This window comes from Cohnella lubricantis, assembly GCF_014212015.1.
Lineage (GTDB): Bacteria > Bacillota > Bacilli > Paenibacillales > Paenibacillaceae > Cohnella > Cohnella lubricantis.
Genome location: NZ_JACJVN010000028.1, coordinates 114,660 through 215,305, shown reverse-complemented (window position 1 = coordinate 215,305; position 100,646 = coordinate 114,660). Strand labels below are relative to the sequence as shown.

Genomic DNA, 100,646 nt, shown 5'->3' with positions numbered 1-100,646 from the left:
GCAAGCCTAAGATCCCCCCTATTCAATGGGCTGCTAGCGGTAGTCTAGCTTTGCCATGCGCATTTTCCACCGTGCGTGCTGACACGATTTCATAAAAAAAAGTCCGGCGCCCCAGAAGGCACCGGACTCTTAATTGCGAGTGCGGATGGCGGATTAGAAAGGCAATCCCATCTCGAAGACGCTCCAATAGGTGAAGCCCAGGAATGCGATGATCATATAGCCCCAGAACATGAAGAGATATGTACGTTCCGTAAACTTCAGATAGCCGAACAAGAAGAATACGGCCGCCTGAATGAAGAACAGCAACGACATTTCCCACATATCGCCCGCGAACGACATCAGAGCGATGACCAGCGTAAAGAACCCTAATACCCGGAACATACGTGCCATGATAGATCCCCCTCTCTGTTCGTTCCCCTAATTCACAAGCATATTATACCTGTGGTCCCAGTAAAGTGTAAACCTGAAGAAGTGACGATTTGGCAAACTTTTTGGACATGTTCTCAATGTTCCGCTTCCTTCGCCTTTTTATTCATTCGCGGCTGCGCCTCCCCCCACCGAGGTATACCGCCGCGAAAAGTGGATATATATAGAAGTATCCGATAGATTCTATGAACTCTACCATGGGCATAGAAATGATAAAAAGGCCAATCGGCTTGATGGCATTCGACGAGGAGGGAGCAGTCGCATGACGGCTGTAAGACAAGATGCATGGAGTCCGGACGATGACATGATTCTGGCGGAGGTGACCTTGCGGCATATCCGCGAGGGCAGCACCCAGCTGGCCGCGTTCGAGGAAGTGGGCCAGCGCATCGCGCGCACATCCGCTGCTTGCGGATTCCGCTGGAACAGCTGCGTCCGCAAACGCTATGACGAAGCGATTAATATTGCGAAGCAGCAAAGGCAGAAACGCAATTATTTGAAGAAGCAAGGGCTTCCCGCGCTAAGCTCCGCCGACACGGTGCTGGCGGAAGATTCCGAGAATGGGAAGAACGAGTTGGTGACGGCAGACAGCCTGTCGATGGAAGCGGTCATCCGGTATTTGCGCCAATGGAAGAATACCGTTCAAGAGCTGACGAGGCAGGTCCGCACGCTAGAGAAAGAGCTGAAAGACAAGGAAGAGCTTCTGGCGGAGCTGAAGCAAGAGAACGATCGTCTGAACAAGGAAGTCAGCGAGGTGCAGACCGATTACCGGGTCGTGAACGACGATTACAAAGCGCTGATCCGCATTATGGACCGTGCGCGGCGTCTCGCCTTCCTGTCCGAGGAATCGGAGGAAGAGAAGACCCGGTTCAAGATGGACGCGAACGGCAATCTGGAGCGGATTGAGTAACAGGAATGACTTGAGCAATAGCAACCGAGAGCTCCGTATCATGGAATCCGGCTGCGGTCCCAAGGCTCTTTCGTCTCGCGATGCGAGCGAAGGAGCCTTCTTTGTTACGATATGGTAAGGTAAAGAGGACCCTGTTGGCAGAGAGGAAGAGTCGGATGCGAGAGACGAAGATAGCCGTTGCGGGCGGCGGTTCGCTTGGCCTGCTTCTAGCAGGCAAGCTGAATGCGGCAGGATGCCCGGCGGAGCTGTGGACCCGGACCGAGGATCAGGCCAGGATCATCGAACGCGATGGAATCACCGTTATAGACGGCGCGGGAGGGGCAGATGCAACAACCGTGAACGCCGCCATGACGGCTGCCGTGAAGGCCGTGCCGTTGGAGAAAGCGGCGGCGCCAAGCGGCACAGCTGTTCTGCTGGCCATGAAGCAGACGGCGCTGACGCCTTCGTTCGTCGCAAGGCTAAAGCACATGCTGCCTGAAGAGCATGCGATCGTCGCCTTCTGCAATGGAATCGGCCACTTCGACAAGCTGCAGGCAGGCTTGCCCTCGGCGGAGCTGGCGGCCGCCGTCACGACGGAAGCGGCGCGGCGCAGCGGGCCGGCAGAGGTGGCGCACACCGGCAAAGGGCAAATTTGGCTTGGACAAGCTCCTTTGTTCGCCGCAATACCCCCGACATACGCCAAAAGTCCCGATCACGATCGGATGCAATATATCGAAAGTCGGCTGATTCAGGCAGGATTTACCGTTTCCATGTCGAATAATATGACAGAACGAATGCTTCGGAAACTGTTGATCAACGCTGTCATCAACCCTCTTACCGCACTTCTGCGAATTCGCAACGGCGAGCTGACGTCGACGCCTGAGCGGCTCTCCCTGATGCGGCAGTTATACGATGAGACGGCGGGTATCCTGCGCGAATACGGCCTGAAGGACGGTTCGCATTGGGACGAATTGCTGCACGTCTGCGCCCGGACTGCCTCGAACCACTCTTCCATGCTGCAAGACATATTGGCCGGACGCAAGACGGAGATAGACGCGATTAACGGCGCCGTGGTCAGCCTGGCGGCCAATCTCGGCCGGCAAGCCCCGTGGAATGACAAGATCACGCGGATGGTGAAGTCGATATCGGACGGATAAGGAGAGGAAGCAATGGCCGGATTGTGGAACGCTTTGGTTCAGGCATACTCGTATCTTGCGGTAGTGCCGATGATTCCGTTTCTTATTATATATCTCACCGTGAAGCTGCGAAGCGGAGACAAGAAGCGCGCGATCCAACTATCGATGGACGTCACGACGCTATTCCTGATCGGCATCGTCTCCAGCCAGCTGAATCAGATGGGCACTTCCTTCGGGCCTTATATCATTCTGCTGTTCATGCTGATTACGGCAGGCTTAATCGGCAACGCCCAGAACCGGATCAGGGGCAAGGTGAACGCTCGCAAGCTGATTCGTGCTATCTGGAGGCTGTCGTTCCTCGTCTTGTCCGTTCTGTACGTGCTGCTCATGATCATCGAATTAGCCAAGCTGGCGTTCACGCCGTTGTCTTAGCTATCCGAATAACCGAATATAGATGAAGCGGCGGAAGCAACCTACATGAATATGTGGGTTGTTTTTTATTTCCTGCGGCAATGATTTACAGGGATAAAGTGGCTGGTCTATGGGATGATGGCACGAAGGCGCATCCGGTGGGAAAGCAGGAAATAATGACTTGTGGTACAAAAATATCAGGAGCGATATAATCAGTGATATCATTCCACACAGATAGGGGTTTACTTTCGCATGCGCAAAACATGGCTTTCGATCCTCGCGCTGCTGCTTGTTACGGGAGTCCTCCTCGCCGGCTGCGGAACGAAGAACGCGTCCGGCCCCGGGATTTTTAATATGAATCTATCTTCAGACCCGCCTTCGCTTGATCCGGCGCTCGCGCAGGACTCCGTGTCGTTCGTGGTGCTTACCGGCCTGTATGAAGGCTTGACCCGCAAGGACGCGGAAGGCAACACCATTCCTGGCGTCGCTGAGAAGTGGGACATCTCTGGGGACAAGAAGACCTATACGTTCCACCTTCGCCATGACGCGAAGTGGTCGAATGGCGACCCGGTCACGGCCCATGATTTCGAGTATGCGTGGAAGCGGGTGTTGGATCCGAATCTCAATCCGGCGTCGCCGTATGCATACCAGCTGTATTACATTAAGAACGCCCAAAATTATAACATGGCCGCGGACAATCCGGACCATATCAGCGATCCGAATCAAGTCGGCGTCAAGGCGCTTGACGATTATACGCTTCAGGTCGAATTGGAGAATCCGACGCCGTATTTCCTTAGCATTACGTCCTTCTGGACGCTCTTCCCGGTGCACCAATCGGCGAAGAGCAATCCAGCTTGGGCTTCCAAAGCCGAGACGATGATCACGAACGGCGCATTCAAGATGGCGTCTTGGAAGCACGGCAATGCGATCGATCTCGTCCCGAACGAGAATTACTACGCCAAGGGTGAAGTGAAGCTGAAGAAGGTTCACTTCTATATGGTCAACAACGCTTCGACCGAGATGATGATGTTCCATACGGGACAGCTTAGCTTCGCAGGCTTCCCGACCGGCGAGATTCCGGCGGAACAGATCGGGAAGCTGAAGGAGATCAACAAGGACGAGCTGCACATTCAGCCGACCGCCGGCACGTATTATTATGCCTTCAACCTGACGAAGCAACCCTTCGATAACTTGAACATCCGCAAGGCGCTCACGATGGCGATCGATCGGCAGTTGATTGTCGATAAGGTCACCAAAGGCGGTCAGGTGCCGGCATATGGCTTCGTGCCGCCGAGCATTCAAGGCGACGGTCAGATGTTCCGCGAGCAGTATCCGGATACCGGCCTCCTGTCGGAGGATATCGCCCAAGCCAAGCAATTGCTGGCGCAAGGCTTGAAGGAAGAAGGCCTCGCCAGCTTCCCGCCCGTCACGCTGACGATTAACGATGGCGCGGGTCACAAGCAGGTCGCCGAAGCGCTCGCCGACATGTGGCGCAAGAATCTGGGCATCGAAGTTCAGATTCAGACGCAGGAGTGGAAGGTGTTCCTGCAGAACCGCACAAGCTTGAACTATGACATCGCCCGGGCCGGATGGTCGGCCGACTACAACGATCCGATGACGTTCATCGACATGTATACGTCCACCAGCGGCAACAATGATCTGGGCTTCAAGAATCCGCAGTACGATGCGCTCGTCAAGCAAGCCTACGCCTCCAGCGACCAGCAGCAACGCATGCAGCTGATGGATCAGGCGGAGCAAATTCTGGTCAAGGACAACATGGCGATTCTGCCGGTGTACTACTATTCCGGTGTCTACATGGTCCAGCAGAACGTGCAAGGGCTCGAGATGGACTATCAAGGCCAGATCGACTTCACGCGCGCTTCCGTACAGTAGAAGAAAGGAGTGAAATGACGTGGTTCGATATTGGGGAGGGAAGCTTGTCTCCGTTATCATCTCTCTGTTCGTGCTTGCGACGGCGACGTTCTTCCTGATGAAGGCCATCCCGGGCGACCCGTTCACTTCCGAGAAGGCGGTGCCGCCGGAGGTTAAGGCGAAGCTCATGGCTTTCTACGGCCTGGACAAGCCGATCTGGGAGCAATACTTGATTTATTTGAAAAAGCTGATTCATCTCGACCTCGGTACGTCGATGAAGAGCCAATATCAGACCGTATCCAGCATTATTACGGATTCATTCGGCTACAGCTTGCGGCTCGGCATCTTCGCGATTATCGTCTCGGTTATTGTCGGCGTCGGCCTCGGCGTTGTGGCCGCTATGTACCATCGCAAGGCGATCGACGGCATCGCCATGGTCATCGCCGTTCTCGGCGTCAGCATTCCGAACTTCGTCTTGGCGTCGATGACCCAATATCTCTTCGGCTACAAGCTGCAGTGGTTCCAAGTGGCAGGACTAAACGGCCCGTTCGATTACGTGTTGCCGGTCCTGGCGCTGGCCGCATTGCCGATCGCTTATATCGCGCGTTTGACCCGTTCGACCATGCTCGAGGTATTGAACGCGGAGTATATCAAGACCGCGAAGGCGAAGGGCTTGAAGCGCAGCGTCACGATCGTAAGGCATGCGCTGCGCAACGGCATTCTTCCCGTTGTTACCTATGTCGGCCCGATGACGGCTAATATCTTGACCGGTTCAGTCGTCGTCGAGCGGATCTTCGGCATTCCCGGGCTTGGCAAATACTTCGTCGACAGCGTGTCGAACCGCGACTATACGCTGATTATGGGCATTACGCTGTTCTATGCCGTCATTCTTATGCTTGCGCGCTTGCTGACGGATCTCTTGTACGGTCTTGTGGATCCTCGAATCGGACTTCGTTCTAGAAAGGGGGCCTCGTCATGAAGGACAGCCGGACGTTAACGTTAACCAAAGAGATGTTCAAGAGGCTCTCGTTCCGTCCTCCCGGCGAGACGATCGCCGGGGACAGCGTTCCGATGTGGCGCGATGTGCTCCGCCGGCTCGTCACGAACAAGCTGGCGATGTCCGGCGTCGTCTTCCTCGTGCTGCTGGGGGTAATGGCGATCATCGGGCCAATGATCTCGCCGCACGATTACTTCACGAACAATCTCGACCGGACGAATGAGCCGCCTTCCGCAGACTATTGGTTCGGAACCGACAACCTGGGCCGCGACTTGTTCTCCAGGCTCTGGATGGGCGCTCGCATCTCCCTCGTCGTCGGTCTCGCGGCGGCTGCTATCGACTTGATCTTCGGCGTCATCTACGGCGGAATTATGGGCTATGCAGGCGGGCGCACGGACGAGATGATGAACAAGGTCTCGGAGATTCTGTATTCCATTCCGTATCTCCTCGTCGTCATTCTCCTGCTCGTCGTTATGGAGCCGAGCATGTGGACGATCATTCTCGCCTTGTCGGTGACGGGGTGGATCAACATGAGCTGGATCGTTCGGGGCCAGATCAAGCAGCTCAAGAATCAAGAGTACGTGCTGGCTGCCCGTTCGATGGGCGCCTCCGGCGCGCGAATGCTGTTCAAGCATCTGATTCCGAATACGCTTGGACCGATCATCGTCACCTTGACGTTGACCGTGCCTTCCGCGATCTTCTCGGAGGCGTTCCTGAGCTTCCTAGGTCTTGGCGTTCAATCGCCGGCCGCTTCCTGGGGGACGATGATTAACGACTCGCTCGCCGGCTGGACGCTGTTCCCGTGGCAGATGATGTTCCCTGCCGCCTTGCTCTGCTTAACGATGCTTGCCTTTAACGTATTCGGGGACGGTCTTCGCGACGCGTTCGACCCGAAGCTTAAGAAATAATAGATGAATCTCTCATGGGGGGTGACGAGATGGATACGATTCTTCGCGTGAACGACCTGCACGTATCGTTCCGTGCGCGGGGCGGGGAAGTGCAGGCGGTACGAGGCGTCAATTTCGAAGTGAAGAAGGGCGAAGCGGTCGCCATCGTAGGCGAATCGGGTTCGGGCAAGAGCGTAACCGCTCAGAGCATCATGCGGCTGCTGCCCAGTCCTCCTTCCTTCGTCAAACAAGGTTCAATCGAATTTATGGGCCGCAATCTGGTGGATGCGACAGAGGCGGAGATGGAGGCGATTCGGGGCAAGGAGATCGGCATGATCTTCCAAGACCCGATGACATCGCTGAATCCGACGATGACGATCGGCCATCAAATTACCGAAGGCTTGATCAAGCATCAGGGCATGAACCGCAGCGAAGCGCGCGAGCGCGCGTTGGAGCTGCTGCGGCTTGTCGGTATTCCGAATCCGGAAGCGCGCTTCGGCCAATACCCGCACAATTTCTCCGGCGGCATGAGACAGCGGGCGATGATCGCCATCGCGCTGTCCTGCAATCCGGCGCTGCTCATCGCCGATGAGCCGACGACGGCGCTCGACGTGACGATTCAAGCGCAGATCATGCAATTAATGAAGGATCTGCAGCAGAAGTTCGGCACTTCCATCATTCTCATCACACACGACCTTGGCGTCGTAGCCGATATGTGCGACAAGGTGATCGTCATGTACGGCGGCCAAGTGGTGGAGACGGGAACGAAGTGGGACATCTTCGCGAAGCCCCAGCATCCGTATACCCGCGGGCTGCTGCGGTCGATGCCCAGACTCGATCTGCCGAAGGGCGAACCGCTCGTGCCGATCGACGGGACGCCGCCCGACCTGCTCGCGCCGCCGGTCGGCTGCGCCTTCTGCGCACGCTGCGAGCATGCCATGGAAGTGTGCCTGAACCATGATCCGGAGCTGGTGCCGGTCGGCGAGAACGGCCAGACGGCCAAATGCTGGCTGCACCATCCGCTCGCGAAGGAGGTGCAAGCATGAGCGCATCCGCAGTGAAGACGAAGGGGGCTGCTTTCCAACCGGTCGCAGGCGCGTCCGGCGAGAAGCTGCTCGAAGTGAGAAATCTGAGCAAGTTCTTCCCGGTTGGCAGTAACGAGACACTGAAGGCCGTGAACGACCTGACGCTCTCGATCGGCAAGGGCGAGACGCTAGGCGTCGTAGGCGAATCCGGCTGCGGCAAGTCGACCGCGGGCCGGACGATTATGCGCCTGTACGAGCCGACCTCGGGCGAGACGCTGTTTAACGGGCGGAACATCTACAAGATGAGAGGCTCTGAGCTGAAGACGCTGCGCCGCGAGATGGCGATGGTCTTCCAGGATCCGTACGCATCGCTTAATCCGCGCTTCAACATCATGGACGTGATCGCCGAGCCGCTCGACATTCACGGCATCGCGGGCAGCGCCAAAGAACGCCGCCGCAAGGTGGAAGAGCTGTTGGATCTAGTCGGCCTCCGGCCCGAGCACGCTGCGCGTTACCCGCATGAATTCTCCGGCGGCCAGCGGCAGCGTGTCGGGATCGCCCGTGCGCTCGCGGCGAATCCGAAGTTCATCGTCTGCGACGAGCCGATCTCGGCGCTCGACGTCTCGATTCAGGCGCAGGTCGTTAACCTGCTGCAGGATCTGCAGAAGCGCCTCGGCCTGACTTATATGTTCATCGCGCACGATCTGTCGATGGTGAAGCATATCAGCGACCGTGTTGCCGTCATGTATCTCGGCAAGATGATCGAGCTGGCGGAGAGCTCGGAGCTGTACGCCAATCCCAAGCACCCGTACACGCAGGCGCTGCTGTCCGCGATCCCGATTCCCGATCCGTTGATCGAGGCGCAGAAGGAGCGGATCGTCCTGTCCGGCGACCTGCCGAGTCCGATCCATCCGCCGAGCGGCTGCCCGTTCCGCACGCGCTGCCCGTTCGCGACGGAGAAGTGCGCGAAGGAAGTGCCTGATTTCCGCGAAGTGAAGGACGGCCACTGGGCTGCTTGCCACTACGCTTAAGACAATTGCAAGAGAAGCTGCTGAAGAGGCTGCTGCTTCGGGCCGGACGCCCGGGGAGCGGCCTCTTCGCGTTGGAATCGGGCGAATCCGCGAACACTTGCGGGCGCCGAGGCGAATAGGTTGGAGGATAAGCTGCGAGATTCCTTGGGGGTCTGCCGCAGCAATCGCGATAGGCTTCAAAGGACCGCTTCACTTTGCTCTTTGCCGAAGCTTACCTATTCATGTACAATCAACTTTGGATATGTTACTTGCTATTTATTAGTCGGGAGGACCCCCTGATGAATTTGACTCCCCTAGAAGGGCTGTCTTCTCCGTCTCTGGCGGAACGTTATCGGATGGCTGATCCGGCCGTATGCGGCTTGTTCGGATCCCATCCTTCTAATTCGCAAGACTGGCTCGGCCGGGCGGATTGGCTCGACCGGACCGAAGCTAACCGGGCTGACCGCAGCCAACTCGCATCTGTCCTTCGCGCTTATCAAACGCGCATCGGGACGCATGAGGCGGCGGTTCGCGCCATTGATTCGCTGGAGCGCGATCAAGCGCTCGCCGTCGTCGGCGGTCAACAAGCCGGGCTGTTCGGCGGTGCGCTGCTGATCGTCTACAAGGCGTTAACGGTCATTCAGACGGCCAAATACGCCGAGGAGCTGCTCGGACGTCCGGTCGTGCCCGTGTTCTGGATCGCAGGGGAAGATCATGACTTCGACGAAGCCAATCATGTCCATATCGGATCGATCGAAGGACAAGTGAAGCGGATTCGCATTGAGCGGCCGGAAGGGGCGCGCCATGCGGTCAGCCGAACCGAGCTGTCGTCGGAGCAATGGGCTGCCGCTGTCGAAGAGCTGTCGGCCGCGCTGCCCGATTCAGAATTCAAGCCGGCGCTGCTGGACCGCCTTCGCGAGCAAGTGGCCGATGCGCCGACGCTGACCATCGCGTTCGCGCGCCTGCTCTCGGATTGGTTCGGCTCGGACGGCCTCGTGCTGCTCGATGCCGACGATCCGGCGCTTCGGCGGCTGGAAGGCTCGTTCTTCCGCAGACTGATTGAACGGAATGACGAAGTGGAAGCGGCGCTCGCGGAAGGTGACAGCCGCGTCCGCTCGCTGGGCTGGCCGGTTCAAGCCGAATCGGCTCCCGGCTGCGCCAACCTGTTCGTTCATGGCGATGCGGGACGCGTGCTGCTCTACAAGCAGAACGGCCGCTTCGCCGACCGCCGGGGCGAGGTCTCCTTCGAACGAGACGAGCTCCTACGACTGGCAGACGAGAACCCGGACCGACTCAGTAATAATGCGCTGACGAGGCCTCTCATGCAGGACTTTGCGCTGCCGGTGCTGGCGACCGTGCTTGGGCCGTCCGAGATCGCCTATTGGGGGCAGCTCGGTCCGGCGTTCGCCCGATTGGAGATAGAGATGCCGCTTATCGTGCCTCGGCAGTCGTTCACCTATTTGGAGCCCGGCGTCGTCAAGCTGCTTGAGAAATACGAGGTGTCGCCGCTTGATATTATTCGGCGGGGCGATGAGCTGAAGGCGCAGTGGCTGGAGCGGCAGGACCAGTGGCAGCTAGAAGCGAAATTCGCGGCCGTCCGCGAGCGGTTCGCGGAGCTGTACGCACCGATCTTGGATACGGTGGCGCAGGTCGAATCGGGTCTTGCCAAGCTTGGCGAGGCGAACCGCGACAGAATCATGCAGCAGATCGCCTACCTGCAGGAGCGGGCGGAGGATTCGGTGGCGAAGAAGCATGACGCTGGGCTTAGGCAATGGGATCGGATGCGCTTCTCGCTGTGGCCGCAGGGCAAGCCGCAGGAGCGCATCTACGGCGCCATTCACTTCTTGAACCGTTACGGCCCGGATTGGCTGGAGCTGTGGAAGCAAGCGCCATACGATGTCACAGGCGGACACCGTATTGTCTCGGAATAATTTGCTTGGCTCGTATTCTGTACTCGAACATCAAGAGGAGGAAGTATTCCCTATGAGAACATCACTGCAAAGCGTAATTAAAGATCCTTCCCTAGCGCCGGAAGGCAGACTCAAGATTGACTGGGCTTCGGCCCATATGCCGGTGCTGAACCGGATTCGGGAGCAATTCGAGCGCGAGCAGTCGTTCAAGGGACTGCGCGTCGCGATCTCGCTTCATCTGGAGGCGAAGACGGCGTATTTGGCCAAAGTCGTGCAGGCGGGCGGCGCCGAAGTAGCCATTACGGGCAGCAATCCGCTGTCGACGCAGGACGATGTGTGCGCGGCGCTGGTTGAGGACGGCATCGCCGTATTCGCCAAGTACAATCCGACTCCCGAAGAATATCACAACCTGCTCGTGAAGACCGTCGAGACGAAGCCGGACCTGATCATCGACGACGGGGGAGACCTCGTCACGATTCTGCATACCGAGCGCCAGGATCTCATTTCGAATGTGAGAGGCGGGGCTGAAGAGACGACGACGGGCATTCTGCGTCTGAAGGCGATGGACAAGGAAGGCTCGCTGAAGTTCCCGATGGTGGCGGTCAACGATGCTTATTGCAAGTATTTGTTCGACAACCGCTACGGCACCGGCCAATCGGTATGGGACGGCATTAACCGGACGACAAATCTGGTTGTCGCAGGCAAGACGGTCGTCGTGAACGGCTACGGCTGGTGCGGCAAAGGCGTCGCCATGCGGGCGAAGGGACTCGGCGCGAACGTCGTCGTGACGGAAGTCGACGCGATCAAAGCGGTGGAGGCTTATATGGACGGCTTCACTGTGCTCTCGATGGACGAAGCGTCCAAGGTTGGCGAATTCTTCGTGACCGTTACCGGCAATCGGGACGTCATTCGCGGCCGCCATATAGCGAACATGAAGGATGGCGCGATTCTGTCCAACGCCGGCCACTTCGATGTGGAAGTGAACCTGGTCGAGCTGGCCGAGCTGGCTGTATCGAAGCGGACGGTTCGCCGCAATATCGAGGAGTATGCGCTCAAGGACGGCCGCCGCATCTATGTCCTCGCCGAAGGCCGTCTCGTGAACTTGGCCGCCGGCGACGGGCATCCGGCCGAGATCATGGACATGACGTTCGCGCTGCAGGCGCTGTCGCTGAAGTATGTGAACGACAACTATGCTTCGATCGGCAACCGCGTCGTGAACGTTCCTTACGAGCTCGACGAGCAAGTGGCGCGCACGAAGCTGGAGTCGCTCGGCATCTCCATCGACCGGCTGACCGACGAACAGAAGGCTTACTTGGACAGCTGGGCCTCCCACTAAGTTTGCTGCGTTTATGCCTCCCGTGCCGATCCTAGGCACACGGGAGGTTTTTTATATTGCTCTCAGAGACGAACAAACCCAGAACATGTAACTTTTGCCACCCATTCCCCGTCTAGTTTGGCGAACGGACCAAATGAGATAGAGGGGGAACACAACGATGGAGCTTCCGAACAGAGACAGATGGGGAAAATGGTTGTTGGGCTCGCTGGCTGCGCTGCTGCTGCTCGCTGCGCTTGCCGCATGCTCATCCAGTTCCAACGACGACAGTGCGGCATCGATGGCTGACGGTGCGGAGCCGGCTTCGGCTGGATTCGGCGAGAGCCTCGCTTTAGGCTCCGGCGAGAGCGGCAGCGAAGACCGAACGGCTCAAGACGCTTCCGGTTCCGCCGAATCGGCGCCGAGCGCTTCTTCAGCCGCGCAGGGTGCGGATACGGCGGCGGGCACGGGCAGCGGCATCGGAGCGATCGCAGACGCTAACGCGGGGTACAACCGGAAGATGATATACTCCGCGACCGTGGTTCTGAAGGCAGAGAGCTTCGACAAAGCGGAAGAGAAGGTCAGCAACGCCATTTTCCAAAGCCAGGGCTTCATCGTTCAATTCTCGGACACGAACAACGGCGACGAGATCGGTTCAACTTATGTCATCAAAGTGCCTTCCGCCAACTTTAGCTCCTTCCTGGCGCTGCTCAAGGCAATTCCGAACGAAGGCTTCGATCGGCAGATTCAAGGCAGCGACGTGACCGAAGAATACGTCGATCTGGAAGGAAGGCTCACGGCCAAGCAGGCCGAAGAGGCGCGGATGCTCGCCTTCATGGACAAGGCGGCGAGTACGGACGATCTGGTCGCCTTCTCGAACGCGCTAGGCAGCGTGCAGCAGGAGATCGAGAAGATCAAAGGCCGGATGCGCTACTTGGATCAGAACGTCGCTTATTCCACGATCAACTTGCGGCTCTATGAGATTAGCGAGAGAGAGACGGCGAAGGCAGAGGAGAATGCCGGACTGGGCGCTAAGCTGGGCGACGCTCTGGTGGGAACAACCCGCTTGCTGGGGCGCATCGGAGAAGGGCTGCTGACCTTCGCGGCCGGTCTGCTGCCGGTGCTGCTCGTCGCTGCGGTGATCGGCGTTCCCGCCTACTGGTGGACCCGCAAAGCCCGAGCCGCCCAACGAATTCGCGCGGCGGCGCGGCGCAAGGAGCTGAATGCGGCGGCGTCCGATCCGGCCGCGGCCGTACCGCCGGCCAGCCTTGGAGCCGCGGCGGAGGAAGAGGAGAGGCCGGTCGATTGACGTCGAATCTGCTCGGCCATAATTTTATCGGCTAAAATAATTTTTTAACAAATCCTGCTCTCGGAGCAGGATTTTTATTTTATGACGCGAATATTTCATCATATGTGGTTCAAAGTGGTGGAAAGTGGTGGATGATGGGGGTGACGGGGGCAAATGTTTCTCGGGGAATTTCAGCACACGATCGATGACAAGGGACGCATCATCATCCCTGCGAAGTTTCGCGATGCCCTCGGCGCCGATTTTATCCTCACCCGCGGCTTGGACAACTGCTTGTTCGTCTATCCGCGCCAAGAATGGAGCCTGCTGGAGCAGAAGCTGAAGCAGCTGCCGATGATGAAGTCCGACGCCCGCGCTTTCACCCGTTTCTTCTTCTCGGGCGCGTCGGAATGCGAATGGGACAAACAGGGAAGGGTAAACGTGCCCGCCCATTTGCGCGAATACGCCAAGCTCGAGAAGGAATGCGTCGTCATCGGCGTCTCCACGCGTGTGGAGATCTGGGACAGGTCAACCTGGGAGTCTTATAACCTGCAGTCGCAAGAGTCCTTTGGCGAGATTGCCGAGAAGCTCGTCGATTTTGATTTTAATTTCTGACCGTCGTTTACACATTGCTAGTTACATACATAGACAGACAGAAGCGACCCGAGAGGTTGCCGGGAGGCTTGCATCATGTTCCAACATATTACCGTGCTGCTTAAGGAAGCGGTCGAAGGGCTGCGCGTGAGAGAAGACGGCATCTACGTCGACTGCACGCTCGGCGGGGCGGGCCACAGCGAGGCGATCGCGTCAAGGCTGGCTCCGGGCCGGGGCCGGCTGATCGGGCTGGATCAGGACGATACCGCACTTGCCCATGCGCGGGAGAAGCTGAAGCCTTATGGCGAAGCCGTTACGTTGGTCAAGAGCAACTTCCGGCGCCTGACCGAGGCGCTGAAGGAAGCCGAGGTTCCGCTCGAGGGCGGCGTCCCGCAGGTTGACGGCGTGCTGTTCGACCTCGGCGTCTCCAGCCCGCAGCTGGATGAAGCGGACCGAGGCTTCAGCTACCATCAAGAGGCCGAGTTGGACATGCGGATGGATCGGAGCCAGCGCTTGACGGCGAAGGAGATCGTCAACGAGTGGGAGGAAGCGGACATCGCGCGAATCCTTCGGGATTACGGCGAGGAGAAGTTCGCCCGCAGAATCGCCAGGCACATCGTGCAGGCGAGGGAGAAGGCGCCGATCGAGACGACGGGGCAGCTTGTCGAGTTAATCAAGGCCGGCATCCCCGCCGCGGCAAGAAGAACGGGTCCGCATCCGGCCAAGCGTTCATTCCAGGCGATTCGCATCGCCGTGAACGACGAGCTGGGCGCATTCCGCGAGGCGCTCGAGCAGGCGATCGATTGCGTGAAGCCGGGAGGCCGCATCGCGGTCATTACCTTCCATTCGCTCGAAGACCGAATATGCAAGGAGACGTTCGCGAAGGAAGTCGCGACTTGCCGCTGCCCGCCGGACTTTCCGGTGTGCGTCTGCGGAGGCGGCGACGGAAGGCTGCGGCTGACGCCGCGCAAGCCGATCCTTCCTTCCGAAGAGGAATTGGAGCTGAACAACCGGGCGCGCTCCTCCAAGCTGCGCATCGCCGAGAAGCTCGGCGGTTCCGCCGGACACTAACGAGAAGCCGAATCCAACTTTTTATCTGATAGATTATGAACAGCATTCGCAAGGGGGGCAATTACGCTATGCAATACTATGGGAATCTGGCGCTTCAAGAGGAACGCAAGCCATCTCAACCGACTCCAAGACAACGCGGGCAGCAAGCTCCGCAGCTGCGCCGCCGCTCGATTCCGGTGGGCGAGAAGCTTCTCTATATGCTGACCGTCATGGTGCTTGTCGCCGTGTCCAGCCTTGTGATCTATCGTTATGCGAGCCTCTATCAATTGAATCGCGAGATTCAATTGACAAGCATCCAATACGAAGAGACCGTCCAGCAGTCGAAGGAGCTGCAGCGGGAAGTCGAGAAGCTGAGAGATCCGAACCATATCCAAGAGAAGGCGTTGCAGTTAGGCTTGCAGCCTCAAGGAGGGCAGCCGATCACTTTGTCTCCTTCGGACGGAAGCGAGTCCGAGGCGTCCGGGACAGCGAAGCCGTAAGCTTGCGCGAAGGGTGATGAGCAATGACCAGAAGAATTCGAATTCGTACGCTGTTGCTGGGAGGGTTGCTAACCCTCCTTTTTGTCGGTTTGATCGTTCATATCTATTTGGTGCAGGTTGCCCACGGCCCTTTCTGGGCGGAGCAAGCGCGGAAGACGTGGATTACGAGCAAGCCGCTGCCCCAAGAGCGCGGCACCATCTACGACCGGGACGGCAAGGTGCTCGCCGCCGACGCTTCAGCCTATACGGTCGCCGTGAGTCCGAAGAAGATACACGCGCTGGAGGCCGAGCATCCCGAATGGCGGCTGCTCGACCAGATCGTATCCAAGCTGCATCTTGTGCTGGACAAGCCGGAGAACGAGGTTCGCGATATCGTCAACGCGCAGAAGGACGGCGGCTATTACGATCAGCGCGAAGTCCGTCCGGAAGGCTGGAAGATTGACAAGGAAGTCGCCGATCGGCTCATCGCGTTTAAGGACGAATTAAGCGAGCAGACGGGCAAGTCGGACATCGGCCTTTATTTCATCGAGGAACAGAAGCGATACTATCCGAAGAACTCTCTTGCTTCCCAGGTGCTTGGTTACGAGGATAAGGACGGTATCCCGCGAATGGGGCTGGAGAAGACGTTGAACGACGTTCTTCAAGGCCAGCCCGGCAAGATTACGTACGAGAAGGACGGCATTCGGACGCAACTGGCGGGCGGAGAGCTTGAAGTTCAGCAGCCGGTGGACGGCAAAGACGTCACGACGACGATCGATACCGATATTCAGTTCTATATGGAGGAGGCTGTCCGGGCCGCCTATGCTGAATATAATCCAGTCAGCATTACGGCCATCGCCGCCGATCCGAAGACGATGGACATTCTCGGCATGGTCAGCCTGCCCGACTTCAACCCGAACGAGTATTGGGAGGATGCGAGCAATCTGGAGGCGTTCAAGAACAACGCGATCCAATCGGTGTACGAGCCGGGCTCGACGTTCAAGATCGTGACGCTGGCGGCGGCGGTTCAGGAGGGGCTGTTCCACCCGGACGAATATTATCAATCCGGCAGCATCAGCATCTCGAGCAAGGACAAGCCGATTCACGACTCTAACTATTCGGGCTGGGGGAAGATTACGTTCCTTGAAGGTTTGAAGCATTCCAGTAACGTTGCGTTCGTTAAACTCGGCTATGAGATGCTCGGCAAAGATAAATTTAAGGAGTATATCAACAATTTCGGCTTCGGCGTCAAGACGGGCATCGAGCTGCAGGGCGAAGTCGTCGGCAGCCCGATTCCCGTATGGAACCGTGACTGGGCGGCAGCCACCTTCGGTCAAGCCGTCACGGTGACGCCGCTGCAGCAGGTAGCCGCGGTCGCGGCCGTCGCCAACGGCGGCAAGCTGATGAAGCCGCATCTGGTGAAGTCGATCACGGATCCGGCGACAGGCGAGAAGACGGTGACGCAGCCGGAAGTGGTGCGTCAAGTGATCTCGGAGGAGACGTCGCGCCAGGTCGGCGAATATTTGGAGCAGGTCGTCAGCGACAAGGAGATCGGCACCGGGCGCAACGCCTACATTCCCGGCTACCGCATCGCGGGCAAGACGGGAACGGCGCAAGTATACGGTTCGGACGGCAAGATTCTATCGGGTCAATACGTCGTATCGTTCATCGGCTATGCGCCGGTCGAAGATCCCAAGATCGTGCTGTACGTGTTGGTCGACCGGCCGGAGGATGAGTATGCCAGCGGCGGCGGCGTCGTAGCGCCGATCTTCAAGCAGATCATGGGGCAATCGCTGCTGCATCTGGGCGTGATGCCGAAGGTGGAAGAAGACGCTGCCGGCAAGGACAACCAGAACTCCGATAATGGCGGAGCGGCCGACGAGCACGTGACGGCAGCCGTTCCGGACGTGACCGGGATGACGATCGAACAAGCGAAGAACGAGCTGAAGAATCATTCCTTCACGGCGCAGACGCTTGGAGAGGGGGCCCGGATTCTCCAGCAGGTTCCGCGAGCGGGAACCATGCTGCCGACGTCGCAGTCCGTCTTCCTCGTGACGGAGACGAAGGGCAGCGCCGGAAGCGTTCCGGACATGCAGGGTATGTCGCTTCGCGACGCGCTGGAGATGTGCGCACTGCTAGGCGTGTCTTGTACGGCGGAGGGCGAGGGCTACGTCGTGTCGCAGCAAACGAGCTCGTCCGGCGGCAAGACTGCCGTCGCGCTGACGCTGGCCCCTGCCGGCGCGAAGGCGGAAGACGAGGACGAAGCCTCGAGCCAAGGCGAAGACACCGACAGCGCCGGCAACGGCGAGCAAGCGGATAAAGACGGCGCGGCCGCCGCCGCTGGCGATGATTCATCCGGGTAACGAGACAAGCCGGCATGGCTTGTTCTAACTCCTCCCTTCATGGAATAGCTTGGAACTAAGGCTTAATGGCTTGTTCCGGCTTTTTCGAAGGGAGGTTTTGCATTGTGAAGATATCGCAGGTGACGGTGCGCAAGAGGCTGTTCCTCATTCTGATCGGCGTTATTGTCGCCTTCGGCATCTTGGCGCTGCGCCTGGGCTACGTGCAGCTATGGAACGGCGCCAAGCTGTCCCAGATGGCGGAGGACTCCTGGCGTCGGGAGATCGAGTTCACGGCGAAGCGGGGCGATATCGTCGACCGCAATGGCGTGAAGCTCGCTTATGACGTCAGCATGCCAACGTTGTACGCTGTTCCCGTGCAGGTCAAAGACAAGAAGGGGACAGCGGCGGCGCTCGCCCCGCTGCTCGGCATGACGGAGGAGAAGCTCTACGGCATGCTTACCAAGAACGAGAAGGATGTGCGGCTGCAGCCGGGCGGACGCCGAATCTCGCCTGAGCTCGCCAACCAGATTCGCGCGCTTAACCTGCCGGGCATCGTCGTAGCAGAGGACAGCAAACGCTTCTATCCCTATGGCACGCTGGCGGCGAACATTCTCGGCTTCACCGGCTACAGCGACGGCTTGAACGGCGTGGAGCTCAAATATAACGACTTGCTCAAAGGCATCAACGGCAATATCTCGTCGCTGGTCGACGCAGCAGGCAACAAGATGCCGGACCCCGCGCAGAAGTACGATCCGCCGCGCGACGGCTTGACGCTGGAGTTGACGATCGACCAGACCGTCCAATCAATCGTCGAGCGGGAGCTGGATCAAGCGGTGCTTCAGTACCAGCCGAACAGCGCGATCGCCATCGCGATGGATCCGAACACCGGCGAGGTGCTCGCCATGGCCAGCCGGCCGACGTTCCATCCATCCAACTATCAGGATGTCGATCCGATGGTGTACAACCGGAACCTGCCGATCTGGATGACGTACGAGCCCGGTTCGACGTTCAAGATCATTACCTTGGCGGCTGCGTTGGAAGAGAAGAAGGTCGACTTGAAGAACGAATATTTCTTCGACCCCGGCTACACCGAGGTCGCCGGCGCCAAGCTTCGCTGCTGGAAGAAGGGCGGGCACGGCAGCCAGACGTTCCTCGAGGTCGTCGAGAATTCGTGTAACCCCGGCTTCGTCGCGCTCGGGCAGCGCCTCGGCAAGGAGACGCTCTTTAGCTATATCAAGGACTTCGGCTTCGGCAAGAAGACGGGGATCGACTTGATCGGCGAAGAGAACGGGATTCTGTTCAACCTGAAGAACGTCGGGCCCGTCGAGCTGGCGACGACCTCGTTCGGCCAGGGGGTGTCGGTGACGCCGATTCAGCAGATTACGGCGGTGTCCGCCGCGATTAACGGAGGCAAGCTCTTCAAGCCGTACGTGGCCAAGAAGTGGATTCACCCGGACACCGGCATGGTGCTGGAGGAGAACCAGCCGGAGCTCGTCCGGCAGGTCATCTCACCCGAGACGTCGGTGCAGGTGCGCTCGGCGCTGGAGAGCGTCGTCGCGCAAGGCACGGGCGGCAACGCCTTCCTCGACGGCTACCGGGTCGGCGGCAAGACGGGGACGGCGCAGAAGGTCGTGAACGGCCGCTACTCGCCGAATGAGCACATTGTCTCGTTCATCGGCTTCGCGCCGGCCGACGATCCGCAGATTGTCGTCTACGTCGCGATCGACAATCCGCAGGGCATTCAGTTCGGCGGCGTCGTCGCCGCGCCGGTCGTCCGCAACATTATGGCCGACGCGCTGCCGCATCTCGGCGTCGAGCCGCGCAAGGAGCAGTTGAACAAGGAGCTGAAGCCGGGCGAGACCCCGACGGTAACGGTGCCGAATCTCGTGGGCAAGACGGTAAGCGACATTTACGAGGACATGAACATGAATTTCCAGCTGACCTCGTCGGGCAAGGGCAACACCGTTCTGCGGCAGGCGCCGGAAGCCGGCGCGAGAGTGCCGAAGGGTTCGATCATCCGAATTTACCTGGGCAGCGAGGACGGATAACAGCCGAATGATAACCGGATGATAAAGCGCTCATTTTCAGAAAATGCCTGTCGTTTTCCCTTGTAAGGGCGCGAGGGATGAACGATAATGGGGATACGGTCCGACCGGCTGAAGGCCGGATCGACTTCTGGGAGGACGATGGGTATGAGATTGAACGAGCTATCGGCTCATTTGCTGGTCTGTCGAACGATCGGCGATATAACGACGGAGATTCGCGATCTGGAATCCGATTCCCGCCGCGCATCCGCCGGACAGCTCTTCTTCTGTCTGCCGGGCCATACGGTAGACGGGCACGACTACGCCGCTCAGGCGGTGGAGAAGGGAGCCGCCGCGCTGGTCGTCTCGCGCGAATTGCCGCTCGCCGTGCCGCAGCTCATCGTGCCGGATGTCAGGCAGGCGTTCGCCGTGCTGACCGACGCTTGGTTCGGTCATCCGTCGCACAAGCTGCGTCCGATCGGCGTCACCGGCACGAACGGGAAGACGACGACGACCTACTTGATCGAGCGCATTCTCGCGGACGCGGGCATCGCGCCGGGCGTCATCGGCACGATCGAGACGCGCTTCGCCGGCAAGAGCTTGCCGATGTCGGGAACGACGCCGGACTCGCTCGCGCTGCAGCGGACGTTCCGCGACATGCTGGATGCGGGAACGGAACGCTGCGTGATGGAAGTCAGCTCCCACGCGCTTGAGCAAGGAAGAGTGAAGGGCGTCCGGTTCCGTACGGCGATCTTCACCAACCTGACGCAAGACCATCTGGACTACCACAAGACGATGGAAGCTTACGCCGACGCCAAGGGACTGTTCTTCTCCCGGCTGGGCAATACATATGCGCCAGATCCGCAAGACCGCACATATGCTGTGTTGAACGCGGACGACGAAGCATCCAAGAAGTTCGCCAGGCTGACGTCCGCGGAGGTTGTGACCTACGGCATCGAGAGCGATGCGCACGTCAAGGCGCGGGACGTCGTCATCTCAGCGAGCGGCACGTCGTTTAAACTCGAGACGTTCCGCGGGGGCAGGGACGTGAATCTGCAGCTCGTCGGCAAGTTCAACGTCTACAACGCGCTGGCGGCAATCGCTGCAGCGCTGTGCGAAGGCATTGATCTGGACGCGGCGGTGAACAGCCTCGAACGCACGCCGGGCGTGCCGGGACGAGTAGAGGCCGTCAACGAAGGACAGCCGTTCGCCGTTGTCGTCGACTATGCGCATACGCCGGACGGCCTCGACAACGTGCTGCGCACGGTGAACGAGATTGCGACCGGGCGCGTCATCTGCGTGTTCGGCTGCGGCGGCGACCGCGACCGGACGAAGCGCCCGATCATGGGCCGCATCGCGTCCGAATTGTCGGATTACGCGGTCGTCACGAGCGACAACCCGCGGACCGAAGATCCGCTGGCAATTCTCCAAGACATCGAAGAAGGTTTGAAGCAAGCGGGCGCCTCTCCGGACAGCTACGAGATGGAGCCGGACCGCGCCAAAGCGATACACAAAGCGGTTGAAATGGCAAGCCCGGGAGATGTAGTATTGATTGCGGGTAAAGGCCATGAGACCTATCAAATTATAGGCGGCGTCACCCATGATTTCGACGATCGCCTCGTGGCGGGAGCCGCGATAAGGAGCCTAGTCAAGTGATTCAAACAACGCTTAGAGAAGCGGCCGCCTGGTGCGGCTCTTTAAGCTTTCCTTTGGTTGGCGAAGCGGGGGATATCCGCTTCGCCGGCGTATCGACGGATACGAGAACGATAGCAGCCGGTCAGTTGTTCGTGCCGCTTGTCGGCGCTAATTTCGACGGCCATGATCATCTGACCGCGGCGGAGGCTGCGGGAGCGGCCGGCGCGCTGTGGCAGTCGGATCGGCCGCAGCCGGAGACGAAGCTGCCGCTGATCTTGGTGAGCGACACGCTGGCCGCCTTGCAGAAGCTGGCGGAGAGCTACCTCGCCTCGATTGGAGCACGGGTGGTCGGCGTTACCGGCAGCAACGGCAAGACGACGACGAAGGATCTGATCGCCTCGGTGCTTCGGACCGCCTTTAAGGTGGCCAAGACCGAAGGCAACTTCAATAATCATATCGGCCTGCCACTGACGATTCTGCGGGCGCCGGCGGATACGCAGGCGTTCGTGCTGGAGATGGGCATGAGCGACCGCGGCGAGATCTCGCTGTTGACGCGCATCGCGAAGCCGAACGTTGCGGTCATCACGAACATTGGCGAATCTCATCTGCTGCAGCTCGGCTCGCGCCGCAACATCGCGCGCGCGAAGCTGGAGATCGCCGAGGGGCTGAAGACAGGCGGCGCGTTAATTTACAATGGCGACGAGCCGCTGCTGGCAGAGGAGCTGGCCGCATCGCCGCTGCCTGCGGGCATCGGCAAGCTGACGTTCGGAGCGGACGCAAGCTGCGATCTGCGGCTTGGCGCGTTCGAAGGCACCGCGGAAGGCAGCCGCTTCACGGCGGAGGCTGGCCGGTCCGGCGAGCCGAGCGAGCCGGGCAAGCCCGGCAAGTCCAGCGGACCGGCCCCTGCGGAAGCGGCGAATCAGCCGGCAGCGCCGGAAGCTGTGTTCGAGCTCGCGATTCCGGGCCGGCACAACGCGCTCAACGCACTGGCGGCGGTGGCCGTCGGACGGCTGTTCGGCTTGTCCGACGACCAGATCGCCGAAGGGCTGCGGTCGGCGCAGCTGACCGGCATGCGCATCGAACGGACGGCGGCGGCCAACGGCGCGGCCGTCCTGAACGACGCATATAATGCCAGCCCTGCTTCGGTGCGGGCCGCGATCGAGCTCGTCGCCAGCCTGAAGGCTGCGCCTGGCGGGCGCAAGATCCTCGTGCTCGGCGACATGCTGGAGCTCGGCCCGGACGAGGCTGAATTCCACGCCGCTATCGGCCGCGCCGTGACGCCGGACAAGGCGGATCTGCTGCTGGCGTACGGACCGCTGTCCGCGAATGGAGCGCGGGAAGCCGAGAAGCTTCTCCCCGCGGGTGCGGTTAAGCATTATATGGACAAAGAGCAGTTGATCGCCGACTTGCTCGCGAAGCTGACGCCTGACGACCTCGTGCTCGTCAAGGCTTCGCGGGGGATGAAGCTCGAAGAGGTCGTATACGCGCTGCAGAGGGGAGCCGTGAGTTGAACTGATGGACTACACATCGACATTATGGACGCTAGGGGTCTCGTTCGTGCTGGCGGCGCTGCTCGGACCGCTGCTCATCCCTGTGCTGCGCCGGATGAAGTTCGGTCAGACGGTGCGGGACGAAGGACCGGAGTCGCATAAGAAGAAGACCGGCACCCCGACGATGGGCGGCGTCATCATTCTGCTGGCGCTGACGCTGGCATTCTTGAAATTCGCGGATCGGGGCTATCCGTTCTGGGCGCTCCTCGTCGCCTGCCTGGGCTTCGGCCTGGTCGGCTTCCTGGATGACTATATCAAGATCGTCATGAAGCGTTCGCTCGGCTTGACAGCCAGACAGAAGCTGTTCGGCCAGCTCCTCGTCGCCATCGTCTTCTGCTATCTGCTGCACTGGATGGGGCATAGCACGGCGATCGGCTTCCCAGGCGTGAACGGCACGCTGGATCTCGGCTGGTTCTATTACGTCTTCGTCATCATTATCTTCTTCGCATCTACCAACGCCGTGAACTTCACGGACGGCCTGGACGGCCTATTATCCGGGACAAGCGCCTTGGCATTCGGGGCTTACATGCTGATCGCTGTCGATTCGGCGCAATCGCAGTCGGCGATCTTCTCGGCGGCCATGATCGGCGCCGTGCTCGGCTTCCTCGTGTACAACGCGCACCCGGCGAAGGTGTTCATGGGCGATACCGGCTCGCTCGGCATCGGCGGAGGCTTGGCGGCTGTCGCGATTCTGACGAAGACGGAGCTGCTGCTCATCCTGATCGGCGCCGTATTCGTGCTTGAGATGCTGTCGGTCATCATCCAAGTGACTTCGTTCAAGACGAGAGGCAAGCGGGTGTTCAAGATGAGCCCGATCCATCACCACTTCGAATTGAGCGGATGGTCCGAATGGCGAGTCGTCACGGTGTTCTGGGCGGCCGGCCTTGTCGCTGCCGTCTGCGGATTGATCTTATACAAGGGGCTATAAAGCATGAGACCATTAGATGAATACCGGGGACGCCAAGTCGTCGTTCTCGGATTGGCGCGCAGCGGGGCTGCGGCGGCGAAGCTGTTCCACAATGTCGGAGCGATCGTCGTCGCGAACGACCGCAAGCCGCGGGAGGAGTGCCCCGAAGCCGAGGAACTCGAGGCTTTGGGCCTTTCTATTGTTTGCGGCGGGCATCCGGACGATCTGGTTACGGAACAGACGGCGCTTCTTGTCAAAAATCCGGGTATCCCGTACACCGCGCAGCCGATTCGGCGCGCGGCGGAGCTTGGCGTCGAGACGGTGACGGAGGTCGAAGTGGCGGGCATGCTGTCGCCTGCGCCGATCATCGGCATCACCGGCTCGAACGGCAAGACGACGACGACGTCATGGACGGGCGCGCTGCTGGAAGCCGCAGGCCTTACACCGATCGTCGCCGGCAACATCGGCCGCCCGCTGGTTGACGCCGCGCAAGAAGCGACGGCGCACAATTGGCTCGTCGCCGAACTGAGCAGCTTCCAGCTGAAGGGCACGTCCGCCTTCCGGCCGCGTATCGCCTGTCTGCTGAATTTGGCGGAGACGCATCTGGATTATCACGGCTCGATGGAGGATTATGTCGCTTCGAAGGCGAAGTTGTTTGCGAACCAGACATCAGACGACACGGCCGTCTACAATGCGGATGATCCGGTTGTCCGCGAGGTGGCCGAACGTTCCGAGGCGCGTAAGCTGCCGTTCTCTCTGACGCAGCGGCTGCCGGTCGGCGTATCGATCGAGCCGCCGCTGCCGGCCGTGAAGCCGGGCGAGAGCGCGCCGGAGGAGCCGGGCGTCGTGCGGTGGATCGTCTACCGCGCCGAAGACGGCTCCGAGCGGCGCATCGCAGAGGTCGCGAAGCTCGGCATTCCGGGCCGCCACAATGTGATGAACGCACTCGCGGCAGTAGCGGCTTCGCTCGCCGCTGGCGCCAGCCCGGCTGCGCTAAAGAAGCCATTAGAGGAGTTCCGGGCCGTCGAACATCGTCTCGAGTACGTCGGCGAATTCCACGGCGTGCGCTATTACAACGATTCGAAGGCGACCAATCCGGTCGCGACCGCGACGGCAGTCGCTTCGTTCCCAGCGCCGCTTGTGCTCATTGCCGGCGGCCTCGATCGCGGCTCCGACTATATGGAGCTGCTGCCGGTGTTCCGCGATCGGCTGAAGGGGCTTGTCGCTTTCGGCCAGACGCGCGACAAGATGCGCAAAGTCGCGGACGCTGCCGGTTTAACGTCGGTCATTATCGTCGAACCTGAGGGTGATGCCGCCGATACGCTGCGTCTCGCCGTCAAGGAAGCCGCAAGGCTGGCCGAGCCGGGAGACACCGTTCTGCTGTCGCCCGCCTGTGCGAGCTGGGACATGTTTCCCTCGTACGAGGTTCGAGGCCGCATTTTTAAGGAATCGGCGCATACGTTGTAAGAAGGGGGCTCGTCCCCACTTCTTCGTCACGTGAGGTGTCGGTTCGATGATCAAAACCCGCAACGCTCCCGACATATGGATGATTGCGGCCACGCTCGGCATCTTGGCCATCGGCGTGGTTATGGTGTACAGCGCCAGCGCGGTCGCGGCGTTCCACGATTACGGGGACAAGTTCTATTACGTCAAGCGCCAGACGCTGTTCGCCGCGATCGGCGTAGCCGCCATGTTCGCGACGATGAACGTCGATTACGGACGCTTGCGGAGATGGGCGCCTGCGGGGTTGATCATCTGCTTCGCGCTTCTGCTCATTGTGCTCATTCCCGGCATCGGGGTCGTGCGCGGCGGGGCGCGGAGCTGGCTGGGCATCGGCAGCTTCGGCATCCAGCCGTCCGAATTCATGAAGCTCGCGATGATTCTGTATCTCGCGCGCTTCCTGTCCGAACGCCAGCAGCTGATGGTATCGTTCACGCGCGGCTTGCTGCCGCCGCTGGCCATTCTCGGCACGGCGTTCGGCCTGATCATGCTTCAGCCGGACCTCGGCACAGGCGCGGTTATGATTGGCGCGTCCCTGCTGGTCATCTACGTGGCCGGCGCGAAGGTGAAGCATCTGGCCGGCCTTGGCTTGCTGGGCATAGCCGGGCTAGTCGGCTTGATTGCCGCGGCTCCGTACCGATTGCAGCGGATAACCGCTTTTCTCGATCCATGGCAGGATCCGCTCGGCGCCGGCTACCAGTCGATCCAATCGCTGTACGCGATCGGACCGGGCGGGCTCGTCGGCCTCGGCCTCGGCATGAGCCGGCAGAAATACAATTATTTGCCCGAGCCGCAGACGGACTTTATCTTCTCGATTCTAGCGGAAGAGCTCGGTTTTATAGGCGGGACGCTGCTGCTGCTGCTGTTCCTGCTGCTTATCTGGCGGGGCCTTCGGACCGCCATGACGATTACCGACCCGTTCGGCAGCTTCCTGGCCGCGGGCATCGTCGGCATCATCGCCACGCAGGTGCTGATGAACGTCGGCGTCGTCATCGGGCTGCTTCCGGTGACGGGAATTACCTTGCCGCTCGTCAGCTATGGGGGCTCATCGTTGACGCTGCTGCTGACGGCGCTCGGCATCTTGCTTAATTTATCCCGTTATTCGAGGTGACTTGAAACATGCGACTTGTGCTGACCGGCGGAGGTACCGGCGGACATATTTATCCCGCGCTGGCGATCGGCCGCGAGGTCGCCGAGAAGGAGCCGGGCTCGGAGCTGCTCTACATCGGCACCAAGAAAGGACTTGAGAGCCGCATCGTACCCGCCCAGGGCTTGCCGTTCGAGAGCATCGATATCTCCGGCATCCGGCGCTCGCTGTCGCTGGAGAACGTCCGGACCGTCATCCGGTTCATTCAGGGCGTCCGGCGCTCGAAGGCGCTGCTGAAGCGGTTCAAGCCGGACATCGTCGTCGGAACGGGCGGCTATGTCTGCGGACCCGTCGTCTACGCGGCATCCCGGCTCGGCATTCCGACGCTTATTCACGAGCAGAACGTCGTGCCCGGTTTGACGAACAAATTTCTGAGCCGGTACGCGTCCGGCGTCGCGGTCAGCTTCGAGGATTCGCTGCCGCATTTCGCCCGCGTCGGCAATGTGAAGTACGCCGGCAACCCGGTCGCTTCGACCATGGTCAAAGCCAATAAAGCGCAAGGCTATGCGTCTCTCGGCTTGGCACCGGGGACGCCGTTCGTGCTTGTAACGGGCGGCAGCGGCGGAGCGCGGGCGCTCAATGACGCGGTCCTCGCCATGCTTCCCGGCTTGGTGAGCTTAGCCGGCGTTCATCTGGTGCTTGTGACCGGCGACCGGTATTACGAGCAGACGGCGGAGCGCGTGAAGGCGCTGCCGGCTGATGTTGCGAAGCGTGTGCACGTGCTCTCGTACGTCAACAACATGCCGGAAGTGCTGGCCGCTTCCTCGATGATTATCAGCCGGGCGGGAGCGTCCTTCCTAGCCGAGGTGACGTCGCTCGGCGTTCCGGCTGTTCTTATTCCGTCGCCTAATGTAACGAACAACCACCAGCAGCCGAATGCGGAGAGCCTGGCAGCCGCCGGAGCTGCGGAGATGATACTGGAGAAGGACCTAAGCGGCGACGGTCTGCTGCGGTCCGTCTCGTCGATTATGCGGGACGCGGAGCTGCGGGAGAAGATGGCGAAGGCTTCCCGCCGTCTTGGCACGCCTAATGCGGCAACGGCGATCTATGAGCAAATGCTAGAACTTATTCATCGCAAATAACGAACAACATCGAACTGGAAGGCTTGGCTGCTGGGCGTTTGTCACCACGCCGGCGATGTCGACATAAGATACAGCGTGATCGTGATTGTCGAGTTGGCGCAGGCGAGAAGCGAGAGCAGCGAAGCCTTCTATTATGGGCAAGGGGGAGCAATTATGCAACGGTTGGTCGCGGAACTGGAACAAGCCCTGATCGGCTCGGTAAGCTTGAACGAACCGCTTGCCAAGCATACGACTTGGAAAATCGGCGGACCAGCGGATATCTTCCTCGTTCCCGATACCCAAGAACAGTTGGCTGACGCTATCCGCATCCTGAATCGGCATGACGTGCCATGGACGACGCTGGGGCGCGGATCCAATACGCTCGTGTCTGACAAGGGCGTTCGCGGCGCCGTCATCAAGCTCGGCAAGGGCTTTGACTTCGTGTCGTTCGACGGGGGAACCGTCAGGGCGGGCGGTTCTTATTCCTTCATCAAGCTGTCGGTTATGACCGGCAAGGAAGGGCTCACCGGACTGGAGTTCGCGGGAGGAATTCCAGGCACGGTAGGCGGAGCCGTCTACATGAACGCCGGAGCGCATGGCTCTGATGTGTCACGCATCTTACAGTCGGCCGACATCGTCTGGGAAGACGGAACACGGGGAACGTACGGGAAGGAAGACTTGGCATTCGGCTATCGCCATTCGATTCTGCAGGAGCGGCGGGGTATCGTGACGGAGGCGACATTCCTTCTCCAGCCGGGAGATCGCAAGGAGATCGCCGCCGCGCTGGCATCGTTCAAGGATCGCCGGCTGCGGACACAGCCGCTGCAGATGGCCTGCGCGGGGAGCGTATTCCGCAATCCGCCGAACGATCATGCCGCGAGGCTGATCGAAGCCGCCGGGCTGAAGGGCGCGCGTGAAGGCAACGCCGAAGTCTCTCTTCTGCACGCCAACTTTATCGTCAACCATGGCGATGCCAAGGCCGAGGACGTCCTCACCCTCATACGCCGGGTTCAGAGCACCGTGGAAGACCGCTTTGGAATTCGAATGGTGCCGGAGGTTCTCCTGATGGGTGAGCGGTAATCCGGAGGTGACAACCTTGGACAAATTGGTGATTGAAGGCGGTAAGCCGCTTTCGGGCACCATACGCATCCATGGAGCCAAGAATGCCGCTCTGCCGATTCTGGCCGCCAGCATGCTGGCGGAGGAAGCGGTGACGATTCGCAACGTACCTCGCTTATTGGATATCGAAGTGATGCTTCATATTTTGCAAGATCTAGGCTGCAAGACGAATCAGACAGACGACCAGGTGACGGTCGACAGTTCGAAGGCTTTCTCCTCCCATGTACCGGAGCATTTGATGAGGCAGATGAGATCGTCGGTCTTCCTCATGGGGCCGCTGCTGGCGCGCTTCGGGGAAGTGGAAGTCTATCAGCCTGGGGGCTGCGCAATCGGGGAGCGCAAGATCGACCTGCACTTAAGGGGGCTGCAGGCGCTTGGCGCCGAACTGCGAGAGACGGGCAGCCGCATCGTTTGCACGGCCAAACAGCTTGTCGGCGCCGAGATTATTCTCGATTTTCCGAGCGTCGGAGCGACCGAGAATATTATGCTCGCCGCCGTTCTGGCCAAGGGCCGAACGACGATCGTCGGCGCGGCTCGCGAGCCGGAGATTCAAGATCTGCAGCGCTTCCTCAATGAGATGGGCGGGCAGGTCAGAGGAGCCGGAACCGATACGATCATTATCGACGGGGTTCCTTCGCTGTCCGGCTGCGAATTCGACATTATTCCCGACCGCATCGTCACGGGCACGGTGATGGTTGCCGCCGCGGCTACTAGAGGCAGCGTAACCCTAGAAGGGACGCAGCCCGGACATTTGACCTCTCTTATTCATGTATTAAGACGCGCGGGTGTTCATATCGAAGTCGAGAATGGTATAATGAGAGTTGGAGCCAGCGCCCGTCCGCGGGCGGTCGATCGGGTCGTGACGTCGCCTTATCCGGCGTTTCCGACTGATCTGCAGGCGCAGCTTATGATCTTGTTATCACTCGCTGACGGTGTCAGCGTCGTCAAAGAGACGGTGTTCGAAGGACGCTTCAAGCATGTGGAGGAATTATGCCGGATGGGAGCCAACATCAGGCTGGACCTGAACACGGCGTTCATCCGAGGCGTTCCGAAGCTGTACGGCTCGACCGTTGAAGCGACCGATCTGCGCGCAGGAGCGGCGCTCGTTATTGCGGGGCTAGCCGCCCATGGCACGACCATCGTCGAGCACGTTCATCATATCGATCGAGGTTATGACCGGATTGAAGGGATGTTTGCAAGTTTAGGAGCCGACATCGTGAGGCTGCCTTACGAGAGCATTGCGGCAAGCGCCAATCGATAACGGCTGTTCTCCCCCGCTGTAGCGGAGCGATCCTATGAGCGGGGGATTTCTATGACCATAGATCGGACAAGCATGCGATAGAGGGGGATACATCCATGGCCGAGCGGATTCCTGCGTTGAGACCGGAACCCGTTGCCCCGCGGCGCCGCGGCGGCACGCTCCTAGGGATCGTGATCGCACTGTTCGCGATCGCGCTGATCGTGTTGTTTTTCCATTCGTCGCTGTCGCGCATTACCGATATCGAGATTACGGGAACCCGCTACGCGGCAGCCGCTGATGTGGAGCAGGCGCTCGGAATTCAGGAGGGCGATTCATTCTTCAAGGGAAGTCCGAAGAAGCTGGAAGCGAAGATTGAAGAGATCGGACCTGTGCAGAACGCTACGGTGACCAAACGTTTCCCCGGACATTTGAAGATAGAGGTTCAGGAATTTGCGGCAGTGGCCGTCGAACTGAACGATACGGGCCGAGCTTCGCTCGTGCTCGAGAACGGCCTGTCCATTCCGATGAAGGAAGGGGAATCGTTGCCGGATATGCCCATCTTGACGGGATGGAATGTTAACGATCCGAACCGGGCTGCGCTTTGCGGCGTTCTCGGCAAACTGGAGCCGGCGGCGCTAGGCGACTTCTCCCAGATCGCGCCGGATCCCTCCAACGCGTATCCAGACCGGATCAAGCTGTTCACGCGGTCCAAATTCGAGATCGTAACGACGATTGGCAAGCTGCCCGGCAAGATGGATATAATGGGCGAGATCGTAGCGAATCGTGCGCCTGGACTTATCACTTTGCTGGAAGCGGACTATTACCTTCCTTATTCGGCACAAAACGAGCAGCAGAGCGGCTCCTAAGCTATTAAACATAAGGAAAAGGACTCTACTCTTTTAGCCGGAACAATGCTAGAATTTATAATATCGGCTGCCTATAAATCCTTGCGTGAAGGATTTGAATAATAGCACTGAGAATCAGCACCGAGAATCATGAAATTTTTTGTTGAAAAAAGAGGGAAAAACTCGCAGACGTTGAATAAGTAGAGAAAGCATCCCATTTCGCAGCTATTTTCAACGACTAATTGGAGGTGCCACCGTTTGAGTAGCAACGACCTCATCGTCAGCTTGGACATCGGCACGTCGAAGGTCCGGGTGATCATCGGGGAAATCAGCAACGGGGCCATTAATATCATTGGCGTCGGATCTTCGGATTCCGAAGGCATCCGCAAAGGCGCTATTGTCGATATTGACCAGACCGTTCAATCGATCCGAAACGCCGTCGACCATGCGGAACGCATGGTTGGGATTGACATCGGAGAAGTATACGTAGGCATTGCCGGCAATCACATAGCGCTTCAGAGCAATCATGGCGTTGTCGCCGTGTCGAATGAAGACCGGGAGATCGGGGAAGAGGACATTGAGCGCGTTCTTCAAGCCGCCAAAGTGGTCGCGCTTCCGCCGGAGAGAGAGATTATCGGCTTGCTGCCGAAGCAATATCTTGTTGATGGGCTTACCGGCATTCAAGATCCGAGAGGAATGATCGGCGTTCGTCTGGAAGTCGAATGCACGATTATTACGGGAACCAAAGCCGCCGTACATAATTTAATGCGTTGCGTTGAGAAGGCGGGCCTTAAGATTTCCGGTATCATTCTGATGTCTCTGGCTTCGGGCATGATGGCACTCACGAAGGACGAGAAGCAGATGGGCACGGTGCTTGCTGACATCGGAGCGGGAGCGACGACGCTCGCGATCTTCGAAGGCGGCAGCCTCGCAGCCGTCTCGACGCTTCCGATCGGCGGCGATTATGTGACGAGCGATATTTGCTACGGCCTGAAGACGCAGACCGAGCACGCGGAGAAGATCAAGCTGAAGTACGGGTGTGCCCGTACGGAGGATGCGGCTGAGGACCAGAAGTTCAAAGTGATGAGGGTCGGAAGCAATGTGGAGAAGGAATTCTCCCAATACGATCTATCCGCGATCATCGAGCCGCGCATGCAGGAGATATTCCACATGATTCGCCAGGAAGTCAAGCGTCTTGGTTATTTGGACAAGCTTAACGGATACGTGTTAACGGGCGGATCGGTATCGATGCCCGGCGTTCTTCCCCTCGCGCAGAGCGAATTGGAATCGAATGTCCGGATCGCGGTGCCGGACTTCATCGGCGTTCGCGATCCATCGTTCAGCAGCGGCGTGGGCATGATTCAATACGTGACCAAGTACGTTCGTGCCCGCAGCGCCGCGCAGGCCAAACGCCCTCAGAAGAGCAAAGCGGCTGCGGGAGCGGCCTCTTCTAAGCCCGGCGGCATTATGGAATGGGTTAAGAATATGTTTAAGGAATTTATTTGAGCCGCCGCTGATAAGGGATTCTCATAGCGATGCGAGGAGGAAATAGTAATATGTTGGAATTTGATTTTGAAATGGAGCCGCTCGCGAAAATTAAAGTGATCGGCGTCGGTGGCGGCGGCAGCAACGCGGTGAACCGAATGATCGAGAACGGCGTGAAGGGCGTCGAGTTCATTACGGTGAACACGGACGCTCAAGCGCTTCACCTGACGAAGTCGGAACAGAAGCTGCAGATCGGGGACAAGCTTACCCGCGGTCTCGGCGCCGGCGCTAATCCGGATGTCGGCAAGAAGGCAGCAGAAGAATCCCGCGAAGCGATCATCAATTCGCTGCGCGGGTCGGATATGGTATTCGTAACAGCGGGCATGGGCGGAGGCACCGGTACGGGCGCGGCTCCGGTTATTGCGGAGCTGGCGAAGGAAGCCGGGGCTCTGACGGTTGGCGTCGTTACCCGTCCATTTACCTTCGAGGGCCGCAAGCGTTCCACGCAGGCTGATCAAGGCATCGAAGCGCTCAAAGAGAAGGTCGACACGCTGATCGTCATTCCGAACGATCGCCTTCTGGAGATTGTCGACAAGAAGACGCCGATGATGGAAGCGTTCCGCGAAGCGGACAACGTGCTCAAGCAAGCAGTTCAGGGCATCTCCGACTTGATCGCGGTGCCGGGACTGATCAACCTCGACTTCGCCGACGTGAAGACGATCATGACCGAACGCGGCTCGGCTCTCATGGGCATCGGCGTAGCCGGCGGCGAGAACCGTGCGATGGAAGCGGCCAAGAAGGCAATCATGAGCCCGCTGCTCGAGACATCCATCGAGGGTGCGCGCGGCATCATTATGAACATTACCGGCGGCTCCAACCTCTCGCTGTTCGAAGTTAACGAAGCAGCCGAGATCGTCATCGCCGCTTCCGATCCGGAAGTGAACATGATCTTCGGCGCGAGCATTGACGACAGCATGAAGGATGAGATCAAAGTAACGGTCATTGCGACCGGCTTCGAGCATAAGATGTCGAGCCGTCCTCGCGTTCAGCCTTCTTCTTCGCATATGCAGCCATCGCAGCCATCGCAGTCAGCCGCTGCATCCGAGACGCAAGACACGCGTTCTGCGAGCAACGCCGCCAGCAACCTGCGCCCGTTCGGCAGCAACAACCTGACCAGCGATCAGCTCGACATTCCTGCATTCCTGCGCAATCGTCCTCGCGACCGGTAGTCACAGCGATGCATCGGCTTGAACAAGCACCTTATTCCGGATTCTCGGAATAAGGTTTTTTTGTTTGACTGCATTCTCGGCGGCACCGTCTCCGATAAGCGCATGTAGTAAAAAAAGGAATTATTCCTATTGACAGTCATTCATTTGTCTTGTATGGTTAGTTACATGAGTAATTAACCACACAAGCACTGGACATAGTATACAATACGAAGCAAGGAACCGAGGTGATCAACAGAATGGATGACAGTCGCCCTATCTTCCTACAGATTGCCGAGAAGATTGAGAATGACATTATTGAAGGAGTCCTGCCTGAAGAATCGCAGGTGCCGTCGACCAATCAATTCGCGGCATTCTATCAGATCAATCCGGCAACGGCGGCGAAAGGCGTCAATGAACTGGTCGACCAAGGCATCCTTTACAAGAAGAGAGGGATTGGAATGTTCGTGAAGGAAGGTTCGCGCAGCGTGCTGATCGAGAAGCGCAAGGCACTGTTTTACGACCAGTATGTATTGTCGATGCTTCGGGAAGCGCAGAAGCTCGGCATCACGAATGCCGAAGTGGCAGATATGATCCGGAAAGGGGAGAACGGATGATGAGTGCGGTTATCGAAGTCAACCATCTGCGCAAATCGTACGGCCAGGTAAAGGCGATCGACGACGTCAGCTTCCAGATCGAGGCGGACAAAATCTATGGCATGCTTGGCCGCAACGGCGCCGGGAAGACGACGCTGATGCATATTCTCACGGCCCAGGGCTTCGCGACGAGCGGCGATCTGAAGGTGTTCGGAGAGCATCCCTACGAGAACGAGAAGGTGCTTAGGAACATTTGCTTCATCAAGGAGAGCCAGAAGTACCCGGACACATTCTCTGTCAAAAATGTGCTGGACGTATCGGCCGACTTCTTCCCGAAGTGGGATCGGGACTTCGCCAATTCGCTTATCGCGGATTTCCAGCTGCCGCTGAAGCGAAATGTGAAGAAGCTGTCCAGAGGCATGCTCTCTTCTTTGGGTATCGTGGTCGGGCTCGCCAGCCGCGCGCCGCTGACGATTTTCGACGAGCCGTATTTGGGATTGGATGCGGTCGCACGCAGTTTGTTCTACGATCGTCTGCTGGAAGATTATAGTGAACACCCGCGCACCATCATTCTATCCACGCATCTAATAGATGAGGTCAGCAGGCTGTTGGAGCATGTGATTGTCATTGACAGCGGCAAGGTGATTCTGGATGAAGAGACCGATACGATCCGCGGGCGGGCTTATGCGGTGGCCGGGGCTGCTTCGAAGGTCGAGGACTTCTTGCGAGGCAAACAAGTGATTCATCGAGAGCCGTTCGGAGGTTTGTTGACCGCAGCCGTCATCGGCGCCGGCGATGGACGGGACCGTCACGAGGCTGAAGGCATGGGATTGGAGATTCAGCCGGTATCGCTGCAGCAATTGGTCGTGCATTTGTCCAAGATCAATCAAGTTCAAGGCAAGGAGGGTGAGCGGGCATGAGCCGTGTAGCCGGCGTTATACGCATGCAATTGAAAGATTGGATATGGATCGCCCTCCCCTGGATTGTACTCCTGAGCGCCTTCTTCGTGAATCTGATTCTCTTCGCGACAATCGATACGGAGGAAGAGAACTATACGGGAGCGTTGGCTTCTATCTTCATTATCCTGTTCACGAACGGAATTATGACTATTAATCAGCAATTCTCGTTCGCGCTTGGGTTCAGCGTTCGCAGGAAGGATTACTTCTGGGGAACGACAGCTGTCGTCCTCATTCTAAGCGCTCTGTATGCAGCGGCATTGACCGTCCTCACGCTCGTGGAACGGGCGAGCGGCGGATGGGGCGCGCGGCTGCACTTCTTCCGCGTCCACTCGCTAAGCGACGGCTCTGCGGCGGAATGGGGATGGATCATGTTCGTCGCCTTCTTGAACATGTTCTTCGCCGGATTCGTATTCAGTTGCTGGAAGCGCAGATTCGGCCTTAAGGCTCTCTTCGCCCTCTTGGTCGTTCTGGCGCTTGTCCTGATCGTCGTGTCCGTGCTTGGCACCTACTACGAAGGCTGGGACAATCTGTATCGCTTGCTGAAGCCCTTGTCCGTAGGCAAACTCTTCACTTGGCTGATCATCCCGCCCGCGATTAACGCGTTTATCTCTTATCTCTTGCTTCGCAGAACGACAGCCTAAAGTGGAGCAGCTTCAATCGAACTGATCTTCAGACCCATGACATTCTTCATGGGTCTTTGCTTGTGCTGCCCGGCTCAAAGAGGCTGCCGCCTCGACAAAAAAACAACGGGAAGAACGGCAGGATTAGACAGACACCGGAATCGAATCGGATTATACTGGGTTCATCCATCCCGGCCTTCGTTCTCCAAGGCAGTCTCGGGCATAGAAGGATGGCGATCCGGATGATTGTGTATGTAGATATGGTATTTCTAACGAATCTGGCGGTCGACGGCACCGTACTGCTCACAACCGCCAAGGTTCGCAGACTACAGCCGAAACGGCGCCGCATCGCCCTATCCGCGGGGATGGGCGCCGTTTATGCCGCGGGCATGTTCATGGCGGACGTTCCTTACTTGTACAGCTTCGCCGTGAAGGTGCTTGTCTCTCTAGCGATGCTGCTATGCGCCTTCGGCTACGGAAGCCCGCTGCGGCTAGCCCGGCTGATGGGCACGTTCTATCTGGTGAGCTTCGCCACGCTAGGCGGCGTCCTCGGCCTGACGTTCCTGCTTCGGCAATCCAGAGCCCCTTGGAGCGATCTGTCGCTCTCGCCGGACGGAGGGCTGCTGCTGGAGCTGCCTTTGCAATTCTTGCTATTGGCTGTCTGCTTCGCCTTGTCCGTCTGGCTGTTCCGCGGAGCTTCCGCCAGCGCAGAACGGACCGGACAGCTCGATTCGCTCATCGTGAACGTCGCGGTCACGATCGGCGGAGAGACGAGGGAGTGCCGGGGACTGGTGGATACGGGCAATCGGCTATATGATCCGTTGACGCGGATTCCGGTCATGATGATGGAAGCTTCCTTATGGAAGGAGCAGCTGCCGTCAGGCTGGGCCGAACGCCTGAAGGACGAACCTGCCGACAGTCTCGTCGCGGGCTTGGATCACGATTCAAGCGAAGGGTATGCATGGGGAGACCGGCTGAGGCTCATTCCGTATCGAGGCGTGAACGGGAATACGCGCCTGCTCCTGGCGATCAAGCCCGATTCCGTCTCGATCAGCCCAAGCGGCGCTCCCTCTCGCCATTATAAACGGGTTCTGATCGGTATGGACGGAGGCACGCTGTCTCCGGACGGGTCGTATCGCGCGATCGTGCATCCAGATCTCGGAATGTCCTTCGATGCGGAGGCGGCCCCATCCCAGACTGCCTGACAGGAGGTTGAAGAAGTGCTCGTAAGATTGAAGCTGATGTCCCAACTGACGATCTATCGCCTGTTGTTCAGGCTAGGCTGGAAGAGCGAGGAAGTGTACTACATCGGCGGAAGCGAGGCATTACCGCCGCCGCTTACGCGCGAGGAAGAAGAATATTTGCTGGAGCGCCTGCCTTCGGGAGACTCGGCCATCCGCGCGATGCTGATCGAGCGTAATCTGCGCCTCGTCGTCTATATCGCCCGCAAGTTCGAGAATACCGGCATTCATATCGAAGATCTCGTGTCGATCGGTACGATCGGTCTGATCAAGGCGGTGAATACCTTTGACCCCGAGAAGAAAATCAAGCTGGCGACATACGCCTCCAGGTGTATCGAGAATGAGATTCTGATGTACTTACGCCGCAACAGCAAGACGCGCACCGAGGTCAGCTTCGACGAGCCGCTGAACATCGATTGGGACGGCAATGAGCTGCTGCTGTCGGATGTGCTCGGCACAGAGAACGATACGATCTACCGCAACATCGAGGAGCAGGTCGACCGCAAGCTGCTGCACAAGGCGCTCGATAAGCTCAGCGATCGGGAGCGGACGATCATGGAGCTCCGCTTCGGCCTGGCCGATGGCGAAGAGAAGACGCAGAAGGATGTCGCCGACCTGCTCGGCATCTCGCAATCGTACATTTCTCGGCTTGAGAAACGGATCATTAAGCGGCTGCGGAAGGAGTTCAACAAAATGGTCTGACCGAATAAAATAGGCACCCCCGGAAATACTCTACATTAACGCTGCTCCCCGGGAGGAATTCGCCTTGACCCGCAACAAAGTGGAGATATGTGGAGTCGACACCTCAAAGCTGCCTGTCCTAACCAACGCCGAAATGAGGGAACTTTTTCTCGCTCTGCAAACTCGGGGTGAACTCAACGCCCGTGAGAAATTGGTCAACGGCAATTTGCGTCTGGTGCTTAGCGTCATTCAACGGTTCAACAACCGAGGAGAATTCGTGGACGACCTGTTCCAGGTCGGCTGCATCGGGCTGATGAAGGCGATTGATAATTTCGATCTAGGCCAGAACGTCCGCTTCTCCACGTACGCCGTTCCGATGATCATCGGCGAGATTCGCCGATACTTGCGCGACAACAACCCGATTCGCGTCTCCCGCAGCCTGAGGGATATTGCCTACAAGGCGCTGCAGGTGCGGGATCAGCTGACCAATCAGCATTCCCGGGAACCGACGATTCTGGAGATATCCGAGGTGCTGAACGTTCCCAAGGAAGACATCGTCTTCGCGCTTGACGCCATCCAGGACCCGGTCTCGCTCTTCGAGCCGATCTATCATGACGGCGGCGACCCGATCTATGTGCTTGATCAGATCAGCGACGAGCGCAACAAGGATATTCAATGGATCGAAGAGATTGCACTTCGGGAAGCGATGCGGAAGCTGAATGAACGCGAGAAAATGATCCTGTCGATGCGCTTCTTCGAGGGCAAGACGCAGATGGAGGTGGCCGACGAGATCGGCATCTCGCAAGCGCAGGTGTCGCGTCTCGAGAAGTCGGCCATTCAACAAATGCAGAAGCATGTGAAAACTTAATAGGCTGTCAACCGAAAAAGCGGGGATAAACCCCGCTTTTTTTTTGATTCGCGCCCTTTAAGTCCCTCGGCGATTCCGCATGAAGACACGCGAAGATTTAATGTCCTTTCGGCCGAATAGGCACATATAATGGTACGAGAAATCATTCGCGGGTTTAAGAAAGCGGGGGAAACGGCGTATGAAAATATCCGATTTCCAGACGAAGGACGTCATTAATATCGTAGACGGCAAGAAGCTCGGGCAGGTCAGCGATCTGGAGCTCGACCTGCGCCAAGGGCGGATCGATTCGATAGTCGTGCCGACGGCGACCCGGTTCTTCGGCATGTTCGGCGGCGGCAACGATGTGGTCATTCCTTGGCGCAACATCGTCAAGATCGGCGCCGACGTCGTTCTCGTTCGGCTGGACGAAGCCAAAGCCTATCGTACGGAAGAAGCGGAAGGGGTCGGGCGATAGGCCGCTCCTCTTGCGGCTTCCCCATACGGATGGGCTGTGATAAACTGGGGGCGGAGGTGGGAGCTTGGAACCATTCAAGATAACAGACAGAGGAGAGGCTTCCGCCGTTCTCCTTCATCTGGACACGTGGGAGGAGAAGTGCGAAGGCCTGACGGTTGGCTTCACGACCCGCCAAGGCGGCCATAGCGCTTCGCCGCGCGATTCGCTGAACACTGCGCTTCACGTCGGTGACGACCTGGCCGCTGTCCTTCGCAACCGGCGCCGCACGGCCGAGACGCTCGGCTGGGACTTCGCAGCTTGGACGTGCGCCGAGCAGGTGCACAGCGCGCGCGTGCGCGTCGTCGCCTCGGCTGAGCGAGGCCGCGGCAGAGAGAGCCGCGAGTCGGCGATTCAAGACACGGATGCGCTCGTCACGAACGAGCCGGATCTGCTGCTTGTGATGTACTTCGCGGACTGTGTGCCGCTTTACTTCTATGATCCCGAGACAGGGGCGATGGGGCTCGCGCACGCAGGCTGGAAGGGAACAGTGGCGGACATTGCCGGCGAGACGGTGCGTACGATGGCAGCGTCGTTCGGAACTCGGCCGGAGAACCTGCTTGCTGCGATCGGCCCTTCGATCGGCCCGTGCTGCTACGAGGTGGACGAACCGGTCATGAAGCATGTGCGGCCGCTCGTCTCTGAGCTGATGGGAGAGTCCGAATCGTTGGCAGGCGCAGGCTTCGAGAGCCGCGGCAATCCGCCTTTTATCGAGCGTGGGAACGGGCGTGCGAGCCTCGACTTGAAAGAAATCAACCGACACCTTATGATAAAAGCAGGAATTTTGCCGAGCCGCATCGAATTGTCATCATGGTGCACTGGCTGTCGAACCGACCTATTCTTCTCCCATCGCAAGGAGAACGGAGCGACGGGCCGCATGATGAGCTGGCTCGGGAAGAAGAGAGGATGAACGCCGCCGTGGGCTTGCAAGACCGGATGCGCGAAGTGGAGAGCCGAATCGGCGAAGCTTGCCGCAGGAGCGGAAGGGCGCGCGAAGACGTGAACGTCGTCGCCGTGACCAAGTATGTATCCGCAGAGACGGCTGTCCTTGCGGTAACGCAAGGAATCCGGCATATCGGCGAGAATCGATGGCCCGATTCCGAAGAGAAGTGGCGCCAATTGCAGGGACAAGCCGTGTTCCATTTTATCGGATCGCTCCAAACCAGGAAAGTGAAGGATGTCGTCGGCCGTTTCGATTACATACATTCGCTGGATCGTCTATCCCTGGCGGAAGAGATTCAGAAGCGCGCCGCCGCGCTTGGCATTGTCGTTCCCTGCTTCGTGCAGGTGAACGTGTCGGGCGAAGCGTCCAAGCATGGCATGCAGCCCGAGGAGCTGCCCGGCTTCGCAGCCGCGCTCCGGCCGCTTGATCGCATCAAGCCCATCGGGCTGATGACGATGGCCCCGCTGGAGAGCGGGCCGGAGGAGACGCGTCCCGTCTTCCGCGGGCTCCGGAAGCTGCGGGACGAGCTGAACGCGAGAGAGGCCTTCGGCGAGCCGATAACGGAATTGTCGATGGGCATGTCGGGAGACTTCGAGGTCGCGATCGAAGAAGGCGCGACTTGGGTGCGTCTCGGCAGCGTGCTTGTCGGAAGAGAGAGTGCAGGTTGATGCCGGACTTACCGGACTTCAGTCGCGGTCGGCTATTTAGGAGGGATAGATGATGAGCGTCATGAACAAATTTTTGAACTATTTGGGATTGCAGGAAGAAGACGAAGCCTCAGCCGACCGGGAGCGGATGGGAGCTTATGACGAACAAGAAGAAATTGAAACCTCTCCGTTCGAACTTCGTAAACAATCGAGTAAGAACAACGTCGTCAGCATCCATGCTCAGAAGAACGTTCGCGTTGTTCTGGCGGAGCCGCGCACATACGATGAAGCTCAAGAGATTGCCGACAATCTGAAGTCCCGCCGCTCCGTCATTGTGAATCTCCAGCGAGTCAGAAGGGAGCAGGCCATTAAGATCGTCGATTTTCTTAGCGGAACCGTTTACGCATTGGGAGGGCATATCTCCAAGATTGGCCCGAATATTTTCCTCTGCACGCCGGATTCCGTGGAAATTACCGGAACGATATCGGAGATGATGGCGGAGGAAGCCGATTATTTGAAAATGAGGTGACCTCTGTTTTGGAAACATTAGCAAATTTCATTGGCATTCTATACAACATTTACTTCTACATGATTCTGATCTACGTGCTCATGTCTTGGGTGCCGTCGGTCAGGGAGAGCTTCGTCGGGCAGCTGCTCGGCAAGCTTGTCGAGCCTTATTTGTCCGTATTCCGCCGATTCATTCCCGCCATCGGCGGCGTGCTGGACATTTCCCCGATCGTGGCGCTGATCGCCCTGCGATTCATTGTGATGGGTCTCGTCACGGTGCTCGACATGTTCATCTAGAAGTAAGAGTCCAGCAACGCCCGAAAGGATACGATCGATATGCCGCATAAGGATATTTACGCGCATTTCCATCCCGACGAGCGAGCGTTCGTAGACCGCGCCTGGGAGTGGGTCGAGCGGGCAGCCGAGTTCCATGAACTTCGGCGAACCGACTTTCTTGACCCGCGCCAGGCGCATATTTTGTTTGCGCTCGCCAACCGGCATCCGGACGCCGCCATTCGGCTGGACGGCGGCAGCCCGGATGCGGAGCGCCGGCGCGCCATCATCGCGCCGGATTACCGCCCGCTGGACGACGAGCCGATCGGAATCGCCGTGCTGGCTATCGATTCGGAGGACCGCCGAATCGGCGAGCTCGACCACGGCGATTACCTTGGCGCGATACTCGGCCTTGGCATCAAGCGGGAGAAGATCGGCGACCTCCATGTCAGGGAGGACGGCTGCCACGCGCTCATCGCGGAGGAGATCGGCGATTTCCTCCGCATCCATCTTCGGCAAGCCCACCGCGTAGAGGTGAGCGCTTCGCTGCTGCCGCTCGAGGCGCTGCGGGAAGTGAAGCCGGAGCTCGAGGAGTTGGCGATCTCCGTCGCCTCCATGCGCCTCGACGGCGTCACGAGCGACGCGTTCCGGCTGAGCCGCGCCAAGATCGTCGATCCGATCCGCGCCGGACGCTGCCGCGTCAATTGGAAGACGATCGAGGATCCGTCGGTCCAACTGGCAGAGGGAGACGTCGTCTCGCTCAAAGGATTCGGCAGGTTCAAGGTGCTCTCCGTGGAAGGAACGTCCAAAAGCGGCAGAATTCGCGTGCGAATCGGCAAATTTGTATGAATGCGCAGGAGGAATTTGCCACCATTCGTCGAAATGAGTGAGAGAACGCTTCTTAGACGGACAAAGAGCACAGGAGGGACGTTTGATGCCACTTACCCCATTAGACATTCACAACAAGGAATTCGGCAGACGTCTTCGCGGCTACGACGAAGACGAAGTCAACGAATTTCTAGATCAGATTATTAAAGATTACGAAGCGCTGATCCGCGAGAACAAAGAGCTGCAGAACCAATTGGGAGCGCACCAGGACAAGCTGGGTCACTTCGCGAACATCGAAGAGACGCTCAGCAAGACGATCATCGTCGCGCAGGAAGCGGCGGATGAGCTGAAGAACAATGCCAAGAAGGAAGCGCAGCTGATCGTCAAGGAAGCGGAGAAGAACGCCGACCGGATCGTCAACGACGCGCTGGTTAAATCCCGCAAGGTGGCGATGGAAGCGGAGGAGTTGAAGAAGCAAGCCTCGATCTACCGCGCTCGCTTCCGTGCGCTGATCGAATCGCAGCTGGAGCTGTTGAACCAAGACGGCTGGGATGCGCTGGAGTCGCACGAATCTCGCGTACGCGAGCTGGAATAGGCGCGGCAACGCATGAAGGGCAATGCGGGGGCATTCACCTCTGCATTGCCCTTTCTTGTTTATTTGGCGAAGAATATTTGACAAACACGGTATTTACCGTTATAAAAAAGGGAAGAAGATTAAGATGAACGTCGAAGACGGGAACAAGTGCGCCCTGAGCGGATGCCCAGAGAGCTGGCGGCCGGTGAGAGCCAGCGTGATGCGAAGGCGGCATATCCTCCCCGAGACGACGCGCCGAACAGGCCGGATACTCCGGCAGCGTAGGCGCGGACGGGTTCCCTGCCGTTATCAGGGCGGCGCGGCGTCCATTGCCGCGCTCTCGAGTGCCGCATGCGCAAGCCTTCCAGGCGAACGTATGGCGGAACAAGGGTGGTACCGCGAGTTGAACTCGTCCCTTTTGCAGGGACGGGTTTTTTTTGTTTTCCCCAGCAGTCTCACAAGGAGAAAGGAAGCGACAGTCATGAATCGCGTTGACGTCAAAGAGAAAGCCCGCACCCGCGAGCTGCGCGTGCTGAACCAATGGAACCAGGAGGGCACCTTCCGCCGTTCGATCGAGCAACGGGAAGGAGCGCCGAACTTCGTATTCTACGAAGGGCCGCCGACCGCGAACGGCAAGCCGCATATCGGCCACGTGCTTGGACGTGTCATCAAGGACTTCGTCAGCCGCTATAAGACGATGTCCGGCTACCGCGTCATCCGCAAGGCCGGCTGGGATACGCACGGCTTGCCCGTCGAGCTCGGCGTCGAGAAGCAGCTTGGCATCTCGGGCAAGCAAGAGATCGAGAACTACGGCGTAGAGCCGTTCATCCAGAAGTGCAAGGACAGCGTGTTCGAGTATGAGCAGCAATGGCGCGAGCTGACCGAAGCGATCGGCTACTGGACGAATCTCGACGATCCGTACATCACGCTCGACAACCGCTACATCGAGAGCGTCTGGAACATTCTGGCGACGATTCATGACAAAGGCCTGCTGTACCGCGGCCACCGCGTCAGCCCTTATTGCCCGGACTGCCAGACGACGCTGAGCTCGCACGAAGTGGCGCAGGGCTACGAGGATGTCAAGGATCTGACCGCGACCGCCAAGTTCAAGCTGAAGAACGGCGGCGAATACGTGCTCGCCTGGACGACGACGCCTTGGACGCTGCCGGCCAACGTCGCGCTGGCCGTTCACCCGGACATCGAGTACGTTCGCGTCCGCCAAGAGGGCGAGACGTACATCGTGGCGGGATCGCTGGCCGAGAAGGTTATGAAGGGCGAATACGAGACCGTCGGAACGGTCAAAGGCAAAGAGCTGGTCGGTCTCGAATACGAGCCGCTGTTCACCTATGTGCCGGTAGAGGGTGCTTATCGCATCATCGACGGCGACTTCGTTACCGACTCAAGCGGTACCGGCATCGTCCATATTGCGCCGGCGCACGGCGAAGACGACTACCGCGTCGCGCAGAAGCACGGCATTCCGATGCTCAAGGTCGTGAACGGCGCCGGCCGCTACATCGATGAGGTAACCGATTGGGCCGGCCGATTCGTCAAGGATCCGGAAGTGGACATTGAGATCGTGAAGAAGCTGTCCGAGCGCGGACTGCTCTATCACAAGGAGAAGCACGAGCACAGCTATCCGTTCTGCTGGCGCTGCAAGACGCCGCTGCTCTACTACGCGACGGAGAGCTGGTTCATCCGGACGACCGCGGTCAAGGATCAGCTGATCGCCAACAATCAGACGGTCAAATGGTATCCGGAGCATCTGCGCGACGGCCGCTTCGGCAAGTTCCTCGAGGACCTGGTCGACTGGAACATCAGCCGGAATCGCTATTGGGGAACGCCGCTGAACGTCTGGACCTGCGAGACGTGCGGCAAGGAGAAGGCGCCGCACAGCCATGCGGAGCTGCGCAAGCTCGCGATCGGCGAGGTGGCGGAGGATCTCGAGCTGCACAAGCCTTATGTCGACGACGTGCATCTGCGCTGTGAGTGCGGCGGCGTCATGAAGCGGACGCCGGAAGTGATCGACGTCTGGTTCGACAGCGGCTCGATGCCGTTCGCGCAGTACCATTACCCGTACGGCGATACGCAGAAGTTCGAGGAGCAATACCCGGCGGACTTCATCTGCGAAGGCATCGACCAGACGCGCGGCTGGTTCTTCAGCTTATTGGCCGTATCGACGCTGTTCAACGGCAAAGCGCCGTACAAGTCGGTCATCTCGACCGGCCACGTGCTGGATGAGAACGGCCAGAAGATGAGCAAGTCGAAGGGCAACGTCGTCGATCCTTGGGATATCATCAACGAGCTGGGCACGGACGCGCTGCGCTGGGCGCTTCTCTCCGATAGCGCGCCGTGGAACAGCAAGCGGTTCTCCAAAGGCATCGTCGCCGAAGCCAAATCGAAGGTCGTTGATACGCTCGTCAATACGCATGCATTCTACGCGCTGTATGCTTCGATCGACGGCTTCGATCCGGCGGAGCATACTGAGCGTCCGTCCGAGAACAAGCTGGACCGCTGGGTGCTGTCCCGCCTGCATTCGCTGATCGGCGAAGTGCGCCGCGGCCTCGACGCCAACGACTTCTTGAACCCGGCGAAGGCGATCGAGACGTTCGTCGACGAGCTGTCGAACTGGTACGTGCGCCGCTCGCGCGACCGCTTCTGGGGCAGCGGCTTGTCTGCCGACAAAGTCTCGGCCTATCAGACGCTGCGCGAAGTGCTGCTGACGCTGTCGCGCCTGCTCGCGCCGTATACGCCGTTTATCGCCGAGGATATCTACGGCAATCTCGGCGGCGGCGAGAGCGTCCACCTGGCGGACTATCCGGAGGCGGACGCGTCCAAGATCGACGCCGAGCTGGAGCGGGACATGGAGACGGCCAAGACGATCGTCGAGCTGGCCCGCAACGTGCGCAACGAGTCGGGCATCAAGACGCGCCAGCCGCTCTCGGAGCTGCTCGCGTCGCTGTCCGGACCGTTCGACGTCGCCGGCTACGAAGAGATCGTCAAGGACGAGATCAATGTGAAGAAGCTGACGCTCGTCAAGGACGACAGCGGCTTCGTCGACTTCAACCTGAAGCTCAACCTGAAGATCGCGGGCAAGAAGTACGGCAAGCATGTCGGTCCGATCCAAGGCGTGCTGAAGGGGCTGTCCGCGGATGAGGCGCGCGGCGTCGTCACGAATGGCGCGCTCGAGTATGTCTCGCCTGAAGGCGAGAAGCTCAGCATCTCGCTGGAGGAGCTGCTCGTCGAGAAGCAGGCGAAGACGGGCTTCGCATCCGCATCCGGCAGCGGCTTGACGGTCGCGCTGAACACCGACATCACGCCGGAGCTCGAGCAGGAAGGGCTCGTGCGCGAAGTGATCCGCGCCGTGCAGGATACGCGCAAGAAGCTCGATCTGCCGATCGAAGCGCGCGTCAGCCTCGTGCTCGACGTCGATGCGGAGACCGAAGCGGCGCTAAAGGCATTCGATCATGTGCTGCGCGAGAACGTGCTCGTCAACGAGGTGACGATCGGCAAGACCGCAGATATGGAGACGGTGCAGGCAGGCGAGAAGACGATCGGGCTTGCGATTTCTGCAAAATAACATTTTGGATATGGCAAAAAGCGGCTGCTTGGGGAACGCTATTCCCGAAGCGCCGCTTTTTATTGTTATCTGCCAGATGAGTGAAGCGATACATATGTGCAAGGAAGGGGGATCGCCCGTGAAGCTTCGCAAAATGAGACAACGCCGATCCGCGGAGTCATCCCCGGCCGGCCGCAGGCACCCGAGGCGGGCGTCTGGACGCGCAGATCTGCCGCCTGAAGGAGCGGTTGCGCCGCTCAAGCCGCAAGCAGAGCAGTTGCAGCCGGACACCGCCAAGCTGTCAGATGACACTGTCGGCGCATCCACCGACCCCTCCGTCGTGTCCGCCGACCGTCCCGGCGCTTCTGCTGCATCCGGCGTACGGCGCAGAACGCTTATCGCCGAGGCGAGGGCGCTTAGGCAAGTGCTTGACGCGCTGACGAAGCGTATTGACAACTTGGCGACAGATCTAGAGAAGGCAGAGCTCAAAGAATACGTCAACCTGATGAGGCATCCTTGGAGCCTCATCTGGCGCAACTTTATCTCCGGCTTGCTGCGGGGCATTGGCATCGCTTTCGGCTTTACTTTCTTCGCTGCGACGATCGTCTGGCTGCTGCAGCAGCTTGGCGCGCTTAATCTGCCGATCGTCGGCGACTATGTCGCCGACATCGTCCGGATCGTGCAGCGCCAGCTGGAGATGAAGACGTACTGAGCCGATCGCCGCCCTGGCAAGGCGGCCGCTATCCATCAACTCCTTAACTCCAGTCGTCCGCGGTCTCGTCCGGCTCCAGCAGCGGGTCGCCTTCGTGATTTTCCAAGTACTGCCGGTATGCCCGGTTGCGCACGATGCTGACGTCGTGGCCCGTGATGTCGGTGGCGAGAAAGCTCTCGAGCGGCTCCACATAACTGTCGTTCTCATCGGCTTCGATCTCCATGTGCCCGTAATCGTCCATATCGTTGCCTTCGGCCATTGCCGGGCTGTTGGAGGTGCCCCAGGACTCGACGATCTGCCAGGCGTCTTCGCCGTCGAAGCCGTTCTGGCCTTCATGCTCGTCCATGCTCGTGCGGCCGAACGGCGGGTGCAGGAACGATTCCTCGACGGGGAAGCCTTCCTTCTCCTGCTGTCTGGGAGTATGTTCCATGCAGCGGGTGGCTTCCGGCAGCGCTTCGAGCCGCTCAACAGGAATCGGCTTGCCGCAAGTGTCGCACAGGCCGTACGTGCCCTTATCCATGCGTTCGAGGGCGGCGTTAATGCGCGCCAGCCGGAACGTTTCATTCTCTTCAAGCGCGATGTCCTTGCCCCTCTCGAACATCTCCGTTCCGCCGTCGGCGGGGTGATTGTCGTTAGAGGACAGCTCGCCTGTCGACTCCCGGAACGAATTCGTAAGGCCGAAATGCCCGTTCTGACGCTTTCGGCTTTCGATGTCTGTCTTGTCTTCGAGCAGCCGGTTGCGCAGCGCCTGCAGGCGTTCTTCCGTCAGCGGAAGGGTCATCGCGTTCACTCCTTTAACTAAGTTGGGCTATGGGTAGTTTCCGTTAGGGAAGCGGAAAGTATTAATGGCGGGGGCGCGTGGACGTCCCGATCGCCGATATGGTAAAATCATCAGGCAGGAATTAACCGTTTGAAAGGCGGACCGTGTCATATGCAACGAAGACAACCTGGCATTTGGATTTATTATTTGACAGCAATCGTCGTGTTCGCGATCGATTATTTCACCAAGATGTGGATCAAGAACTCGGTCGACCTGTACGAGCAGATCAAAGTGATTGGCAATTTCTTCGTGATTACATCCATTCGCAACCGCGGAGCTGCCTGGAGCATGCTGCAGGATCAGCGCGTGCTGTTCATTCTAATCACCATCGTTGTCGCCGCAGCCATTATTTGGTATATGAACCGTACCCATCCCAAAGGGAAGATGCTGCTCATGTTCGCGCTGTCGCTCGTGCTGGGCGGGGCGCTGGGCAATTTCCTGGACCGGGCGGTCTACGGCGAAGTCGTCGACTTCCTGCAGTTTACGTTCGGATCGTACATTTATCCGATATTCAACATCGCCGACTGCGCGATCTGTATCGGCGTCGGGCTGATCATCTTGGATTCGATTCTGACGTCAAGCAAGGAGAAGAAAGGTAGCCACGAACATGGAGAGCAATCCGAAGAAGAACATACTCCCGTATCCTAACGGGGAGGCAATCGAAGACGACGCCGGCGACAATGTAATGGCCTGGACGGTCGGCGACGATCGCTCCGGCGAGAGAATAGACAAGCATGTCACCGAAGCGCTGGCGGACGAGACGGTGTCCCGCTCGCAAGTGCAGGATTGGATCCGCCAAGGAGCGGTGACTGTCGGCGGAGCTCCAGTCAAGCCGAACGCCAAGGTAGCCGCCGGCGACGAGATCGTCGTGCGGTTCGCCGAGCCGGAGCCGATTGAGGCGCAGCCGGAGGACATTCCGCTTAACGTCGTCTACGAGGATTCCGACGTCATCGTCATCAACAAGCCGCGAGGCATGGTTGTTCATCCGGCGGTCGGCCATTCGAGCGGAACGGTCGTCAACGCACTGCTGTATCATTGCAAGGACTTGTCCGGCATTAACGGCATGATGCGTCCCGGCATTGTCCATCGCATCGATAAGGACACGTCCGGCCTGCTGATGGCGGCCAAGAACGATCTCGCCCACGCGTCGCTGGCCGGGCAGTTGAAGGCGCACACTGTCGTGCGCCGCTACACCGCGCTTGTCTATGGCAAGGTGCCGCATGACAAGGGAACAATCGACGCGCCAATCGGGCGAGCCAAAGATGATCGCAAGATGTTCGCCGTCACCGACCGGAACTCGAAGCATGCGGTGACGCACTTCACGGTCATCGAGCGGTTCGAGGACTACACGGTCGTCGAGCTGCGCCTCGAGACCGGCAGGACGCACCAGATTCGCGTGCACCTGAAGTATATCGGGCATCCGATCGTCGGCGATCCGATGTACGGCGGCCGCAGCGGGCGCACGCTCGGTATGGTTGGACAAGCGCTGCACGCCGGCGTGCTCGGGTTCGTCCATCCGCGTACCGGCGAGGCGCTGGAGTTCAACGCATCGCTTCCGCAGGACATGGAGGACGCGCTTCACATCTTGCGTTCGCGTTGAAGCTCCTTATGACAAGCTGCCGGCGCTGCCGTGGAGATGGAGATAGTGGCGAAACCCTGCAAATGTTCAGCGGAATAATCCATGGTGAATGGCGCGCCGGATCAGGCATATTAGGGAGTGTGAGCTCGTTCGAGCTTTGGCGATATCGTGCAAATCGAGCGGGCGTGTTGAGCTAAGGTCATATTATTATTTTCATACGAGGAGTTGTTGGCAGTGAGCGTGGAACAGTACCAGGAGACATTCATTCAGCAGCAATTCGCCGACCGCATCGGCGGCGCGAACTACGGCAAAGATACGAACATCTATAAGTTTGAGAAAATAAAACGTGCCAAAGCGGCGGCTAAAGCAGCTCATCCAGACGTCGAATTGATCGATATGGGCGTGGGCGAGCCGGACGAGATGGCGGATGCAGGCATCGTCGCCAAACTGGCTGAAGAAGCGGCTAAGCCGGAGAACCGCGGCTATGCCGATAACGGCATTCCGGAATTTAAGGCTGCCGCGGCTAAATACTTGAAGGAAGTGTTCTCCGTCGACGGCATCGATCCGGTGACGGAAGTGCTGCACACGATCGGTTCGAAGCCGGCGCTTGCCATGCTGCCTGGCGTATTCATCAATCCGGGCGACGTGACGATCATGACGGTGCCCGGCTATCCGGTTATGGGCACCCACACGAAATATATGGGCGGCGAAGTGTACAACGTCCAATTGACGAAGGAGAACAACTTCCTGCCGGACTTGAACGCGATTCCGGAAGACATTGCGCGCCGCGCGAAGCTGTTCTATCTGAACTACCCGAACAACCCGACCGGCGCAGCTGCGACGAAGGAGTTCTTCATGGAAGTAGTCGCTTGGGCGAAGAAGTATAACGTAGTCATCGCGCACGACGCTCCTTATGCGGCGCTGACGTTCGACGGCGTGAAGCCGCTCAGCTTCCTGTCCGTGCCTGGCGCGAAGGATGTCGGCGTGGAGCTTCACTCCCTGTCCAAGTCCTACAACATGACTGGCTGGCGGATCGGCTTCATCGCCGGCAACCCGCTGATCGTCAAGGCGTTCGGCGACGTGAAGGACAATAGCGATTCCGGCCAATTCATCGCTATTCAGAAGGCAGCCGCATATGGCTTGGCCAACCCGCAGATCACGGAGGAGATCGCCGCGAAGTATTCCCGCCGCCACGACTTGCTCGTCGGCGCGCTGAACGAACTCGGCTTCCGAGCCGAGAAGCCGAAGGGCTCGTTCTTCCTGTACGTCGAAGCGCCGAAGGGCATCAAGGGCGGACAGCGCTTCGAGTCCGGCGAGGCGTTCTCGCAGTTCCTGATCCGCGAGAAGTTGATCTCCACCGTACCTTGGGACGACGCCGGCCGCTTCGTGCGCTTCTCGGTGACGTTCATTGCGAACGGCGAGGCGGATGAGCTTCGCGTTATCAGCGAGATCAAGCGCCGCTTGTCCGACGTTGAATTCGAATTCTAATTGGCGAGACGCAGGGGAGAGATCCCTTGCGTCGTTTTGTTTATCCCTTCAGCTCAGGACAAGATCCGGAGAACGCTTTGACGCCGGGAGTAATTGAGCAATTATGGCATCGGGAAAATGGCGCTTTATCGCCTTGACATCAGGGATTGGAAATGCGATAATTCCATAGACTTAGACGGTTACCTTTAACTCAGTCCCGTGAGGCTGGCAAGGTGGCGCAGCATATCATGCATACACTAGGCACAGGAAGCCTGGCTCCTCTCCTCGTACACGAGGATCGGACAGGTTGTGCCCGGGATGAAGCTTGAAGCTCACCTCCTTGCTATAGACGCAAGGAGGTTTTTTGGTATGCAGGAGAGCCGTACGCTTATGGATGAATCGGCGATTCGCCGGGCGTTGACACGCATCGCTCACGAGATTGTCGAGAAGAACAAGGGCATCGAAGGCTGCGTGCTAGTCGGCATTCGTACGCGCGGGATCTATTTGGCTAGACGGGTGGCAGAGCGGATTCTGGATATCGAAGGCGCGCCGGTGGAAGTCGGGGAGCTGGATATTACCCGGTACCGCGACGATCGGCCGCAGGATGCGGCCGCCAGCCCGAAGCTCGAGAGCTTGCCATTCCCGATCAAGGATAAGCGGATCATTCTTTTCGACGATGTTCTGTATACAGGCCGAACGATCCGGGCTGCGCTGGATGCGCTGATTGATAACGGCAGGCCGCAATCCATTCAATTGGCCGTCCTCGTTGATCGCGGCCATCGGGAACTTCCCATTCGGCCGGATTATGTCGGCAAGAACGTGCCGACTTCGAAGCAAGAGGAGATTGAAGTGAGGCTGCGGGAGATCGATGAGGAAGATGAAGTCGCGATCGTTCACCCGGGAACGGAAGATTAGGCAAAGCGTAGGCTATTTCGGATAACATGGATTTTTATTCATGCAAAATGAATATTTGTTGCGCGATAGTGACAAATCAACGCTTCGGATATACAATAAGGTGAATAAAGATACACCTCACCTCATCCGCGGCGAACAGCTTGCTCAAACGGCAGAGGAGGAGAAATAATTGGCGATATGGATTCTGAACGCGCGGGTCGTTGACGATGAGAATGGGGAACTGCTAACGAAACACGTCAAAGTGCAGGACGGCAACATCTCGGAATGGGCGGACGGCTCCGCAGAGCCGGATACGGCCGGCTGCGAGGTGATTGATGCCTCGGGCAAGCTGCTCTCGCCGGGCTTCATTGATATGCATGTGCACTTAAGAGAGCCGGGCTTCGAGTATAAGGAGACGATCGCTTCGGGTACGCGCTCGGCTGCCAAAGGCGGCTTCACGACGATTGCCTGCATGCCGAACACGCGCCCGGTTACGGATACGCCGGAGACGGTACAGTATGTGCTGGACAAAGCCGCTAGCGAAGGCGTCGTTCGGGTGCTCCCGTACGCGGCCATCACGAAGAACGAGCTCGGGCGAGAGTTGACCGACTTCGCGGCGCTGAAGGAAGCCGGAGCGGTTGGCTTCACGGACGACGGCGTCGGCGTGCAGAGCGCGCAGATGATGAAGGACGCGATGGCGCTCGCGAAGTCGATGGAGATGCCGGTTATCGCGCATTGCGAGGATAACACGCTGGTTGAGGGAGCGTCGGTCTCCGAAGGAGCCTTCGCCCGCAAGCATGGGCTGAAGGGCATCCCGAACGAGTCGGAAGCGATCCACGTCGGCCGCGATATTCTGCTCGCGGAAGCGACGGGCGTGCACTACCACGTTTGCCACGTCAGCACCGAGCAGTCGGTTCGCCTCATCAAGCTCGGCAAGTCGGTCGGTGTGAACGTCACCGCGGAAGTGTGTCCGCACCATCTGGTGCTGTCCGACGAGGACATTCCGGATTCGATGGACGCCAATTGGAAGATGAACCCGCCGCTTCGAACGCCGCGCGACGTCGAGGCGTGCATCCAGGCGCTCGAGGAAGGGACGATCGACATCATCGTCACCGACCACGCGCCGCACAGCGCCGAGGAGAAGGCCCGCGGCATGGAACGCGCGCCGTTCGGCATCGTCGGCTTCGAGACGGCGTTCCCGCTGCTCTACACGAAGTTCGTCAAGACCGGGCGCTGGACGCTGAACTTCCTGCTGTCCCGGATGACCAAAGATCCAGCCCGCGTGTTCGGCCTGGCGTCTGGCACGCTGAAGCCGGGAGCGCCGGCGGATCTGGTGCTGATCGATCTCGAGAACGAACGGGAAGTGAATCCCGAGACGTTCTTAAGCCAAGGCCGCAACACGCCGTTCGCCGGATGGAAGCTGTACGGCTGGCCGGCGCTTACGATGGTAAGCGGCAAGGTCGTCTGGACGGAAGCAAGCGGCATTCAGTAATCAAACCATTCACGCGGGCGCCGGATGCCGGGTCGCGCATAGCGCCGCGAGTACAACTATAGGGGGAATCGGGATGCAAGCGAGATTGTTGTTGGAGGACGGGACGCTGTTCACGGGCCAGAGCATCGGCGCCGATGGCGCGTCGATCGGCGAGGTCGTGTTCAATACCGGGATTACCGGCTACCAGGAGGTACTGTCCGATCCTTCCTATTGCGGCCAGATCGTCACCATGACGTTCCCGATGATCGGGAACTACGGCATTAACCGGGACGACTTCGAATCGGTTCGCCCCTACATTCACGGCTTCGTCGTGCGCCGGCATGAAGACATTCCGAGCAACTGGCGCGCGCAGTATACGCTTGGCCATCTGCTGAAGGAATACGGCATTGTCGGCATCAGCGAGATCGACACCCGGATGCTGACCCGCATTCTGCGCCAGCATGGCACGATGAAGGGCATTCTGACGACCGGCAATGAGCGTATCGAGGAGCTGCGGGAGCGGATGTCCGTGACGCCGCTGCTGCGCGATCAAGTGGCTCGCACCTCGACGAAGCAGCTGTTCTCCAGCCCAGGCAACGGCGAGCGCGTCGTTCTGATCGACTACGGCGCGAAGAGCGGCATTCTGCGCGAGCTGACGGAGCGCGGCTGCGACGTCGTCGTCGTGCCGCAAGATACGACGGCCGAAGAGATTCGCCGCTTGCATCCGGACGGCATCCAGCTGTCCAACGGCCCCGGCGACCCGAAGGACGTGCCGCATGCGGTGGAGACGATCCGCCAATTGCTCGGCGAATACCCGATCTTCGGCATCTGCCTCGGACACCAGCTGTTCGCTCTTGCCTGCGGCGCGGATACCGAGAAGCTGAAGTTCGGCCATCGCGGCGGCAACCATCCGGTCAAGGAACTCGAATCCGGCCGCTGTTACATCACTTCGCAGAACCATGGCTACACAGTCAAGGAAGACTCTGTGCGCGGCACGGAGCTTGAAGTGACGCACATCAACAACAACGACAAGACGATCGAAGGCCTGAAGCACAAGAAATACCCTGCCTTCACGGTGCAATACCATCCCGAGGCGGCGCCAGGGCCTTTCGATAACAGCTATCTATTCGACCGGTTCCTGGAGATGATCCGCGAGCATAAGAAGAACAACCTGGAACGTCCGCGTCAGGCCCAGTTGGCGCAAGCGCTGAGAGGAGAGCTGCAATATGCCCAAAAATAAAGACCTCAAGAAAATTCTCGTTATCGGCTCCGGCCCGATCGTCATCGGCCAGGCGGCGGAATTCGATTATGCGGGCACGCAGGCTTGCCAGGCGCTTAAGGAAGAAGGCCTCGAAGTCGTTCTGATCAACAGCAATCCGGCTACCATCATGACCGACACGAACATGGCTGACAAAGTCTACATCGAACCGATCAATCTGGAGTTCGTCTCCCAGATCATCCGCCAGGAGCGTCCGGACGGCTTGCTCCCGACGCTTGGAGGACAGACCGGCCTGAACATGGCTGTCGAGCTCGCTCGGGCAGGCGTACTGGAGCAGGAAGGCGTGAAGCTGCTCGGCACGCAGCTGTCCGCGATTGAGCGCGCTGAGGACCGCGACTTGTTCCGCGAGCTGATGCGCCAGCTAGACCAGCCGGTGCCGGAGAGCGACATCGTCACGACGGTCGAAGGCGCCGTTGACTTCGCTAATCGGATCGGTTACCCGGTCATTGTGCGTCCGGCTTATACGCTGGGCGGCACGGGCGGCGGCATCGTGGCGAACGAGGAAGAGCTGCGCGAGACGGTCGCGAACGGCATCCGCTACAGCCCGATCGGCCAGTGCTTGATCGAGAAGTCGATCGCCGGCATGAAGGAAGTCGAGTACGAGGTCATGCGCGACGCGAACGACAACTGTATCGTCGTCTGCAACATGGAGAACCTCGATCCGGTCGGCGTCCATACGGGCGACAGCATCGTCGTCGCGCCGAGCCAGACGCTGTCCGACCGCGAATACCAAATGCTGCGCTCCGCATCGCTGAAGATCATTCGCGCGCTGAACATCGAAGGCGGCTGCAATGTGCAGTTCGCGCTCGATCCGCAAAGCTATCAATACTATGTCATCGAAGTGAATCCGCGCGTCAGCCGCTCCTCGGCGCTCGCCTCCAAGGCGACGGGCTACCCGATCGCCAAGATGGCCGCGAAGATCGCCGTCGGCTACACGCTCGACGAGATCGTCAACCCGGTCACGGGCCAGACCTATGCCTGCTTCGAGCCGACGCTGGACTACATCGTCAGCAAGATACCGCGCTGGCCGTTCGATAAATTCACCGATGCGAACCGCAAGCTCGGCACGCAGATGAAGGCGACCGGCGAAGTGATGGCCATCGGCCGCACGTTCGAGGAGTCGATCCACAAGGCTGTCCGTTCGCTCGAGATCGGCGTTCATCGCCTGCTGCTGAAGGGCGCGGACGAGCTCGGCGACGAGACGCTTAAGATTCGTCTCGCCAAGCCGGACGACGAGCGCTTGTTCCTCGTCGCCGAAGCGTTCCGCCGCGGCTGGGAGCTTCAGCTCATTCAGGACATCACGAGCATCGACTGGTGGTTCCTCGACAAGATCGAGCGCATCGTCGCATTCGAGGACGTCATTCGCCGCGAACCGGGACTGACGATCGAGACGCTGTACAAGGCGAAGCGTATGGGCTTCACCGACCGCGCGATCGCCGAACTTCGCCGCGAAGGACAAGGCGCCAGCGCGCCGCATACAGCGGAGATCGACGTCCGCGAATATCGGCTGCAGCAAGGCGTGAAGCCGGTCTACAAGATGGTCGACACGTGCGCAGCCGAGTTCGAAGCAACGACGCCTTACTACTACTCGACGTACGAGACCGAGAACGAAGTGACCGAGAGCGGCAAACAGAAGGTTATCGTGCTGGGCTCCGGTCCAATCCGAATCGGCCAAGGCATCGAGTTCGACTACTCGACCGTTCATGCCGTATGGGCGCTGCGCAACGCAGGCTATGAAGCGGTCATCATCAACAATAACCCGGAGACGGTGTCGACCGACTTCAATACGTCGGACCGCCTCTACTTCGAGCCGCTGTTCTTCGAGGACGTCATGAACGTCATCGAGCAGGAGCAGCCGATCGGCGTCATCGTCCAATTCGGCGGCCAGACGGCGATCAACCTGGCGGCGCCGCTGGCGAAGGCGGGCGTGCGCATCCTGGGCACGGCGCTCGAGAGCATCGACGAAGCGGAGGATCGCAAGAAGTTCGAAGCGCTGTTGCGCAAGCTGAATATTCCGCAGCCGAAGGGCAGCACGGTCACTTCGGTTGACGAAGCGGTCGGCACGGCCCGCGAGCTCGGCTATCCGGTGCTCGTACGCCCGTCGTACGTCCTTGGCGGACGCGCGATGGAGATTGTCTACTCCGACGAAGAGCTGCTGAACTATATGAAGGTGGCGGTGAAGATCAATCCGGAGCATCCGGTGCTGATCGACCGCTACATGCTCGGCAAGGAGATCGAAGTCGACGCTATCTGCGACGGCGAGACGGTACTCATCCCGGGCATCATGGAGCACGTCGAGCGTGCAGGCGTCCACTCCGGCGACTCGATCGCGGTATATCCGCCGCAGACGCTGTCGGAGGACGTGAAGCGCCAAGCGATCGACATCACGACGCGCATCGCCAAAGAATTGAGAACGATCGGATTGGTCAACATCCAGTTCGTCGTCTTCGATGAGCAAGTCTACGTGATCGAAGTGAATCCGCGCTCCTCGCGTACGGTGCCGTTCCTGTCGAAGGTGACGAACGTGCCGATGGCGAACCTGGCGACTCAGGCGATCTTGGGCGTGAAGCTGGCGGATCTTGGCTATAAGGAAGGGCTCTGGCCGGAAGATGAGTTCGTCTCCGTTAAGGTGCCGGTGTTCTCCTTCGCCAAGCTGCGCCGCGTCGACCCGACGCTGACGCCGGAGATGAAGTCGACAGGCGAGGTCATGGGCCGCGATCGCCACTTCGCCAAAGCGCTGTTCAAGGGCTTGGTCGGTTCCGGTATGAAAATCCCGCAGTCCGGCTCGATCATCGCTACGATCGCCGACAAGGATAAGGAAGAAGCGCTCGAGATTCTGCGCGGCTTCTACAACCTCGGCTACAAGCTGATGGCGACCGGCGGCACCGCCGAGCTGCTCGAGAAGGCCGGCATGCGCGTGAAGCGCGTGAACAAGCTGAGCGAAGCGTCGCCGAATATTCTCGACCTGATCCGCACCGGGGAGGCGCAATTCGTCATCAACACGCTGACGAAGGGCAAGACGCCGGAGCGCGACGGCTTCCGCATCCGCCGCGAAGCGGTCGAGAACGGCGTCGTCTGCTTGACGTCGCTAGACACAGCGCGCGCGCTTATGAACATGCTGCAATCGCTGCGCTTCTCGAGCGAAGCGATGCCTGTACTGCAAGCGTAAGCTGCGATTTTTCGCCCGGTCTCACTCCGCACGATTGCGGAAGAGATCGGGCGAAGCTATGTCCCCGAACTTGCGCGCAAACTGACTCCGTAAGCCCAGTTGGAGGTCTTACGTGATGGACTAGTCAACTAAGGAGGCAACTGCTCATGGCATTATCTCGAAGCGAAGCGGCCGCCAAGGTGATGGTGGCGCTGGACAAGCCGGACGAGGCTTCCGCGCTCCGGCTCGCAGACCAACTGCAAGGCAGCGGCTGCTGGGCGAAGGTCGGCATGGAGCTGTTCTACGCGGCTGGCCCCGGCATTATCGGCGAGCTGAAGGCGCGCGGCTTCCGCGTGTTCCTGGATGTCAAGATGCACGACATCCCGAACACGGTTCGCGGCGGCTCGCGCAGCATCGCCCGGCTTGGCGCGGACATGTTCAACGTCCACGCGGCGGGCGGAGCGGCGATGATGAGCGCCGCTATGCAAGGTGTGCAGGACGCGATCGACGCCGGCGATGCCTCGGTATCCGCGCAGCCGCTCGTCATCGCCGTAACGCAGCTCACCAGCACAAGCCGGGAGACGATGAATGACGAGATCGGCATCCCCGGCACGGTCGAAGATGCAGTCGTACATTATGCTCGGTTGGCGAAGCAGGCGGGCCTTAACGGCGTCGTCGCTTCGCCGCTGGAGGTCGAAGCGATCAAGACTGCCTGCGGCGACGAGTTCCTGACCGTGACGCCGGGTATTCGCCCGCGCGGCGCCGACATCGGCGACCAGACGCGCATCACGACACCGCTGGACGCCGTCCGTCTCGGCACCGATTATCTGGTCATCGGACGCCCGATCACGGGCGCGTCAGATCCGGCCGAAGCCTACCAATCCATACTCGAGGAGATGACTCTCTAATGTCCAACACGCAACTGCAGCAGCTTCCGAACGACATCGCTAAGGGCTTGCTCGGCATCGGCGCCGTCGCGCTCCGCCCGAACGAGCCGTTCACCTGGACGAGCGGCATCAAGTCGCCGATCTACTGCGACAACAGGCTGACGATGTCTTACCCGGCCGTCCGCGAGCTCATTGCCGAAGGCTTCGCCGCGATCATCCGCAGCAAGTATCCCGACTGCCAAGCGGTCGCCGGCATCGCGACGGGCGGCATTCCGCACGCGGCATGGGTCGCGCAGAAGCTCGGCTTGCCGATGCTGTACGTTCGCGACAAGGCGAAAGGCCACGGCAAGACGAACCAGATCGAAGGCCATTTCGAGCCTGGACAGAAGGTCGTGCTGATCGAGGACTTGATCTCGACGGGCGGCAGCTCGCTCAAGGCTGCCGTCGCGGTTCGCGAAGCCGGGTGCGAGGTGCAGGGGGTTGTGGCGATTTTCACCTACCAATTCGCCTCCGCGCTGGAAGCGTTCGCGGCCGAGAACATTCCGCTGGACACGCTGTCGAACTACTCCGCACTCGTCTCCGTCGCGCTGGAGAATGGTGCGATCCGACAGGAAGATGTCGAACTGCTGCAATCGTGGCGCAAGGATCCGTCCAAGTTCGGCGTTTGATTCTCAAGCTTTAACAGAACGGCTGAGCATTCAGCCGTTTTTTTAATGCTGATAGCCATAATTGAGGGCCATCATTTGGGTTTCCAGTATTTTAGACTCCAACCAGCCGCCTCTTATTTGATAGGATGAGTGATAGAATCGCTCGACTTATTGCAAATGGGGTGGCTGTTGTTGTTTACGTCTCGAACCTTATCTCGCAAACTAGCAATCACCGCACTGGCGACGCTGGCGATTGGCGGCGTAATTGCCTGGCCGGCGGCTAATCCTCGGATCGCATCAGCCGCCTCGGGCCTGCCATTCGACGACATCGCTGGAAGCTATGCGCAAGCCGATATTATATCTCTATACAAGCAAGGCATCGTGGGCGGAACAGGTCCCCGGACGTTCGAGCCGGGCAAAGCGGTGACAAGGGCTGAATTCGCGTCCATGGTCGTCCGCCTGTTCGGATTGGAATCTATCAACGCAAGCTTACCGGCGTTCAAAGATGCGAGGCCGGACGCTTGGTATTACGGCGCGGTGGGGGCGGTATCGCAGCTTGGCATCGTATCTGGCGTCTCGGCGAACGAGTTCCATCCAAGCGCCCCCGTGACGCGCGAGCAAGCGGCCGCGATTCTCGTTCGCGCGCTTCGATTGGCGGCAGTATCGGCGGCTTCGGCTAGTGTCTCTTATTCAGACGCCAGCCGCATTGACGCTTGGGCCGTCAGTGCGGTTCGAACCGCAACGGAAGCGGGGCTGATGCAAGGGGATAACGGACGCTTCCGCCCGCTCGATCAGTTAACCCGCGCCGAGACGGCCGCGCTGCTGAATCGGGTCGCCAGCCGATCCGAATGGGCTGCTCAATTCAAGAGCGCGCCGAAGATAGGGCTGCAGCTCGGTTGGCAATATGGCCAGACGACCTCGCAATACATTGCCAGTGTCAGCCGTTCGACCGTCAATACGCTTGTTCCGCGAGTGTTCTTCCTCGATTCCGGCTCCAGCTTCTCGGAATCGATCGATCCCGCGCTCGTCAAGTGGGCTTCCGCGAACGGCAAGCAGGTGTGGGGCATGTTCGGCAACCGTTCGAACGCAGACAATACACATGCCTTGCTTAGCAGCGCAACCAACAGGAAGACAGTCGTTGCTGGAGTCGCTTCGCTGGTCCAGAAGCACGGCATGGACGGCATCAATCTTGATTTCGAAAATGTACTTCCTGTCGACCGCGCCGGCCTGACGGCGTTCGTCTCCGAGCTGGCAACAGCGCTGGACAAGATCGGCGCGGTACTCTCGGTTGATGTGTCGCCGGATCAAGAGGACGATTGGACGGCCGCGTTCGATTACGCCGCGCTCGGGAAGTCCGCCGACTACATGGTGCTGATGGCTTACGACGAGCATTGGGCAGGCGATCCGGTCGCCGGGTCGGTATCGTCGCTGCCGTGGCTGGAGCGGGGGACGGACAAGCTGCTGAAGTCTGTTCCGGCTTCCAAGACGATCGTTGCTCTGCCGCTATATACACGTGACTGGACGATCTACCCGAAGGTCTCTTCGTCGGAGCTGTCGATTGCCGATCAGACGAAGTACATCGAGTCGCTGGCGTCCGCCAACAGGTCGTGGAACGATGAGTTTGGCCAATATATTTACACCTATGCCAAGAGTGGGGCGACGCATCGCATCTGGACGGAAGACAGCCGGTCGTTGACGTTGAAGAGTCTCTCCGCCGCCTCCCGCGGGACGGCCGGGTTAGCCTACTGGGCCATCGGATCGGATACGCCGGACGTTTGGCCATCCATACGCAACGCTTATAAATTTGCTTCGTTTAAGCCGTAAAATAAACATTCCGGCTGTCGCTTCATGAGCCGTGAAGTCTGTCGTCCAGGCTGGTGGTCCGCGGGTATACGCGGGAGAAGCTCGACTGAATCGAGTATCTCCCGCAGAATCCCGGCAAACGCAAAGAGATGCTCGTAACATTCGAGCATCTCTTTCTGCGTTAAGGTGCGCCTAGCGCTTTGTCAATGCATCCGGACCAGGCCCGACTACTTCAGTGTATCCTTCCAAGCCTCGATGTCGGCGTTCAGCCCGCTGAGATCCGGCATCTTCCCCGTACGGTCGTGCAGGTCGTATTGTGCCTTCAGCTTCAGAATCCGGTAGACGCTCTCATCGATACGCTCCTCCGTCAGCTTGCCGCTCTTGACGGCATTCAGCACAGCCTCATATGCGGCGTGCTCGTTGTCGTAGCCGTGGCCGACGAGCAGAATGTCGGCGCCTGCCTGCACGGCGAGAACGGCCGCATCAGGCAGCGTGTAATTTTTGACAATGGCGCCCATGCCCAGATCGTCGGTGATGACAACGCCGTCATAGCCTAATTTGCCGCGCAGCAGATCATCGATGATCTTCTCCGACAGCGATCCCGGCTTGTCGGGGTCGATCTTCGGGAACAGAATGTGCGCGACCATGACGGCTTCGGCGTTCTCCCGAACGGCCGCTTCGAACGGAACGAGCTCGAGCTTCTCAAGCTGATCCGCCGTCTTGTTAATGATAGGCAAGTCGTGGTGGGAGTCGACGGAAGTATCGCCATGCCCCGGAAAATGCTTCACGACCGGGATAACGGCTTCGCCGCGTATGCCCTTCATCTCCGCGATGCCAAGCTGCTCCACCAACTCCGGCGTGCTGCCGAACGAGCGGTCGCCAATGACCGGGTTATCGGGGTTGCTGTTCACGTCGAGCACCGGCGCGAAATCCATGTTGAACCCGGCAGAGAGCATCGCGCGCCCAATCAAGCTGCCCATCGTGCCAGCGGCTTCCGCAGCGCCAGACTGGCCGACGACACCATTCGCCGGGAACTTGGCGTATTCGCTCGGCAGCCGGTTCACGCGGCCGCCTTCCTGGTCGGCGCTGACGAAGATCGGCGCCGGGTTCGGGACGTTGGCGCTCTTGATGGCGTTCACTAGCGTGACAAGACCCTTCACATTCTTAATGTTGTTCGAGTACAAGATGATGCCTCCGACCTGATCTTCGGCAATCATCCGCTTGGCGTCAGCGTCCAGCGTCGTTCCTTCGACGCCGGCTAGAATGAGCTGGCCGACCTTCTGTTCGAGAGACATCCGATCCACCTTCGACTGAATCGGATCTTCGCTGTCCGAAGGAGCGGCAGGGGAATCCGATGGCGAAGGGGAGGCGGAAGGCGGAGCGGAAGGAGAAGCAGAAGGCGACGCGGATGGCGATCCAGAAGGCAATGGCGGCACAGCCGCGGAAGCGCTGCCCGCGGCGCCGGACGGTGAAGGCGAAGCCCCGTTAGAGCCGAGGCCGCAGCCGCCGGCGGCCAGCGCTACAGCAGCCGTAAGCGAGAGAGTCGCGAGCGGGCGCCAGTACATTTTCACGATGATATTCCCTCCTGTCGGTACAAGAAAGCTCCGCCGCCCGGTAGAGCGGAGGAGCCTTCTGGGTGTATGAATTGGACGGTTAGGAACGGCGGAAGGTTTCAACCATTCATCGGCAGATTATGCCTTCCCAACCTCGAACGAGCTCTTGAGCGACACGATGCGGCCAAACACCGGCCGTCCCGGCTCGCTGTCCTTCGGATCGACGTTGAAGTAGCCGTGGCGGAAGAACTGGAACTTATCCTGCGCGGCCGCTTCCTTCATGTTCGGTTCGACGAAGCCTTGCAGCGTCTCGAGCGAATTCGGGTTGATCCGCTCCAGGAACGACGTCTCGTTCTCCTCGTTCTCGTCCTCGTCGCGGATCAGCGGCTCGTACAGCCGGAACTCGGCCGGCACCGCCTGCGTGGCTTCAACCCAATGGATCGTGCCTTTGACCTTGCGTCCGGTGAAGCCGGTGCCGCTCTTCGTCTCGGGATCGTACGTGCAGCGGAGCTCGACGACTTCTCCGGCTTCGTTCTTGATCACTTCTTCGCACTTGATGAAGTACGCGTGCTTCAGCCGCACCTCGTTGCCCGGGAACAGGCGGAAGTACTTCGGCGGCGGCACTTCCATGAAGTCGTCCTGTTCAATATAGATCTCGCGGGAGAAAGGGATTTGCCGGCTGCCAAGCTCCTCATTCTCGGAGTTGTTCTCCGCCTCCAGCCATTCGACTTGGCCTTCCGGATAGTTGGTGATGACGACCTTGAGCGGGCGGAGAACCGCCATCGTCCGAGGCGCCTTCAGCTTGAGATCCTCGCGGATGAAATGCTCGAGCATGCGCTCGTCTACGACGCCGTAGCTCTTCGCGACGCCGATCTCGCGGCAGAACGCGCGAATCGCTTCCGGCGTGTAGCCCTTGCGGCGGAGGCCGGAGATCGTCGGCATACGCGGATCGTCCCAGCCGTCGACGACCTTCTCCTCCACGAGCTGCTTCAGCTTGCGCTTGCTCATGACCGTGTTCGTCAGGTTCAGCCGGTTGAATTCGTATTGATGCGGCTTGGCTTCCGTCTCGCAATTCGCGATGACCCAGTCGTAGAACGGGCGCTGGTCTTCGAATTCCAGCGTGCAGATCGAGTGGGTGACGCCTTCGATGGCGTCCTCGAGCGGATGCGCGAACGCGTACATCGGATAGATGCACCAAGCGTCGCCGGTATTATGATGATGCGCGTGTACGATCCGATAGATAACCGGGTCGCGCAGGTTGACGTTGGGCGAAGACATGTCGATCTTGGCGCGAAGCACCTTCTCGCCATTCGCGAATTCGCCCTTCTTCATCCGCTCGAACAGATCGAGGTTCTCTTCCGGCGTACGGTCGCGGTAAGGGCTTGGCTTGCCGGGCTCGGTCAGCGTGCCGCGCGATGCGCGGATCTCGTCTGCGCTCTGGTCGTCGACATAGGCAAGACCTTTGCGGATGAGCAGCAGCGCTTTCTCGTACATCTTCCCGAAGTAATCGGATGCGAAGAACAGGCCGTCCCAGTCGAAGCCGAGCCACTGGACGTCCTTCTTGATCGATTCGACGTATTCGACATCCTCCTTGACCGGATTCGTGTCGTCGAACCGCAGATTGGTTCTTCCCTTGAACTCGTCCGCCAGTTCAAAGTTCAAGCAGATCGACTTGGCGTGGCCGATGTGCAGGTAACCGTTCGGCTCCGGAGGGAAGCGGGTGACGACTTCTTTGACGCGTCCTGCTTCCAAATCTTCCATAATGATATTCCGTATGAAATTCGATGACGACGATTTGCTCTCCAATCCGACCAACCTCTCTCGCAGTGAACATGTTTATTCCTTCATCATACACAAAATATCCCCGCCTTATAAAGTCCTTCTCATGATTCTCATAAAAAGTTGCTAAAGACGTAACTTTTTGCCGGATCGCACCGTTATAATTGGTGGAAATATTTTTTGGCAAAAGGAGGTAACTAGCGGATGCTCGCTTGGATGCAGCGCGGTAGAACAAAGGAGCCGGACATCGCGCCGAACGCAGAAGAGAACATGCGCGGTTCGGCAGATACAGTTGAATACACAGGGCCGCTGCTAAGCGTGCGAGGCGTGGAACGTTCCTTCGACGTCGGCCATCAGAAGCTGAAGGTGCTGAAGGGAATCGACCTTACGCTCTACCCGAAGCAGCTGGTGATGCTTAAGGGCAGGTCAGGCTCGGGCAAGACGACCCTGATGAATCTCATGGGCGGGCTCGACGTGCCGACGAAGGGCGAGATTATCTTCCGCGGGCAGCCGCTGCACGAATGGGACGATAATCGGCGGACGGCTATCCGCCGCAAGGATATTGGATTTATTTTCCAAGCCTACGCACTAATGCCGTTGTTGTCTGCGTACGAGAACGTGGAATTATCGATGCGCATGGCGGATGTTCCCCGTTCGGAATGGAAGGCGCGGGCGACGGCATGCCTGGACATGGTCGGACTCGCGAAGCGGATGCATCATCGACCGTTCGAGATGTCCGGCGGCGAACAGCAGCGCGTCGCGATCGCCAAGGCAATCGCGCATCGCCCAAGCCTCATTCTGGCCGACGAGCCGACGGCGGAGCTGGATTCGCAGATGGCCGCCCAGGTGATGGCCGTCTTCCGGGAGATTGTCGCGAAGGAGAACATCTCGATCTGCATGACAACCCACGATACTACCATTATGGAGGTTGCCGATCATGTCTATGAAATGGTGGACGGCGTATTCGTCGTCTAAGGGAGAGGGGAAAGGGAGCGCCTCCGCTCTTCGCCGCAGAACGGCGGGAGCGCTTGCCGTTGCGGCGCTGTCCGTCGCGCTGGCCGGCTGCTCCTTGCTGCCCGACGAACCGGAGGAAGAGGATCTGTCGATGATCCAGCTGCCGCAAATCTCGAAGAAGCCTGAATATGAAGTGACGACGAAGACGCTGGAGACGAAGGTACAGGCGTCGGGCAAGATCATGTCCACGCAGGAGAAGACGCTCTACTTCACGTCGAAGAACCTGGATGGCAAGTATTTGAAGACCTTATACATACAGATCGGGCAGCAGGTACAAGCCGGTGATCCGATCGCCGAGCTGGACGTGGAGGATTTGAAGAAGTCGCTCCGCGGCCAGGAGCTGAGCTTCCGCCAAGCCGAGATGGAGATGAAGCAGACGCTGCGGGAGAAGGATGAGATGGATCCGATCGAGTTCGAGCAGAAGCAGATCGCCTTCGAGGAGCAGCGGCAGGCAATCGCGGATCTGAGGCAGGATATCGCAGACGCGGTGCTGACGGCGCCATATGCCGGTACGGTCGTCTCGCTGAGCGTACAGGAAGGGATGAGCGTCAAGGCATACGATCCGATCTGCATCATCGCAGACCCGAGCAAGCTGGTCGTCGCCGGAGACTTCTCCAGAGACGATCTGTCCCGAATCGCCGTCGGCATGGAGGCGGTCGTCGACATCAACACCGTCGGCTCGGTCACGGGCGAAGTGAAGTCGCTGCCATCCGAGACGAACGATAACGGCCAAGACGGCGGGGGCGGCGGCCAGCAGATCGAACGTCCGGAGCAATATTTGCTCGTGGATGTGCCGGATTTGCCCGAGACGGTGACGAGAGGCACGCCGCTGACGGTCTCGGTCGTTGTCAATCGGAAGGAGAACGCCGTCGTCATTCCGCTCTCGGCGCTTCGCACGATTGGAGCCCGCACTTACGTCCAAGTGGCGGAAGCGGACGGAACTAAACGCGAGGTCGATATCGAAGTCGGGCAGAAGACGTCTACGGACGCCGAAGTGCTGGCGGGCTTGACGCCAGGTCAGAAAGTCGTAGGGCAGTAACCGATGAACGCACTGATCCGATTTCTATTCCGCAAAATGTGGAACACCCGCTGGCTCACGATCAGCACGCTGGCCGGACTGCTCGTGGCGGTGGCGTTCACGACCAGCATTCCGATGTATGCGGACGGCGCGCTGAAGCGTGTCGTCGCCCAGTCGCTTAAGGAGAACAGCGAGGGGCTTCCCGCCGGCTCGCTGCTGATCCGCTATCAATCGACCGACGGGAAGACGGACCGCGCCGGCTTCGATAGCGTCAACCAGTATATTACGGAGGACGTGCCGAAGAAGATCGGCTTCCCGGTTCAGGCATCCCAGCGCAGCTTGACCATCCGCAGCGCCGATGTGACGCCGGAGGATCCGGAGAAGGTGGACGCGAGCCGTGCCCGCAAGCTGGCGCTCGCTTCGTTCGGCGAGCTGGAGGACCATGCCGAGCTGGCGGGCGGCAAGATGTACGCAGACCGCGCAGCGGCGGACGGTACGATCCAGGCCGTCATGATGGAAGAAGCGATGTTCAGGAGCGACCTTCACGTTGGAGACGTGCTGCTGTATCCGATCTATGGCGGGCTTAACATCACGCTAAGGGTCGAGATCGTCGGATCGTTCAAGCCGACGGACGATACGGGCGCTTACTGGTACCAAGGCCTCGATAGTTTAATGAACACGATGTTCATCGCCGAACCGGCGATGCTCGAGGATTTGAACGGCAGCCTGAAGATTCCGCTGCAGACGGCGAACTGGTACTCGGCTTACGACCTTGGCGATATTCAGACGGGTCAACTGTCGCCGCTTGAGCAGACGCTCAACCGGATCGACATCGAGGTGTACCAGAAGCTCAAGGATACGCGGGTGGAGATCTCGTTCGCTGACATGCTGAAGGAGTTCCGGACCCAGAGCATCCAACTGCAGACGATGCTGTTCACGCTCGCCGTGCCGATGATCGCGATGGTGTTCTACTTCATTACGATGAACGCCCGACAGTCGCTCGAGAAGCAGCGATCAGACATCGCGGTTATGAGAAGCCGCGGAGCGGGAACGCGCCAGATCTTCCTGATCTTCCTCCTGGAAGGCGTTCTGCTTGGCATCGTATCGCTTGTCGTCGGCCCGCTGATCGGCTGGTTCATGGCGAAGAGCATCGGTTCGGCCGATGGCTTCCTGTCGTTCGTCAACCGCAAGGCAATACCGGTCGGCTTCAATTCGGACGGCATCATGGCCGGTGTGCTGGCCGTGCTCGTCGCGATCGGCGCGGCCGTGATCCCGGCGATCGTCTTCACGCGGACGTCGATTGTCGACTACAAGCGGAAGATGGCGCGGACCGATCGCGCGCCCGTCTGGCAGCGATGGTTCCTCGACATCGCGCTGATCGGCGTCTCCGCGTACGGCTGGTACTTGTTCAACGAGCGGCAGATGGTCTCATTCAAGACGGGGCTGACGACCGACCAGCTGAACGTGCAGCCGTTCCTGTTCTTCGTGCCGGCGCTGTCGATCTTCGCGGCGGGGCTGCTGTTCCTGCGGCTGTTCCCGCTGCTGCTGAAGCTGTTCAATCGGTTATGGCGGGCCATCCTGCCGGTTCCGCTCTACTTGACGCTGACACAGCTGTCCCGATCTTCGAGAGCGTATTATTCCCTGATGATTCTGCTAATTCTGACGCTTGGCCTTGGGGTCTACAATTCGTCTGCGGCGCGAACGATTGGGCTCAATTCGGAGGAGCGTATCTTGTATAAGCACGGCGCGGATGTGGTGGTGTCTACGGCATGGGAAGGGAACGCGGAGATCTCCGCACCGCCGGCGAATAGCGGCGGCGGAGGCGGCCAGCAGCAGCCGATTCCAAGCCGAATCAATTACAACGAGCCGCCGTTCGAGGTGTTCAAGACGCTGCCGGGAGTCGAGCATGCCGCTCAAGTGCTGCAGACGAAGGCCGATATCAAGATCTCCGGACGCACCGCAGGCCAAGGAACGCTCATGGGCATCGTCAACCAAGATTTCGCGCAGGTGGCGTGGTTCCGAGACGATCTGTATCCGTTCGATCCATACTGGTACTTGGCGCTGATGGGCAAGAGCGCAGAGATTGCGCTCGTCTCCTCCAACCTGGCTGAGAAGTACGACCTGAAGCAATGGGATCAGATTGAGGTTACGGTGCAAGAGCAGAACGTCAGCTTCCTGGTCGGAGCCATTCTGCCCTACTGGCCGGCGCAGTATCCGGACCAGTCGCCGTTCATCATCGCCAACCTCGGCTACATCTTCGATGAAGTGCCGAAGATTCCGTACGACGTCTGGCTGAAGATGAAGCCGGACGCCAAGACGTCGGATATCATCGAACCGCTGCAGCAGGCGGGCATTGAGATCGCTGCGATCAGCGATGCGCGCAACGAGCTGATTACGCAGAGCAAGCATCCCGCTCGCGGGGGCGTGTTCGGCATTCTGAGCCTTGGCTTCCTCATTACGATCGTCGTGTCGCTTGCCGGCTACGTGCTCTTCTGGTTCTTCAACTTGTCTGGCCGGATCGTGCAGATCGGCGTGCTGCGGGCGATGGGCTTGTCGCGCAGGCAGTTAACCGGCATGCTGCTGCTGGAGCAAATATTCACGGCCGGCCTGTCGATTGGACTCGGCATCGGCATCGGCAAGCTCGCCAGCCTGCTGTTCCTGCCGTTCCTGCAGACGACCGATAACGCGGTCGGCCAGGTGCCGCCTTTCCGCGTCGTGTTCGACAACAGCGACACCGTGAAGCTGTACATTGTCGTCGCCGTCATGATGGCGATCGGCGCTGCGCTTCTCGTGTCGCACATTCGCCGGCTTAAGGTGCACCAAGCCGTCAAGCTGGGAGAGGAGCGTTAACGATGATCCAATGCGAAGGGCTAGTGAAGATCTACAAGACGGACGATCTGGAAGTCGTGGCGCTGCAAGGTCTCAACCTGGCGGTGAACGAAGGCGAGATGATGGCTATCATTGGCAACAGCGGCAGCGGCAAGTCGACGCTGCTCAATATTCTAGGCGGCCTGGACCGGCCATCGGCCGGCCAGGTTCGCGTAGGGCCGTGGGATCTGCTGAAGGTGAGCGACAACGATCTCGTCAAGTATAAGCGAGACACCGTCGGCTTCATCTGGCAGAACAACGCGCGCAACCTGCTGCCGTTCCTGTCGGCGCTTGAGAATGTGGAGATGCCGATGATGTTCTCCGGTAAGCTGGACCGTCCTTACGCGAAGCAACTGCTAGAGTGGGTCGGCCTGAAGGACCGGATGCACAATAAGCTGACGCAGCTGTCAGGGGGCGAGCAGCAGCGGGTCGCCATCGCGATCTCGCTCGCGAACAAGCCGCAGATGCTGCTCGCGGACGAACCGACGGGCTCCGTCGACTCCAGGACGTCGGACATTATCATGGATATTTTCCGAAGGTTCAACCGGGAGCTCGGCCTTACGATCGTCATCGTCACGCATGACCTGTCGCTCGCCGGCAAAGTCGACCGTGTCGTCGCCATCCGCGACGGCTTGACGAGCACGGAATTCATTAAGCGCAATCCGAACCTGGACGGCGCGCCATCGCTTCATGAGAGCGGCGGGATTGATGCGGTTCACGAAGCTTACGTCGTGGTAGACCGCGTGGGAAGGCTTCAAATCCCGAAGGAATACCTCCAAGCGCTCGCGATCAAAGACAAAGCAAGCATGGAGTTCGACGGGGAGAAAATTTTGATTCGAGCACCGAAATCATTGGAGGGGGAGACCGCATGAACAACAGAAAGGCAAGCTTCCGCAAGTGGACGCTCGCGGCGATGAGCGCCGCTATCTTAATTCCATCGCTCGCGGCTTGCACGAGCAAGAGCGAGGATGATCCGAACAACCGCCGCACGCTGCGAATCGGAACGATGTACGGCAGCCAGCAGGACGAATCTTACTTCCGCCAGCAATTCACGGACATGTTCGAGCTGACACACGACGGAATCGACCTCGAGATCGTGCCGGCGATCGACTATACCGAGCAGCAGTTCGAGCAGCCGAATCCCGATCAACCCCAGCCTGACCCGGTCGAGAAGGTGAAGGAGATCATGAACGGCGACAATCCGGTCGACGTCATGATTATCCAAGATCCGAGCCTCCTGGAGAGCCTCATTCAAGAGAATCTGGTGAAGCAGCTCGACACGCTGCTGAAGGAAGACAAGATCGATACAAGCACGTTCGTTCCCGCGGTCATCGACGGCATCAAGGATGCAGGTGACGGCTCTCTGTACGCTCTCGCGCCGACCTATACGCCTTCCGCTCTTTTCTATAATAAGAAAGCCTTTAGCGATGCCGGCGTTGAAGTGCCAACGGGCAGCCTGACTTGGGATGATGTGTTCAATCTGGCTAGACGGCTAAAGACGGGAACGGGTAAGGACACGAAGTTCGGATTTGCTCTTAATTCTTGGGGCTACAGCAACGGCTATTACGACCTGCAAACGTACGCAGCCCCGCTGCAGTTGAAGCTGTTCGACGATAACGCGGAGCAGATGACCGTTAATACGCCGCAATGGGAGAAGGTCTGGACGACGATCACGGATCTGTACAAGGACCATATCTTGCCGTCCAACGAAGACCTGCAGGTCGATCAGCCCCAGCCGACGGATACGACCATCTATAACCCTTATCAAGGCCAGCCGTTCTTCAATGGCAAAGTCGCCATGGTTATCGGCAGCTACAGCATGATCAACGATCTGGAGGTCTACAACAAGAATTACCAGAAGTTCGAGGGCGCCGAGGCTCTCGATTGGGATGTGCTGCCGGTGCCGACGTTCGCAGAGAACCCTGGCGTCAGCAGCTATGTCAATCTGAGTACGCTCGCCGCTATCAATGCGAAGGCTGCCAACCCGGACGACGCTTGGGAGTTCGTTAAGTTCATGAACGGCGAGGAATGGGGCAAATTGCGTTCCCGCAGCAGCTATGAGATGCCGACGTTGAAGGAATTCGTCAAGCCGAAGGAAGGCATGTCCTACAATATTGACGCGTTCACCTCGGTGAAGCCGTTCCTGTCTCAGAACAACTTCAAAGAGAACTTGATGTACCAAGAACGGCCCAATTTGTACTTGATCCAACAGCTGGCGCAGATCGAGTACGACAAGGTTATGCAAGGACAGCTTACCGTTAAGGAGGCGCTTGCGGAGATGGAGACGAAGGGCAATGACCTGCTGCAGAAGATCAAGTTGAGCCCGAAGGGAGAGATTGATACAAGCGGCATTTTCGACGACGTATACGGCGGCGGAGGCCCCATCAAGTATTAACGACCCGAAGATGAGCCGGTTAGAATAGCACCTTCATCAAGCGCCGCTCGCACAGTTGACAGTTGAACGCAGCGGCGCTTGATTAATATGGATTCGAGGAGGACTAGATGTTGGGAACGAGATCGAAGTACATAAGAACGCTGCCGCTGGTCTTATCGGCCGCGCTGCTCGTGCCGCTGGTTGCCGCTTGCAGCAAACAAAGCGCTGATGATCCGAACAATCGGCACACGCTGCGGATTGGCTTGCTGTCGGGAAGCTCGGATAGCGAATCTTATTACCGCCAAGAATATACAGACATGTTCGAGATGACACACCAGAATATCGACATTGAATTCGTGACCGCGGTCGATTATTCGGACATGCAATTCGCTACCCAAGAAGAGCAGCAGAAGATGCAGGAGATCGATCCCGTTGAGAAAATGAAGGAGATTATGACCGGCGATAATCCGGTCGACGTCCTCATTCTGGATACCGGAACGATGGGTAAGCTGGCGCAAGACAATTTGCTCATGCCGCTAGAACCGAAGATCAAAGAGGATAAGGTGAATTTGGAGGACTACGTTCCGACTGTGATCGATACGATTCGGGAAGCGGGTAACGGCCAGCTGTATGGACTGTCGCCAACGTTCTCCTCGTCGGTGTTATTCTACAATAAGACGCTGTTTGACAAGATGGGCGTCACGCTTCCTACCGACGGCATGATGTGGGATGACGTCTTCAACCTAGCGAGAAGGTTAACGTCCGGCACCGGCCAAGACGCGACGTTCGGGCTTACGCTGAACGATTGGGGCGCCGGTCTGAACTACTACAACATTCAAAGCATCTATTCGCCGCTCAAGCTGCGCATGTACGACGACAAGGGCGAGACGATGACGGTCGATACCGCCAAGTGGGAGGAAGTGTGGTCGAAGCCGATTGAGCTGTACCAGGATCATGTCTTCCCAAGGCAGGAAGATATGCAAGTCGAACAGCCGCAAGACGGCACCTATCAGTACAATCCGTATCAAGACAGGCCCTTCTTCACGAACCGCGTGGGAATGGTCATTGGCAGTTATAGTACGATCAGCGATCTGAATACGTACAACCAGAATGTCGACAAGATGGATGGTTATTCGAAGATCGATTGGGGCATCGTCACGTACCCGCAGCTGCCAGAAGCGCCGGGAGTCGGCGGCGGCATGTACATCAGCCAACTGGCGAGCATTAACGCCTCGGCGCAGAACCCCGAGGACGCTTGGGAATACATCAAGTTCGTCAACAGCAAGGAGTCGGCCAAGTTCAAGTCGCGAAGCACTTATGAGCTAAGCACGCTGAAGGAGTTCATTAAGCCGAAGGATGGCATGACCTACAATATGCAGGCATTCTACCAGCTGAAGCCGATACCGGATAACGCGAGCGACAGTGAGATTCAACTATACCGGGAACGCCCCAATATTGGCTTGATCTCGCAGCTTGCGGAACAGTCGTTCCAGAAAGCGCTGAACGGCGATATGACGGTTAAGGAGGCGCTGGCGGATCTGCAGACGAAGGGCAATGAGCTGCTGCAGAAGATCAAGGAGAATCCGACAGGGCAGATCGATATGTCGGCTTACGTGGATTATGGCGGCATGTACGGCACGTCGGAAGCTGCTGCCGTAGCGCGGGCGGCAGGGGTAGGCTGATTCTGGCCTCCGTCGGCAGCGGAACCACCCGACCCATTAAGACCCATCACAGCATTTGGCAGCCTTCAAGAAGGGAGTAAACCCGGCATCAGGCGTTCATCCTAAGGATCATCAATACCTACGATTCGGAGGGAACGCGATGAAATGGGTTTACTGGTCCAGGCTTTACGACAGCAAATTTCAAGCGGGCTGCCTCGTCCGCAGAATGGAGCATGACGGCTGGCTGTTCGGCATCGATATGCCGCACGAGATCGAAGTGTATCGTTCCCGCAAAGGCAAATACGGCGTCCGGTACGTTCCTTAAACCAGCTTCAAGACCCGCGGCTTTAGATGGAGCCGCGGGTCTTGGCATGTTCCGAACGGTTATGGTATGGTCAAGTAGAGGAGAGGATCGAACATGAGAAGAATGCCCTTATCGGCGGATACGGCTGTTAAATTAGCGAAGCACTTGAACGTGCCGCTGGAGCATCTGATGCATATGCCGCAGCATATTCTGCTGCAGAAGCTGGCGGAGATGGCCAAGGCGGAAGCGGCGCAGCTAGCGAAGGGACAGGTGCCGGAGCAGCCGGCGGGAGATGAGAAGAAGCCGGAAGGGGACGGTTAATTTTCCTCCGTTCCGTCTTTTTTTGATAAATTTCCTTGACGTTAATGGCTGGGCTATAGTATATTAATTCTTGTCGCTATTGCAGGATGTACGCTTACATTGACGCGGGGTGGAGCAGTCCGGTAGCTCGTCGGGCTCATAACCCGAAGGCCGCAGGTTCAAATCCTGCCCCCGCAACCAATTTTTCCTCGTACGGCCGAGGGCCCTTAGCTCAGTTGGTTAGAGCTGTCGGCTCATAACCGATTGGTCGGGGGTTCGAGTCCCTCAGGGCCCACCACAACCCTTGACGCGAATGGAACAAGCCGGAGTGGTGGAATGGCAGACACAGCAGACTTAAAATCTGCCGGGAGAAATCCCGTACCGGTTCGAGTCCGGTCTTCGGCATATAAGCTTCTCCTGAACTTCGTACCGTTTCTGAACTGCAGAAGACGGGTGCGATTTTTTTATTTTATAGGAGTTAATTCCGCACGGGGATATTCAATCCCTCTTGCGACGATTGTCCGATCGTCTTCTTACGAGAGAATCTTGTTGCCATACAGCCCTGATCCTATTTATACTGTGAGTAATATTAGGGAGTGTGACTTGAAGGCAATAAGACAGCTTGGCCTTGCATTCTTTGAACCCTATCGATGAAAGGTGTGAGAATAATAGGTGTACCAAGCAAGAAGATTATCGGCTACAGAGTCATGTTCAGCATGGGCCAATTCCAAATGTACGTATATATGAAGAGAGAGTATTACGAGATCTGGAAATATACCAAAGACAAGCAGATCCGGGACGTTACGATCGAGGAAGTGGAGATGGAGGCGGCTCGATTCTTGGGCTGAGCAGCATCATATGGCAAGTTGGGGGAGAAGCAAGAATGACCAGACAGTACGCGATCGACTTGGCCAAGAGACTGTACAGAGACAATAGGCAGTCGTATTACGTGGTCGAAGATTCGATGACACAGGAATATCGAGTCGTCGAGAAGCCGGAAGTGGAGAAGGAGCGGCTCAATCGTTACGTGATCTTCAGCATTGAATGGGACGACGACGAGTAGAGGATATTAGGTTGGGGGAAAAAGGGCCGTGAAGGGCGGACGCGAACATGCGCGTGATGCCGCTTCACGGCCCTTGGTTATTCAGCGGATCGTTGCCGCGAAGGCTTCCTGAAGGCGGCGGGTGACCGGCCCGGCGTCGCCCGCCGCGATGGCGTGCCCGTCAACGCGAACGACTGGCGTCACTTCGACCGTCGTGCCGGTGATGAACGCCTCGTCGGCGCCGAGCAGCTCGTCGACCGTGAATGGGCGTTCCTCCACAGGAATAGCGGCTTCGCGCGCGAGCCGAAGCACAACGCCTCGCGTCACGCCGTGCAGGATGAGGTTGTCTGCCGGGTGCGTTAGGATCGTACCGCCGCGGACGATCATGATGTTGGAGGCGCTGCATTCGGTCACGGTTCCGCTGCGGTGCAGAATCGCATCATCGCCGCCGGCATCTAGCGCCTGCTGCTTGGCGAGCGTGTTCGGCAGCAGATTCAGCGTCTTGAAGTCGCAGCGCAGCCAGCGGATATCGGGGACGGTGACGGCGGCGATGCCTCTCTCCATCGCGGCGAGCGGCCGCGGCAATTCGGTGCAATAGGCCATCGTCACGGGAGCGGCGCCTTGCGGGAACGGATGGCTGCGAGGGGCTGCTCCGCGGGTGAACTGCAAGTAGACGGTGCCCTCCTGCAACCCGTTGCGCCCGATCAACTCCTCAAGCAGCTGTTGTATGGCTTCGATGGTATAAGGCAGCGCGATGCGCAGGCCGTCCGCTGTCCGGACGAGCCGCTCGAAGTGGGCCTCGGCTTCATATATTCGTCCTGCGTAGACACGGAACACTTCGTAGAGGCCGTCGCCGAAATAATAACCGCGGTCGTCGGGAGAGATTCGAACATCCTCTTTGGCGATGAACTCGCCATTGTACCAATAGACGGATGGCATAGGGTTCCTCCTTGTATCGCTAGGATAAGGCAGTGCTGGATTGATATAATGGATTCGAGATGGAACAACGTATTCCTTTATTATAGATGATGGAGGTTATCGTGATATGGCTGTCGTATTTGACAACGAGTGGGGGCCGCTGCTGCAGCCGGAGCTGGATAAGCCCTATTGCCAGAAGCTGCGAATGCAGCTGGAGGAGGAGTACCGGGATCGAACGGTGTACCCGGATAGGCATCACATTTTCCAAGCGCTGCACCTCACCTCCTATGAGGACGCGAAGGTCGTCATTCTCGGGCAGGATCCCTATCACGGAGCGGGGCAGGCGCATGGGCTGAGCTTCTCCGTGCTGCCGGGCGTGCGAACGCCGCCTTCGCTTCAGAATATTTATAAGGAACTGCGGGATGATCTAGGCTGCGCGGTTCCAAGCCACGGCTTCCTGGAGCATTGGGCGCGCCAAGGGGTGCTGCTGCTGAATGCCGTCCTGACCGTTCGGGAGGGAGAGCCGAATTCGCATCGGAAGCTCGGATGGGAGACGTTCACGACCGCGGTCATTGCGGCGCTGAATGAGCGGGAGCGGCCGCTGGCGTTCATTCTATGGGGGCGCAATGCGCAAGAGAAGGCGGCGTTCATTGACCGCGAGCGTCATCTGGTCATCGAGTCGGCGCACCCGAGCCCGCTGTCGGCGCGCAACGGCTTCTTCGGCTCGAAGCCGTTCTCTCGGGCGAATGCTTTCCTGAAGGCGAATGGGCTGGCGGAGATCGATTGGCCAGTCCCGGAGCTGGAAGAACGAGCAACGGTGGAGGCGGCCGACGGACGGAAGAGCGGGAGGGGGCTGGCGTGAGCGTCGCTTCTTCGTCCTCGTCGTCGTCCGGAATGCGTCCCGTCCGCTGGCTGACGCCGGCCACCGGCTATTTGAACGGCTATACGCATACGCTTAACCCATACGTCGGCTGCGCGTATGGGTGCTCGTACTGCTACGTCCGCAGGCTGCCGGTGGCGCTGTTCCGGCCCGAGCCATGGGGAGAGTGGGCGGAGGGCAAGCGGGGCGACCCCGCCTCGCTGAAGCGGGAGCTGGCGCGGGCCAAAGCCAAAGGGCCCGTCGCCGTGTTCTTCTCGTCGGCGACAGACCCTTATCAGCCGCTGGAAGCGAAGCTGCGGCTTACGCGCGGATTGCTCGAAGCGATGGCCGAGGCGGAAGCGCCGCCGGACTTCGTGCTGCTGCAGACGCGCGGGCCGCTCGTCACGCGCGACATCGATGTGCTGCAGCGTCTCGGCGGGCACGTGCGCGTCAGCATGACGGTCGAGACGGACCGCGACGACGTCCGCCGCGCGTTGACACCGACGGCCCCGCCGCTGGCGGCGCGTCTGCGGGCGCTTCGCGAGCTCGCGGAAGCGGGCGTCGCCGTGCAGGCTGCCGTCTCGCCGCTGCTGCCGCATACGCCCGCGTTCGCGGAGCAGCTGGCGTCGAGCGCGCCTCGCGTCGTGCTCGACGACTACTTCCGCGGTGACGGCAGCAGCGGCCGCCGCAGCGAACGCCTCGGCATGCGCGAGACGTACGCGCGGCATGGCTGGAGCGAGTGGTACACGCCGCAGCGGATGGACGAGCTTGCGGAAGCGCTGCGCAAGCGAATGCCGCCGGAGGCGGTCGTCGTCAGCGCCGAAGGCTTCGCGCCGCCGGCGCTTAGTTGAGGGGAGCTGAGCCGCTGCTCGCGGATTCGGTCGCAGAACCGCTGTTGCCGGCCGCGCCATCCGCGGGTTCGCCAGCCTCGCTGCCGTTAGGGGCGCTGTCGCTAGCCGCCGGCGGGCTGCTCATGCCTTCAAGCGTCCCCAGAACCGGCGTGAAGCCGGCAGGGATGTAGGCTTCCGCGGTGACGGTCGTGATGACCTGAGGATAGAGCGCTGCCGGGTCCGGCAAGCGGATACGGTAGTTCACCGTCGCCTGCTGGCCTTCGAATACGATGCTCGACACCTCGAGCCCGTAGCCCGGATGCGGCGCGGTAGCCGTTAGGGAAGCCTTCGCGACCCCTTCCGCATAAGGAGCGCTAGTCAGCTTGAGGTCGCTAAGCGGCGATTCGGCCGGCAGCTCGGGGATCGGCTTCGTCTTCTCGACGAACTCGATCGCCTTGTCGAGCATAACCGCCGCTTCGCTGCGGGTGATGACGTCACTCGGACGGAAGTTGCCCTTGCCGTCCAGCTCCGCGATCTTCGAGATGAGCAGCTTCTGGATGCTGTTCATATAACCGTCGGTGACGCTATCGGCATCGCTGATCAGGAGGAACTGCTCCGTGAACGCATAATCCCCCTTCGTCAAGATGCCTTGGAACAGCCAATTGGCGAATTGCTCCCGCGTCACATGGGCCGACGGATGAATGTCGCGGGGCAGATCGAGGCCGTTCATCCTCGCGATGATGAAGGTCTGCGCGTAAGGCGCGTCATTCTTGACCTTCGTGAAATAGTCGCTCGCTTCAGGCTCTTTAATGAAGCGGATATTGTCAATGTTGAGGCCGAGCCCCCTGACGATCAGCGTGACAGCTGCCGCTCCGTTCACTTTGCCGGCAGGCTTGAACAGATCGCCGCCGATGCCTTGAACGATGCCGCGCTTCTGCAGATCCAAGATTCGCTGCTCGCCGGGATCGTTCGCGATGTCGCTGAAGGCGGACACCGATCCGCTGGCGGCGAGCATTGAGGAGACGGCAATGATCAGGGCAGCCATCGATTTGGACGATTTTCTCAGCTTCATAACTTTCCTCCTAATTCATATGAGATGGACTGACCGATTGAGGTCAACTTCAAGACGCAGCCGGATTCACAATTGTTGCATATATGTCCGTACGCTTCCAATCGTTGATTCGAATAACAAAAAGCCCCGCCGTTGCCGGCGGGGCTTCATCGATTGTATATGGTGATCTGGACAGGGATCGAACCTGTGACCCCTACCCTGTCAAGGTAGTGCTCTCCCAGCTGAGCTACCAGATCAAGTTGTATCGACTTGATCTATTATAGCGGCATGTCCGGGCGATGTAAAGGGTTTTCTCTATTTTTTTAATCCGTGCTCTTTGGCGAAGCTTCTTCCTGCTTGACTTGATTGGCCTTATCCCAGGTGCGATGAATTCGATCCTTGATGCGGGTCTTCTCTTTCTCGAGCAGGCGCGAGACGAGCGCTTCCTCCGAGATGCCTTTCTCCTTGCCGACTTGGGCGATCGATTTGCCCTTCTTTAATTCATCGAGCAACTGTTTAGATGTCATCCCAAGCACCTGGGCGGTGTCGTCCAACCGCGATTTGCCGGCATGTCCCATATGACCGTGACGCTGCCTCATCAGCGGACCTTTCCGATCGACGAATTTCTCGGTGCGCTCCTGAATGCCTTCGCTCCATTTGGCCGCTTGCTCCTGCGTGAGTTTGCCGGACTTGACCGCTTCGGCTAGACGAGCTTGCTGCTGCGCGACGAGGAGGTCGATGACCTTCTGTCTGTCAACGCCCTTCTCCTTAGCGATCTCAGCCAGCGATTTGCCTGCTTGAAGCTCCTTATGCAGCGTATCGGCGTCAATCTTCAGCAGCGTCAAGAGCGTCTCGTTGCCTTTCTTGCCTTCCTCCGCCATGATCTGGACGGATTGGCCCCGCTCTTCGGAATGGTACAGCGGATGTTCCAAGGCGGCGGCTCCGGCGCTGTCTGCGGCATCGGCGGATACGGAACCGCCAGTTGCGAAGCCCGTTATAGCCGTTGCTGCGCAGGCGGCGATCGCCAGCCTCTTGAAGAACACGTTGATCGTTACTGTCATGTTAGTCTCCCTCCTTCAAACTCCATTGTAGGTAATGAAAGGAAGAAGTATACGTGCGAAGAGGAGGGAGGGGGTGATTTTTGGCGGGTACAACAAAAAAAGAAGCCTTGTCGGCTTCTCCGAAGTTCGATGATGGTGATCTGGACAGGGATCGAACCTGTGACCCCTACCCTGTCAAGGTAGTGCTCTCCCAGCTGAGCTACCAGATCATGTCCGCCTCGTTGCGAGGACATTTAGAATAATACCAAGGGATGAGCGCGAAGTCAACCGGTTTTCTGCCAACCTTTTTTGCACAATCCATGCCAAATTTTGAGCTTCCGTCTTCGGAAAAGAGTGATGTTCGGCGCGATTCGGACGTAAGTATGAACAACGGAATCGAGCGGGAGGCGTGCGTGTGTCCATAACGAACGAAATGACGTATCTGGTCGTTTGGCTGATCGGCTTGTTCGGCCTAGTCGGCTTCGTAATGGCGGCGGTGGCGCAGATGGTGCGCAAGGACACGATGGAGCACGACAAGAGGTTCGTCTGGCGGGCGAAGGCTAATGAGAGCAAGGAGGACGACAAGCCCTAGGCCGGAATAACGGCTCTGTCCGAAGGACAGAATGGGAAGGCAGGAACAGCTGTCCAACAAAGGAATGAGCCAGCAGATGAACAACGAATCCCATTCGCCCGTACCCGCCAAGCATCCGCAATTCGCCAAGCGTCCGCAGCTCGACAGGCGTCTGAAGGCGATTGCCGTCACGGCGCTGCTCGCCGTCGCAGCGACGGCCGTAACCGGCTGCGGAGCTCAGCCCCGCGCGCCGCAAGCTCGGCACGTATCGGCCAGCGTATACGGGCACGATTCCCGCAGCGTGACGTCTGACGTCTATTCGCTGCAACAGCGGCACAACTGGTAGGACGGCCATAAAGAAAGCTCCGGATGCGGCATGTCCGCTACCGGAGCTTTTCGTTCATTCATCCCATTTGCGGGAATAGGCCTTGCTCGTTACCCAGATGCAAAGCAAGATAATCAAGACCGCAATGATGCCTGCAATGACGTAAGTCGTAACCACGAGAAGATCTCTTCCTTTCGCCGGAACGTTCCTTCTATCATAATGGATCGAATGGTTCCGGGACAATCCTTTTTCGACGCCGGGGATATCACCGCTCGCAGATCTCCCGCATATCTTATCGGGATGATCATTCCGGTGAGGGAGCATGGAAGATGAACAACAAGGCGGGCAAAGCGAAGGTTATTAAGAAGAAGGGGTCCGGCGACGTCCAGCCGCAAATGAAGATCGTCCTCTCGGACGTATGCGCAGTCTGTCCAACGCCGTGTACGCGAGGGCTTCAGTATCTTGCGCGCATGTCAGAGCCGGGCGCGTCAGGCAACGGCGTTCCTTGCGTGCTGACGCTGCCGAGATCGGCTGTCAAGGCAGTTGTCTAGAAATTTAGGCTCCGTCCGCAACTTTTTTTTTCGAGGCTGGTATAACCAAGTACCAACCTGGAATCAAACGTGAGCGACGGAGGGATTGACGGATGAGAATCCGCAAACTGCTGCTATTGACTGTAGTGCTTACCTTGCTTGGCGGCACGGCTATTTTCGCAGATACGGTCTCGCAGAAGGTCAAGATCGTATGGAATAAACAGGAGCTGAACGAAGGCGGCGCCTTGATCGACGGCAAGGCCTATATCGGCGCTAGAGAGGTTGCCGAGATTGCGCAAGCGTTCGTGACGTGGGATGACGACGAGAAGAAGGCAACGATCTCCAAACCGAACGTACATATGTTCCTGATGGACGGGAACACGCCGTTCGGCTCGGTCTCGAAGGGCAAGGGCAACTTCAAGGTGTTCGCGCAGATCGATAATTTGCAGACGAGCATCACGAGCTTCAAGGTAACGATCGCCGACCCGTATGGAGACGAGACTTATATCGATGGGCGAACGAACAAGGATAACGGGTTCCCGACGGACAAGGATAACTTCTGGTTCACTTCGATCGAGAAGTCGTATGAGTTCAAATACAGCGGGAAGTATACGATTCGCTTCTGGATGAAGCCGTCAGGCAATTCTCCGATGCAGGTCGTCTCCGAGAAGACCGTCATCTCCAAGTAATAGAAGCGTATTAGGCGCGCTCCGTCCTGCTTGTTAGGGCGGGGCGTTTCGTTTGACCTGACATAGGCCGAAATGGTACGATACGACAGTAGCCCAAATTACCCGACCGAACGGAGGTTCCACATGAGCGATCATGTTCATGACGAGAATTGCGACCATGAGCACGAGGATATGGTGTTCGTTGTAACCGACGAAGACGGCAACGAACACGAAATGGTGCTTGCGTATACTTTTGAGACCGGAGACAAGGCATATGCGGTGCTGCTGGACCGCAACGAGCCTGAAGACGACGGCGTCATCTTCCGCATCGAAGAAGAGGGAGAGGACGAGGTTCTCGTCAACATCGAAGACGATGAGGAATGGGAACGCGTCATGAAGGTGTACGAGGAATTGGTTGCGCAGGAAGCCGACTGACCCGTTGGCTTCGCTGCCGAATGACTAGGGCTGTCAAGGCCGTCCGTTGGACGCCGGGACAGCCCTTCGTTCGCGTATCGGAGATCGACGGTTATTTGCGAGGATTATAGTAGAGCGTTCGGCCGTTGAACAGCTTCACTTCGGCGAGCAATCTCTTGCCAATCCACTTGCAATATTCGTTCGCTTTGGATTTGTCGCCGTGCGTTGCATCGTCCGGCAGCACGACATGAATATAGGGGACGGTTGTCTCGCCTTCGGCGCGCAGCCCCGTTCCGAACAGGATGTATCGGTATGGCGGCTTGCGGCCTTTGAGGAAGAACCAACGGTCTTCTTCGCCGGCCTTCGTCTCAATCGAATAAGGGAATGCCGCCTCCGCGTAATTCCAATCCAACTGCTGTCCGGTAAGGCCGGTCTGTTCCCGGTAGTGCTGAAGCTGCTGCTTGACATCCTCGAGCGAGATCTCGGCTGCGGCGGATCCTTGAACCAGCGATATGTAAGCGCTTTGACTCATCGGCTGCACCCCTCCCAAGGCAAATGATAGCACCTGCAGGACGGATTGGCAACGATTCCCATGCGAGAAGAAGAGGCCGTATATCCGGTTCCCCCCAAAAAAACAAGCCTCTGCGAATCGGCGGAACGCCGGCCGCAGGGGCTTTGATATGGATTAGGAGATCGCCGTCTCTTCCACGATGACCTTGATCTGCCGGACAGAGCGGTCTTCCGGCCCTTTGACGGGAAGGCCGACATCGAGGTGATCGACGATGTAATCGATATTCTCCTGGGAGACGACCTCGCCGGGCAGAAGGATCGGAATGCCAGGCGGATAGACATAGATGAACTCGGCGATAATGCGTCCCGCCGATTCCGTGAACGGGATCGTCTCCGTCTCGCCGTAGAACGCATCCCGCGGCGTCAGCGACAGGTGCGGGATCTCCGGGATCTTGACCACCATCTCGATCACTTCGCGCGTATGAAGGAATTCGTCCGCCATCTTCGTCAGCGCGCCGAGCAGAATGCTGATCGATTCGGCATCGTCTCCGGGCGTAATGAGGCACAGGATGTTGTACATATCGCTGAGCTCGACTTCGATGTTGTAATGCTCGCGCAGCCAATTCTCGGCGTCATATCCGGTCATGCCGAGATGGCGCACATGGATCGTCAGCTTGGTCGGATCGTAATCGAAGGTCGCCTCGTCGCCGAGAATGTCGTCGCCGAAGCAATAGAGCCCTTCGATCTGATTGATGGCTGTCCGCGCCTCATTCGCCAGCTTGACCGTCCGGCTTGCCAACTCTCTGCCATGCAGGGCAAGCTGCCGGCGCGCGGCATCTAGCGAGGCAAGCAGCGGATAGGAGGTTGACGTCGTCGTCAGCAGGCTGAGAATCGTCTGAACGCGCTGGAGGTTAACCCGTCCGGCTCGGACGTTCAGGATTGAGCTCTGCGTCATCGAACCTCCGAGCTTGTGCACGCTTGTCGCCGCCATGTCGGCGCCGGCCTGCATGGCAGACAGCGGAAGCTCTTCGGAGAAGTGAATGAGCGCGCCGTGGGCTTCGTCGACGAGCACCGGAATATCATACTCGTGGACCAGATCGACGATCTCCTTCAGGTTCGCGCAGACGCCGTAATAGGTCGGGTTAATGACGAGCACGGCTGCCGCATCGGGATGCCGCTCCAAGGCGCGGCGCACCGACTGCGTCGTAATGCCGTGATCGATGCCGAGATTGCGGTCCCGCACCGGAGACAGGAATACCGGCCGGGCGCCGGAGAAGATGATCGCCGACAGAATGGACTTGTGCACGTTGCGCGGCACGATGATCTTGTCGCCTTGTCCGCACACCGCAAGGATCATCGTCATGATGGCGCTGCTCGTGCCTTGCACGGAGAAGAAGGTCGCATCCGCGCCGAAGGCGTTCGCTGCGAGCTGCTGCGCTTCCAGAATGACGCCGACCGGCTGGTGCAGGTCGTCGAGAGGGGCAATGTTGATCAGGTCGATGTCGAGCACGTTCTGGCCGATATATTGACGGAACTCGGGATCCATTCCGGTTCCTTTCTTATGTCCGGGGATATGGAACTGCACCGGGTTCTGCGCTGCGTGGCTGCGCAGGGCGTCGAATAGTGGTGTGCGGGTATGATCCAAAGATGAGCGCCTTCCTTTCCATGCCGTACATACGGCTCTCTTCAAACAAGCATGAGTATAGCAAAAATAGGGGGGAATGCAACTTCTGGCATCCCGGGGCTGTCACGTTGTCACGAAAATGTCTTGAATCGTTGTTTGGAACTACCCTTTCGACTGTGCTACCATATTTTACGATACTGGACGACACTTGCCTCTAAGGAGAGAATACCCGTGCGCAGCAAGCTGACGATCGTTGCACTCATGCTAGTTACTACTTTTATCGGATTCGGCATTATTATTCCTGTCCTGCCGCAAGCGGTATCGGACCTTGATCCGGAACGGGCGAATCTGCATACCGGCTTCATGCTGGCGCTTTATTCGCTCGTCTCCTTTCTCTTATCGCCCGTCTGGGGAAGGCTGTCGGGCCGGGTCGGCAGAAGGCCGGTCATTATGATCGGCGTGCTCGGCTTCTGCGCCAGCTTCCTGCTGTTCGGGCTTGCCGTGGACAACCTCGCGCTGATGTATGTCTCCCGCCTGCTCGGAGGCTTGTTCTCGGGCGCTGTCACCTCTTGTATCGTCGCTTACGTGGCGGACATCACGACGAACGAGCAGCGGACGAAGGGGATGGCTGTCGTCGGCATGAGCATCGGGCTCGGCTTCACGTTCGGGCCATTCGTCGGCGGAGAGCTGAGCCAGATCTCGCTGGCTGCCCCGTTCTATGCCGCGGCCGGACTGGCGCTGCTCACGTTCATCGCGGGCTGGCTGAAACTGGCGGAGTCGCTCACGCCGGAGCGTCGAGCCGCTATAGCGGTTCAGCCGAGAACGTCGCGTTGGACAGCGTTCCAAGGTTCCCTCAAAAATCTGTACGTGCTCGCATTCTTCGTGACGTTCTCGCTAGCCATTCTGGAAGCGACGATGCAGCTGTACGGCATGCACCGCTTCGACGCTACGCCGCGCAACGTCGGCTACATGTTCTTCTTCTGCGGTCTTGTCGGCGCGCTCATTCAGGGCGGCGTCGTTCGCCGCCGCGTCAAGCAAGGGCAGGAGACCGCGTATATCGCCGCAGGCCTTGTCATCTCGGCGGCCGGCTTCTTCCTGCTGCTCACCGCGCACAGCGTAGTCGCCGCTACCGTCTACTTGTGCATCTTCGGCATCGGCAATTCGCTCATCCGTCCGTGCGTCACATCGCTCATCACGCAGAAGACGACCGTGGAGCAAGGCGTCGCATCCGGCCTCAGCTCCTCGATGGACAGCTTGGGCCGCATCGTCGGCCCGCTGCTGGGATCGGTGCTTCTGGGCGCCTATGCGCAGCTGCCGTTCCTCGTGTCCGGCGCGCTGTCGCTCGCCGCGCTCGGCCTGCTCGCCCGGTTCCGCAGCGCGGACCGCGCGCAGGCCAAGGCGGAGGCTTGACGCTGCCCGGTGAACGCCGTCAGGCGATTACCCGATAGGGTTCTTCAAGGGGCTGTCCCAGAAGGGGTCACCGAGAGTGATCTCTTCTGGGACAGCCCTATTTGTTTGCTCCAAGCCCGAGACGGGAAGGCCCGCCATGGAACGCTCTAACCCGGCAAACTCGGGTTAGAGAGGCGAAGGTGCGACCGGGGACGTATACACTCCCCGCCTTTCGTCCAGGCGCAAATACGGTCCTCCGCCGTTTTCGCACCCCTTTCATTTCCAGCTATGATGGATGAGTCCATTATAGATACCGAGGTATGGAAGGAGTTTGCTGGAGTTGAGATCAATCATTCAAGGAGCTTTCCGCAACAAGGCGGTTATCGCCATTCTGGTCGTCATGGTGCTCGGGCTCGGCATCTTCAGCTATTGGAAGCTGCCTATGGAGCTGCTGCCGGAGGCGGACAATCCGCAAGTGACGGTCAGCGTCATCGGGCAAGGCTATGACGCCGCCGCGATGGACAGCCTCGTGACGAATCCGCTGGAGCAAGCGGTAGCGGGCGTGAAGGGCAAGACGAACGTCTTCTCGACTTCGGGAGACGGCTATTCCCAAGTGAATTTGAATTTTGACGCGAAGACGGACATGAAGGAAGCGAAGGAAGAGGTTGAGCGTGCGGTCAATGCGGTGCCGCTGCCGGAGCGGGTATCTCCGCCTTATGTGGTCCAGTTCAACACTTCGATGATTCCGGTCTCGTACATCTCGCTGGCATTTGAGGAAGGGACGACCGACGCTCGGAAAGCCCAGATCGAGCGGCAAGTCGTCGATGCGTTCCGCGCCATCGACGGCGCAGGCGACGTGCAGCTGGCGGGCAATGCTTCGCCTTCGATCGCGGTGACGCCGGACATCGCTAAGTTGGAAGCGAGCGGTATTCCGCTTCAAGCATTGTACGGGGTCTTGCAGGGCCGCGAAGCATCGGCCTCGGTCGGACAGACGTCGCTGGATGGGACGGTCGTTAACCTGAGCGTCGATTCGGCGAATTTGGAGGATGTGGAGTCGCTCCAGAATCTGCCGGTCGCTCCCGGCGTCAAGCTGAGCGACGTGGCGAACGTGGAGCTGCGCGAAGACAAGGAGAGCGTCCTGCGCATCGACGGACAGGACGCGCTGGAGTTGATCGTCTCGAAGGCGGCGAACGCCAACGCCGTCAGCGTCGGCAAGGAAGTGCAGAAGACAGTCGACCGCTTGAACGAGGAGGTCCCGGATGCGAAGGTGGAGGTTCGCATGAACACGTCCGAGAACATCGTCGGCTCCGTGAACAGCATGATGCGCGAGGTGCTGATGGGCGCTCTGTTCGCCACGATCGTCATCCTCTTGTTCATGCGCAACATCCGGGCGACGGCCGTGACGATTGTCTCGATTCCGCTGTCGCTCGCGCTGACGCTGTACCTGCTGGATCTGTCCGGCATCTCGCTGAACATCCTGACGCTCGGCGGCGTAGCCGTCGCAGTCGGACGGCTCGTGGACGACAGCATCGTCGTCATCGAGAACATCTTCCGCCGCCTGCAGAAGGAGCCTTTCTCGATCGACCTGGTCATCGATGCGACGAAGGAAGTGTCTCGGGCGATCACCGCCTCTACGCTGACGACGGTAGCTGTATTCCTGCCAATGGGGCTGTTGCGCGGCTCGCTGCAGTCGTTCTTGCTGCCGTTCGCGCTGACAGTGACCTATTCGCTGCTGTCGTCGCTGCTGGTCGCGCTGACGGTCATTCCGCTCATGAGCGCGGGCATGCTGCGGAGATCGCGCATCCATGAGCACCAGCCATCGAAGCGGTTCGGCTCGTTCCTGCATTGGAACCTGCGCCACAAGTGGGTGCCGCTGCTCGTCGCCCTCGCGCTGCTGGTTGGCTCGATCGGCACTTACTTCTCGATGCCCAAAGGCGCGGTTGACGCTTCCGGCGCGATGAGCGTTGACGTGTCGCTCGAATACAAGCCGGATACGCCAGCGGATGAAGTGCTTGCGAACGGCAAGAAGCTGGAGTCCTTCCTGATGGAGCAGGAGGGAGTTGATTGGGTCGCGATGAGCATGGGCAACAGCGCAGACGCGGCGAAGTACGGCGGCGTGCAGTCTCCGACGCTGGTCTCTTATATGATGATGCTGGCGGAGGATGGAGATGCTCAGAAATTGATCGATACGATGAAGTCTGAGCAGCCGCAATATCCTGAAGCGGAGCTGACGGCAAGCTTCAGCTCGTTCATGGGGGGCGGTGGTCAATCGGAGATCTTCGTGGACGTCTCGGGAGACGATCCGGAGAGGCTGACGGCAGCCGCGAACGAAGTGATCGCGAAGATTAAGCCGATCCGGGATGTGCTGAAGGTCGAGAGCAATCAGGAGGAGCTCAAGACCGTCTACACACTGCAAGTCGATGCGACGCAGGCGAGAGCATCCGATATCGCTTCGCAGCTGCAGGCAATGCTCAATCCGGTGCCGATCGGTTCGGTAACGGTACAAGGTCAAGCAGTGCCGGTTATGCTGCAGCCCGTTCTGACCCCGCAGACGGAGAGCGACCTAAGCGGCCTCACGTTCTCGACGGACGCAGGTCCGCGTCCGGTATCGGACTTCGCCGAGTGGGTGAAGGAAGAGAAGCCGACCCAGTTCTACCACAAGGACGGCAAGAGCTATATTCGCGTCACCGCAACGGTAGAGCCGAGCCAGCTGTCCATCGTCGGCGGCAAAATCACGGAAGCGCTGAACGATGTTACGCCTCCGGACGGCGTTCAGCTGTTCATCGGCGGCGCGTCGGCCGACCAATCGGCAGACTTCGCCAGCCTGTTCGTCATGATGATCGTCTCGATCGGCATCGTCTACCTGATCATGGTCGCGACGTTCAAGACGCTGCGCGCCCCGATCGCGATTCTGGCCACGATTCTGTTCGTGCCGATCGGCGCGGTGCTTGGCTTGATCATCTCCGGCATCACGCCTGACTTCACGGCGATCTTCGGCGTCGTCATGCTGATCGGCGTCGTCGTGACGAACGCGATCGTGCTGATCGACCGCGTGAAGCAGAACGAGGAGCGCATGACGATTCGTGAAGCGCTGCTTGAGGCGGCAGGCACGCGGATGCGGCCGATTCTGATGACGGCCATCGCGACCGTATGCGCCATGCTCCCGCTCGTGTTCGGCACGTCGGAGAGCGGCAGCATCGTCAGCCAGAGCCTGGCAATCGTCGTTATCGGCGGACTGGTCGTGTCGACGCTGCTGACGCTGGTTATCGTGCCTTGCCTGTATGAGCTGCTGTTCTACCGCAAGTCCCGCCGTCAGCGTCTAAACGCGAGATTGCAGGAAGCGGAGGCAGCGGAACAGGTCGCGGCTGGATTGAACTAGAGACAAAACCCGCGAGCGGCGGCATAGGTGCGGCATACCATTGGTTTAAAATAACGGAACGCGGTTCCTCTATTACAGAGCACAATACCGCTCGTAGGCCCGATAGAGGAACGCCGTTCCGTTATTCGCCGCATTCTCACAAGCAGCTAACTAAAATCGCGTAAACAACGGAACACCATTCCGTTATCATGCAGAAATTGGCCATCCATCCTGCAGATAACGAAACGGTGTTCCGTTAAGCTATCTATTCGGTGTCGGAATCCGAAGACGGAGCTTGAGCCGGTGTCAGGGATCCGTAGCTGCAGCTTAAACTGGCGTCCGGAGCTGGAGCTGGAGCCGGAGCCTGGAGCCGGCGTCATAAGCCGGAACTCTGAGCGCGGAGCCGGTGTCCGGAGCTCGAGCTGCCGCCGGGCCAATCATCGGCGGCTTAAGCCTGCGCCATCTTGTACAGCGGCAGCAGCGTCGCGAACACCGATTCCGCCTTGCGCAGCAGGGCGTCTCCATTCTCAAGCAGCGGATCGCCGCGGCGAATGTGAACGCCGCACGTCAGCTCCGACGCCTTCACGGAGCCAAGCCGCTGGAACAGCGCGGCAAGCTCGTCGTCGGACAGGTCGCCGTGCACGGAGCCGGTCGGTACCATATGGTCCTTCGACCAGACGTAATGCGGCGGCACCGCTTCGCGGATCGAAGCGAGCTCGCGCGCTGCCCGCTCCGCGAAGATAGTCTTGTTCGGGCATTCGTAGATAATGGCGAACTGAATGAATAAGTGCGTCGACCACAGGCCGATCTGGTAATGAGGGAACGCCTTGTAGCCTCTCGCGCTCGGCGACCACGCTACCCACGTGTCGTCAGGCGGATTGACGGAACGCCGCGCGTGCTTGGCGACGTGCGGATAAGTGTTCTCGCCGGTCAATCCGGCCAGGACGGGAGCGAGCGCATCGCCCAGTGCGTGCAGCTTCGGGCGCACGGTGCCGATAATCGCTTCCATGCGGCCCTCCAGGCCGGGAACGCTCATGGCGTTAAAGTCTTCGTCCGTGAGACCGGTGAAGACGGACGGTGCAGCTAATGTCATTTTCGAATCACCTCGGGTGTTGTTGTCGATTGTCGGATGCCGTCTGAGGATCCGCGCGTTCGGAAGGCTGTTCGACCTTAAACCTTTCCTTCACTATACGGGATACGACAAAAGAAGCCAAGCCGGCAGTACCTGAAAATAGTCAAGAAACCAAGTTGCCATTACATATGATGGAGTATAAGATAGAGGTAAGATCAAATATTCTGAAGATTCGGTCAACAACTCGAACCATGCGTATTCGGCAGGAGGGAGGGGATGGCCGTGAACCGGAGCCACGAGGTTGAATATTGCAACTTGGAGCTGCGATTCGACCGAAGGCAAATTCAGAGCTTCATCCGGGAGCTCATCTCGGAAGGGTACTCCCTGTACTGGAACGAGAGCGAGCATCAATTCCTCATCTCCGTGCGGACCGGCCGCAAGCTGCTCAAGCTGAGATTCCAGCGCACGCGCAATCGCTACAAGATGGTTGGCAATTATATCGTCAGAGACGAGAGGCTGGCGCAATGGATCGAGAGGCTGATCAACGACTCCCGGGGGCATGCCGTCGTCAAGAGGTTTAAGGACCGTCAGGTGCTGATCGAGAACATCATGTTTGGCGAAATTATTCGTCTCGTGGAGGTGTCGGGCATGGAACATCGGATCATCTTCCAGAAGCGTCCCCAAATCACGGTAGAAGATATGGTTCAGGCGTTCAAGTCGAAGAGGGCCGAGCTGCGGGCGGGAGTCCTCCGTCTTGAGATCGATTACGAGCTCGCGGTTCTCCATGAGGCTTTGCAATTAGGGCGCACGGAAGAAGCCGAGGCGAGCAAGAAGCGTCTTGAAGGAATGCGTACGGAGATGCTGTTGTTGGAGTTGTAGCTGCAGCGTGAATAGATGGGCTGGCCAAGGCGTCCTTCGGGACGCCTTAAGTGTGCGCTGTTTGCGAAGCGGAAGGCAATTCCACCGGTGAAAATAAATCGAGCCGCCCGTTCGGAGTCCAGACTCCGGCGGGCGGCTCTTGCTTGGCGCGATTCAGCGGGCTCGGACGCCAGCGGAATCAGTGGCCTGCAGCCGATCACGCCCATCAGGCCGACGCTCGATCCGCCGTACACGAGCGAGATGCCTCTCGCAGCAAGCTCTCGCCCCAATGCGCAGGCGGCCTCCTTATAGATCTCGGATGCTCCGTTGCTGGAGCTGCAATATACGGCAATGCTTCGCATGTTGTCTCCCCCTTTGGCCCCAATGTAGCGCAATTCAAGTTCCTTGTATCCTTAGGGTTGCCAGAACGTGCCATATCATGGGCGCTGACGCCTTCCGGAGCAATCATGAAAGTTCGATGAAGTAGGTTTTCATTCGGGGGCAAAAAGAGTACAATAGCCGTATTGTGAAAAATTAGCACAAAAGGATGGGGCGAACTATGTCAAAAGCACACATTGGCGTCGTCGGCATGGCCGTCATGGGACGCAACCTTGCTCTTAACATCGAGAGCCGGGGATATACGGTAGCGGTCTACAACCGTTCCCGAGAGAAGACGGACGATCTGCTGAACACGGACGGCAAAGGCAAGAATCTCGTTCCTGCCTACACCGTAGAAGAATTCGTAGCATCGCTTGAGAAGCCGCGCAAGATTCTGATCATGGTCCAAGCCGGCTCCGGCACGGATGCGACGATCCAATCGCTGACCCCTCATCTGGATCAAGGCGATATTATCATCGACGGCGGCAACGCCTTCTTCCCCGATACCCAGCGCCGCAGCCGCGAGCTGACGGAGCAAGGCTTCCACTTCATCGGCACCGGCGTATCCGGCGGCGAAGAGGGAGCGCTCAAAGGCCCTGCGATCATGCCGGGCGGCCCGAGCGAAGCGTACAAGCTGGTCGAGCCGATTCTGACGGGCATCTCCGCGAAGGTGAACGGCGATCCATGCTGCACTTACATCGGACCGGACGGCGCCGGCCACTATGTCAAGATGGTGCATAACGGCATTGAATACGGCGACATGCAGCTGATCTGCGAAGCTTATCAATTGCTCAAGGACGTGCTGGGCTTGTCCACGGATGAATTGCACAGCATCTTCACCGAATGGAATAAGGGCGAGCTTGACAGCTACCTGATCGAGATCACCGCTGACATCTTCTCGAAGAAGGATCCGGAGACGGGCAAGCCGATGGTCGACGTCATTCTCGACTCCGCCGGCCAGAAGGGCACCGGCAAGTGGACGAGCCAGAGCTCGCTTGATCTCGGCGTACCGCTGTCTATCATTACCGAATCCGTATTCGCCCGCTTCCTGTCCGCGATGAAGGAAGAGCGCGTGGCTGCGAGCAAAGTCCTCAAAGGACCGAAGACGTCCGCGTTCCAAGGCGATAAGGCCGCCTTCATCGAGAGCGTCCGCAAAGCGCTGTTCGCCAGCAAGATCTGCTCGTACGCTCAAGGCTTCGCGCAGATGCGCGCGGCTTCCGAAGAATACAATTGGGATCTGCAGTACGGCAACATCGCGATGATCTTCCGCGGCGGCTGCATCATTCGCGCCCGCTTCCTGCAGAACATCAAGGATGCCTACGATCGCGATGCGGGCTTGCGCAACCTGCTTCTGGACGAATACTTCAAGAACGTCGTCGAGTCCTATCAGGACGCATGGCGCGATGTCGTCGCAACGGCTGTACGCTACGGCGTTCCGGCTCCGTCGTTCGCAAGCGCCTTGGCTTACTACGACAGCTATCGCTCCGAGCGGCTTCCGGCCAACCTGCTGCAAGCGCAGCGCGACTACTTCGGCGCGCATACGTTCAAGCGCCTCGACAAGGAAGGCACGTTCCATCACAACTGGATGGAATCCTAATTCAGAGCGAGCGTGTCCCTAAGCATTGCTCGCAATTGCTCAGTATCTTCGCCGCACAGGCTCTGCCGATGCAGCAGATGCATCGCCAGATTCGCGTAAGCGGCGAAATGCGCAAGCAGCTGTGGCCGATCGAGTCCCGTCCATTCGGGGGCTCCGTCGGCCACTTTCCTTTTAATATAGTCGAGCGCCCAGATCAAATCCTCCCTGCACAGCGGATAGTCAGGGTCCAGCAGATGGCGAAGCGGATCAGGCGCGGCGGGAGCTTGGCGCGTCCTGTCATTCAATGCAGGCTCCATTTCGGATATCACCCTCATTTTTCTAATATTGATAAGGTTCATCTCATCCTTACGGCAGAATGGGCGGATTTATACCTTCACGGTGTTGTGATATGATAGGTGAAGCAATGACGGGGAAGTAGGGATCACGGACGTGAACGATAGAAGCGCGAATCGCAATATTGTTATTGTCGGATTCATGGGAACCGGCAAATCGACGGTCAGCCAGCTGCTGGCGAAGCGCCTGGGATGGACCCGCATCGATACGGATGAAGAGATTGTGAGGCGTGCGGGGAAGAGTATTCCGGACATCTTCGCATCGGATGGGGAGCAGATGTTCCGCGATATGGAATCCCGCGTGCTGAGGGAACTGCTTGAAGAGAGCGGGAGGGTCGTCGCGACGGGCGGCGGTGCCGTGCTGCGCGAAGAGAATCGCCGGAGCATGAGGGCCGGCGGCTGGGTCGTCGCGCTTGCGGCGGACAAGCCGAGCTTGCTCGCGCGGGTGGCCGCCGGCGGCGATGCGGCCGGCAGGCCGCTGCTCGCAGGCGATGCCGAAGCGCGCATCGACGCGCTGCTCGCGGCGCGCCGGCACGCTTACGATTTCGCGCATGCGACCGTCGACACCTCCCGGCTGTCGCCGGAAGAGGTCGCCGAGCTGCTCCTGCGCTGGATGTGAAGCGCCTCGATTACTGATCGTTCCAGGCGAGCATGCCGCCCTGCATGTTGACGATGTTGCCGAAGCCCTGCGCTTCGAGGTACTCGCATACGCGGCCGCTGCGTCCGCCGCTGCGGCAGATGAAGATGACCTCGCGGTCTCTCGGAATATCGGCGAGGCGATCCGGAATCTCGCCCATCGGAATGTGGATCGCGCCGTCGATCATGCCTGCGGCGACCTCTTCGTCTTCGCGGACATCAATCAGGATCGGCTTCTCGCCGGCATCGAGCCGCGACTTTAACTGATCGACCGTAGTCGTTGCATAGCTCATACAACTTGCTCCTTTCCTATATCCAACTGCAATCATCATAATGAACCGGCTGACAGACTGTCAAATCGGCATTCGCCAGCTAATCGATATCCGCATCATTCATACATAAGACGAAGGAGAGTTTACGGAATGGATATGATCGTAACGCCGACCGGCAGGCTGCAAGGCGAGATTCAGGCATTGTCTTCTAAAAATTATACGACCCGCTATCTGCTCGTCGCGGCGCTAGCGGAAGGGACCAGCACCATCATGTACCCGGCGCATAGCGAGGACAGCGATGCGCTGAGAAGATGCATTCGCGATCTGGGCGCGGTTGTCGAAGAAGACGATGAGAAGATCGTCATTACCGGCTTCGGCCGCCATCCGTTCCCGGCCAAGGAGTTGAACGTCGGCAACGCGGGAGCCGTGCTCCGCTTCCTCATGGCGGTCGCAGCTCTCCTGCCGGAAGTGACCTTCGTCAACGTGTATCCGGACTCGCTCGGCAAGCGGCCGCATGACGATTTGATCACGGCGCTGCAGAGCATGGGCGTAGAGGTCGAGCACCGCAGCGGCCGCCTGCCGATCACGATCCGGGGCGGCAAGCCTCGCGGCGGCAAGATTCAAGTGTCGGGCAGCGTCAGCTCCCAATACTTGAGCGCGCTGCTGTTCTTGACTCCGCTGCTGGAGGAAGACAGCGAGATCGTAGTGCTGAACGACCTGAAGTCCAAAGTCGTCATCGGCCAGACGCTCGAGGTGCTCGCGCAAGCGGGTATCGCCATCGAAGCGTCCGAAGACCTGCTGCATTACCGCATCCCTGGACGACAGCGGTATAAGGCGCAGACGTATGTCGTTCAAGGCGACTATCCGGGCTCAGCGGCCATTCTCGCGGCTGCCGCCGTCACGGATTCCGACGTGACCGTTCACCGTCTGCTGGAGGACAGCAAGCAAGGCGAGCGGGCTGTCGTGGACGTGCTGAAGGCAATGGGCGTGCCGCTGACGCACGAGAACGGCATTGTGCGCGTGAAGGGCAACGGCAAGCTGGTCGCCGGCGAATTCGACGGGGACGAGTTCACTGACGGCGTTCTCGCCATAGTTGCGGCGGCCGTGTTCGCCGAGGGCACTTCGCGCTTCTATAACGTTGAGAATCTGCGTTACAAGGAATGCGACCGCATCACCGATTACTTGGCGGAGCTGCGCAAGGCAGGAGCGAACGTCGAGGAGAAGCAAGACGAGATCATCGTCCGCGGACGCCCGGACGGCGTCGAAGGCGGCGTGGAGATCGACGCGCATATCGACCATCGCGTCATTATGGCGCTTACGGTTGTAGGCCTGCGGTCGAAGCGGCCGATTCGCATCAAGGACGCGCATCACGTCGCGAAGTCCTATCCGAACTACTTCGATCACTTGAAGGCGCTTGGCGCGCAAGTGGAATGGGCAGAGTAAGCTGGGCTGAGCAGGTTAGGCTTGCAATCCCATACTTAAGAGGAGGCTGGTTAGCATGGCTTTCGAGAATCCTTCGCGCGAACAGATCAAGGAGATGCTGCTGAACGCGGACACGATTGCAGTAGTCGGTTTGTCCGACGATCCTTCCAAGACGTCGCACATGGTGTCGGCGGCGATGCAGCAGAAAGGCTACCGAATCATTCCGGTTAACCCGAATGCCGATATCGTGCTCGGGGAGAAGAGCTATGCGTCGCTTCGGGATATTCCGGAGCCGGTCGACATCGTCAACGTGTTCCGCCGTCCGGAGCATACGCCGCCGATTGCCGCGGATGCGGCTGCCATCGGCGCGAAGGTGCTCTGGCTGCAGCTCGGCATCGCGAACGCGGAAGCGGCGCGTATCGCCCAAGAGGGCGGCTTGACCGTCGTTATGGATCGGTGCATCAAGGTGGAGGACTCGATCCTGCTGCCGGAGGGCAAGGCGCGGAAGTAATGAATGTCACGCTGGTTCTTCCAGGAGATACCCCATTGTCTGATGCATGACACTGTCACTTCGCAGAGCCCTCCTCTAGCGGATCAGTTATTTCGTTTGCAAACCAACTCCCCCCGAATGTGACGCTTATGCGCAGAGTTAATTCGTTCGCCGACTAACTCGCTCGCTGGCGGCCGTTTGAGCGGGGAATTGTTTTGTTTGTAGGACTAATTCTTGTTGAAAGTTACGTATTTGCACGGAATTGTTTCGTTTGCCGACCAACTTGGCCGAAGACTCCCAATCTGGCGCAGCGGTTTAACTCGACGCGTCCGGAATGTTTTGACAAGGAGCGCCTAGAGGACTTAACATCGAAGGAGAAGGAGGCGTTCAGGCTCATGTTCGGTTTGGGCTATCTGCAACGGCTTGGCCGGGCGCTTATGCTGCCGATGACGGTGCTGCCCGCAGCCGCAATACTGCTTATGCTGTCGCGCCTGCCATGGAGCGCTCTCGGCTGGCCGACGGCTCCCGAGCTGTTCTATGCGGCCGGCATTGCCGTTTTTCAATATGTCCCATACGTGTTCGCAATCGGAATTGCGCTCAGCATGGCCGGCCAATCCGTATTCGCCGGTATGGCTGCGCTGACAGGCATGATCATCTTCACGACGGTTACCCATACGTACGATCCGGACGGCGTTCAGCCTTCAATGTTCGCAGGCGCGGTGATCGGTCTTCTGTCGGCGTTGGCGCATGAGAGATTTAAAGCGCTGAAGCTCCCGGAATCGCTGCAATTTTTCGGCGGCTCGCGATTCGTGCCGATCTTCATGGCCGCCGTGTCGCTGCTGTTCTCTTGGGTCATGATCGAGGTCGGCGGGACGCTCGAGGCGCTGATTGCCCAATCGGGCCATCTGATCGGGGAGGCCGGCGGCTTCGGCGTCTTCCTGTACGGCTTCCTGCACCGGATTCTGGTGGCTTTCGGATTGCATCATCTGCTAAATCATCTATTCTGGTTCCAGGTTGGGGAATACCAAGACCCTATGGGCAATGTCTTCTTCGGCGACATGCCGCGGTTCTTCGCCGGCGATCCGACGGCGGGCGGCTATATGGCCGGCCTGTATCCGATCATTATGTTCGCGCTGCCGGCGATCGCCTTCGCGATCATTCACGAGGCCCGCGAGGATCTGAAGCCGAAGATCGCGAAGCAGTTCCGCGTCGCGGCGTTAACTGCTTTCCTTACCGGAGTGACAGAGCCGGTGGAATTCGCATTTCTATTCGTCGCGCCTTACTTGTTCATCGTTCATGCGATCATCTCCGGCGCTGTCATGTGGATCACCTACGAGCTTGGCATCCGCGACGGCTTCAGCTTCTCCGCAGGCGCTCTCGAATATGTCATCAATCTGCCATTGTCGCAGAAGGGCTGGATGATCGTTCCGCTCGGGATCGTTGTGGGCATCGTCTATTACGTTCTGTTCCGGCTGACGATCCGCAAGTTTGAGCTGTCGACGCCCGGACGCGAAGACTCGACCCGACTGGACGACTGGGCCGGCGATATACCTTACCGCGCGCCGCTCATTCTGCAAGCGCTCGGCGGCAAGGAGAATATCGTGCGGCTGGACGCATGCATTACGAGGCTGCGGCTAACGCTGGGGGAAGACAAGCGCGTTGATTCCGGTTCGCTTCGCCATCTTGGGGCGGCAGGCGTCATCCACCTTGGAGGCGGCCATGTTCAGGTCGTCTTCGGAACATATTCCGAATTGATTCGCGAGGAGATCGCGAAGCTGATGCAGCAGGACGTTCATCAGGTGCAATTCCATGCGCCGGTACAAGGCCGGATGATTCCGCTCGAGGAAGTCGACGACCCGATCTTCGCTCAGCGGCTCGTCGGGCGAGGCGTCGCTTTCCTGCCGGACAAAGGCGAGCTTGTGGCTCCGGTTGGAGGCACGATCATTCATCTGTACCCTACCAAGCATGCCGTCGGGATCGAGACGAAGGAAGGACTTCACGTGCTGCTGCATATCGGCATCGACTCTTCGCAGCTGAAGGACGTCTTCATGTCATTCGTCTCTGAAGGCGAAGAGGTCAGGCCGGGGCAGCCGCTCATTCGATTCAATCTGCCCAAGCTGAAGAAGGGCGCGAAGTCGATCGCGACCCCGATGCTGATCACCAATCCCGACAACGTCCGCAGCTGGCGGTTCGCGCCGTTCGCATCTGTGAAGAAAGGCCAGGCGGCGGTCATGTCCGTCGTCGCCAAGCAGAGAGAGAACAGGGGGGAAGAAGCATGATGATTCAAGGATTGGCTGCCTCGGAAGGCGTAGCGATCGGCAAAGCGTTCGTGCTTCCGAACTGGGAGTGGGAGCTGCCTGAACAGAAGATCGGAGCGCAGGATCTTGCAGTCGAGTTCGAGCGGCTGTACGAAGGCGTGAAGCGTTCCAAGTCGGAGATCCATCAGATCAAATCGGAGATCGACGAATTTGTCGGCTCCGACGAATCCGGCATCTTCGAAGCGCATCTGGCGATTCTGGACGATCCGGTGTTCATGAATGAGATTAAAGGCATCATTCAGCGTCAATATAAAGCGGCCGAAGTGGCGGTGAAGGAAGCGATCGACCACTTCGTCACGATGTTTGACCTGCTTGACGATGAGTATATGAAGGAACGGGCGCTGGACATCAAGGATGTCGGCAACCGGCTGCTGAAGCACCTGCTCGGAGCGCCGGAGATTTTGCTGCCGACGGATACGCAGCCGTTCATCCTCGTCGTCCGCGAGCTGACGCCTTCGCAGCTGATCCACCTGAAGCCTGATGTCGTCCGCGGCATCGTCACGATGATCGGCAGCCCTTCTTCGCATGCGGCGATTATGGCCCGAGCGCTGGGCATCCCGCTGGTCATGGGAGTGGAGAACAAGCTGCAGAAGCCGATCGAGACCGGGGAGCTGCTCATTCTCGACGGAGGTTCCGGCCATCTCCACGTGCGGCCTGCGGCGGACACGGTGCTCCGCTATTCAGAGAGGCAGAGGCTTCTGTTGGAATCGAAGGAGCGCTTGCAGCAGCTGGCGCTTGTGCCGCCGGTGACGCCGGACGGCATGATGCTGGAGCTGGCCGCGAACATCAGCACGCTCAAGGAGCTAGATGCCGTGCTGAGAAGCGGAGCGCATGGCATCGGCCTATTCCGGACGGAATTTCTATATATGGATCGCGGACGCTTCCCGACGGAACAGGAGCAGTATGAGGTTTACCGTGAGGCAGCGGAGAGGCTGCAAGGGAAGCCGCTGATCATCCGCACGCTGGACATCGGCGGCGACAAGCATCTGGATTATCAGGAGATGCCCGAAGAAGAGAATCCGTTCTTGGGGTTCCGGGCGATCCGGTTCAGCCTGAGCCGCAAGGACTTGTTCAAAGTGCAGCTGCGCGCGATATTGCGGGCTTCAGCGCACGGCAATGTGCAGATCATGTATCCGCTGATCGCTTCCGTGGAGGAGGTGCGCGAAGCGAACGGCGTGCTGGCCGAGGCGAAGCGGGAGCTGGCCGCCGAAGGCGTCCCTTACCGGGAGGATGTTCCCACGGGAATTATGATCGAGGTGCCTGCCGCTGTCGCCATCGCAGAGCTTCTCGCCGAAGAAGTGTCCTTCTTCAGCATCGGAACGAACGACCTGATCCAGTTCACGCTCGCGGTGGACCGGATGAACGAGCAGATCAGCCATATGTATGAGCCGTTCCATCCAGCCGTCCTGAGGATGCTGCGCGCCGTCGTCGAAGCTGCGAGCAGCCGCGGCGTACGTGTAGGCGTCTGCGGCGAGCTTGCCGGCGACGTCCGGGCGATCCCGATCTGGCTCGGGCTAGGCATTCAGGAGCTGAGCCTGTCCTCTCAAGCGATCCTCCCAGTGAAGGAGGCGGTGCTGCGCACATTCGCCCAGGAGAGCCGAGGTCTAATGGAGGAGCTCTTCTCGTTGCGAATCGCTTCGGCTATTCGCGAGCGTCTGGAGAGATTCCATTCGGAAGCGGTGCTCGCTGAAGACATCGCGCGTCCCTGAGAATCTCACCGTTGGCTGACATTCATTTTCTATATACATTGCAAGTCGAAGGAGGCAATCCGTTCCGTTGACTACTCGGCGCTCTTCCCTCAACAGGCTGCTGCGCTGGCTGCCCGCCGTCTGCTGCATGGCTGTCATCTTCGCTTTGTCTGCCCGCAGCGGCGGAGAGCTGGACAGCTGGCTGCCATGGTTCCAGGAGCTGATGCCTCAGCTTCAAAGCTTCGATCCGGTCCACTATGCCGCTTACTTTGCGCTTGCGTTCACCTTCGCGTTCGGGTTCGGCTTCCGCCGAATGAACGTTTGGCGCTGCCTGCTCGCCGTCCTCCTATCGGTAGCCTACGGCGCAACAGACGAATGGCATCAATCGTTCGTGCCGAGACGATCCCCGGACGCTGCCGATCTGCTGCATGACGGGATCGGGGCGGCAGCCGCGATGATAGCCGTCTGGCTGTGGAGGCTGCGGGCCGTACGCCGATAGTTCCAAAATTTACAGACGATGGTCTGGCAGGAATCGCGCGTGCGCGGGGCGAATACAATGATCAAGGAAGTAGAAGCCGCTTGGAATCCCTGATCATTTATTGTCCATCGAGGAGAGAGGCCCCCGTGTTAAAAAGCTGCGCCTGCGGTTATACCATGAAGTTAATATTGCGAACGGTTATCCATGCCCATAAAGTAAGCATCGCCAACGTGCCTGTCTATTCCTGCGAGAATTGCAGCCGTAACGAAGTGTTT

At 58.9% G+C, this 100,646-nt stretch carries 92 protein-coding genes, 5 tRNA genes and 1 pseudogene (1 of these 98 only partly in view); 83 read left to right on the top strand and 15 right to left on the bottom strand.

Annotated elements, in window-relative coordinates; translation table 11 throughout:
- Positions 1–153: 153 nt before the first annotated feature.
- Positions 154–390: a DUF2626 family protein gene (locus tag H4Q31_RS08385; protein WP_185178607.1), complete on the bottom strand. Its 237-nt coding sequence runs from the start codon at positions 388–390 to the stop codon at positions 154–156.
- Positions 391–688: 298 nt separating this feature from the next.
- Here H4Q31_RS08385 and H4Q31_RS08380 point away from each other — a divergent pair, with 298 nt between their 5' ends.
- The 42 genes from H4Q31_RS08380 (at position 689) to H4Q31_RS21955 (ending at position 46,835) form a co-directional block, all read left to right on the top strand.
- Entirely contained in the window at positions 689–1,333 is a 645-nt protein-coding gene (locus tag H4Q31_RS08380; protein WP_185178606.1) for an RsfA family transcriptional regulator, read from the top strand.
- Positions 1,334–1,488: 155 nt separating this feature from the next.
- Positions 1,489–2,469 (top strand): ketopantoate reductase family protein, encoded by a 981-nt coding sequence (locus H4Q31_RS08375; protein WP_185178605.1) that lies wholly within the window; start codon positions 1,489–1,491, stop codon positions 2,467–2,469.
- A 12-nt stretch (positions 2,470–2,481) separates the two neighbouring features.
- Positions 2,482–2,880 (top strand): DUF3397 domain-containing protein, encoded by a 399-nt coding sequence (locus H4Q31_RS08370; RefSeq protein WP_185178604.1) that lies wholly within the window; start codon positions 2,482–2,484, stop codon positions 2,878–2,880.
- Positions 2,881–3,111: 231 nt separating this feature from the next.
- The gene (locus H4Q31_RS08365) at positions 3,112–4,752 is read left to right on the top strand and encodes a peptide ABC transporter substrate-binding protein (protein WP_185178603.1); all 1,641 of its coding nucleotides are present in this window, start codon (positions 3,112–3,114) and stop codon (positions 4,750–4,752) included.
- Positions 4,753–4,771: 19 nt separating this feature from the next.
- Entirely contained in the window at positions 4,772–5,710 is a 939-nt protein-coding gene (locus H4Q31_RS08360; RefSeq protein ID WP_185178602.1) for an ABC transporter permease, read from the top strand.
- Between the two features lie 32 nt (positions 5,711–5,742).
- A complete protein-coding gene (locus H4Q31_RS08355; RefSeq protein WP_185178624.1) occupies positions 5,743–6,636 on the top strand; it encodes an ABC transporter permease in 894 nt (297 codons plus the stop codon).
- Between the two features lie 29 nt (positions 6,637–6,665).
- Positions 6,666–7,661 (top strand): ABC transporter ATP-binding protein, encoded by a 996-nt coding sequence (locus tag H4Q31_RS08350; protein WP_185178601.1) that lies wholly within the window; start codon positions 6,666–6,668, stop codon positions 7,659–7,661.
- Complete coding sequence (locus H4Q31_RS08345) at positions 7,658–8,671, top strand: ABC transporter ATP-binding protein (RefSeq protein WP_185178600.1); 1,014 nt, start codon at positions 7,658–7,660, stop codon at positions 8,669–8,671. Before H4Q31_RS08350 ends, H4Q31_RS08345 begins: the two co-directional genes overlap by 4 nt.
- Positions 8,672–8,949: 278 nt before the next feature.
- The gene (bshC, locus tag H4Q31_RS08340) at positions 8,950–10,581 is read left to right on the top strand and encodes a bacillithiol biosynthesis cysteine-adding enzyme BshC (protein WP_185178599.1); all 1,632 of its coding nucleotides are present in this window, start codon (positions 8,950–8,952) and stop codon (positions 10,579–10,581) included.
- Between the two features lie 52 nt (positions 10,582–10,633).
- Positions 10,634–11,896 (top strand): adenosylhomocysteinase, encoded by a 1,263-nt coding sequence (locus tag H4Q31_RS08335; RefSeq protein ID WP_185178598.1) that lies wholly within the window; start codon positions 10,634–10,636, stop codon positions 11,894–11,896.
- A 157-nt stretch (positions 11,897–12,053) separates the two neighbouring features.
- On the top strand, positions 12,054–13,181 hold the full coding sequence (locus H4Q31_RS08330) for a DUF4349 domain-containing protein (RefSeq protein ID WP_185178597.1): 1,128 nt from the start codon (positions 12,054–12,056) through the stop codon (positions 13,179–13,181).
- A 153-nt stretch (positions 13,182–13,334) separates the two neighbouring features.
- Positions 13,335–13,772: a division/cell wall cluster transcriptional repressor MraZ gene (mraZ, locus tag H4Q31_RS08325; RefSeq protein WP_185178596.1), complete on the top strand. Its 438-nt coding sequence runs from the start codon at positions 13,335–13,337 to the stop codon at positions 13,770–13,772.
- A 75-nt stretch (positions 13,773–13,847) separates the two neighbouring features.
- A complete protein-coding gene (gene rsmH, locus H4Q31_RS08320; RefSeq protein WP_185178595.1) occupies positions 13,848–14,822 on the top strand; it encodes a 16S rRNA (cytosine(1402)-N(4))-methyltransferase RsmH in 975 nt (324 codons plus the stop codon).
- Positions 14,823–14,890: 68 nt separating this feature from the next.
- Positions 14,891–15,301, top strand: a complete 411-nt coding sequence (locus H4Q31_RS08315) for a septum formation initiator family protein (protein ID WP_185178594.1) — start codon at positions 14,891–14,893, stop codon at positions 15,299–15,301.
- A 23-nt stretch (positions 15,302–15,324) separates the two neighbouring features.
- Positions 15,325–17,643 (top strand): penicillin-binding protein, encoded by a 2,319-nt coding sequence (locus tag H4Q31_RS08310; protein ID WP_185178593.1) that lies wholly within the window; start codon positions 15,325–15,327, stop codon positions 17,641–17,643.
- Between the two features lie 104 nt (positions 17,644–17,747).
- Positions 17,748–19,670 carry a stage V sporulation protein D gene (locus H4Q31_RS08305; protein WP_185178592.1) on the top strand — a complete coding sequence of 641 codons (1,923 nt, stop codon included), beginning with the start codon at positions 17,748–17,750 and terminating at the stop codon, positions 19,668–19,670.
- Positions 19,671–19,814: 144 nt separating this feature from the next.
- Complete coding sequence (locus H4Q31_RS08300; RefSeq protein ID WP_185178591.1) at positions 19,815–21,302, top strand: UDP-N-acetylmuramoyl-L-alanyl-D-glutamate--2,6-diaminopimelate ligase; 1,488 nt, start codon at positions 19,815–19,817, stop codon at positions 21,300–21,302.
- Complete coding sequence (locus tag H4Q31_RS08295; protein ID WP_185178590.1) at positions 21,299–22,792, top strand: UDP-N-acetylmuramoyl-tripeptide--D-alanyl-D-alanine ligase; 1,494 nt, start codon at positions 21,299–21,301, stop codon at positions 22,790–22,792. Before H4Q31_RS08300 ends, H4Q31_RS08295 begins: the two co-directional genes overlap by 4 nt.
- Positions 22,793–22,796: 4 nt before the next feature.
- On the top strand, positions 22,797–23,759 hold the full coding sequence (gene mraY / locus H4Q31_RS08290) for a phospho-N-acetylmuramoyl-pentapeptide-transferase (protein WP_185178589.1): 963 nt from the start codon (positions 22,797–22,799) through the stop codon (positions 23,757–23,759).
- A gap of 3 nt (positions 23,760–23,762) precedes the next feature.
- A complete protein-coding gene (gene murD, locus H4Q31_RS08285) occupies positions 23,763–25,205 on the top strand; it encodes a UDP-N-acetylmuramoyl-L-alanine--D-glutamate ligase (RefSeq protein ID WP_185178588.1) in 1,443 nt (480 codons plus the stop codon).
- 46 nt (positions 25,206–25,251) lie between these two features.
- A complete protein-coding gene (gene spoVE / locus H4Q31_RS08280; RefSeq protein WP_185178587.1) occupies positions 25,252–26,349 on the top strand; it encodes a stage V sporulation protein E in 1,098 nt (365 codons plus the stop codon).
- A gap of 8 nt (positions 26,350–26,357) precedes the next feature.
- Positions 26,358–27,467 (top strand): undecaprenyldiphospho-muramoylpentapeptide beta-N-acetylglucosaminyltransferase, encoded by a 1,110-nt coding sequence (murG, locus tag H4Q31_RS08275; RefSeq protein WP_185178586.1) that lies wholly within the window; start codon positions 26,358–26,360, stop codon positions 27,465–27,467.
- Positions 27,468–27,620: 153 nt separating this feature from the next.
- Positions 27,621–28,526: a UDP-N-acetylmuramate dehydrogenase gene (gene murB / locus H4Q31_RS08270; protein WP_185178585.1), complete on the top strand. Its 906-nt coding sequence runs from the start codon at positions 27,621–27,623 to the stop codon at positions 28,524–28,526.
- A gap of 16 nt (positions 28,527–28,542) precedes the next feature.
- The gene (murA, locus tag H4Q31_RS08265) at positions 28,543–29,826 is read left to right on the top strand and encodes a UDP-N-acetylglucosamine 1-carboxyvinyltransferase (protein WP_185178584.1); all 1,284 of its coding nucleotides are present in this window, start codon (positions 28,543–28,545) and stop codon (positions 29,824–29,826) included.
- Between the two features lie 95 nt (positions 29,827–29,921).
- A complete protein-coding gene (locus tag H4Q31_RS08260) occupies positions 29,922–30,671 on the top strand; it encodes a cell division protein FtsQ/DivIB (protein WP_185178583.1) in 750 nt (249 codons plus the stop codon).
- A 237-nt stretch (positions 30,672–30,908) separates the two neighbouring features.
- The gene (gene ftsA / locus H4Q31_RS08255; protein WP_185178582.1) at positions 30,909–32,156 is read left to right on the top strand and encodes a cell division protein FtsA; all 1,248 of its coding nucleotides are present in this window, start codon (positions 30,909–30,911) and stop codon (positions 32,154–32,156) included.
- Between the two features lie 50 nt (positions 32,157–32,206).
- The gene (gene ftsZ / locus H4Q31_RS08250) at positions 32,207–33,364 is read left to right on the top strand and encodes a cell division protein FtsZ (protein WP_185178581.1); all 1,158 of its coding nucleotides are present in this window, start codon (positions 32,207–32,209) and stop codon (positions 33,362–33,364) included.
- Between the two features lie 236 nt (positions 33,365–33,600).
- Positions 33,601–33,957 carry a GntR family transcriptional regulator gene (locus H4Q31_RS08245; RefSeq protein ID WP_221626775.1) on the top strand — a complete coding sequence of 119 codons (357 nt, stop codon included), beginning with the start codon at positions 33,601–33,603 and terminating at the stop codon, positions 33,955–33,957.
- Positions 33,954–34,856: an ABC transporter ATP-binding protein gene (locus tag H4Q31_RS08240; protein WP_245347186.1), complete on the top strand. Its 903-nt coding sequence runs from the start codon at positions 33,954–33,956 to the stop codon at positions 34,854–34,856. Before H4Q31_RS08245 ends, H4Q31_RS08240 begins: the two co-directional genes overlap by 4 nt.
- Positions 34,853–35,536, top strand: a complete 684-nt coding sequence (locus H4Q31_RS08235; protein WP_185178578.1) for a hypothetical protein — start codon at positions 34,853–34,855, stop codon at positions 35,534–35,536. Before H4Q31_RS08240 ends, H4Q31_RS08235 begins: the two co-directional genes overlap by 4 nt.
- A gap of 221 nt (positions 35,537–35,757) precedes the next feature.
- Positions 35,758–36,720, top strand: coding sequence for a sigma-E processing peptidase SpoIIGA (gene spoIIGA, locus H4Q31_RS08230; protein ID WP_185178577.1), 963 nt, complete (start codon positions 35,758–35,760; stop codon positions 36,718–36,720).
- Between the two features lie 15 nt (positions 36,721–36,735).
- On the top strand, positions 36,736–37,458 hold the full coding sequence (gene sigE / locus H4Q31_RS08225; RefSeq protein ID WP_185178576.1) for an RNA polymerase sporulation sigma factor SigE: 723 nt from the start codon (positions 36,736–36,738) through the stop codon (positions 37,456–37,458).
- A gap of 64 nt (positions 37,459–37,522) precedes the next feature.
- A complete protein-coding gene (gene sigG, locus H4Q31_RS08220; RefSeq protein ID WP_185178575.1) occupies positions 37,523–38,305 on the top strand; it encodes an RNA polymerase sporulation sigma factor SigG in 783 nt (260 codons plus the stop codon).
- Between the two features lie 178 nt (positions 38,306–38,483).
- A complete protein-coding gene (locus tag H4Q31_RS08215; RefSeq protein WP_185178574.1) occupies positions 38,484–38,759 on the top strand; it encodes a YlmC/YmxH family sporulation protein in 276 nt (91 codons plus the stop codon).
- Between the two features lie 64 nt (positions 38,760–38,823).
- Positions 38,824–39,705: a peptidoglycan editing factor PgeF gene (gene pgeF, locus H4Q31_RS08210; RefSeq protein ID WP_185178573.1), complete on the top strand. Its 882-nt coding sequence runs from the start codon at positions 38,824–38,826 to the stop codon at positions 39,703–39,705.
- The gene (locus H4Q31_RS08205) at positions 39,702–40,406 is read left to right on the top strand and encodes a YggS family pyridoxal phosphate-dependent enzyme (RefSeq protein WP_221626774.1); all 705 of its coding nucleotides are present in this window, start codon (positions 39,702–39,704) and stop codon (positions 40,404–40,406) included. The genes pgeF and H4Q31_RS08205 overlap by 4 nt, the downstream gene beginning before the upstream one ends.
- Positions 40,407–40,458: 52 nt before the next feature.
- Positions 40,459–40,914 carry a cell division protein SepF gene (locus tag H4Q31_RS08200; RefSeq protein WP_185178572.1) on the top strand — a complete coding sequence of 152 codons (456 nt, stop codon included), beginning with the start codon at positions 40,459–40,461 and terminating at the stop codon, positions 40,912–40,914.
- An 8-nt stretch (positions 40,915–40,922) separates the two neighbouring features.
- Positions 40,923–41,189: a YggT family protein gene (locus tag H4Q31_RS08195; protein WP_185178571.1), complete on the top strand. Its 267-nt coding sequence runs from the start codon at positions 40,923–40,925 to the stop codon at positions 41,187–41,189.
- A 39-nt stretch (positions 41,190–41,228) separates the two neighbouring features.
- A complete protein-coding gene (locus H4Q31_RS08190) occupies positions 41,229–42,014 on the top strand; it encodes a YlmH family RNA-binding protein (protein ID WP_185178570.1) in 786 nt (261 codons plus the stop codon).
- A gap of 85 nt (positions 42,015–42,099) precedes the next feature.
- The gene (locus H4Q31_RS08185; RefSeq protein WP_185178569.1) at positions 42,100–42,588 is read left to right on the top strand and encodes a DivIVA domain-containing protein; all 489 of its coding nucleotides are present in this window, start codon (positions 42,100–42,102) and stop codon (positions 42,586–42,588) included.
- 460 nt (positions 42,589–43,048) lie between these two features.
- Positions 43,049–46,144: an isoleucine--tRNA ligase gene (gene ileS / locus H4Q31_RS08180; RefSeq protein WP_185178568.1), complete on the top strand. Its 3,096-nt coding sequence runs from the start codon at positions 43,049–43,051 to the stop codon at positions 46,142–46,144.
- Between the two features lie 376 nt (positions 46,145–46,520).
- The gene (locus H4Q31_RS21955) at positions 46,521–46,835 is read left to right on the top strand and encodes a DUF5665 domain-containing protein (protein WP_185178622.1); all 315 of its coding nucleotides are present in this window, start codon (positions 46,521–46,523) and stop codon (positions 46,833–46,835) included.
- A 43-nt stretch (positions 46,836–46,878) separates the two neighbouring features.
- Here the strand turns inward: H4Q31_RS21955 and H4Q31_RS08170 are convergent, their stop codons facing one another.
- Complete coding sequence (locus H4Q31_RS08170; RefSeq protein ID WP_185178567.1) at positions 46,879–47,616, bottom strand: TraR/DksA C4-type zinc finger protein; 738 nt, start codon at positions 47,614–47,616, stop codon at positions 46,879–46,881.
- A 150-nt stretch (positions 47,617–47,766) separates the two neighbouring features.
- On the opposite strand from H4Q31_RS08170, the gene lspA reads away from it, so the two are divergent.
- From lspA to H4Q31_RS08120, 10 genes are all read left to right on the top strand, one after another.
- Positions 47,767–48,303, top strand: a complete 537-nt coding sequence (gene lspA / locus H4Q31_RS08165; protein WP_185178566.1) for a signal peptidase II — start codon at positions 47,767–47,769, stop codon at positions 48,301–48,303.
- Positions 48,304–48,340: 37 nt separating this feature from the next.
- Positions 48,341–49,255 carry an RluA family pseudouridine synthase gene (locus H4Q31_RS08160; RefSeq protein ID WP_245347197.1) on the top strand — a complete coding sequence of 305 codons (915 nt, stop codon included), beginning with the start codon at positions 48,341–48,343 and terminating at the stop codon, positions 49,253–49,255.
- A gap of 213 nt (positions 49,256–49,468) precedes the next feature.
- The gene (locus tag H4Q31_RS08155) at positions 49,469–50,722 is read left to right on the top strand and encodes an LL-diaminopimelate aminotransferase (RefSeq protein WP_185178564.1); all 1,254 of its coding nucleotides are present in this window, start codon (positions 49,469–49,471) and stop codon (positions 50,720–50,722) included.
- 348 nt (positions 50,723–51,070) lie between these two features.
- Positions 51,071–51,616 (top strand): bifunctional pyr operon transcriptional regulator/uracil phosphoribosyltransferase PyrR, encoded by a 546-nt coding sequence (pyrR, locus tag H4Q31_RS08150; protein WP_185178563.1) that lies wholly within the window; start codon positions 51,071–51,073, stop codon positions 51,614–51,616.
- Positions 51,617–51,785: 169 nt separating this feature from the next.
- Positions 51,786–53,087, top strand: coding sequence for a dihydroorotase (gene pyrC / locus H4Q31_RS08145; protein ID WP_185178562.1), 1,302 nt, complete (start codon positions 51,786–51,788; stop codon positions 53,085–53,087).
- Between the two features lie 73 nt (positions 53,088–53,160).
- Positions 53,161–54,306, top strand: coding sequence for a carbamoyl phosphate synthase small subunit (locus H4Q31_RS08140; protein WP_185178561.1), 1,146 nt, complete (start codon positions 53,161–53,163; stop codon positions 54,304–54,306).
- Positions 54,293–57,514, top strand: coding sequence for a carbamoyl-phosphate synthase large subunit (gene carB / locus H4Q31_RS08135; protein WP_185178560.1), 3,222 nt, complete (start codon positions 54,293–54,295; stop codon positions 57,512–57,514). Before H4Q31_RS08140 ends, carB begins: the two co-directional genes overlap by 14 nt.
- Before the next feature lie 146 nt (positions 57,515–57,660).
- The gene (gene pyrF, locus H4Q31_RS08130; protein WP_185178559.1) at positions 57,661–58,401 is read left to right on the top strand and encodes an orotidine-5'-phosphate decarboxylase; all 741 of its coding nucleotides are present in this window, start codon (positions 57,661–57,663) and stop codon (positions 58,399–58,401) included.
- Entirely contained in the window at positions 58,401–59,048 is a 648-nt protein-coding gene (gene pyrE, locus H4Q31_RS08125) for an orotate phosphoribosyltransferase (protein ID WP_185178558.1), read from the top strand. The genes pyrF and pyrE overlap by 1 nt, the downstream gene beginning before the upstream one ends.
- A gap of 171 nt (positions 59,049–59,219) precedes the next feature.
- Positions 59,220–60,851, top strand: a complete 1,632-nt coding sequence (locus tag H4Q31_RS08120; protein ID WP_245347187.1) for an S-layer homology domain-containing protein — start codon at positions 59,220–59,222, stop codon at positions 60,849–60,851.
- A gap of 206 nt (positions 60,852–61,057) precedes the next feature.
- On the opposite strand, the gene nagZ is transcribed toward H4Q31_RS08120, so the two are convergent.
- Together nagZ and H4Q31_RS08110 are read right to left on the bottom strand one after the other, a co-directional pair.
- Positions 61,058–62,395: a beta-N-acetylhexosaminidase gene (gene nagZ / locus H4Q31_RS08115; protein ID WP_185178620.1), complete on the bottom strand. Its 1,338-nt coding sequence runs from the start codon at positions 62,393–62,395 to the stop codon at positions 61,058–61,060.
- 126 nt (positions 62,396–62,521) lie between these two features.
- Positions 62,522–64,189 (bottom strand): glutamine--tRNA ligase/YqeY domain fusion protein, encoded by a 1,668-nt coding sequence (locus tag H4Q31_RS08110; RefSeq protein WP_185178557.1) that lies wholly within the window; start codon positions 64,187–64,189, stop codon positions 62,522–62,524.
- Positions 64,190–64,432: 243 nt separating this feature from the next.
- On the opposite strand from H4Q31_RS08110, the gene H4Q31_RS08105 reads away from it, so the two are divergent.
- The 13 genes from H4Q31_RS08105 to H4Q31_RS08045 all read left to right on the top strand — a co-directional run bounded on the left by H4Q31_RS08105 (position 64,433) and on the right by H4Q31_RS08045 (position 74,764).
- Complete coding sequence (locus H4Q31_RS08105) at positions 64,433–65,137, top strand: ABC transporter ATP-binding protein (RefSeq protein ID WP_245347198.1); 705 nt, start codon at positions 64,433–64,435, stop codon at positions 65,135–65,137.
- A complete protein-coding gene (locus tag H4Q31_RS08100) occupies positions 65,100–66,215 on the top strand; it encodes an efflux RND transporter periplasmic adaptor subunit (RefSeq protein ID WP_185178555.1) in 1,116 nt (371 codons plus the stop codon). The genes H4Q31_RS08105 and H4Q31_RS08100 overlap by 38 nt, the downstream gene beginning before the upstream one ends.
- A 3-nt stretch (positions 66,216–66,218) precedes the next feature.
- On the top strand, positions 66,219–69,044 hold the full coding sequence (locus H4Q31_RS08095) for an ABC transporter permease (protein WP_185178554.1): 2,826 nt from the start codon (positions 66,219–66,221) through the stop codon (positions 69,042–69,044).
- A 2-nt stretch (positions 69,045–69,046) separates the two neighbouring features.
- Positions 69,047–69,934: an ABC transporter ATP-binding protein gene (locus H4Q31_RS08090; RefSeq protein WP_185178553.1), complete on the top strand. Its 888-nt coding sequence runs from the start codon at positions 69,047–69,049 to the stop codon at positions 69,932–69,934.
- On the top strand, positions 69,931–71,457 hold the full coding sequence (locus H4Q31_RS08085; protein ID WP_185178552.1) for an ABC transporter substrate-binding protein: 1,527 nt from the start codon (positions 69,931–69,933) through the stop codon (positions 71,455–71,457). The genes H4Q31_RS08090 and H4Q31_RS08085 overlap by 4 nt, the downstream gene beginning before the upstream one ends.
- Positions 71,458–71,567: 110 nt before the next feature.
- Positions 71,568–73,118, top strand: a complete 1,551-nt coding sequence (locus tag H4Q31_RS08080; protein WP_185178551.1) for an ABC transporter substrate-binding protein — start codon at positions 71,568–71,570, stop codon at positions 73,116–73,118.
- A gap of 139 nt (positions 73,119–73,257) precedes the next feature.
- On the top strand, positions 73,258–73,422 hold the full coding sequence (locus tag H4Q31_RS08075) for a hypothetical protein (protein WP_185178550.1): 165 nt from the start codon (positions 73,258–73,260) through the stop codon (positions 73,420–73,422).
- A 93-nt stretch (positions 73,423–73,515) separates the two neighbouring features.
- Positions 73,516–73,722 (top strand): YycC family protein, encoded by a 207-nt coding sequence (locus tag H4Q31_RS08070; RefSeq protein ID WP_185178549.1) that lies wholly within the window; start codon positions 73,516–73,518, stop codon positions 73,720–73,722.
- Positions 73,723–73,825: 103 nt separating this feature from the next.
- Positions 73,826–73,902: transfer RNA gene (locus H4Q31_RS08065), tRNA-Met, on the top strand.
- Between the two features lie 20 nt (positions 73,903–73,922).
- Positions 73,923–73,999, top strand: a tRNA-Ile gene (locus H4Q31_RS08060).
- Between the two features lie 24 nt (positions 74,000–74,023).
- Positions 74,024–74,106: transfer RNA gene (locus H4Q31_RS08055), tRNA-Leu, on the top strand.
- A 254-nt stretch (positions 74,107–74,360) separates the two neighbouring features.
- Complete coding sequence (locus tag H4Q31_RS08050; RefSeq protein WP_185178548.1) at positions 74,361–74,549, top strand: hypothetical protein; 189 nt, start codon at positions 74,361–74,363, stop codon at positions 74,547–74,549.
- A 35-nt stretch (positions 74,550–74,584) separates the two neighbouring features.
- The gene (locus tag H4Q31_RS08045; RefSeq protein ID WP_185178547.1) at positions 74,585–74,764 is read left to right on the top strand and encodes a hypothetical protein; all 180 of its coding nucleotides are present in this window, start codon (positions 74,585–74,587) and stop codon (positions 74,762–74,764) included.
- Positions 74,765–74,845: 81 nt separating this feature from the next.
- On the opposite strand, the gene dat is transcribed toward H4Q31_RS08045, so the two are convergent.
- A complete protein-coding gene (gene dat / locus H4Q31_RS08040; RefSeq protein WP_185178546.1) occupies positions 74,846–75,682 on the bottom strand; it encodes a D-amino-acid transaminase in 837 nt (278 codons plus the stop codon).
- A 106-nt stretch (positions 75,683–75,788) separates the two neighbouring features.
- Between dat and H4Q31_RS08035 the strand changes: the two genes are divergently transcribed.
- Positions 75,789–76,523 carry a uracil-DNA glycosylase gene (locus H4Q31_RS08035; RefSeq protein ID WP_185178545.1) on the top strand — a complete coding sequence of 245 codons (735 nt, stop codon included), beginning with the start codon at positions 75,789–75,791 and terminating at the stop codon, positions 76,521–76,523.
- Complete coding sequence (locus tag H4Q31_RS08030) at positions 76,520–77,371, top strand: SPL family radical SAM protein (RefSeq protein ID WP_311771702.1); 852 nt, start codon at positions 76,520–76,522, stop codon at positions 77,369–77,371. The genes H4Q31_RS08035 and H4Q31_RS08030 overlap by 4 nt, the downstream gene beginning before the upstream one ends.
- On the opposite strand, the gene H4Q31_RS08025 is transcribed toward H4Q31_RS08030, so the two are convergent.
- From H4Q31_RS08025 to H4Q31_RS08010, 4 genes are all read right to left on the bottom strand, one after another.
- Positions 77,364–78,422: an S-layer homology domain-containing protein gene (locus H4Q31_RS08025; protein WP_185178544.1), complete on the bottom strand. Its 1,059-nt coding sequence runs from the start codon at positions 78,420–78,422 to the stop codon at positions 77,364–77,366. The two genes, H4Q31_RS08030 and H4Q31_RS08025, sit on opposite strands and share 8 nt — an antisense overlap.
- A 160-nt stretch (positions 78,423–78,582) precedes the next feature.
- A tRNA-Val gene (locus H4Q31_RS08020) sits at positions 78,583–78,658 on the bottom strand.
- A 66-nt stretch (positions 78,659–78,724) separates the two neighbouring features.
- Positions 78,725–79,462 carry a hypothetical protein gene (locus H4Q31_RS08015; protein ID WP_185178543.1) on the bottom strand — a complete coding sequence of 246 codons (738 nt, stop codon included), beginning with the start codon at positions 79,460–79,462 and terminating at the stop codon, positions 78,725–78,727.
- 133 nt (positions 79,463–79,595) lie between these two features.
- Positions 79,596–79,671, bottom strand: a tRNA-Val gene (locus H4Q31_RS08010).
- 185 nt (positions 79,672–79,856) lie between these two features.
- On the opposite strand from H4Q31_RS08010, the gene H4Q31_RS08005 reads away from it, so the two are divergent.
- The 5 genes from H4Q31_RS08005 to H4Q31_RS07985 all read left to right on the top strand — a co-directional run bounded on the left by H4Q31_RS08005 (position 79,857) and on the right by H4Q31_RS07985 (position 81,970).
- Positions 79,857–80,033, top strand: a complete 177-nt coding sequence (locus H4Q31_RS08005; RefSeq protein ID WP_185178626.1) for a hypothetical protein — start codon at positions 79,857–79,859, stop codon at positions 80,031–80,033.
- 31 nt (positions 80,034–80,064) lie between these two features.
- Entirely contained in the window at positions 80,065–80,358 is a 294-nt protein-coding gene (locus H4Q31_RS08000) for a hypothetical protein (RefSeq protein WP_185178542.1), read from the top strand.
- Between the two features lie 308 nt (positions 80,359–80,666).
- Positions 80,667–80,888 (top strand): hypothetical protein, encoded by a 222-nt coding sequence (locus H4Q31_RS07995; protein WP_185178625.1) that lies wholly within the window; start codon positions 80,667–80,669, stop codon positions 80,886–80,888.
- Between the two features lie 92 nt (positions 80,889–80,980).
- Positions 80,981–81,556, top strand: coding sequence for a stalk domain-containing protein (locus H4Q31_RS07990; protein ID WP_185178541.1), 576 nt, complete (start codon positions 80,981–80,983; stop codon positions 81,554–81,556).
- Between the two features lie 123 nt (positions 81,557–81,679).
- Entirely contained in the window at positions 81,680–81,970 is a 291-nt protein-coding gene (locus H4Q31_RS07985; protein WP_185178540.1) for a DUF1292 domain-containing protein, read from the top strand.
- A gap of 91 nt (positions 81,971–82,061) precedes the next feature.
- Here the strand turns inward: H4Q31_RS07985 and H4Q31_RS07980 are convergent, their stop codons facing one another.
- Positions 82,062–82,481: a DUF1885 family protein gene (locus H4Q31_RS07980; protein ID WP_185178539.1), complete on the bottom strand. Its 420-nt coding sequence runs from the start codon at positions 82,479–82,481 to the stop codon at positions 82,062–82,064.
- Between the two features lie 153 nt (positions 82,482–82,634).
- Entirely contained in the window at positions 82,635–84,104 is a 1,470-nt protein-coding gene (locus H4Q31_RS07975; protein ID WP_185178538.1) for an aminotransferase class I/II-fold pyridoxal phosphate-dependent enzyme, read from the bottom strand.
- Between the two features lie 210 nt (positions 84,105–84,314).
- Here H4Q31_RS07975 and H4Q31_RS07970 point away from each other — a divergent pair, with 210 nt between their 5' ends.
- Both H4Q31_RS07970 and H4Q31_RS07965 read left to right on the top strand, forming a co-directional pair.
- Complete coding sequence (locus tag H4Q31_RS07970) at positions 84,315–85,493, top strand: MFS transporter (protein ID WP_185178537.1); 1,179 nt, start codon at positions 84,315–84,317, stop codon at positions 85,491–85,493.
- A 319-nt stretch (positions 85,494–85,812) separates the two neighbouring features.
- Positions 85,813–88,851, top strand: a complete 3,039-nt coding sequence (locus H4Q31_RS07965) for an efflux RND transporter permease subunit (RefSeq protein ID WP_185178536.1) — start codon at positions 85,813–85,815, stop codon at positions 88,849–88,851.
- A 427-nt stretch (positions 88,852–89,278) separates the two neighbouring features.
- Here the strand turns inward: H4Q31_RS07965 and H4Q31_RS07960 are convergent, their stop codons facing one another.
- The gene (locus H4Q31_RS07960; RefSeq protein WP_185178535.1) at positions 89,279–89,923 is read right to left on the bottom strand and encodes a YktB family protein; all 645 of its coding nucleotides are present in this window, start codon (positions 89,921–89,923) and stop codon (positions 89,279–89,281) included.
- 261 nt (positions 89,924–90,184) lie between these two features.
- Between H4Q31_RS07960 and H4Q31_RS07955 the strand changes: the two genes are divergently transcribed.
- Positions 90,185–90,781, top strand: coding sequence for a YkzI domain-containing protein (locus H4Q31_RS07955; protein ID WP_185178618.1), 597 nt, complete (start codon positions 90,185–90,187; stop codon positions 90,779–90,781).
- A gap of 194 nt (positions 90,782–90,975) precedes the next feature.
- Here the strand turns inward: H4Q31_RS07955 and H4Q31_RS21590 are convergent.
- A pseudogene (locus H4Q31_RS21590) lies at positions 90,976–91,122 on the bottom strand (TIGR00730 family Rossman fold protein); the annotation flags it as partial.
- A 197-nt stretch (positions 91,123–91,319) separates the two neighbouring features.
- Between H4Q31_RS21590 and gnd the strand changes: the two are divergent.
- Positions 91,320–92,735: an NADP-dependent phosphogluconate dehydrogenase gene (gnd, locus tag H4Q31_RS07950; protein ID WP_185178534.1), complete on the top strand. Its 1,416-nt coding sequence runs from the start codon at positions 91,320–91,322 to the stop codon at positions 92,733–92,735.
- On the opposite strand, the gene H4Q31_RS07945 is transcribed toward gnd, so the two are convergent.
- Positions 92,732–93,031, bottom strand: a complete 300-nt coding sequence (locus H4Q31_RS07945) for a hypothetical protein (protein WP_185178533.1) — start codon at positions 93,029–93,031, stop codon at positions 92,732–92,734. The two genes, gnd and H4Q31_RS07945, sit on opposite strands and share 4 nt — an antisense overlap.
- A 133-nt stretch (positions 93,032–93,164) precedes the next feature.
- Between H4Q31_RS07945 and H4Q31_RS07940 the strand changes: the two genes are divergently transcribed.
- Positions 93,165–93,686, top strand: a complete 522-nt coding sequence (locus tag H4Q31_RS07940) for a shikimate kinase (RefSeq protein ID WP_311771701.1) — start codon at positions 93,165–93,167, stop codon at positions 93,684–93,686.
- 10 nt (positions 93,687–93,696) lie between these two features.
- Here the strand turns inward: H4Q31_RS07940 and H4Q31_RS07935 are convergent, their stop codons facing one another.
- Positions 93,697–93,996 carry a rhodanese-like domain-containing protein gene (locus H4Q31_RS07935; RefSeq protein ID WP_185178532.1) on the bottom strand — a complete coding sequence of 100 codons (300 nt, stop codon included), beginning with the start codon at positions 93,994–93,996 and terminating at the stop codon, positions 93,697–93,699.
- Between the two features lie 129 nt (positions 93,997–94,125).
- Between H4Q31_RS07935 and aroA the strand changes: the two genes are divergently transcribed.
- From aroA to H4Q31_RS07905, 6 genes are all read left to right on the top strand, one after another.
- Entirely contained in the window at positions 94,126–95,418 is a 1,293-nt protein-coding gene (gene aroA / locus H4Q31_RS07930) for a 3-phosphoshikimate 1-carboxyvinyltransferase (RefSeq protein ID WP_185178531.1), read from the top strand.
- Between the two features lie 55 nt (positions 95,419–95,473).
- Positions 95,474–95,908, top strand: coding sequence for a CoA-binding protein (locus H4Q31_RS07925; RefSeq protein ID WP_185178530.1), 435 nt, complete (start codon positions 95,474–95,476; stop codon positions 95,906–95,908).
- 374 nt (positions 95,909–96,282) lie between these two features.
- Entirely contained in the window at positions 96,283–98,166 is a 1,884-nt protein-coding gene (locus H4Q31_RS07920) for a glucose PTS transporter subunit IIA (RefSeq protein ID WP_185178529.1), read from the top strand.
- A complete protein-coding gene (ptsP, locus tag H4Q31_RS07915) occupies positions 98,166–99,914 on the top strand; it encodes a phosphoenolpyruvate--protein phosphotransferase (protein ID WP_185178616.1) in 1,749 nt (582 codons plus the stop codon). Before H4Q31_RS07920 ends, ptsP begins: the two co-directional genes overlap by 1 nt.
- Before the next feature lie 67 nt (positions 99,915–99,981).
- Positions 99,982–100,392, top strand: coding sequence for a VanZ family protein (locus tag H4Q31_RS07910; protein WP_185178528.1), 411 nt, complete (start codon positions 99,982–99,984; stop codon positions 100,390–100,392).
- Between the two features lie 155 nt (positions 100,393–100,547).
- Positions 100,548–100,646, top strand: the beginning of a protein-coding gene (locus tag H4Q31_RS07905; protein WP_221626771.1) for a hypothetical protein. Its footprint extends 282 nt past the window's final position; the window shows 99 of its 381 coding nt (coding positions 1–99); the start codon lies at positions 100,548–100,550; its stop codon lies off the right edge, out of view.

What these genes read in the sequence shown, in the direction of transcription:
- H4Q31_RS08385 (WP_185178607.1), bottom strand. Translation starts at nt 390, where the DNA reads ATGGCACGTATGTTCCGGGTATTAGGGTTCTTTACGCTGGTCATCGCT.
- H4Q31_RS08380 (WP_185178606.1), top strand. Translation starts at nt 689, where the DNA reads ATGACGGCTGTAAGACAAGATGCATGGAGTCCGGACGATGACATGATT.
- H4Q31_RS08375 (WP_185178605.1), top strand. Translation starts at nt 1,489, where the DNA reads ATGCGAGAGACGAAGATAGCCGTTGCGGGCGGCGGTTCGCTTGGCCTG.
- H4Q31_RS08370 (WP_185178604.1), top strand. Translation starts at nt 2,482, where the DNA reads ATGGCCGGATTGTGGAACGCTTTGGTTCAGGCATACTCGTATCTTGCG.
- H4Q31_RS08365 (WP_185178603.1), top strand. Translation starts at nt 3,112, where the DNA reads ATGCGCAAAACATGGCTTTCGATCCTCGCGCTGCTGCTTGTTACGGGA.
- H4Q31_RS08355 (WP_185178624.1), top strand. Translation starts at nt 5,743, where the DNA reads ATGTTCAAGAGGCTCTCGTTCCGTCCTCCCGGCGAGACGATCGCCGGG.
- H4Q31_RS08350 (WP_185178601.1), top strand. Translation starts at nt 6,666, where the DNA reads ATGGATACGATTCTTCGCGTGAACGACCTGCACGTATCGTTCCGTGCG.
- H4Q31_RS08345 (WP_185178600.1), top strand. Translation starts at nt 7,658, where the DNA reads ATGAGCGCATCCGCAGTGAAGACGAAGGGGGCTGCTTTCCAACCGGTC.
- bshC (WP_185178599.1), top strand. Translation starts at nt 8,950, where the DNA reads ATGAATTTGACTCCCCTAGAAGGGCTGTCTTCTCCGTCTCTGGCGGAA.
- H4Q31_RS08335 (WP_185178598.1), top strand. Translation starts at nt 10,634, where the DNA reads ATGAGAACATCACTGCAAAGCGTAATTAAAGATCCTTCCCTAGCGCCG.
- H4Q31_RS08330 (WP_185178597.1), top strand. Translation starts at nt 12,054, where the DNA reads ATGGAGCTTCCGAACAGAGACAGATGGGGAAAATGGTTGTTGGGCTCG.
- mraZ (WP_185178596.1), top strand. Translation starts at nt 13,335, where the DNA reads ATGTTTCTCGGGGAATTTCAGCACACGATCGATGACAAGGGACGCATC.
- rsmH (WP_185178595.1), top strand. Translation starts at nt 13,848, where the DNA reads ATGTTCCAACATATTACCGTGCTGCTTAAGGAAGCGGTCGAAGGGCTG.
- H4Q31_RS08315 (WP_185178594.1), top strand. Translation starts at nt 14,891, where the DNA reads ATGCAATACTATGGGAATCTGGCGCTTCAAGAGGAACGCAAGCCATCT.
- H4Q31_RS08310 (WP_185178593.1), top strand. Translation starts at nt 15,325, where the DNA reads ATGACCAGAAGAATTCGAATTCGTACGCTGTTGCTGGGAGGGTTGCTA.
- H4Q31_RS08300 (WP_185178591.1), top strand. Translation starts at nt 19,815, where the DNA reads ATGAGATTGAACGAGCTATCGGCTCATTTGCTGGTCTGTCGAACGATC.
- mraY (WP_185178589.1), top strand. Translation starts at nt 22,797, where the DNA reads ATGGACTACACATCGACATTATGGACGCTAGGGGTCTCGTTCGTGCTG.
- murD (WP_185178588.1), top strand. Translation starts at nt 23,763, where the DNA reads ATGAGACCATTAGATGAATACCGGGGACGCCAAGTCGTCGTTCTCGGA.
- spoVE (WP_185178587.1), top strand. Translation starts at nt 25,252, where the DNA reads ATGATCAAAACCCGCAACGCTCCCGACATATGGATGATTGCGGCCACG.
- murG (WP_185178586.1), top strand. Translation starts at nt 26,358, where the DNA reads ATGCGACTTGTGCTGACCGGCGGAGGTACCGGCGGACATATTTATCCC.
- murB (WP_185178585.1), top strand. Translation starts at nt 27,621, where the DNA reads ATGCAACGGTTGGTCGCGGAACTGGAACAAGCCCTGATCGGCTCGGTA.
- H4Q31_RS08260 (WP_185178583.1), top strand. Translation starts at nt 29,922, where the DNA reads ATGGCCGAGCGGATTCCTGCGTTGAGACCGGAACCCGTTGCCCCGCGG.
- ftsZ (WP_185178581.1), top strand. Translation starts at nt 32,207, where the DNA reads ATGTTGGAATTTGATTTTGAAATGGAGCCGCTCGCGAAAATTAAAGTG.
- H4Q31_RS08245 (WP_221626775.1), top strand. Translation starts at nt 33,601, where the DNA reads ATGGATGACAGTCGCCCTATCTTCCTACAGATTGCCGAGAAGATTGAG.
- H4Q31_RS08240 (WP_245347186.1), top strand. Translation starts at nt 33,954, where the DNA reads ATGATGAGTGCGGTTATCGAAGTCAACCATCTGCGCAAATCGTACGGC.
- H4Q31_RS08235 (WP_185178578.1), top strand. Translation starts at nt 34,853, where the DNA reads ATGAGCCGTGTAGCCGGCGTTATACGCATGCAATTGAAAGATTGGATA.
- spoIIGA (WP_185178577.1), top strand. Translation starts at nt 35,758, where the DNA reads ATGATTGTGTATGTAGATATGGTATTTCTAACGAATCTGGCGGTCGAC.
- H4Q31_RS08215 (WP_185178574.1), top strand. Translation starts at nt 38,484, where the DNA reads ATGAAAATATCCGATTTCCAGACGAAGGACGTCATTAATATCGTAGAC.
- H4Q31_RS08205 (WP_221626774.1), top strand. Translation starts at nt 39,702, where the DNA reads ATGAACGCCGCCGTGGGCTTGCAAGACCGGATGCGCGAAGTGGAGAGC.
- H4Q31_RS08200 (WP_185178572.1), top strand. Translation starts at nt 40,459, where the DNA reads ATGAGCGTCATGAACAAATTTTTGAACTATTTGGGATTGCAGGAAGAA.
- H4Q31_RS08190 (WP_185178570.1), top strand. Translation starts at nt 41,229, where the DNA reads ATGCCGCATAAGGATATTTACGCGCATTTCCATCCCGACGAGCGAGCG.
- H4Q31_RS08185 (WP_185178569.1), top strand. Translation starts at nt 42,100, where the DNA reads ATGCCACTTACCCCATTAGACATTCACAACAAGGAATTCGGCAGACGT.
- ileS (WP_185178568.1), top strand. Translation starts at nt 43,049, where the DNA reads ATGAATCGCGTTGACGTCAAAGAGAAAGCCCGCACCCGCGAGCTGCGC.
- H4Q31_RS08170 (WP_185178567.1), bottom strand. Translation starts at nt 47,616, where the DNA reads ATGACCCTTCCGCTGACGGAAGAACGCCTGCAGGCGCTGCGCAACCGG.
- lspA (WP_185178566.1), top strand. Translation starts at nt 47,767, where the DNA reads ATGCAACGAAGACAACCTGGCATTTGGATTTATTATTTGACAGCAATC.
- H4Q31_RS08160 (WP_245347197.1), top strand. Translation starts at nt 48,341, where the DNA reads ATGGCCTGGACGGTCGGCGACGATCGCTCCGGCGAGAGAATAGACAAG.
- pyrR (WP_185178563.1), top strand. Translation starts at nt 51,071, where the DNA reads ATGCAGGAGAGCCGTACGCTTATGGATGAATCGGCGATTCGCCGGGCG.
- H4Q31_RS08140 (WP_185178561.1), top strand. Translation starts at nt 53,161, where the DNA reads ATGCAAGCGAGATTGTTGTTGGAGGACGGGACGCTGTTCACGGGCCAG.
- carB (WP_185178560.1), top strand. Translation starts at nt 54,293, where the DNA reads ATGCCCAAAAATAAAGACCTCAAGAAAATTCTCGTTATCGGCTCCGGC.
- pyrF (WP_185178559.1), top strand. Translation starts at nt 57,661, where the DNA reads ATGGCATTATCTCGAAGCGAAGCGGCCGCCAAGGTGATGGTGGCGCTG.
- pyrE (WP_185178558.1), top strand. Translation starts at nt 58,401, where the DNA reads ATGTCCAACACGCAACTGCAGCAGCTTCCGAACGACATCGCTAAGGGC.
- nagZ (WP_185178620.1), bottom strand. Translation starts at nt 62,395, where the DNA reads ATGTACTGGCGCCCGCTCGCGACTCTCTCGCTTACGGCTGCTGTAGCG.
- H4Q31_RS08105 (WP_245347198.1), top strand. Translation starts at nt 64,433, where the DNA reads ATGCGCGGTTCGGCAGATACAGTTGAATACACAGGGCCGCTGCTAAGC.
- H4Q31_RS08100 (WP_185178555.1), top strand. Translation starts at nt 65,100, where the DNA reads ATGTCTATGAAATGGTGGACGGCGTATTCGTCGTCTAAGGGAGAGGGG.
- H4Q31_RS08095 (WP_185178554.1), top strand. Translation starts at nt 66,219, where the DNA reads ATGAACGCACTGATCCGATTTCTATTCCGCAAAATGTGGAACACCCGC.
- H4Q31_RS08090 (WP_185178553.1), top strand. Translation starts at nt 69,047, where the DNA reads ATGATCCAATGCGAAGGGCTAGTGAAGATCTACAAGACGGACGATCTG.
- H4Q31_RS08085 (WP_185178552.1), top strand. Translation starts at nt 69,931, where the DNA reads ATGAACAACAGAAAGGCAAGCTTCCGCAAGTGGACGCTCGCGGCGATG.
- H4Q31_RS08075 (WP_185178550.1), top strand. Translation starts at nt 73,258, where the DNA reads ATGAAATGGGTTTACTGGTCCAGGCTTTACGACAGCAAATTTCAAGCG.
- H4Q31_RS08070 (WP_185178549.1), top strand. Translation starts at nt 73,516, where the DNA reads ATGAGAAGAATGCCCTTATCGGCGGATACGGCTGTTAAATTAGCGAAG.
- H4Q31_RS08045 (WP_185178547.1), top strand. Translation starts at nt 74,585, where the DNA reads ATGACCAGACAGTACGCGATCGACTTGGCCAAGAGACTGTACAGAGAC.
- dat (WP_185178546.1), bottom strand. Translation starts at nt 75,682, where the DNA reads ATGCCATCCGTCTATTGGTACAATGGCGAGTTCATCGCCAAAGAGGAT.
- H4Q31_RS08035 (WP_185178545.1), top strand. Translation starts at nt 75,789, where the DNA reads ATGGCTGTCGTATTTGACAACGAGTGGGGGCCGCTGCTGCAGCCGGAG.
- H4Q31_RS08025 (WP_185178544.1), bottom strand. Translation starts at nt 78,422, where the DNA reads ATGAAGCTGAGAAAATCGTCCAAATCGATGGCTGCCCTGATCATTGCC.
- H4Q31_RS08015 (WP_185178543.1), bottom strand. Translation starts at nt 79,462, where the DNA reads ATGACAGTAACGATCAACGTGTTCTTCAAGAGGCTGGCGATCGCCGCC.
- H4Q31_RS08000 (WP_185178542.1), top strand. Translation starts at nt 80,065, where the DNA reads ATGGGAAGGCAGGAACAGCTGTCCAACAAAGGAATGAGCCAGCAGATG.
- H4Q31_RS07995 (WP_185178625.1), top strand. Translation starts at nt 80,667, where the DNA reads ATGAACAACAAGGCGGGCAAAGCGAAGGTTATTAAGAAGAAGGGGTCC.
- H4Q31_RS07990 (WP_185178541.1), top strand. Translation starts at nt 80,981, where the DNA reads ATGAGAATCCGCAAACTGCTGCTATTGACTGTAGTGCTTACCTTGCTT.
- H4Q31_RS07985 (WP_185178540.1), top strand. Translation starts at nt 81,680, where the DNA reads ATGAGCGATCATGTTCATGACGAGAATTGCGACCATGAGCACGAGGAT.
- H4Q31_RS07980 (WP_185178539.1), bottom strand. Translation starts at nt 82,481, where the DNA reads ATGAGTCAAAGCGCTTACATATCGCTGGTTCAAGGATCCGCCGCAGCC.
- H4Q31_RS07960 (WP_185178535.1), bottom strand. Translation starts at nt 89,923, where the DNA reads ATGACATTAGCTGCACCGTCCGTCTTCACCGGTCTCACGGACGAAGAC.
- gnd (WP_185178534.1), top strand. Translation starts at nt 91,320, where the DNA reads ATGTCAAAAGCACACATTGGCGTCGTCGGCATGGCCGTCATGGGACGC.
- H4Q31_RS07945 (WP_185178533.1), bottom strand. Translation starts at nt 93,031, where the DNA reads ATGGAGCCTGCATTGAATGACAGGACGCGCCAAGCTCCCGCCGCGCCT.
- H4Q31_RS07935 (WP_185178532.1), bottom strand. Translation starts at nt 93,996, where the DNA reads ATGAGCTATGCAACGACTACGGTCGATCAGTTAAAGTCGCGGCTCGAT.
- aroA (WP_185178531.1), top strand. Translation starts at nt 94,126, where the DNA reads ATGGATATGATCGTAACGCCGACCGGCAGGCTGCAAGGCGAGATTCAG.
- H4Q31_RS07925 (WP_185178530.1), top strand. Translation starts at nt 95,474, where the DNA reads ATGGCTTTCGAGAATCCTTCGCGCGAACAGATCAAGGAGATGCTGCTG.
- H4Q31_RS07920 (WP_185178529.1), top strand. Translation starts at nt 96,283, where the DNA reads ATGTTCGGTTTGGGCTATCTGCAACGGCTTGGCCGGGCGCTTATGCTG.
- ptsP (WP_185178616.1), top strand. Translation starts at nt 98,166, where the DNA reads ATGATTCAAGGATTGGCTGCCTCGGAAGGCGTAGCGATCGGCAAAGCG.